This is a genomic window from Acinetobacter tandoii DSM 14970 = CIP 107469 (assembly GCF_000400735.1).
Lineage (GTDB): Bacteria > Pseudomonadota > Gammaproteobacteria > Pseudomonadales > Moraxellaceae > Acinetobacter > Acinetobacter tandoii.
Map to the genome: position 1 here is coordinate 583,882 of NZ_KE007367.1, position 115,343 is coordinate 699,224.

Below are 115,343 nucleotides of genomic sequence, written 5' to 3' on the forward strand. Positions count from 1 at the left end.
CGAAAGCTTCTTTCATACATTGAAAGGTCATGTGGTCCATGGCAGTGTGTTTGCCACTCGAAAAGAAGCGAATACAGTCTTGTTTGACTATATTGAGATTTATTACAATCGGGTCAGAAGGCATTCCGCAAACGGCTGGTTAAGCCCAGAAGCCTTTGAACAGAAATATTTTAAGAATTTAGAGGGATTTGTTGTCCACGATACTGTCTAGGATCAACGCTCAGCTTAATGAGAAGATTGGTATTAAAAAATTCATCTTTAAATTTACAACAAGTAGCTTTTAAATGGCTCAAAGGATTACTAGTTCAAGAAAACTTTACTCACTTTTGAAGGATGTGCTGTACTGTAGCTTTAGCTGAATTTTTAACATTATTTTATGACCCTATAATCTTCTTTTTCATCTCTTCAAATTCACCTTCAGAGATTAATCCCTGATCTTTTAATTCTTTCCATTTCAATAGTTCATCTGCAACAGAAAAACTTTTCATGTTTTCACTACCTAAGATATTTAATTGCGTTTTTTTCTCTGAAGAGAAAACAAAATAACTATTATTTATCAATGGTTTGTAAAAAAGTAAATTTAAAAATAATAGATATAAAAATAATCCAAAAAGACAAAGAAACATAGGTAAGATGATATAAGAAAGAGGATCTTGTCTATAATATTCATCATTGATAAAGATATATATTGTAACTCCAATAACAATTATCGCTGTCAACGAAGCATAGAATTTACATATTTTTATAGCTTTTTTTAATGTTTCTATATTAGCATCCCTTTTAGAAATGAAAAAACCGATCAGTAATATAATTGATGGAATGATGCCCCATAAAATAGGAAAGATAAAAGGTATCTGTAAAATTACAAAAAAAGTAATTTTAACTAAATCACTACTCGAAATTTTATTATTGCTCATATTAAAGCCCCTTTAAACTTTCCTAAAATTAACATAGTGATATACGCTGAATTATCAGGAGACTTTCCCTTGGGAGATTCTAGGCAGCCAACTTATAAAAGTCTTCGGCCATTTGATTTGGTGTCTTAAAACCCAAACCCTTTTGAATTCTTCGATGATTATAAAATAATTCAATGTATTTTATAATATCTGCTTTGGCTTCTTCTCTGGTTTGATAGTTGTAATGATGCACTAACTCATTTTTCAGTATTCCCCAAAAGCTTTCAATCGGTGCATTATCGTAACAGTCTCCGCGCTTGCTCATTGAACCTTGAAAACCATATTGCTCAAGTATATTTCGATATTCATGGCTGCAATATTGACTTCCTCTGTCTGAATGCACAATCAGTTCTTTGGTTGGTTTTTGATTGTGAATAGCCATATTTAGCGCATTACAAACAAGCTGTGCTGTCATGCGCTCATTTAAGCTATAGCCAACCACTTGTTTCGTGTAAAGGTCTTTTACCGCTGCTAAGTACAGCCATCCTTCAACAGTCCATATGTACGTAATATCACTTGACCATGCTTGATTTGGTCTAGTCATTGAGAATTGTTGCTCCAGCAGGTTTTCATAGATCGCTCGATTATGGTCACTATTCGTAGTCCTTTTAAAACGCTTGTGTCGCTTACAATACAGGTGGTTCAGCGCTTTTATCTGACGTACAGCGTACATACTCATTTTTATGCCCTGAGCTTGTAAGTATTTGGTTAATCGAATATAACCATAGCTCTGCCTTGTCTCCTCATGGGCTATTTTCACCAATATCGTCTGTTGATTTCGTTGAATCGTTCTTTTGCTCACGCCTCTCTTGAGCCAATCATAAAAACATGAAACTGAAACATGAAGTAATCGAGCCATTAAGGTAATTGGAAAAGAATATCTTTTTTGTTTCATATAGGCGTACCTTACTGACTTTCTTTGGCAAAGTACGCTGCTGCCTTTTTTAAAAATTCACGTTCCATTTCAGCTATTTTGAGCTGTTGTTTGAGTTTTTTATTTTCTTCGAGTAGAGCGTTTAGATCAGGTGAATACTGTTTTGTACCTGCTAAAGTTCCAGCCTTTGCTTTGGTATTCCAATTTGAAAGAGTTTGCATTGAAATGCTAAGTTGTCTAGCTGTTTCCGAGACATTGCCTTGATTGGCTTCAATTAATTTGATGGCTTCAGCTTTAAATTCTGTGGTGTAAGTCTTGTGTTTCTTGCTCATGGTAAACTCCTGATGAGTGTGTTTAGTTTACCAAGTTAAAACCTCCTGTTTTTTCAGCACACATCATAGCACAGATTACACGAATTTATTTTTTCGAAAATTATTCAAAAGAAAGTCTTAACTTCTCATTTCGCTTAGCACTACAAAACGATGTTTCAATCCAAGAGACCAGCCAGATTCTTTGTAAAATGGTTCACCATATTTGATCATGTATTCAATGTAGAAGTAAGCCAATTTTCCATTCTTAATACTTATAACTATGGGTGACTTGCATCTAAAGTGATAAAATATGGCATATTTTTTAAAGTATACAAATTTTGAAATAATTTTCTTAAAAAAGATTTGTATACTATTTTGTATACCTTTTATCTCCTAATCAAGCACTGCAGGTACAAAGGGATACAACTTTAAAAAATTTTAAGCTATTGTAAATACAAGAGAAAACGACCTGATGCAAACCCTTCCAATGACGACTAAACTAGGTGGTTTCTATCTTTTTTACTATTGTATTGTTGGAACATTTATGCCTTATTGGAGTCTTTATTTAGAAGACCAAGGCTTTAATTTTCAGGAAATTGGTGTTTTATCTTCTATTGCTATTATTACTCGTTTTTTTGCACCATTTATATGGGGATGGGTGGCTGATAAATCTGGCAAACGGATGTTATTAGTCAGAATAGCAACTTGGATGGAAGCGTGTATATGGTTCTTAATTTTTCTCATACCAAACAGTTTTCAGTCGATTGCTTTGCTGATGTTAATTTTTAGCTTCTTCCAAAATGCAATTTTAGCGCAATTTGAGGGTGTTACATTATTTTGGTTGGGAGATAAAAGGGCTGAGTTATATGGAAAAGTTCGAAAATGGGGATCTATCGGTTTTATCACTGGTGTATTTTGTATAGGGGCATTATTAGAAATAATACCCATCTCTATGCTACCCATTCTATTGCTGTGTATCTCATTTTTAGCTTTTCTATGGTCATTTACTATTTATGAACCTAAAAGTGCACCTAAATCACAGAAGAAACTTGAACCACTGTTACCTATTATAAAAAAACCAGTAGTCGCATCCTTTTTCATTATTGAATTTATTATGTTGCTATCACATGCGCCTTTTTATAGTTTTTATAGTAATTATCTTAAACAGGTTGGTTATTCAACAACTGAAATTGGTTTTTTATGGGCAATTGGTGTAATAGCAGAAATTATTATGTTTGCTTTTGCTAATATTTTTCTTAAGAAATTCTCGTGGCGTTTTTTGGTGAGTATGTGTTTGATACTCACAGGTATTCGATGGTTAATCGTCGGCTTTTTCCCGAATATATTTTTGATGCAGTTGTTTGCTCAAACGATTCATGCTTTTAGTTTTGGTCTTTTTCATATGATTGCGATGCGCATTATTTTTGAAAATTTTATGTCTGGACAGCAGGGGCGTGGGCAGGCACTTTATAGCACAATGTGGGGATTAGGGGTTGCTTCAGGCAGTTTATTAGCGGGTAAGTACTGGACTGAAATCTCAGGTGAACATGTCTTCATGATTGCAGGACTTTCTGTATTTACAGGCTTAATCTTTGTTGTGGGATTGCCGAATAAAGTACAGAAAGACCATTTAGCTGAGCTTAAATCTTAATTTGACTATATTTTTTTACCCAAGGTTGGGCCTGTTCCAATTGTTGTGCCAATTGTAAAAGTCGATCTTCTCGGCCGAATGGTGCAACAAATTGTGAGCCTAAGGGAAGTTGGTTGTTATTCCAATAAAGTGGAACAGACATTGCTGGTAAGCCTGTAATGTTAGCCAATTGGGTAAATGGTACCCACTTCAAATTTTCTTTAATAATTTTTTCAATAAATTTTCCTTCAGCAAGCCGATGTGCTTGTCTTATTTTAAGAAGAGTTTTTAATAATTGTTTTTGCCATATAGGTGTTTTAATTTCACCATTCTTAGGTGCGGTTGTTGCAGTTGATGGAATGAGATATAAATCATATTGTTCAAAAAAATGATTCATCTGCGCTGCATATTGCCCCCAATTATTAAGGTTGTGAATATATTGTAATGCTGTTGTTGTTTTGCCAAATGCAGCCAAAGCTAATGAATCCAGTTCAAAATCATCATTTTGAATATTAAACTGAGACCGTGTTTCCTGAATGGTATAAGCAAACTGGCTAAACCAAGTGGTGATAAAGTCTTTCGCTAACGACATGCCATTGATAGGTGGCTGATCCTCTACGACGATATGTCCCAAAGATTCAAGTAACTTTGTGGTATGTAAAATGGCTGCTTCTGCTTCACTAGAAACTTTAGTTCCTAGTGGAGATTTCACATTATAGGCAATTTTGAGCTGTTTTGGTGGGCGTTGAATAATATCTAGATAGCTTTGCTCTGGTGTTTTAATTGAAAAAAGAGAATGTAGTTCAGAGCCGTGTGTAGCATCTAGCATGGCTGCACTATCGCGTACCGATTTAGTCAACACATGTTGCATGGCTGCCCCATGCATAGCTTCACTTAAATGGGGTCCCCATGGTGTTCGACCTCGGCTTGGCTTTAGACCAAACAAGCCACAATAAGAAGCTGGGATACGTATTGAGCCGCCACCGTCACCGGCACCCGCAAGAGGCACTATGCAGGCGGCAACAGCAGAAGCAGACCCACCTGAAGAACCGCCACTATTGTGCTTTAAATTCCATGGATTGTGACAGGTTCCCCAGGCTTCTGGTTCTGTAATACCTTTTATTCCAAATTCAGGTGTATTAGTTCGGCCAAAAGTCACAATACCTGCATTTTCCCAGCGATTGACAATTTCAGAATTGGTTTGTGCAATATAATTTGCACGTTTAAATGCTTTGCTACCAAAGGTACTCGGATAGCCTTTAAACTCTTGAAATAAATCTTTTACTAAAAAGGGAACGCCAGCAAAGGGACCTTGAAGAGATTGTTGAGAACGTTTTTGTGCGTAATCATGCATTTGAATGGTAATAGCATTGAGCCTGGGATTGACTTCTGCAGCCCTTAACAATGCTGTAAGTAATAATTCATGAGGATGAACTTCTTTTTTAGCAACCAGTTCAGCTAATCCTAAACCATCATACTGTTGATATTCCGAAAACTTCATTATTGTTTTACTCCAGATTTACTGTCTTATACTCATTTAGTTGAAATAATAATCTGATTTCTTCCTTGGGCTTTTGCACTATAAAGGGCTTGGTCTGCTTGAACAATCAGTTGTTGCAATGTTCCAGATAAAGGTAAGGCTTGATGTGCAATCCCAATGCTGATGGTCATCTGAATTTGAAACTGATTTTCAATATTTAGAATAGCGGTTTCGATGGTATGGTGAATGCGTTCAGCTAACTGAATTGTATCTTCGAGTGATGTATTCAACGTTAACACAGTGAATTCTTCACCGCCAATACGTGCGAATAAGTCATCAAAACCAATTTTTTGTTTTACTAATTTTGCGAACTCTTGTAGAACTAAATCACCTACATGATGACCATATCGATCATTCATTTGCTTAAAGTGATCAATATCTATCATAAGAATGCTTACAGATTTATTCTGGAAATCTTGAATAAATAATTGACTTTGTTCCAGAAAATATCGTCGATTCAATGTATTTGTTAAACTATCATGATTGGCATAGTCGAGAACTTGACGATAAAGTTTCTGACGATTTTGGCTGATGGCGCACAGAATGAGAGGGGCAATTCCCAGCATGCATAACCCAATACGGATAGATATGGTCGTGCTTAAAAAAGCATCAGATGAAGATGATAAGTAAAAATAGGTTAAGCTATGATAGGTCACTATGCAGACGACACTATTAATAAATGCAACAGAAAATAATCTATAACTTAGTGCGGCCCAAATTAAGGCTGCTAGGGGATAAAGTAATGAACCTGGGCCAAAAAAAATGTGTGTGAAAGCGACTGAAATGATGATAGCGATAAAAGGTAGAATATCACTGGTTTTTAGTGGTTCAGTAAAGAGTTCAAAAATCCATTGTTGACTTTCTTTTCTTGTGGGGAATGTAAGAATTAAGGGGAGAAACGTCACAAAGTTAAAAACTTCTCCTGTCCACCACATCCCAAATTCAGTCCAAAAACGTTCTGGAGACATAAAGCTGTTTGGTAGGTGTGTGATCGTTTGAACTGCAAAAATAGCACTTAGCAGACAACCACCCAAAGTACACATGGCGAATAAATATAGAAAGCTTAAGCCCTTATTATAGTCACGATAATTTAGTTTTGTGAAATGAACCAGAATTAAAGGGATGGAGACACTAATTAAGTTCGATATAGTTAAATAAAGTGTAAGTTCAATTGAATTACCTGTAATCAAATCTGCAATAGCATAAGCAGTAATGGCACCCAACCAACCGCCAAAACTATTAAGTTTTGGAAATCGCAAAAATAATCCTAATAACACAGGATTAGCAGGCCATAATAAGGCTAAAAACGTGATTGGACGTGTAAATATACCGATTAAACAGCAAGCAAAAATGACGGTTGCGATTATTAAAAAAGCATAAGATTGTTGTTGAATTGAAGGAGTTATAAGTTGTCTGATTTGCATTTACAAATAATCATCCTTAATTTAAGCGTTATGATTTTCTACTAATTGAAGAAAATAAAAGTATACTCAATATTCGCTTTGATTTTAAAAGCTGTTGGAAATCATTCTATAGATTTCCAAGAAGGAAGTGCTAGTACTAGATGGTAAAAGCGCATCTTTTTATACAAATAGATTGTAGTGAAATGGTTATAAGTGATGGTTTTGCTTAAAAATATGATAACGTATTTGCAGGGATGCAATGGCTGATTAACTATATGAAAAAAGCATATCTTACAGTGGTCTTAATGTTATGTTCAGCAATGAGCATGGCAAATGAAAGTTCCACTGCAACGCAAAATGCTCAAGATGAGGCAGATCGTGGTGCCAATACAATTCGTATTATGACGCGACCTGAAATTGTAGGTTTGTGGGGGATGGAAATTCCTAATAATAAAAAATGTATTGAATACTATAATTTTAAAAGTAATAACGATGTCTTCATTAAAAGTGGTCAAGAATGGTCTACAGGAATCTATGATTATCAGGCTTCGAAAGACATTGCAGCTCAACTGCCTGTGTTAATGTTACAGGTGAAATACGATAACAACGAAGCAGACTGCTCTGGATATAAACAAGACCAGTCAGGTGAAATTTCTCAGTATTTTGTGCAATGGAAAAATCCGACGACCATTAATTTCTGTAATAATGAAAAAGCAGGGCAATGTTTTGCGACTTTGCGCCGCGTTTTGCCGTGAAGTGAACATACTTTAATGTAGAAAAATGCGATTACATAAATCAAAAAAGCCAGTCAATTGACTGGCTTTTTTAGAGCAAGAACAAGAATTAAGAAGCCACTTTCTCTGCTTGACCTTCAAGTTGCTTCAACAAATGCTTTTCTAGATAGTGAATATCCATGGCGTGTTTGCAGAAGTTTTTATCTTGTAGAATTAGATCTTTGTGCAAAGGAATATTGGTTTTAATTCCAGTCAGGATCATTTCATCTAAGGCTTGGCGCATACGAGCGATACACGTTTCACGATCTTTGCCATGTGCAATCAGCTTGGCGATCATTGAATCGTAGTAAGGCGGAATGCTATAACCCTGATAAATGTGTGAGTCTAGGCGAATACCCGCACCACCTGGCGCATAAAAATGCTCGATTTTACCTGGAGATGGCATAAATGTAGAAGGATCTTCTGCATTGATACGACATTCCATCGCGTGACCTTTACACTCTACATCTTCTTGAGCAATTTCAAGTCCAAGACCTGCGGCAATACGTAATTGTTGCTCAATAATGTCGATCCCTGTAACCATTTCAGTAACAGGATGCTCAACTTGAACACGGGTGTTCATCTCGATAAAGAAGAATTCACCATCTTCAAATAAGAACTCAAATGTACCTGCACCGCGGTATTGCATCATCTTACATGCATTTACACATGCTTCTAAAATGTCTGCACGTGCTTGTTCTGGTAAGTTTGGTGCAGGTGCTTCTTCCAATACTTTTTGGTGGCGACGTTGTAAAGAACAGTCACGATCAAATAAGTGGATTGCATGACCATTACCATCGCCCAGAACTTGGATTTCGACGTGACGTGGCTTTTGTAGGAAGCGTTCCATATAAACCGTGTCATCACCAAACCACATTTCTGCGTCACGTTGAGCTGCTTGTACAGACTCAAGTAGTGTATCTACACGTTCTACAATACGCATACCACGACCACCACCACCTGAAGCTGCTTTCACAATGAGTGGAAAGCCAATTTCTTTTGCTTCAGCAAGGGCATTTTGTGGTGTTACAGCATTCGCAGAACCAGGAACGGTAGGCACACCTGCTTTACGCATAGCGGTAATTGCAGATACTTTGTTCCCCATCAAGCGAATATGCTCAGGACGTGGACCAATAAAAATAAAACCAGAGGTTTCTACAATTTCAGCAAACTCAGCATTTTCAGATAAGAAGCCATAACCAGGGTGAATGGCATCTGCACCTGTAATTTCTGCAGCAGTAATAATTGCAGGAATATTTAAATAGCTCTCGCTACTCGCTCCTGGGCCAATGCAGACCGCTTCATCACAAAAACGTAAATGCATTAGGTCTTTGTCGGCATCAGAATAGATACCAACGGTTTTGATTCCTAAGGTTTTGCAAGCACGGGTGATACGTAAAGCGATTTCACCTCGGTTTGCAATTAGAACTTTTTGCAACATTGTAAGTCCCCGTGGTGTTATGCGCGATAGCGGAATAATGGTTGACCGAATTGGATCACTTCACCGTTTTTCACAAGAATTTCTTCAATCACGCCGCTTTGAGTCGCCTCAATTGGGTTCATGATTTTCATTGCTTCGATGATACCTAGTGTTTCACCAGCAGTTACAGTTTGACCTACTTTAATGAATGGTGCTTCGCCTGGGCTTGGAGCAGCATAGAACACACCAACCATTGGTGAAGTTTCAACAGCACCACGTGGTGAAGATTTCGGTGCAGATGGAATTTCTGCTGATGGAGCTGGCATTGCTGCAATTCCTGCAGCAACGACTGGACTACGACGAGTCAATGCAATCGATTGATCACCTTCTTTAACTTCGATCGCTTGTAAGTCAGATTCAATCATCAAATCGATGAGTTTCTTGATTTTACGAATATCCATGAGACAGTATTCCTGATTATGATTACTTAGATGGTTGAATTTTTTCGAGGGCATAATCGAGTGCAGCAGCATAGCCTTTTGCACCCAAACCGCAAATTACACCCACGGCTTTATCGGAAAGATAAGAGTGATGTCTAAATGCTTCACGGGCATGAACATTCGACAAATGCACTTCAATAAACGGTATTGCCACGCCAAGAAGGGCATCACGCACTGCAACGGAAGTATGTGTCAAAGCAGCAGGGTTGATGATAATAAACTGTACGCCTTCTTGTTGCGCTTGATGAATTCGGTCGACAATGGCACCTTCCCAATTACTTTGGAATGTATCGAGAGATGTTGATGCTTTTTGCGCTTGAGAGATGAGCTGCTGATTGATATCCTCTAGGGTGAGATGACCGTATACTTCAGGTTCTCGTTTTCCTAATAAGTTTAAATTCGGTCCATGAATGACCAAAATGGTCGAACTCATTCAGCGTGCTCCAATTTTAAGTTTGCAATAATGCTTTGCAAGATGTCTGCAAAGTTTGCTTATTATGGCATAATTTCCTACAAGTCTTTTGTTTTTTTCTTTGAATTGTTGTAGAAAGCAAGTACCAGAACTTGGGTCATATATTGCGAACTTTGCTGATAATTGGCAATGTTAAAAAATGACAAAATTTACAATAGAGCAGTTATTTTCTTTTAAAGCCCAAATTGACCAAAAAGCGTCATTTGCAAGGTTTTTGGCTGAATAGAGAATCATCAATGGTCAACATTTCATTCCAACATGTGGTGTAACGTGGCGAACGATGTAGCTGTTTCATCTTCCATGCCGTGCTGCTGGATTGATAACCAATCTGGATGCAGTCGGAACCATAACGATGTTTCATTTTGTACAAAGTTTTCATCAGTTCTTCGCGTTGTTGAATCAAGTGGATCGGTTGCCATAAGTCATCGATATGCTGGCTTTTTGGATGTAGCGCAGAAAGCATGACAGCAACTTTCACATATTTCTTATTTTCTTCAAATAAAACATCAATTTGCTGTAGAGCAGCTTTGTTTAAAATTAAGAGATCATCACTAGCATATTGTAAGCCTATGGCATGTGAATGGCTCTTTTTATGGGGTGACTTAGGTACTTTTTCATACAAAGAAACATGGATACAGGCGCAGAGTTGTTGTTGTTGCATCAGGCGTTTATGAACACGATTGACATGGAAAATCATTGCCTGTTTTATGATCTCTTTTTGTGACAGTGCTTTGGCAAAACTACGAGAGGAAAGAATGTTTTTTGCTGGTAATGTCGGATCATCTAATGCAATGCAGGACTGACCTTTTAGTTCACGAATTGTACGTGCAATCAGGACAGAAAACTCTTTACTGAGGTAATGTTCATTGGCAAAAGTTAAGTCAAAGCTATTATGAATTGCATAATGCTGTAATTTTTTACTGATTTTTCGTCCAATACCCCAAACTTCCTCTACAGGTGTTTCGAGTAGCAGTCCTTCAAGACTACATAAGTCCAATGTGGGCAAAAAACAGACCTGATTAAAGCTCTTTCGTTTCTTGGCAAAATGGTTTGCAAGTTTTGCCTGAGTTTTTGAATAACCAATTCCAATACAGCACGGTAAACCAAGCCATTGCGCAATTTTTTTCACAAGTTCTCGACAATATTGTTCGATATCGAAAAGTTGTGCGTAGCTCGTGAGCCGTATAAAGCATTCATCAATCGAGTAGGGTTCAAGATCATGATCATTAAAGTGCTCACCTAAAATCTCAAAAAAACGACGTGACATATCGGCATAAAGTGGATAGTTACTTGAAAGGACTTGTACACCAGCTTTTAGCGCATCTCGTTCAATCTCATGCCAAGGTACTGCCATAGAAATATTCAGGGCCTTGGCTTCATTGCTACGTGAAATGACACAGCCATCGTTATTGCTGAGCACGACTACAGGCTTATCATTCAATTTTGGGTTAAATACGCGTTCACAACTGACATAACAGTTGTTGATGTCAATCAACGCGAATAATTCTTGATGATAAAGCTTGTCCATAATAGTCACTTATTTGAGCTTTTTTAAAATGCAGATAACGACACCCCAAATAGCAATATTTTCCTCGCCACGCGGGTAGATGTCTGGATAGTCGGGGTTTTCTGCTTTTAGCCAAAACTTAAAACCATTGTCTGTATGCTTATCTTGCATAAAGCGTTTAATCGTAAATTCGTTGTTGATGAGAGCTAATACAATATCGCCATGTTCTGCATTTAATTTACGGTCAATGAGAATTTGGTCTCCTGCATCAATCCCTGCATTTTTCATAGACAAAGAATTCACGCGTAAAACAAAAGTGCTGGCTGGGTTTTTAACCAAATACTTATTTAGGTCGATATAATCTTCTATGTAGTCTTGGGCGGGAGAAGGAAAACCTGCTGCGACAGATTCGAGTGGAGATGGAATTGCCAATTCAGTTTGTAAATGAATTGGGTTCAGTTGAATATTATTTTGACGGTCATCTTCAGGCACAGGTTTCAGCCATTCTTTAATAGCCATGACTTTAGATTCAGGAACACGCATGACAACCGTTTTTTCAGTGTATTGTGATTTACGTCCTGCATTCGCACGTTTGCCACCATGAGAGGCTTTGTTTGATTCGCTCATAATCCACCTTGATAAAGTTACAAAATCAAGATTAACAGAAAAATACAACCTGCGACAGTATATTTTGTGTGGGGATGACTTGAGACAAATGGCGCTTGGTTCTAAACTGCGGAACATCAATCATTACATTTGGTATCCACAATGGATATGGATTTAATCACTGAACAAAAACTGGTATGTGAAGAATATGGCTCAAAGTATATTGCAGTGCATGAAAATGATGTGATTGCCGTTGCAGTCGCGTCTTTAAATCAAGAACCAATTGTGGGCATTCGTAACAAGCCAGAAGCAGGGGAGGATGTCACATGGTTTATTTATGCAGGCGAACATGACGACAGTGAAGATTTCTTCCAAACGGTGTCCGTCAAAGAGCTGGATAAACTGTTGCCAGAAGTTCTGCCATATTTGGCATTGGAGCACGGCTACCGCTTTATGATTGATCGTGAAGAATATGAAGATGTCTGGAAAGAAGGGGATGAAGTTTAAGTAAATTGCTTAAATTTGTCTGGAAATGACATGAAAATGACGGGAAATGATACGTTAAATACGATCACAATAGCTGTGTTAAATGGGGGAGTGCCCGTTAACCAGCAACTACTTCCCTAGTTGTTGTTTGTACCTCTTAATAGCCATGTGAATAACATGGCTTTTTTTATTGCTGCTATAGATTCAGACCGCAATATTGTCAAAATTGCCACAATCCGATACTTTTGAAAAAGAACAGTTGGAATAACGAAATCTATGAAATGGGATGAAATTGGCGAGCAACCATGTTCGATTGCACGAGCCTTATCGATCATTGGAGATCGATGGACATTATTGGTTCTACGTAATGCATTTATGGGTATGCGCCGTTTTGATGATTTTCAACAGCAATTGGGGGTCACCCGGCATGTCTTGGCTGACCGTTTAAAGCGTTTGGTTGACCATCAAATTTTAGAAAAAAGACCTTATACTGAGCGACAGCAGCGTTTCGAGTATTGCTTAACTGAAAAAGGTCTGGAGCTTTATCCTGTACTGATGAGTATGGTGACGTGGGCTGATAAATGGATGGATGATGGTACAGGTAAGCCTATGCAGCTTATGCATAAACAATGCGGTAAAGTCTTTACTGCGATTACCGTGTGTTCTGAGTGCGGAGAGCCCCTACATGCTCGTCAGGTTAAGCCCCTGTTTCGTCATCATCCATTTCATGCTGAAGCTCGACCTGCTGTGCCGATACAACAGGCTTAAGCTTTCGTTTTTATAAACAATTGGCTGGTTTGGGAACACCTGCGAGGCGACTTAAATGTCGGGCAACAAGACCCGTGTTAAATTTCTCTTGCAGCATGGCATTGTTAATATCTGGGCTAACGCTTTTCATTAAAAATTTAATGAGCGGACGGGTTGCAGGTGAATGCCCAAATTGCTGGTAAAATTGACGCACAGCATGCAGAATATTTAAATGCCAGTCGGTTAATTCAAGCTCAAGACTATTTGCAAGCTCTTGAGCGACTTCAGGTGTCCAGAGGGTGTAATCGACCAAATGACCATCTTGATCGAGTTCTAGATTCATCATGATATTTCCAAACCTATTATTTAATGGTCATACAGCGTGTATGTGCTAAGCAAATGTCGGCAAATTCAGAATAAGAAATTACTTTTAATTGTGCTGGTTCAGGATGGCTTAATAAAGAAGCATCTGTATCGAGGACGTACAACTGTAAAATCGGAGCTAAAGCTGCATGATGAGCATGAAGTACAGCATCACCCATTAACACAACGCTATCACTGCTATGTAACAGCGATTGTAATTGAGTGAGTTTAGCCTCTGCGGATGAATAATCTGATTGAATTAAATAAAGTGTAGCTGTTAGCATAAAAAATATTCATCCGTTACCAATATAAAACGTGATCAAAAGTTTGTAAAAACTCAGTATTTAGCTCAACAAACTCAATTTCTTGTTGGGACTGAACCACAAAAGGGTGGTCTTGATTCACACTTTCGACCAAAACTGGGGTGAGGTCGTAAAATTCAAAGCTATCAACCATATTAGATGCCAGTTTAAAGGCATGTTTGACGCTGTCAAACTGTTGTTCCGCTTGTAATAGACTGAGCGCGGCGTTCACGAGTAAAACCTTGACTTCACAGCCGAATGTCGCTAAAACCATAGTCGCAGCAAGGCTTTCATGCACGTGTAAGCTGGTTAGGTTGGCTTGGGTTAATATCACGAGTACAGTTTTCACACAATTTACCTTTTAAATGCAACAAATTCGCCAAAAATAACCACTTAAAATTGAATTAGACGTTCAGTGGATTGTACGGCATCGGCAAGTTCACCTAAACCGACCAATTCAAAGCCATGCGCTAAGTTATGTTGGTCAATATTGTGTCTTTTTGCATTTTCTTCATCTGTGATACCCCTTGCCAAAGCTGCACTTACACAAACAGGTAAGCGAATGCCAAGTTTCTGCCACTCTGTCGTGAGGTTTCGTTGGTCATCGGGCACCCATTGCAGGGCGTTGGCTACGGAAACTCCGTCTTGATAAAAGAAAACACGGAATGCTTCTTGCTGTGTATGTAACGCTTGCGCAAGCCCGAGTGCATGCCAAGCATGAATAGATGTAGGAGCAGAGGTAATTAACAGTAATGTACTCATGGAATTCACTTAAAGGCTGTACCAATCGAAACTTGGAACGTCCAGACTTCATAAGAAATAGGTAGTATACAATGATTTTAGTAACTGGTGGATTAGGCTTTATAGGCTCGCATGTCGCTCTTAGCTTAATGGCTCAGGGGCAGGAAGTCATTATTGTAGATAATTTGTCCAATGCCAATCTACAGACCTTGGAAAGACTGGAGTACATCTCTGGGATGTACGTTCCATTTGCAAAGCTGGATATTCGCAACACGCCTGCTTTGAATAAGGTCTTTGAGCAATATACAGTCAATGCTGTTGTACATACGGCTGGGTTCAAATCTTTGCAAGAGTCGGTGTTAAAGCCACTTGAGTATTACAATGACAATGTCAGTAGTATTATGAGTTTAATGCGTGCCATGCAACGAACAGGCGTGCGACATTTGGTTCATTTGTCGAGTTTGGCGGTATATGGTGAATCGAGTCTGGATCTGAAAGAAGATATGCCATTTAACTATGCATACCCCAATCCGTATATTAAGTCTCAACAAATGATTGAAGAAATCATACGTGACACTTTTAAGACCGATGAAGAATGGAATATTGCCATTCTAAGACTGGGTAATGTAGTCGGTGCGTTTGAACATGGTGTTCTAGGTGAGTTTGTACAACCGTTGCCGAAAAATATTGTGCCGTTAGCCATGCAAGTTGCTGCTCGACAGCGCGAATATATTGATTTACATAAACAGGCAAAAACCGCGGATGGTACTGTAGAGCGTGGATTTGTACACGTTTTGGATAGTTGTGATGCGGTTATTGCCGCTCTGAAATGGCTATATACTCAACAGCATACTTGTGAAGCGTTTAATATCACAGGTGAAAATTATTCGATTCAAAGTTTATTGCAACAGATTGCCCAAGTAACAGGGGCTGAAATCAAAACCATGAAAACCAACTACTTGATTGGTCAAGAGTTAGATCAGGTTGGAGCAAATACTGAGAAAGCCGAAAGATTTTTAGGCTGGAAAGCAAAACGTAGTTTGACCCAGATGTTGGAAGATGAGTGGCGTTTTTACCAGAATACGCTACGCACCTAAATGAATCAAAGCCAGAGTAAACGATAACTATTATCGTTTACTCAATCGTATCATTACATTAAAATAACAACACTATTCAACCTGAATAAGTAAAAAAGATCATAGATAGATAAAGAAGATAGAGGTAAACATGTATACACGTATTGAACATGACACCATGGGTGAAGTTGAAGTTCCCGCAGATGCAATGTGGGGGGCACAGACTCAACGGAGTTTGCAGAACTTTAAAATTGGTGGCGAGCGTTTACCTCGACCAATGATTCGAGCGATGGGGCTTGTAAAAAAAGCTGCCGCATTGACCAATTCGGATCTGAATCAAATTCCACAAGAATTAGCACACTATATCGTCGATGCAGCAGAAGAAGTGATTCAGGGGCAATGGGATAGCCAGTTCCCATTAGTGGTGTGGCAAACAGGCTCAGGTACGCAAAGCAACATGAACTGTAATGAGGTGATTGCTAACATTGCCAATCAGAAGTTGGGTAATCCTTTAGGTGCACAAAAACCTGTACATCCGAATGACCACGTCAACCGTGCACAATCGACTAATGATTCATTCCCAACCGCAATACATGTTGCAGCGAGTCTGCAAATTAATGAACTATTGATTCCCGCAGTAACACAATTGCGAAACACCTTAGATGCTAAAGCACAAGAATTTCATGATATTGTGAAAATTGGGCGTACTCATTTACAAGATGCAACGCCGTTAACTTTGGGCCAAGAGTTTAGTGGTTATGTATCTCAGCTAGATCATGGTTTAAAACGTTTACATCAGGCATTGTCAGGCTTATATGAGTTGCCTTTAGGAGGAACGGCTGTCGGAACAGGGTTAAATGCTCATCCTGATTATGCGGAAAAAGCAGCTGAGCAACTATCTCAGCTTACCGGACTTCCTTTTGTTACAGCGCCAAATAAATTTGAAGCACTCGCTGGGCGTGATGCAGCGGTGTTTGCATCAGGCGCATTAAAAACACTGGCAGCAAGTCTGAATAAAATTGCGAATGATATTCGTTGGTTGGCCAGTGGCCCACGTTGCGGTTTTGGTGAAATTCGTATTCCTGAAAATGAACCAGGTTCAAGTATCATGCCTGGTAAAGTGAATCCAACCCAAAGCGAAGCGATGACCATGGTGGTTGCACAGGTGTTGGGCAATGATACAACCATTAACGTTGCAGGTGCTTCAGGGAATTTTGAACTGAATGTATTTATGCCTGTGATTGCCTATAACTTATTGCAATCTATTCAATTGTTGGGTGATGCATGTAATAGTTTTAATGAGCATTGTGCGGTCGGAATTGAGCCAAACCGAGAGAAAATTGATTATTTCCTACATAATTCATTAATGTTAGTAACGGCATTGAACCCTGTGATTGGCTATGAGAATGCGGCAAAAGTAGCTAAAACTGCTTATAAGGAAGGTAAAACCCTTAAGCAGGTGGCTGTTGAACTTCAATTGGTGACCGAAGAGCAATTTGATGCAGTGGTTCGACCAGAAAATATGGTTTCGCCGAACGTAAAATAAGCTTCTGTAAATCGAAATGAGATCAGCGGTTTTTATCTGTTGCATAAGTGCGTACAATACGCATTAGATTTTTACCGCTGATGATGACCTATGCTCGATATATATTTGTTATATCGTCTAATTTGATTTAAATTATTGTTTTTAAAATGATTTATATTGGTTGTTTTGTCAAAAATTATAGCTAAAATGGCAATCAAGAACAGGGTGGCTGATTTGCCTAGTAATTTGCAGGTGAGATTAGTTTGTATTTTTTAGACGAAATACTGGATAAAAATGAAAGAAAAATTAAAAAATACGTATTAGTTATATGACAAATTAATAGGTAATCCTAAGTTTGCAGATGAGCTAGATAATTAAGCTTTAGATCCAGATAAGCGTAGTTATTGTGTAATAAACATTAGAAGTGTTCATAATGAATATGAGCTTACTTTTATTACAGATGATTAAATTATAAATAAAGTTTGCTTTATAGCGCATTAGGGCGTATAAAGTCAACTCGTTGATGCGGGATGGAGCAGTCTGGTAGCTCGTCGGGCTCATAACCCGAAGGTCGTTGGTTCAAATCCAGCTCCCGCTACCAACGAGAAAAGATTCAAAGTTTATAGCCCAGTCTTCCTAGATTGGGTTTTTTTATGTCTATTTGATTTGGACTTTGGATGAAATATCCAAAAATACATGTATGATCAATAGTGGGTTGAAAAAGAAAACCATAAGAAAAGCATATAACCACGCTTTGAATATTTGAAGAATAATGATAAACCCGAAACAGGAAATTATTATTTCGTTACTTATTAATGACTAAGTTGTTTAGCATAGAGCTGTTTCATCATAGGTTAGGTTTTTTATAACTGGTTATTTGATGTAAATTCAGGTACAAGTAAGCAAGGCATATAGTAGAACAATAGAGGATAAATACGTGGATGATTTAAGTTTAGAAATTTTAGACCAAACTTTAGATAAGTACGAAGCGAAAGGCAAAAAAATTAAGAAAATTCGGATTGGATATAAGCTCTATGCAAAATTTATGGCAGATCAAAAGTTTGCTGACGAAGTCATTAATTCAGCGCTAGACCCTGATAAGCGCTCCTATCGCGGTGTTAGAGTTAAAATTACACATGATGATGAAGAGTTAACATTTTTAATGAAAAACTAAATTTAGAGTTAGTCTTTAAGTATTTAACCTACCTTATTTTGGGGGTAGGTTTTTTATTTTCAGTGTTTTAAAAATCCCAAGATGTATACTTTGATTACATAAGATTACCTAGATCTAAACAAATAAAACAAAAAATAAGGAATTGTTGGTTATTGTGAGTAAATTTTAATCAAAATTATTTCATATCGTGTCATTTTTACTCAGCTATTGTGTTTTTGATTAGGCTAAAAGCTGTACATAACAATAATTTGAGGAGCATAAATGCTGAAATTTCATGATGATGTGATACTGGGTGCAATTTTTGATATGGATGGAACAATGTTTGATACTGAACGTCTTCGGTTTCAAACATTGAAACAGGCATCTCAAGAACTGATTGGGCAATCATTTTCCAATGAATATTTAATGGCATGTTTAGGCTTAAGTGCCAAAACGGCACAAGCTTTGGCACAGGAAACTTATGGAGCAGATATTCCTTATGCTGAAATCCGTAAACGTGCCGATGAATTGGAGTTGGAATCTGTACGAAGCTGTGGCGTTCCTATTAAAAAAGGATTGGTTCAAGTTTTGGAACGCTTAAGAAAGTCAGGTTTGCGTATGGCAGTTGCAACGTCTAGTCGCCGTGCGATTGCTGAAGAATATCTGATTAATGCCAATGTGTATAAGTTCTTTGATGTCGTGGTGTGTGGTGATGAGGTGGAGAAAGGTAAGCCTCATCCTGAAATTTTTCTGACGGCAGCGGAAAAGCTGAATCTTAACCCTGAACATTGTTTAATGTTTGAAGATTCGGAAAATGGCGTGACTTCAGCATTTGAAGCCAAAGGTATTACGGTTTTATTGAAAGATATTAAACCCGCAAATGCCAATATGCGAGCCAAAGCGAATTATTATTATCAGTGTATGTATGACTGTTTGGCAGATTTAGATGGTTTTACCGCAAAACAGGATTTGCCACAGTTGCAAGAGCCCTTTCCGCAAACGTTGAATCAATTGACTGTGGGTATTCATGGCTTTGGGGCAATTGGTGGTGGTTATTTGGCACAAATCTTGTCGCATTGGGATGGCTACACGCGACCTAAGCGTATCTTAGCTTCGACGCGCAATGCTTTGTTTTGTGAGGCGGTAAACGCTTTTGGTGGTTACTGCATTCGCTATGGACAAATCTCCTATGATGAGTCAATTCAAAATATGACTGTGATTGATGCAGATGATGAAGCACAAATGTCGGACATGTATGTTGAATCTAGTTTGATTGCTGTGTGTTTACCTGAAAATGCCTTAGTACATGAAGTAAAGATGATTGCTAAAGGATTGTATGAGCGCCATACACATCAAGCAGGTCAAGCTAAAGAACCGCTGACCTTTTTGATTATCTTGAACAAGGTCAACGCCAAACAACTTTTCCTTGATTATTTACGACAAGCCTTAAATGAATTAACCAGTGTGGCTATTACCGAGCAGATTCTACAACAACATTATTTTTGCGATACCGTAGTCAACCGTATGGTGTCGAAGCTAAGTCAGAAAAATCTATATCGTCAACTGAAAATTAAATACAACATTTTTAAACAGTTTCAGGAAGAAGTCGAAACTGAAAATACAGATCTAGATGAAAGTCTTCAGTTGGATTCGACCCAAGAGCATCAAGCTGCTGTGTATATTGAAGATTTGCGCCGTAATTTCCAACCGAGTCATATTTTACAGAGTATGGATTTAATTCTGTTTCATGCAGAGTTGGATATGCCAATTTATGTGGAAAACCAAAGCCCTTTACTGAGTAAAATGCGACAAATGGTTTTGGTCGATGATATTTCCGAGATTCAGTTGATTAAGAACCGTATGTGGAATGGAACCCATGCCATGATGGCGTGGTATGCCAGCCTATTGGGGCATGAGACGATCGGTATCGCTATGGGGGATGTACAGCTACAGCAGTTTAGTCAGCAACTCTTAGCACAAGTTAAGCAGGGTTTATTGCTGCAACTACCGCATTGGGAAGCAGACTTAAACCGCTTAGCGCAAAGTTTTATCGACTCTTGTAAATTTGCCTTTAAAGACCCTTGTTCAAGGGTAGCGCGAGATCCTTTACGCAAACTGGAGTCAGGCGAACGGGTTTTATCTTCTATTCGGCAGCAAATCTTGAGTGGACAAGCATATGACCAATTGATTGCGGGTGCAGTATTGGGTTATGGCTATGCCATTTTGCATGATCAGATAGCTATAGATGATGTGATGAGTACGATGCAAAATGAAGTAGAAAAGATGTTACTTAGCATTCCACAGCAACAAGCGTTACTGATGCAATTAAAGCGTGGTTTAGCAGATCTACTTCAGCATCCCGATCAGTTTGATCCTAAACGAATTTCAATTCATTTAAGTGATACATCTGCTGTTTGTGCATAATTTGAATCATTTTCAGTACAAGTTGAATATTTATAAACTTTGCCTTGCATGAGTCTGGCAAAGAACGTGTTTTAATATCACTTTGCAGTTTAAAGTGATATTAAACGTGTTTTTAGATCACATTCATCATGTTGTTCCCACGATTCACCGTGATTATCCAGAATGGCATCATGGTCGGGAGCTCTATGCACTGTGGTATATTGAAATTCAAAATCCAGACTTGATTTTGTATCTTAATCAAGTTCAAGATTATTTCTCCGAATATCTATTATTTCCCAATACACGTCAGTTTCATATCACACTGTTTATTTGTGGTTTTTTAGCACAAGATCAAGCAATTTTTGATGATGACTTCACGCAACAGCAATTCCAACAACAATATGCAGAGTTGAAGTTAAGCCGATTAGAAAAATTTAAACTGAAAATAGGTGCTCTGAATAGTTTCAGTAGTGCTTTATATCTAGAGGTTATCGATATTGACTTGGCTTTAGAAAAAATCAGAGCGCAATGTGCCCAGTTTAGTGATGAAGTTGCGGCATTAAGCTATTACCCGCATATTACCGTGGGTCTATATAACGCTGCGTATCCCAGCCAAAGTATTTTAGACAAAATGGCTGCATTTCCTGCTCAGCAGTTTGAAATTGACATTAGCCAGATCAAGTTTGGTTATTATCATGCCCAAGTCTTACAAGGTCCTTTACATACTCTACAGAACATTTCATTAGGTGACGTATGTTGCAACTCATATTAGGGGGTGCTCGTTCAGGTAAAAGTCGTTTGGCTGAACAGATTGCACAAGATTCGGGGCTTAAGGTTCACTACGTGGCAACCGCTCAGGCTTTAGATGTTGAAATGCAGCAACGGATTCAACATCATCAATCGCAACGCCCATCACATTGGCAACTCAGCGAAGAGCCGTTGTATTTAGCCAATTGTTTGCAGCGTATAGATGCGCCAGAACAACTGATCTTAGTGGATTGTCTGACTTTATGGATGACCAATCTCTTATTGGCAGATGATCAAAACTTATTGGCACATCAGATGCAAAAATTACTCGAAGTTTTACCGACTTTATCTTCCACAATTATTCTTGTGAGTAATGAAACTGGTTTAGGCGTTGTGCCTATGGGGGAACTGAGCCGTAAGTTTGTGGATGAATCTGGGCGACTTCATCAACAACTGGCTCAACTTGCCGATAAGGTACAGTTTTGTATGGCGGGATTATCAATGCAATTAAAAGGAGACAAATCATGAGCTGGTGGTTAGAGGCGTGTCAACAACCGAATGATGCAGCAAAACAACGTGCAGAAGCGCGCCAATTACAACTCACCAAGCCTACTGGTTCTTTGTCTGAGTTAGAACATATCGCAATTTTATTAGCAAGTTTGCAGAATAAAGATCAACCCAATATTCAAGCACCGTGGATTAGTATTTTTGCTGGTGATCATGGGGTGATGGAAGAAAATATTTCGGCATATCCTCAAGCAGTGACCCGTCAAATGTTACTGAATTTCACCACGGGTGGTGCCTGTATTAGTGTCATTGCCAAAGAGTATGCCGCAACTTTACAAGTGATTGATTGCGGTACGGTGGGTGATGCTTATCAATATCCGAATGTAGAGACGCATTGTATTGCCCCAGGTACAGCCAATTTTGCTCAACAGCTTGCAATGACGGAAGCACAGTGCATTTCGGCTATGGAATTGGGTCAGCAAAGTGTAGAGCGTGCCGTACAGGAACATGCTTCTATTTATGTGGCGGGTGAAATGGGCATTGGTAATACCTGTTCGGCTTCTGCTTTGGCATGTATGTTACTCAATGAAGCGGCAGAACAACTTACAGGTGTCGGTACAGGCATTCGTGCAGAACAGTTAGCACATAAAAAACAAGTGATTGATCGTGCTGTGGCATTACATCGTGAATATGTGCAGCAGGATGCCTTTAAAGCACTTTGTGCAGTAGGTGGTTTAGAAATTGCCGCGATGGTCGGTGCATATATCCGTTGTGCGCAATTAGGTCTACCAATGGTTGTTGATGGCTTTATTAGTACGGCTGCTGCACTGGTTGCAGTCAAACTGAATCCTGCGGTACGTGAATGGATGCTGTTTGGGCATCAATCTGCTGAATATGGACATCAGCGTTTATTGCAAGAGTTAAATGCAGAGCCAATTTTAAAGTTAAATTTACGCTTGGGTGAAGCCAGTGGTGCAGGTGCAGCACTTGGGATTATTAAATTGGCATGCCATTTACATAATCAAATGGCGACATTTGCAGAAGCCGCCGTGATTGGTGAGAAAATTTAGGAAATCTGCTATGCATTTAAAGATTGATCTACTACGACATGGCGAAAGTGAACTGAGTCATACGCTGCGCGGTTCACTGGATGATGCTTTGACAGCTAAGGGGTGGCAACAAATGCTGAGCAGTATAGATCAATCTCAAACTCTGCCTCAGCAATGGGATGTAGTCTTTTCCTCACCCTTGCAGCGTTGTTCTATGTTCGCGGAACACTGTGTAAAAGAGCGGGATATACCGCTTATTTTAGATAAAAACCTGCAAGAAATGCATTTTGGCGATTGGGAAGGACAGTCGATACAACAGTTATATGAACAATTTCCTGAAACTTTGGCAGATTTCTGGCAAAAACCAACGCAGACTACACTTCCCAATGCGGAAACTATGCATCAGTTTCATCTCCGAGTCAGTACAGCGATGTCGAACATACAGCAGCAGATGCAGCTCAATGGTTGGCAATCGGCATTGATGGTCACACATGGTGGCGTAATTAAACTGTTAAAATGTATGGTGTTACGGCAACCCTTGGATGATGTGTTGAAAATGTCGGCTGAATTGGGGCAACTCAATTCTTTTCATTGGGATGCGGCTACACAGATGTTGGCTTTAAGGGAGTTAATATGACTCCATTTCTGATTGCTTTACAGTTCTTGACTACGTTACGAATTCAACTTAAAGAAATGCCGACGGCTGAGCAGAATGCAAACTCGATTTTATTTTATCCTTTAGTTGGTCTGATCATCGGGTTGATCTTATATACAGTGGCTTTATTACTGTCTGGATTGCCTACAGTTCTACTCTCAAGTTTAATTCTGGTGCTTTGGATTTGGTTGACGGGTGGTTTACATCTCGATGGGTTGGCGGATACTGCTGATGCATGGGTCGGAGGTTTTGGAGACAAGGAGCGCACACTACGTATTATGAAAGACCCGAGTTGTGGACCAATTGGGGTTTTAAGTTTAATTATTGTCTGTGTCTTAAAATGGGCTGCCTTGTATGTATTGCTAGAACAGAAAGCAGCACTGGCTTTATTACTGTTTCCATTACTTGCACGAATTTCGCCTTTGGCTTTATTTGTGAGCACACCATATGTCCGTTCCAATGGATTAGGTTCGAGTATTGCAGCGCATTTGCCTAAGCGCCGTGTATATGGCGTGATTGCACTCAGTTTGAGTCTAGTCTTGTATTTTTACGGTATAGGCTTACTTACAGGACTGGCATGGGTACTAACATTCTTTTATTTGCGCGCTAAGTTCCTGCAACGTCTTGGAGGCATTACAGGAGATACCATTGGTGCGAGTATTGAGTTAAGTGAAATAATCTGCTTGTTGATATTTGTGATCGGTCTGAATTATTTGCCGATGACGACCTTATTTTAAGTTTTTAACCCACTCATTAGCCTAAGCAACGTAATACCAGATGAATTAAGCTCGGGCCGAGGATCACCATAAATACACCTGCTAAAACCATAGTTAGGGAAGCAATCACACCTTCTTCATGATGACGCATGAATGCTTTACTGGTACCAAAGCCATGTGCTGCATTGCCTAGCGAAGCACCTTGTGCAAAGGCGGAGTTCAGTTTTAACAGCAGTAGTACAGTGTCTCCCAAAAGTACGCCCGCAATCCCTGTAATCATGGTAAATAAAATCACCAGTTCGACTGAACCGCCAATATGTGCGGTGAGTTCCATCGCAAAGGGGGTAGAAATTGAGCGTGACATGAGGCTGTAGGTGGTTTGGCTATCAAAATGAAACAGTTTTGCTAAATAAAAGGCACTTATTACACCAGCACTCATTCCAATCACAATCCCCAGAGCAATAGAAAACAGATGTTTGCGAATCAGTTGATGATATTCATAGATAGGGATGGCAAAGGCGATGGTTGCAGGTCCAAGCATCCAAACAATCCAGTGGTTATCGAGCATGTAGGTGTCATAGGAGATATGGAAACCCAACAAGATTAAAATCAGCACAAAAGGAACGAGCATGGCAGGGGACAGCAGCATATAGGGATAACGACGATAGAGTTTTTTCGCCAAGATGTACCCGATAATGGTTGCAATGAAACACAATAGCGCCGTGATGTTCATGAGTGTGCTTCCACTTTAGTCTGACGATGATTTTGCTTTTGCTGTAGTTTACGTTCGAGCTTAAAACCAAAGTGCACGCTGTAGGCGGTCATTACCATAACGCAGAGAGTGCCCAATACAACTGCAAGAATGAGCTGCCAGCCTTGTGTGAGAAAGAGTTGTTTATATTTGACTAAGCCCACGACACAGGGAATAAACATCAACACCAATTCGGCAAGAATGAAATCTGCCCCTGATTTAATCCACACCAATTTCATGATGCCTGACATCAGGGCAAATAGAAGCAGAATAAGTCCAATCACGCCTGCAGAAATTGGAAGATGAAAGAATTGCTGAATAAAGGAACCGATCCACCAGAGTCCAATTAAAAATAGCAATTGAGCGGTGACTTTTAGGAGATTGTGAATTTTTGATGCATAAGGAGAGGACATGATACAAACAGGTTTAAACAACATGAAGGTATTTTAAAATTGACCTGTTGCATGAATTATGAATAATAAAATAATAATTATGCAAATATGGAATATTGGGTGTGGATATTAAAAGTCTACTAGTTTTTGTCACTCTTGTTGAAACTCAGAGTTTCACTTTAGCCGCTGAACAGCTAAATTTAACTCAACCGACCATTAGTAAAGCGATGCGCAGTCTAGAAGAGCAATTAGGCGTTATGTTGCTGCATAAAGGGGAGGCAGGACGCAAACGCGGCGTAGCTTTGACCTATGTGGGACAACAAGTGTATGAACACGCTTTAATTATTCTGAATGAACAGCAACGTATTTTTGATACGGTGACACAAGTCAGAGGTTTAAAGAAAGGTAAGCTGACGATTGGTCTACCACCTTTGGCAGCTATGATGCTGAGTACCGTGATTGCCAAATTTCATAGTCAATATCCGCATATCGAGTTGAACTTTTTGGAAGTCGGGGCGACAGGTATTGAGGAGGCTATTTTACGTAAAGAGGTTGATGCTGGGGTGGTGATGGGAGAGCTAAAACCTTTACTGAGTGGATTTGAGATTATCAACTCACCGATTTGTCTACTGGCAAAGAAAAGCTCACATTGGCGTAAAAAACAAGAAATTAAACTGATTGAACTCAAGGAGGAATCTTTTTTACTGTACGCCAATACATTTACGCTAAACAACGTGATTATTCAGGCGGCGCAGTCTGTAGGTTTTGAGCCCAAAGTGGCATGTCGGAGTAGTCAATGGGACTTTATTGCCAAGCTGGTGGAGTCGAATGTGGGAATAGCCTTACTTCCTCAAGCCTATTGTGAACGGCTGAATGCTGAAGAGTTTCATATTGCTTTACTGACAGAACCGAAGATCAATTGGAACTTAAAAATGGCATGGAACAGTACTGTTGCAATGACACCAGCAACACGAGCTTGGTTGAATATTATTGAAAATAATCTGGAAAGTATTCATTTTTAGTTGAAGAAAAAAACTATATCAATTATGTCCCAATCTAGAATCCGTATATTTATTGGTTAAAATGATTCTAGGGAATGTATGTCAAAGATTATTCATTATCACCTCAAACGAATTTGAAAGGTGGGTTTGCATAAAATTTACACAAAATTGCTCTTGAATAATTTATAAATAAACATATTATAAAAACATATATTGTTTTAAGTGGAACGCAGAAAATGCATGACTATCTAACCGCTTTTATCGGTGGAACACTACTGGGTGTATCCGCCGTGGGTTATTTGTGGGTCAATGGTCGTATTGCAGGAATTAGCGGCCTAATTTCACAAGTCCTTAGCCCTAAAACCTTATTCAGTACACCTGCACTTTGGTTCTTATTAGGCTTAATGATCGTGCCATTTGCCTACGGGGCATTTACACAACCACAGATTCAAATTAAGAGTTCACCGTTCATTATGATTTTAGCGGGTTTACTGGTTGGTTTTGGTACGCGACTCGGTTCTGGATGTACCAGTGGTCACGGTATTTGTGGGATTAGCCGTTTATCGAAACGATCACTCATTGCAACAGCAACCTTTATGCTTGCTGGCGCCGTGACAGTGTTCGTAATGCGTCATATTTTGGGAGCATAAACATGAAAAATATATTTGCCTTTATTTTTGGTGGTTTATTTGCCACAGGTTTAATGTTCTCAGGCATGGCTAATCCAGAAAAAATACTGAATTTTCTTGATATTTTTGGTAGTTGGGATGCAAGTCTGGCATTTGTGATGATGGGTGCAATTGCAGTGGCATTTATTCCATTTCAAATATTATCCAAACAGAAAGCACCTAAAACAGTGTTTAAAGAACCAATTGAGCTACCTAAGAATACACAGATTGACACTCGATTAGTTCTTGGAAGTGCTATTTTCGGTATTGGTTGGGGCTTAGCAGGTATTTGTCCTGGACCAAGTCTTACTTTAATTGGTTTAGGGCACTATCAAGCGCTTTATTTTATTTTTGCTATGATCATTGGTGTATTTATATTCAATAAAACGATGGGAGCTAAATCATGTTGATAAAACCAATCGTTAAGGCTTTTTTTGATAAAGAAACTAACACTTTTAGCTATGTGGTCACAGACCCGAACAGTCACCAATCTGCGATTATCGATAGTGTGCTGAATTATGATGCTGCATCAGCAACGACTCACACAACTTCGGCTGATGAGATGATTGATTATATTCAGCAAAATAGCCTAAGCATAAATTGGATTTTAGAAACACATGTACATGCAGATCATTTAACAGCTTCACAATATTTAAAACAGAAGGTGGGGGGAGTGGTCGCGATGAGTGAAAAAATTGCGGTTGTGCAGGAAACATTTAGCGCAATTTATAACCTTGAACCCAAATATTTTAATGCGACAAGCTCATTTGATTATTTATTTAAAGATGGTGAACATTTTAAAATTGGTGAAATAAATGCATATAACATTCCAACACCAGGACATACGCCAGCTTGCCTAAGCTACGTGATTGGTGATGCTGTATTCGTCGGTGACACGCTATTTATGCCTGATTATGGTACAGCACGCTGTGATTTTCCTAAAGGTAGCGCAGCGACATTATTTGATTCAGTGCAAAAGCTGTTTGCTTTAGATGGTGATATGCGAGTGTTCTTGTGCCACGACTATTTACCTGAAGATCGTGATCACTTTGTTTATGAAAGCAGTATTGCTGAACAAAAAAAGCATAATATTCATATCAATGAAAGCATTAAAAAAGAAGATTTTGTTCAGATGCGAAATCAACGCGACGCAACTCTAGCCATGCCTAAATTGATTTTACCTGCTATACAAATCAATATGCAGGCTGGACAATTCCCTGAACCTGAAGAAAACGGCATTCGTTATTTGAAAATTCCATTTAATTTTTTCAAACCTAGCATATAAACATGAGATAAATTTAGAAAAATCAGGATAATACATTACTATTATCTCTGATTTTTGGTATTTTTATAAATAGCCTAAGCAAATTTATTGATTCTTAAAAACTAAAAAGCCACTATATATAAAAATACCTGATAGAAGCACTATGATCCTTAATCATCAAATACAGAAATCAGAAAACCCAAGCGAACTAGAGCCTGTTGTACTTATTCATGGGTTATTTGGCAGTTTGAGTAACCTTGGTATGCTAGCGCGGGCTTTTGATCAACGTACTGTAATACAGCTAGATGTGCGTAATCATGGGTTATCTGAACATAGTGAACAGATGAACTATGATTTGATGGCGCAGGATGTATTAGAGACTTTGGATTATCTACAGATTCAAAAATTTTCCCTTATTGGACACTCCATGGGCGGAAAAATAGGCATGAAAGTAGCAGAGAAGGCCGAAAATCGTCTGGTACGCCTCATTGTGTTAGATATTGCACCATTTGCTTATCAAGAAAATCATCACGAACAAATTTTTAAAGCATTATTTGCTGTACAAGAAGCTGCACCAGCATCAAGATTACAAGCTACTGAAATCATGAAGAAATTTATTCAAGAAGATATGGTGATTCAGTTTTTATTGAAATCATTTACGCAAGGCAAATGGCGTTTTAATTTAAATGCCATTTTTGCGCATTATGCAGAGATATTATCTTGGCAAGAGATAAAGCCTTATACAAAGCCGGTGTTATTTTTACGTGGTGGGTTATCTCCATACATTCATAAGCCTGAACATTTTGATGCTATTAAGGAACAGTTTCCTGTTGCTGAAATAAAAGAGGTTTTAAATGTGGGACATTGGCTACACGCAGAAAAAACAGATGAAGTATTATTAGAGATCTCTAACTTTTTAAAATAATAAGATGATGTTCTACGGCGACTTTGTTTGTGCAAGGTCGCGTAACTCTGTGTTTGTATGGGAAGATTACATTGATTTCGTATAATGTATATTATGTTAAATAACGTATCCGAGACTGTAGCCTACACAACACAGTTGTTGCTACAGCTCAGCATCATGAATATAATTTTGCAGATTCATGATGCTGAGTACGTGAATGAACATAATATTCGTTAGGTCAAAATCCTTTGACTCATGTACCTATAACCACGAATAAAATGGCTCTCCAAAGTTCTACAATCATTTTCTACATGATTCATTTTGTCGAATTATAGTTTAACAACAACTCTACCTCGAATTTTTCCATCTAAAATTTCATTTGAAATATTTAAAGCATCTGTTAACTGAATTTCAGTCGTTACTGTTTCTAATTTTGTTTGATCTAATTCTGTAGCTAAACGTTCCCATGCTTCTTTTCTTAATTCAATTGGTGCCATCACGCTATCAATTCCATATAACGTAATCCCTCTCAAAATAAATGGAGCAACTGTCGCTGGAAAATCCATTCCACCTGCCAAACCACACGCAGCAACTGCACCACGATATTTTGTACTAGCACATGCATTGACTAAAGTATGGCTTCCAACAGTATCAATCACGCCAGCCCAAATTTCTTTGTTTAATGGCTTTCCTGGCGAAGATAATTCAATACGATCAAGAATTTCACTTGCGCCTAAATAGGTTAAATATTCTGACTCTTGAGGTCGACCAGTTGAAGCTGTAATCTCGTAACCAAGATGGTTCAAAATAATAATCGCAATACTACCAACACCACCATTTGCACCTGTTACTAAAATTTTCCCATCACTTGGTTTAATACCATGTTTTTGTAAAGCCATGACACACAGCATTGCAGTATAACCTGCTGTACCAATAATCATCGTATCCTTAAAAGAAAAAGCAGAAGGTTTTTGTATGAGCCAATCGCCTGAAACAGTAACTTGCTCAGCTAATCCCCCAGAATATTTTTCGCCAACACCCCAACCATTTAATAAAACTTCATCTCCTTGTTTCCATGCTGGATGTTTTGATTCAATCACAACACCTGAAAAATCTATACCCGGTGTTAACGGAAAACTACGAACTACTGGAGAGCGCCCAGTAATGGCTAAAGCATCTTTATAGTTCAAAGTTGAATATTTGACTTCAACTCTAACCTCGCCTTCTTCTAAAGGCTTTGATGCAATCTCAGTAATTTTTGATGTGTAACCTGCATCATCTTTAGTAATTACGATACCTTTGTACATAGAACTTCCTCTCTATTTAATTAGACTACTTGTCTAGAATTAATTAAAAAATAAATGCAGACATCTGCATTTATTTTTTAATTAATTTTTTAAGTGATTTTGTTGTTCTACAGCTAAAATAAACAAGCGATAAAATGCATCTAAAGGACTTGTTGATTTGACCAAACGTGCTCTAAGAACTGCGCCTTCCCATCCAATCCAAAACTGATAAGCAGCTTCATCACAATCAGTTACGTTATATTGTGAATTTGACTGATGTAGGCAATCAGAAACCACTTTCTCCCATACTTTAAAAATACTTTCAATTCGGGCGATGATCTCTGGTGGCAAATAAGAAACTTCTTGTCCTAAGTTACCTAAAATACAACCTCGTTTAAAATCATATTTTTGCAGTTTTTCACCCGCATCTTTTACAAAATTTTGCAGCCTTTCTAATGGTGAAAGATCAGTTTGACTTAAAATATAATTCAATCGCTTCACAAAATAAAGCTCGTAAGCATCTAGAACTTCTAAAATAAAAGCCTCTTTATTTGCAAAATAATGGTAGAAAGACCCTTTAGGAACTTGGACTGATTTCATGAGATCGTCCAAGCTCATAGCATTCATTCCACGTTCGGTCAGTAACTCGATACCTCGGCGGATTAACACTTCTTTAGTGTCTGCATAGTTACAACCGTGTTTGGTTGGTCGACCACGTGGTCTTTTGGGTAAGGAAGAATAATTCATAAAATAAAAATAGACTATGTGACTAGAAATATCAACAATAAAATTATTTGATTGAAAATTTTATCTAAACGGCATCTATTTCTTTGCTGGGAGAACTTAGCCTTTTATATAAATGTACTTAAAAATTCCATGAGTTCATGAACTCATTTTTGAGAAGCTGTAATTTTCTATGTTAATTACGTTTAAATTCCAACGCTCCCATTTTCTAAAGAGTTATTTCATTCGTGATTATAGATACATGAGTCAAAGGATTTCGGCATAACGAATATTATGTTCATTCACGTACCTTGCTCAGGTTATAATAATGGCCTCCAAAAATATGGTTGATTTATTATGAACGCCTCCAATGACCCTCTACACGGCAAAAAACTTGCTGACATTTTGGATGAATTATTGGATTACTACGGTGGCTTTGAAGGCTTAAGTCGTAAAATTGAAATTAGATGTTTTTGTATAGATCCAAGTGTTAAATCATCATTGCGATTTTTGCGTACCACACCATGGGCACGTGAAAAAGTAGAAAGCTTATATTTGTATGTCTTACGCCAAAAAGCCAAACAGAAATCGTAGCTATCAAAACCCAACCTCAGCATAATATTTTATACCAAATACTAAACTACACTTATTAAATAGCCATCGATTTTGTAGACACCTGTTAGTTAGTGGTGGTAGTCCACCACTCTCCTAGACAAATTTAGTCTATTCTTAAGACTTATTAGTAGGAAACTATGTATTCATAGCTAGGTTCATGAACCAAATATTTTATAAGTTATCATTTTAATGCTCTAAGCAATTATATTTATTGTTTATTAATTATAAATTCAATTGTGAACTAGATTCTAGGTGAACATAGGTAAACTAATTTATCCAAAACTGTAACGTTCACAATGTGGTTGTTGCTACAGCCCGAGCTCTTAAATCTTAGAAATTGTATTTAAGAGCTCGAGTACCTTATTCAATACCAAATTGGAACATCCAAATGGTTGTGAATGAAAAAGATACTATGGGATTGTTATTTATTTCAGGAATTTCTAAACAATGAAAAATTATATTTCTTTTATCTGTATGGTTTTATCTGTACTAGCCCTCCCAGCTTGTACTAAAAACACCTTATATTTTACTCCTGAACTAACTGGTTATATTTATGACAGTAGAACTCATAAACCATTGAGTGATCAAACTGGATATATGGGTTTTAATGGCCGAACTGATAGTGATAATGCCAAAATTAATTTGAAGTCGGATGGTAGCTTTACCATTCCTCCTATTACAGCAACGTATTACTTTATAAGACCTGATGTAAAGGAATACACTAATTTCCCTTCAGAAATTTTTATAAGTTTTAAGAATTATCAACTTAAAATTATTGATTATTCAGAGGCATATAGTCGACAAGTTTCAGAAGGTAAGTCTAGTTTTAGTCATTATAAAAAAATTGATTTAGGTAAAATTTATTTAGACCGTGAATAAGCATATTTTTAATGGTTTCTAAAAAATGAAAAAATATATAATATTCTTTTTTCTTATAATTTCGTTCTCACTCGCTTCTGGCTGTACTAGAAAGATATTATATTTGACCCCAGAAGTAACTGGTTATCTTTATGACAGCAAAACTAAAGAACCTCTACACAATGCAAATGGGTACATTAGTTTCTATTTACCAGATGAGAAATCAACAACAATAAAAATAAGTAATGATGGTAGTTTTACTATTAGGTCACTAACAAAAGAATATTTTTTTATTGAACCAAGTATGGATGATTACACTAACCTCCCGTCCTTAGTTTATATTAGTTTTAAAAATTATAGAAATAAAACAATAGATTACTCAGAAAAGTTTAATGAGCAAGTTCCAGAAGAAAAAGCTAATTTTGAGCATTATAAAAAAATTAATTTGGGTAAAATTTATTTAGATCGAGAATAATTTTTTATTCAGTCACATAGCTCAATCTTAAAAAGCCCTTCTTAGGGGCTTTTTTTATTTCACTTAATTTCCGCTTTAATGCATCTCAATGGAAAATTTAGAAATATGCGTTTAAGTCTGAACCAACGCAAGCCTTCTTTTAGGTAAAAGAAAATCATTCTTTTACTCATGGATTAATGAATTCTTTAGCTAAGTGCTCTTGATCTGTCCAACGGCTACTAAGATTTTTAGATTTACATGTTAAATAAGTTTTATAGCCTAGCAATCTCTCCGTTTTTTCTAAGTTTTTTTCAGTTACTGAATCACCTCTTATTGTGTTATCCAACCATCCCATGAAATATATCTTATGAGATTCTTCAACATCTCGACTGTATAAAGCTATTTCATGTGGTTTTGGAACATTTTTAAAATTAGCGATTGCAGGTATTTTTTTATTAAAATCTTCAAAAAAAGCATTCATACTAAATTTATTGTTTGGATCAAATTGTAGACCTAAAACTTGCTGCAATTTTTTATAAATGTCTTTATCCAACATAGTTTTAATTCTAAAGCCCTTGTGAACTTCAATTTCAAAACTAAAATTATGACCACGGGCACCAAATAACAGAATATATGGAGAGCTATCTGTGAAAAATATCACATCAAAACTTACGTTATTTCTTTTAAATTCAAATTTATAACGCTGAATTTTTTGACTCTTCATACTTTCAAATAAAGGAATTAAACCAGTTAATTGCATTTAATTATTCTCTCTTTTCAGTTGTTCTGAAGTTTCGTAACTTCATTTATCTCAAACCTGAGTAACATTGCCATGCATGTCACTGTTTACAATTATTATTAAGTAGAATTACAAACATTTGGATTTATAACTATCTTAGTAACTACAATATAGTTCACTAATAAATAAGACAGCTACCTGACTTTCGTATTAAATAAAACAGCATTTATCACCCCAACCCCATCAAAAAATACTCAAGCAACCTCTCCCGTTCATCTGGTTTGTTCGAGTCTAAAAGCTGAACCATTGCACCATCTATCACAAACAAAAACATGTGTGCATCTTGTTTTAAAGCATTCGAATCAGTCGTTAAAAGCAAATTATAGATTTCATTCATCAGCCAGTTTCGGTAGTCAATTACAAGCTGATACGCCTTTGGATATAATTTCGATATTTCGAAAATTGATTTAAATGGCAAGTTGTAAAGCCCTTCTACATTGGCATGTAAAAAGAAAATTTTGCGTAGCTTTTCAGCCATCGGTAACCCTTTATCAACGTAAATAACAGAAATAACCTCATGCTTAAGACCATCTGTTTGAAAAGTTAAACTCATTTCAATAAGACGTTCTTTCGAGTGAAAGTAATTATAAAACGTAGCCTTGGGGATTTTTGCCGACTTTATAATTCGGTCTACCCCTACATTGTGAAAGCCATATTTATTAAAAAGAAACCTTGAAGTATGAAGCACACTTAAAGCACGAAATGAGAGAACTAAATTTGGCATAGTTTTACCTTTATAAAATAAATTCTTGTTGTATATAAAAGAGATATAAAAGCCTTTTAGTTTTTTTAAGGTGAAAAAAAGGCATAGCAAAGCCATAAAGACTGTGCCTAGCACATCTCAAGTTTTATTGTTGATGGTAAGTTTTTTAGTAATAACAAATGAAAGCCTGAACAGCCGAACGGCGGTCAAACCCTTGTAAAAAGTTTAAGTTGTGTCGTTATAGTGTACTTTGGCTATGGTTGCCAAAAAAATATGAATGTGCAAAGCCAACTCCTTTATATATGGAGTTCTGCCAGAGCATAAGAGGTTTATGGTGGCAGAACGAAAGAGGGTTAGCAGACTGGTTTCGACTCCAGCACACCCGCAGGTGTCCCTCTCCCGTCCTACCGCAACGGGAGGGAACGAGATATACACGCAAAACTATTCCTCAGAGAAATAATCCTGATGTAGTCGAAAAAACGGTCTGCTAAAACCGACTGGCAATGTGGCCAGCACGCAAATGTTAATCTTCAATATTTAAGGTGTCAATGTGAAAATGGCTAGAAAATATTTAAATAATTATTTTTTTTCATTTAATTAGATATTTAAGGATAATCTTAAATACATATTGAGTATCTACTTTCAGATTATGATGAAAAAAATAAAGTTAAAAAGACATGAGTGACGTGATGCTTTTCTTTTGAATTAGGAGCTGTAAAAATAAGGTAAAGAATCGATTAAATTGTCTTAAAATTTATAACATCAATAAAAATATTTTATTAAGTGGATGAAGTTGACCCTCTAAATATTCATTTAATGGTGAATAGACACTAGCTTGATTGGAACCAATCTAGTGTCTAAATTTATTTAAAAATTATCTATTTTTAAATCCATGTACCTTAGCTTGTAAGACCACATAGAAGGAAATTATTGATAAAACACACATCGCTATCGTGAATGATGATGGACCGATTTTTTGAAGTAATATTCCACCTAATAATCCTCCTCCAGCAACGGCTAAATTGAAGACAGTAACTAACATAGACTGGGCTACATCAGCACCTTCACCAGCAGTATCTGCAATTGCGGTTTGAAGCAAAGTTGGAGCCCCACCAAAAGTCATACCCCACAGCGCGATACCACTCAGTACTAGCCAAGCAGAGTTCCCACTACCACCTAAGCCAATTAAGATCGCAGCAATTGCAAATCCAGCTAAACTTAGCAAGGTTAATAAACGTAATGACTGATCCACCCAAACACCAGTGACCCAAATCCCGATGATTGATGACACACCAAATAATAAAAGTACCAGATCTATATGCTTACCAAGCCCTACAGATGCCAGATAAGGTGAAATAAAGGTATACAAAACGTTATGTGCAAGAATCCATAAGAAAATTACCGCTAACACTGAGCGAATACCTGGATGTAAAAAAATCTCTTTGATCGATTGGCGTTGCTCTGCAACTTGTCCAGAAAAGTTTGGAATCGCGACTCTAATCCAAATCACTAGAAATAAGGCGAGCAGAGAAATAATCCAAAATACGCCTCTCCAACCAAACATGCTGCCTAACCAAGTACCTAAAGGCACTCCCAGACATAAGGCAATAGGCTGTCCTACGCCAACTATGGCTAGCGCTCGACCCTGTAAGTTAGCAGATACCATGCTTCGAGCATAACCTGCGAGTACTCCCCAAATAATTCCCGCCGACATCCCCGCAATAAAACGAGCAACCAACACAACAATATAGCTGGAAGATAATGCAGTTAAGGTATTGAAGATTAATAAGCCACTGATTGCCAGTAAAAATAAAGGTCTTCGTGACCAACTACGAGTAGCTGCAACAACAGGAATAGCAGCTATTACAGAACCTAAAGCATAAACAGATACTAATTGCCCTGCTAAAGCTTCTGTTACCTGTAAATCCCTACTAATCAATGGCAACAAACCTGCTGGCATGGTTTCCGTCATAATTGTAATGAAACCAGCAAGCGTAAATGCTAGAAGCTTTAAAACAGGAATATCTTCTTTAGAGCTATTCACAATATCTGATGTCACAGCGTTATTTTGTATATTCATAGTCCACCCTTTAATGGTGCTTTGCTTGACTCTTCTAAAGCTTTATTTTTCATAGCTATAGTTCCATACATTTACGTTAAAACCATTTCCTTTAAGGTTCCTAGCTATTGCAGCCCTTGTAATGCCAGTAGCAAAGACTGCAATTGTCTTTGCTTTAGATTGTGCTGCTTGAGTCATTGTTACTTCCTTTCTTTGTTGCTGATAAAAAATGGTGTGTGTTGAATTTGTATGGCTGACTTTTAAAATGGATTGTTTTGTAACGATCATTCCAAAATAGGTAAAAAAAGGACATGCCTTGATCTATTAACAGTTCATCTATTAATACATCAAGGAATATGACTATTTTATCAATTCATAAATTTAGATTACGCTTATCGCAATATCCACGATGTCAACGAGCCTTTCGGATTGATATTTTTTTTCACTGCCTTTACTTACGACACGGATTCCTTGAATCGTACTTACGATAAATCTAGCTAATGCTTCAGGGTTTTTTGTAGCATCAATTTCACCATTAGCCTGCCCACGCAGTATTAACGAGCTAATGGCTCTTTCCATTCTGCTTAAATTTTTTGCGACTAAATCAGCAATTCCCTCATCGTGTCTTGCCATCTCTAAACAGGCATTGGCGACCATACAGCCCATGTTTTGAGTATCATTAAGCTCTTCTGAGACAATTTTCATGAGTAAACGGCGTATTAGTTCTCTAACAGTTCCATCTTCAGATAATATGGCTATATTGCTAGCAGTAATCTCATAATAACGTTTTAAAGCAAATTCATATAATCCATATTTACTTTCAAAAGCGTTATAAAGGCTGCCACGTCCTAGGCCAGTGCCTTCTACTAAGTCTTGAATACTCGTTCCAGCATAGCCTCGTTGCCAAAAAACTTTCATAGCAGCTTCTGCTATATCATCTTCTTCAAACTCTTTTGGTCTCATTTGGAATTCTTTCTGGAATGATCATTCAAAAAAATATATCATTCACTCGACTTAAACGTCAATAAAAAATCTTATTAACACTATTTATCAAGGAATATATTTTATGGGTAAAATTACACGCATGGGTTCAGATCAAGCACAGTATGTAGAATCAATATTAATTCCAAAGGAAGATTAGATTTTAAAGGATTTCAAAAAGCTTACGCTGAATTCTTCACAGATTATGATGTACAGATATGGTGAAACATAAAATCTGTACACATGACAAAGTCAGATGCATAACAAACATCAATCATAAGCGCATCAATATGCGCTAGTCAGAAAGCTCATTGTTTTGCTTATCTTCACCCTCTTTATTTCTGGGTAATTCGAGTGAGCGAGGAAATATAAAATCGAAAGAATCGAGTGCATAGCGATAAAGCTGAGCTGGTCGTTTGCCTACAATTTTACTGTGGTTCGTTTCTTCAACTGCACCCGCTTCTATCATACGGCGCCTAAACGCTTTTTTATCTAAGGATTGCCCAAGAATAATTTCATAAATAGTTTGTAGCTCAGTCAGCGTAAACAACTCAGGCATGAGACTGGCTGGCAATGCGGTATAGCGAGTTTTACTAGTTAAACGCTCTAATGCCAAGTTAAGCAATTCATTATGATCAAACGCCAACGTTAAATCTTGTGCTTTTGCTACAGGCACCCATTCGCTGTATTCAGCTAATGCTTGATGTTGATATGCATTAAAATCGATTAAGGCAAAATACAAAATGGTTACTGCCCAGCCACGCGGGTCACGTTTGGCATTGCCGACAGAAGCAACTTGTTCCAAGTAAGGTGAACTAATTCCTGTTTTTTCGACCAGCTTACGATAAGCCGTGGCCATCAAATCTTGGTCATGGGTTAAATCGGCAAAACCGCCGGGTAAAGCCCACTGGTCTTTGGCTGGAAAGTTGGGTCGCTTAATGAGTAGTACCTGCAACTGACCATTAAATACCGAGAAAATAGCCATATCGACAGTGAGTAAAGGTGCGTCATAATCTCGGCGATCATAACTGGCAAGGAATTCTTGTTCAGTTTGAATAGTCACGTTCAGCCTCTCAATAAAAATGATGAGCCGATACTCATGCAACGGCTCATCTAAACTCAGTTATGCGATGGATAAACGCTCACGAATTTGATCCAAAGTACACTCATATTGAAGTTTACCACTTTCAAAGACAGTTTTTAGCGCCCCGCCTTGTTCTTGCTCGGCTGTTTGCTGATCAAACAAGGTAAAGCCATTTTCACTTTCTTCGATGCGTAACAGACCTTTCGCAGATTTTTTCACACCTGAGTCAGTAATTGGATCTTTAAACAACTCACGGCCTACACCATTCACTTGTCCCCAAGTCGCTTTCACAGCAAACCCAAAGGTATCGCGAGTTAAGTAATTATAGGTAAAACTGCCGATCCCAAACACCAAGTTTTTTGAAGCAAAGCCTTTGACTTCAAGCCCTTCTAAAATGCGCTGTGCACGGTCTAGAGTAATTGAGTCACCATAAATTAAACCGACACGTTCATTAAGCACTTTATAGCCTTGCTCAGTTGTTGTACCACCAAACACTTCCCATAAACATTCAACTGCGCCTTTGTAGGCTGGGCTGCCGACTTCGGCATCTGGGTCACCACAAATAATTTTAACAGGGTCACCAGAGTCTGGACGAAAAACCAATTTAGCCAAGCCTAAAGCATTCGGTTGTCGCGCCAAAATTTCAGGTTTTAAAGCCACCGTAAATTCTGTAATGACTCGCCAAAAGTCCCAAGTATCAGACACAATACTGACAACACCCGACGGATAAAGCTCGCAAATTAAACGCTTAAATGTTTCTAGCTCACTGTCTTCAGTGCCCATACACATCACACTATGTTCGGTCGCTGGTACAGATACCCCAACCACACCTGTGGCATTGTAGTATTCTTCGGCATAGTCAATTGAAGCAACCGAATCTGTTCCAATAAAACTGGTTAAGTGGCCAATGCCAGATTGTGCAGCATCATAAATTCCACTCATACCACGGCTACTAAAATCATGTCCTTGCACAGGTACAAAATCGAGTGGTGCGCCAGTTTTTACAGCATATTGAGTTAATAATCGTTTGTACTCGTAGGCAATCGTTGCTGTAGTGCAGCTTTTCCAAAGTTCAGCACTTAACACGGTTTCAATATAATTAGTTAGCCAAAAGAAACACGGATCGGTATTAATTACAGTAAGCACAGGTACACGCATATTGACGCGGCTACCTTCTGGCAATGCTTTAATGCGTAATGGTAAATAGCCCAAGTCGTGTAATGCTTCAATGTGATCAACCGGTACAGCACCTTCACCTAGTGAACTATCCATACGGCGTTTATATGCAGACACCACTTTTTCTTTAGGTTGTTTGAAAAAGCCTTCATTCCATGTATCGATTAAAAAGTGTTTAACAAAACCCTGAAGACCAAAGAACACAACTTTATCGTCGAAGTCAGGCAACATTTTAGCAAGTCGAGATGAACGCGGCGTAAAGTTCGCGTACACGTACTCTGTGCCTGCTGGATACTGACGTCTGTGATCAGCTTTATAAAAATCGATAGCGTTTAATGGATTAAGTTTAATCGTCATCTTTGTTCTCTTTATTCTGCTGCAAAAGCAATTACTGAAATTTTGTCTGATGGTTGTTGTGGAAAGCTGTCTGAGGTAAACAGTTGATCTAACAGTCCACCAAAAACCTCTATTCCTTTACTGAAAATACCGTGGGTCACGTATAGAACGACCTTATGACAATTAAGACGACGGAGTTCTTTAGCAATACCAATAAAGGTTGCACCGCCATCACAAATGTCATCGGTAATGACCGCTGTTAAGCCTGATAAATCAGTCGCATGTACATGTGTACCTAAAATTTTGCCAGTTACTGGGTCACGTTTTTTATCACACTGAACAATAGTGATTGGTTGTTTGCGCTCGCTATTAAAAGCATCTGCGACCATTTGTGTACGCGCTTTTGCGCCTTTGTCTGGGCAAACCAACACTGTTTTTTCATCTTTTAACAATGTACTTAGCGCTTCACTCTTTGCGATGATGTCGACTGAACTGATGTTTACAACTTCACTAAAAGAAGTATTGGCAGCAAGTAATGCTGTTGTTACTTCACTATGGCAGTCCCAAACAGTCACCTTGCCTTGTTTGCCCGCTTTTTTGTCAGCATTGATGTTGAGTAACTTGGTCATCACATCAAGCGAGAACGCTTGGCCTACTGCACAAATACGGTCCTGACGTGCATATGGAAAATACGGAACTTCTAGGTCAATGGTTAAACCCTGAGTCAGCAATATATTTTCAAGTAGTAAATAGTCCATCACATCGTGACTTGAGGCCATGTGTGCACGAACCAATACATTGCCATATAGTGAACCTAAGGTTGTCTCATCAATTTGAACATGACGCTCGCCACCAGAAAACTGCGTAAATTTCACTGGAATTTCGTTTCTTGCCGCATCTAAAAGCTGGATAGCCATATCATCCTCTGTTTGTCTGATGACCTTCGATGAATATATAGTGGCACAAAGCCACTATATATTTCAAGTCTATTATTCAAACTTTTTTGAAAGCCATTTGAGGCATAAAATTTACAGTTTTAGAGCATGTAGAGATTTAATTTTTAAGAGAGATTACTCTTCAATTAATTGAAATAAAAAGTTAATTTAAATAAAAAGTTAATTTACACAAAGCATGACGAGTAGAACTATTATTAAAAGTAGCGGATACAACTTTGCCCGCCATAAATCAGGTAGTTTTGAAATAAATTTTTCAATAAAAAAAGGAAACCTTTTAGGTCTCCTCATACTCTACACAGATTGGTTAACCCGAATCAGAGTCTTGTTAATATGCTTCTGAATTAGGTTGCCAAATATCGATCAAGATTCTGTAAAGCAAAGCTAATTACTGTCGATAACTCTTCTTTTGAATATCCATCTCTTGCTTGAACAGATAGCCCGTGGAGAACAAGCGCGTAATATTGCCCTAAAGTTTTAGGGTCTGCATCTGCGACCAATTGATCGTCTGATTTTGCCTGAACAAATCGTTCGACCAGACTTTGGCCGCGATTTGAGATCACTAACTGGTTATATTTATGATAGTAAAACCCATAAAACATTGATTAATCAGACTGGATATATGGGTTTTAATGGCCGAACTGATAGTGATTTTGAGTAAACTTTTCTTTATCAACTTTCAACACGTAGCGGGTATTACGTCCACCACCTTCAAGTTTATGCAGTACATCTCCTTCCAGAAGTTCGGTTAGGTGACGTGTTGCTGTAGCTTTACTTACTCCAGTGACCTTTTGATACTGTGAAGCATTAATGCCTAGAGGGAAATCATTCTCTTCGCCATTGAGTAAACGATTTAAAACTTTATTCTGGGCTTCATTGAATTCGATATGAGAATAAGAGCTCCAAAATTTCGCTTTTGCAATCGTTCGATCAAGTCGTAGTAAAGACCTATCTATACTTTTCTCTAAAGTATCTAAGAACCAGACCAACCACTCATTAATCGTATAGGTATTATTCTGGCATTTCTCAAGAACTTCATAATAACTACTACGATTTTCATGGATGGCCACGGACATGGCGTATAAACGGATACTTTGGTGATCCATTTGGGCTAATGCTAAATCTGTAATGACACGAGTGATACGACCATTACCATCTTCAAATGGATGTAATGTCACAAACCAGAAATGAGCAAGTGCAGCTCGCAGTAACGGATCAAGCATTACATCTTCTCTGGAACTATTGAACCATTCTATAAAGTCATTCATTAGTCCCTGTAAATGCTCTCCACCCTCAGGTGCTTCAAAGTAAACCTTGGTTGTAGTGCCATAAGGAGAACCACCAACAACCTGCATTGGTGCCTCGTTATCACGGATCTCTCCTACTTTGATTTTTTGGGCAGCATAATCGAAGCGTTCTATAGTTTGAAAAAGCCAGTTATGCCATTGTAACAAGCGCTCCATGGTTAATGGCGCATTATGATTGCTCACTGCATCCATCATGATATTGGCTAAGCCTTCAGTTTTATCTTGAATTGGTGCAGGATTTTCTTCTGTTACCCCTAAACGCCGAGCTAATGAGGATTTGAGTGAACGAACATTCAACTTCTCATCTTCAATGAGTGAGGATGCGACTAGGTTTGTGAGCAGTGTATCTAATGGTAATGCCTCAGCATCTGGTGATGCTTTGCTCTCACCGACCAATTGACCTATCTTCTTATGAATTAAACGCAGTTTTACCGTAACGAGTGCTTCATCCCATTTAAATTTAGTCCAGTTTGCTTTTTGCCATACCCATTTTTTCATAAGCATTCCCCTACTGCATGAGCCGATTGTAACATCTATTCGGCTCATTTTGTGAGCTTATTAATTGAATTATTCAGCTCATTTTATGATTTGTGACCTAATAAAAACGATACTATGAGCCGAATAAATGGCTTAAACAGCTCATATAGTGAGCCAAATATACGGGTTATTCGGCTCATTTACTTCTTTTAGCCAAAAGGCACAGTTATGTAAGTTAAAAACGCAGTAATAGGTTGGTACTATTAATTTTTTGATTGCTATCAATGAGTAATAATTGTTCTCAAAAATACTATAAAAACACTTTTTGTGAATATATTTGCTCATTTCCATTGAATGACATAGTTTTTGCGCAAAATTTTGCTCATTTGAACAAGGCAGTGTTCTTACGGCGAACTTATCGATTCAAAATAAAAAGATGCAATAGATGTTGTATCTATTGCATCTTAGTTTTGCTAAATGGTTTAGCTATACATTAAGGATGAACAATAATTTTTACAGCAGACTCATTATTATGAATCAGCGTTTCAAAGCCTTTAGAAACAAGATCATCTAATGCAATACGTTGGGTAATAAAAGGTTCTAGATTAATCTTACCTTGCTCAACTAAACGGATGGTTTCCTGATGGTCATTGACATAAGCAATCGTGCCACGAATATCTAGCTCTTTCATCACCACACTATGCACATTAATTGTGGCAGGATGGCTCCAAATAGAAACGATAACGACTACGCCAGTTGGTTTCATTGCTGCAACGAGTGTATCCATGACTTTATTGACACTACTACATTCAAAAGCGACATCTACACCACGGCTTTCAGTAATTTTCATTACTTCATCAACCACATCAACCTGAGATGGGTCTAGTACATAATCGGCAACGCCAGCCTCTATCGCTTTTTCTTTACGTTTTGCACTCAGTTCAGTAATGATGACCGTAAGACCTTTGGCCTTTAAAATGGCTGATAAAAGTAGGCCTATTGGGCCTGCTCCACCAACCAGTGCAATATCGCCAGCTTTTGCACCACTTCTGACATAGGCATGATGGCCGACAGATAAAGGTTCTATCAACGCTGCTTGGTCTAAGGGAATATCATTTGAAATAGGATGTACCCAACGTCGTTGAACTGCAATTTTTTCAGAAAGACCACCACCACGTCCACCTAAACCAATAAAGTTCATATTTTTTGATAAATGATACTTATCATTCGGGCCAGTCGGCACATCGTCAGCAATAATATAGGGTTCAACTACGACATGTTGTCCAATTTGAATGTCATCTACACCCTCACCAACTGCATAAACCACACCTGAAAATTCATGTCCCATTGTTACAGGTGCAGATTCTCCCGAAATTGGATGTGGATGACCACAAGGTGGAATAAAAATAGGGCCTTCCATGAATTCATGTAAATCTGTACCGCAAATACCACACCATGCAACTTGAATTCCAACTGTGCCTGGAAGTACTTTCGGTTCAGGAATATCTTCAATCCGAATATCCCCTCGGTCATAAAAACGAGCTGCTTTCATTATGTATTCCTTATGTTGATATTAACGGTAAACCATTCCACCATCTGTCAAAATAGACTGACCTGTAATGTAGTTTGCATCCTCGCTGGCTAAAAATGCAACTAATGCAGCGACATCATCTGGTGTTTCAGCACGTCCTAAAGCAATACCATCTACATATTTTTTATACGTTTGACCAATTGGTGTGCCTGTAATTTCAGAGAAACGCTGATCTATTTCGACCCACATGTCTGTGCCTACAACACCCGGACAATAGCTATTTACAGTAATTTTAGCACTGGCATATTCTTTAGCTGCAGCTTGCGTCAATGCACGAACTGCAAATTTAGTTGCCGAATAAACACCGAGTAAAGCAAAACCTTCATGACCTGCGATTGAGCACGCATTAATAATTTTTCCAGCCTGTTGACGTTGTTTAAATTTATTTGCTGCGGCTTGAATCCCCCAAAGTACACCACCAACATTGATGTTCATAATTTGGTTAAATTCACTTGGCGTTACTTCTGCCAAAGCTTTAACTTGTGCAATACCTGCATTATTGATCATGATATCAAAACTATTAAGTGTCGATTCAGCATGATCAATTGCATGACTAACTTGTATTGGATCTGAAATATCCGCAATAAATGTGGTGGCTTTTACGCCAAAGGCTTCAACTTCTTTTTGAACAGCATTTAACTTTTCTTGATGAAGATCGATCAAGGCAATATGAACACCTTCTTGCGCTAAACGTAAGGCAATACCGCGTCCAATGCCTTGTGCAGCACCCGTAATTAATGCAACTTTATTGTTTAAACCTCTAGGCATGTTGCGACTCCTTAAATATGAATTGCACGTTGCATCGCCGACAGTACCGACTCATGCATCGCCTCAGACAAAGTAGGATGAGGGAAAATGACCTGTGATAAGCTTTCATCCGTCGCTTCTAGGTATTTTGCGATAGCAAAACCTTGAATGTGTTCGGTGACTTCATGTCCGACCATGTGAGCACCCAACAATTCACCCGTTTCCTGACTAAAAATGGTTTTAACAAATCCTGCGCTATCGCCCAAAGCCAATGCCTTGCCATTGGCTTGTAAAGGGAACTTACCCACATTAATATTCAAGCCCGAAGCTTTCGCTTTCTGTTCTGTCAAACCAATACTGGCCACTTGCGGATGGGTAAAAATACAGCCCGGAATTTGTGTACGATCTAAAGCATGTACATGACTTAGACCTGCAATTTTCTCCACACAAAGAATGGCTTCATGACTGGCTTTGTGTGCTAAACACGGCGCGCCTGCAACATCGCCAATTGCATAAACGCCCACAACATTGGTTTTACACCATGAGTCGACTTTAATAAAACCATTCTCAAATTCAATACCCAAAGCTTCTAGGCCAAGATTTTCAGCATTTGGTTTCACGCCAATAGCTGAAAGCACCTTTTCAACGCTAATGATTTGCACACCTGTGGCAGTTTCAATATGACAATGTACTTGAGCCTGATCAGTTTCTATTTTTTTTACGCTCGCTTCGGTTAAAACCTGCATACCCTGCTGTTCAAATTGCTTTTGTACATATTTTGCAACTTCAATGTCTTCATTAGGGAGAATCTGCTTTGCGATATCAACCAAGGTGACTTGGCAGCCTAAGTCTTGGTATAGGCTTGCAAACTCACTGCCTATAGCACCCGAACCAATGACCAGTAAAGATTTAGGTAATTGTTCTGGAACTAAAGCCTCTTTGTAACTCCAGACCTGATCACCATCTACAGGAATATGAGGCAAATTCGCCGCACGTGCACCTGTTGCTATAATGATATGCGGTGCAGAAATCTGATGTTTTTGACCATTCGCATCTGTAAGCTCTAATCGTTCTTTGGCAATAAATTGGGCTGTTGCATTAAAAACAGTGATTTGATTCTTTTTCAATAGTTGACCGATACCTTGTACCAGTTGTTCAGAAACCTGTCTGCTATGATGGACCAGTTTTTGAATGTCAAAGTCAACCGCGTTAAGCGTAAAGCCAAACTGCTCTGCGTGTTTGAACTGCTGCGCAAGCGCAGCCCCGCTCAATAATGCCTTGGTTGGAATGCATCCCCAATTAAGACACACTCCGCCTAAGTGTTGTTTTTCAACGATTGCCGTTTTTAATCCCAGTTGCGCTGCGCGAATCGCAGCGACATATCCTCCAGGACCAGCACCAATAACCACAAGATCAAATTGTGTATCTGACATGGCTATTCCTCCTACACCAAAATTAATGCAGGATTTTCGACAAACTGCTTAAATGCCGATAGGAATTGAGCACCCAACGCACCATCAATGACACGATGATCACAAGACAATGTTGCTGTCACCATTTCACGAACAACAATCTCATCATTTTCGACGACAGCACGTTTCTCTGCTGCACCTAAGGCCAGAATTGCACCTTGAGGTGGGTTAATAATGGCATCAAACTGTTGAATACCAAGCATTCCCAAATTGGAAATACTGAAACTACCGCCTTGAAACTCATTAGGTGCTAATTTTCCAGTTTTGGCACGTGTCGCCAGATCACGCATATCATTGGAAATTTGCGCCAAAGATTTACGGTTCGCGGCTTTAATAATTGGTGTGATCAGTCCATTTTCGATGGCCACAGCAACCGAAATATCAGCCTGTTTAAACTGTAAAATCTGCTGATTTTCTTCATCAAACTGAACATTGACCTGTGGAACTTTGATCAGTGCGGCAGCAGCAGCTTTAATCAGCATATCGTTAATGGACAGCTTGACTTGCGGTACGGTACTGTTAATTTGCTGACGCAAAGCCTGAACCGACTCAATATTTAAGTCTATCGTTAAGCGAAAATGTGGTGCATTACGCTTTGCTGCTTGTAGCCGTGAAGCGATTGCTTTACGCATACCATTCATAGCCACAGTAGTGAATTTTACTGACTCTGTTGGTTGCGCATGATCATGTTGAGCTTGTACAGGGTTTTCACGTTGATATACAGCTTCAACATCTTCCTTACAGACTCGTCCACGTGAACCCGATGCACGACAATCATGTAAATTAATATCCCATTGTTTTGCCAAACGGCGAGCAACAGGTGTTGCTAGAACATCACTATCATCTGCTTTCGATTTCGCGGCTTTCGTACTGGCTTGATGACGCACATCTGGCCAAGAACCACCAGCAGCTTGAACTGCGGCCTGAACATCTTGAACACTAATACGACCTTCACGTCCAGAACCAGTAATCTGAGACAAGTTTACATTATGCTTTTCAGCCAATTTCAAGGCATGTGGCGTTGCAAAAATATCATCGCTTTGTTGGTAGCCTTGTAACGCAGCAGGAATAGAATATCCGCCCTGAGTCACCGCTTTTGATCCATTACCAACACTGTTCTGTTTAGGAGCAGCTTGTACTTTGGTTTCAACTTGAGCTACAGCTACTTTTTCAGGAACCGCTGCTACCGCTTTATTTTCAGTTACAGCAGGTGTTCCACCTAAGGACTGTGCAAATGCTTCAACTTCTGCATCGGAAACTTGAGCGTCTGCACAAATTGCAATGACTCCTCCTACTACCAGCGTGTCACCATCTTTAGCAATAATTTTTCGTAGCAAGCCATCGAAAGGTGCTTCCAGAACATTGACGATTTTTGTGGTTTCAATTTCACAAATTTCCTGTCCTTTACTAAATTGCGTACCTTCCTGAATCAGCCATTGGGCAATCGTGCCCTCTTCCATGGACAAACCCCATTTTGGGATTTCTAGGGTTTTAATTTCGCTCATCCTAAGCCTCCAACGTCTTACGTACAGCCTGTTCGATGCGTTCTACACTTGGTAGCCATTCTTTTTCTAATACAGGTGAAAATGGTACGGGTGAATGTGGTGGAGTGACTAACTCGATTGGTGCTTTAAGATAATGAAAGCCTTTCTGGGCAATGAGTGCAGCTACATCATGTCCGAAACCACAACGCGCTGCAGATTCATCTACAATCACTACGCGACCTGTTGAAGCCACTGACTCTAAAATGCCATCTTCGTCTAATGGAGAAATGGTGCGAGGGTCAACCACTTCAACCGAAATACCTTCTTTTGCCAGCTTATCAGCGACTTCATTGGCACGATGCACCATCAGGCTTAATGCAATAATGGTGATATCTGTGCCTTCACGGGTGTAATTTGCGACACCAAAAGGAATAGTGTAAGCCTCATCTGGCACTTCGCCCTTAATGTCATATAACAACTTGTGTTCACAAAAGACCACTGGGTCATCATCTCGAATGGCTTGAATCAACAGACCTTTCACATCATAGGCACTCGAAGGCACCACCACTTTTAAGCCTGGCACTGAGGCAAACACGTTATATGGCGACTGGGAGTGTTGTGCTGCTGCGGAAAAACCTGCACCAATCATGCCACGTACAACGAGTGGTGCTTTGGCTTTGCCACCAAACATATAGCGGAATTTAGCCGCTTGGTTATACAACATGTCATAACACACGCCGTAAAAATCCATAAACATTAAATCTGCCACAGGTCTTAAACCCGTTGCAGCAGCACCTGCTGCCATACCAATAATCGCAGATTCTGTAATTGGAGTATCAATGACTCGTTCAGAACCAAATTCAGTCCATAAGCCTTTGGTTACACCAAGTACACCGCCAAAACCTTCCAGTTTATTGTCATCGGTATTTTTACCACCATGTCCACCACGAACATCTTCACCAACCACAATGACACTTGGGTCTCGGCGCATTTCTAATTCAATTGCTTCTTTAATCGCGTTTCGATAACTTTTATTTGGCATTTTTCTACTATTCCTTTAGTAAGAGACGTAAACATCAGTAAGTAACTGAGAGACTTCTGGGTACTTAGCTGCGCGTGCTTTTGCAACGGCATCGTCTACATTGGCTTTAGACTGGGCATCAATCGCATCCAGTTTGGCTTCGTCAATTTTGCCTTTGACTTTTTCACGGAATATTTTCAATGGGTCTTTATGTTCTTTGACATAATCCAGTTCCTCTTTAGAACGGATAAGCCCAGGGTCACCTTCAAAATGTCCATAAAAACGGTTGGTTACTGTTTCAATCACACTTGGACCTTCGCCACGGCGGGCACGTTCAATCGCCTTTTGTGCAACTTCATACACAGCAAAAAAGTCTGTTCCATCTACCTTTTCAGCAGGTAAGCCAAAACCTGCTGCTCGACCTGCAATGTCTTTACTGCCTACTGCATAATCATGTGCAGTACCTTCACCAAAACCGTTATTTTCAAAAACAAAAATGACAGGAAGCTTTAACACCACAGCCATATTCATGGCTTCAAAAGTTAAGCCCTGATTTGACCCGCCATCACCGGTAAATGATAGACCAATACCACCATTCTTGAGTGTTTTGGCACTTAAAGCAGCCCCAATTGCTAAAGGTGGGCCACCACCCACAATACCGTTTGCACCAAGCATGCCTTTATCTAAGTCCGCAATGTGCATTGAGCCGCCTTTACCACGACACAAACCATCATCTTTGCCAAAAATTTCTAGCATCATGGCGTGAATGTCACAGCCCTTAGCAATACAGTGTCCGTGACCACGATGTGTTGATGTAATGAAGTCCTTATCTGTTAAATTTTCACAAATCCCTACTGCAACAGCTTCCTCACCGCTATAGAGATGGATGAAACCAGGGATATCACCTGTATTGTTTTCATCGTGAAGTCGATCCTCAAATTCACGAATGTCGCGCATTCTTTTGTATGCTGCTAGCAATTGCTCTTCCGTTAATTGCATATATTTGTTCCTTATTCACTACGCTTAAAAGAAAACCCAAAATTGAATAATTGGATTTTTAAATCGTATATTTATATAAGAATATTTTTATTTAATTTCATATTAGACTAAAAAAATATAATGCATAAAAAGATGAGATAAATATTAAAAACAGAAGGTTATGAAATTAAAAATTTTTGTAAAATTTTAAAATAGTTCAACCACATAAAAAACAAACCTTTAACCAACCTTTGTTTTATATGATAAGTTTTTTGCCCTGTTTTAATATTATTAATGCATTTAAAACAGCTCATTTAATATCAGGGTCTATATTAATTATTTTAAGCGACGGAGTGTTTGAAATGGATTTAAATAACACAGTATTAACTGGAAAGAAGCTACGTGGCGCTGAAAAAATGGCGCGTATTCCTATTAAAGTTGTTCCAACGGAAACGACACCGAAAAAGCCAGAATGGATTCGGACTAAAATTAGTCAACCCGAGGAAGTCCAAATCATTAAGGATTTATTAAGGCAACAAAAACTACATACGGTTTGCGAAGAAGCGGCTTGCCCTAACTTGCCGCAATGTTTCGGCAGTGGAACAGCAACATTTATAATTATGGGAGATATCTGTACTCGACGCTGTCCATTCTGTGATGTCGCTCATGGTCGTCCTAATATCCTAGATATTAATGAGCCAAAGCATCTGGCTGAAACAGTCAAGAATTTAAACTTAAAGTATGTCGTGATTACTTCGGTTGATCGAGACGACTTAAAAGATGGTGGCGCACAGCATTTTGCCGATTGCATTCGAGAAATTCGTGAGATTAGCCCAAATACTTTGATTGAAATTTTGGTTCCTGATTTTCGTGGTCGTGCAGATATTGCCCTGAAGATTCTGAGCCAAAACCCACCCGATGTTTTTAATCATAATATTGAAACCGTTCCACGTCTGTATAAAGCCATGCGACCAGGCTCTAACTATCAGCATTCATTGGATTTGCTCAAGAAATTTAAACACTACTGTCCCGACATTCCAACCAAATGCGGTTTGATGGTCGGTTTAGGTGAAGTCGAGGCTGAGGTTATTGTGTTATTGAATGATTTGAAAGATTACCACGTTGACTATGTCACAATCGGTCAATACTTACAGCCATCTAAGTCTCATGCGCCAATTCATCGTTTTGTTACGTTGCAAGAGTTTAAGCACTATCAAACACATGGAGAGCGCTTAGCGTTTAAAAATATTTGGAGTGCGCCATTGGTACGATCAAGTTATTTTGCCGATCGTCAGTATCATGGTGAGGCTGTGCCTAACCCTTACATGAGCGAATGAATTTTTATCCTATTTACGTTTATTAACATTTCAGATGGAAATAGTCATTTTCAGCTCATACGAACACTTTTAAAGTAACTCAAGGACTGGTAAAGCCAAAAGATATGATTTAACCAAGCAAAGATAAAAGCATTTAAAATCGAAGCAAGAAGAAATGACGTAAATGACTATAAATTTGGAAGCTCATTTCTAAAGTTTAAAAATATTACAGTCTCATCATAAAGGAATATGATATGAACCTGTTCAATACACCATCTGTAAAAAAGCTGCAAACAACCCATTTAATTAATCAAACTACTGTGCATGCTGCCCCTGTTTTAGCATTGCCTCAAGACGATCAAACGTCTTTATTTCGCCGCTCTATTCAACATAATTATGCAGATTTACTCAAAATAGCGGATGATTCAGATATGGCGATTGGTCTTACAGATCATCACGGGACTCTCTTATGGACATGGAGTAGTTCAGCCATGCTTTCTTCTGCTGAACAAGTTCATTTTATTGAGGGCGGACATTGGTCTACACAGGCAGTTGGAACCAATGCGATTGGTATGACGTTAAACAGCCAAATATCAAGTTGCGTCTATTCTCATGAAAACCAAATGGACAGTGTTCGTGATTGGGTTTGTTATGCCGCACCAATTTGGGATCCGACATCAGGACAATTTCACGGCATTATTAACCTTTCCACAAAATATAAAAAACATACGCCTTTAGGGTTGCTCGCAGTTGAACGCTGTGCAGATTTAATACAGCGTGCCATAAAATTTGAGCAGCAAAATTTTTTATACATTAAAGCGCTAGGTTCACCTTGGGTTCAATTTAATGGACAAACTTTAAACTTGACTCACCGTCAAATTGAAATACTTTGCATTTTAGCTTTGCATCCCTATGGTATTGGTTTAGAAGAGTTACACTATGCCCTTTATGGTGAACGTAGTGTCAGTCTAAAAACCTTAAAGGCTGAGCTTTCACAATTGCGTACTCTACTACCACACTGTATTGAAGCTCGTATTTATAGACTGACCTGTGAGGTTCAATGTGATTTTTTACGTGCTGAACAATCTTTAAATGCGAATCTTATTGCCAGTACATTTTCGTTATATAAAGGGAGCTTTTTATCTAAATCAGAAAGCCCTTTATTGAGTACTTGGAGACATTGTTTTGACGCTCGTTTAAGCCAAATGATTTATCAAATAAAAGATATCGATCAATTATTGCGAATTATTGGTCAAACTCACGATCGTATTGATGCAATACAACGCTTATTAGAATTCTTACCACAAGATAGCGCCTACCGTAGCTATTTTTTAAATCTGATTTAAATCTAATCTATGGCTTTAATGCCAAAGCGTCATTGTATAAGTTTTTATTGTGTAGCGGATAGAAAAGGAAGCATGGTGTCCATACTTCCTTTTATGTACAACTAAAGGCAGCCAATCAGGCTTTTGGTCATGTACTTATTCTAAAGCCCAGTTTATTCTTGCGAGAAGCTAGACTACATACTGATGATGACTTTTTAGGTTGAGAATCATTTTTTATTTTCTGAATACACCTTTTATTTATATAAACTTTTACCCTTTGAAGAAAAGAAAGAGTTCGCTGAATTTAAATGATATTACACAGAAACACTAAATTTTAGATGATTGTATTTTAAGCTTAATGAAATCTTATCCAACAACGTAATAATATGTTCTTCAATAGTGTACATTCCAAAACTAAAGCGGACAGTATTTGCTGCGAGTTCTTCAGTAAGCCCTAAAGCATTTAATACATGTGATGGTGCTGCATGATGTGAATTACAGGCAGACCCACTTGAAACAGCGGCAACTTGTTTAATCGCTGATAAAATAGAGTCTGCTCGCTCCCCTAAAAAACTGATATTTAAATAATTGGCAACATGTTCGGTAGGATGCCCATTCAGTTTTATAGGCGTTAACACTTCTAAACGAGTTAAAAATTTATTTCTTATTTTTTGAATACGCTGTTGTTCTTCATCTAAGTTTATTTTAGCCAGTCTGCAAGCCTCACCCATTCCAACGATTTGATGTGTAGCTAAAGTTCCCGAACGTAAACCCTGTTCATGTCCACCGCCGTGAATTTGCGTCTTGATTTGCTTTTGTACTTCATGACGCACATATAAGGCACCTATACCTTTAGGTCCATATATTTTATGTGCAGATAGACTGAGTAAATCAATATGCATCGCCTGAACATCAATCTCTGTCTTTCCTGCGGCTTGGGCGGCATCGACATGGAATAAAACCTGATGCTGATGTGCAATATGACCAATCGCTTGAATATCGGTTAACGTCCCAATTTCGTTATTCACCATCATGAGCGAAATTAAAACCGTATTGGGCTGAATGGCCTGTTCTACCTGTTCTGGGCGAATCACGCCTGTACCCAACTCAGGTTGTAAATAAGTGACCTGAAAACCGAGACTTTCTAACTCGGCACAGGTATCTAGCACTGCTTTATGTTCTATTTTACTGGTAATAATGTGTTTATTTTGATTTTTATAACGATCTAAAGTGCCTTTGATCGCAAGGTTATTTGACTCTGTCGCACCAGAAGTCCAAATAATTTCTTGAGCATTTGCATGGATTAAATCAGCCACATACTGTCTAGATGTACTGATATGCTTGGCAGCATCCCAACCATAATGATGAGACTGAGAAGCAGGATTTCCGAAATCGCCGTCTACAGACAAACATCGAATAATCGCTTGCGTAATTTCAGGAAGAATAGGTGTTGTTGCTGCATAATCTAAATAAATTAATCTACTCATTTTAATCACTATTAAAAATAAATTTAAAATGATTATAAAGGATGAAATTTATTCTATTTATATGGATTTAATCATACCTTATCAACAAAATTAAACTTATAAAAAAAATCGTTAGTTTTATCATTCACCAACGATTTTAATATATAAAACTAAAATATATATCATTAAAAAATAAGACGCAAATTTATAAAACCCGAGATAAAAAGTTTTGGGTACGTTCTTCTTTTGGTTGTTCTAAAACCTGTTGAACCGTTCCTTGTTCAACAATTCGCCCTTGATCCATAAATACCACATGGTCGGCAACTTCTCGTGCAAAAGCAATTTCATGCGTCACAATCACCATGGTTTTACCTAATTTAGCCAAGTTTTTGATTACATTCAAGACTTCACCTACCAACTCAGGGTCTAAGGCGGACGTTGGCTCATCAAATAAAATTACTTTAGGGTCTAAGGCTAAAGCTCTGGCAATCGCAACCCGCTGCTGCTGACCACCAGAAAGTTGTTTAGGCCATGCTTCAACTTTATCTCGAAGCCCCACTAAACCCAATAATTGATTGGCTTTTAAAATGGCTTGATCTTTACTGAGTTTTTTATGTGCTAAGGGTGCTTCAATAATATTTTGTAAAACATTTAAATGTGGAAATAAATTAAAGTTCTGAAAAACATAACCTACAGATTTACGTTGCTTTAAAATATCTCGTTCTTTTAACTCATAAAGTTTATCGCCTTTTTTACGATAGCCAATAAACTCATCATCAATTTGAATAAACCCTTCATCAACACGCTCTAAATGATTTATCATTCGTAATAAAGTGGATTTACCCGACCCTGAAGGACCAATAATGACCGTGACAGAGCCCGCTGGAATATCCAGACTAATATCATGTAATGCTGCATGTCCTGCATAGTTTTTAAAGACATGGCTCACTTGGATATGACCATTTGCAGGAGATATTGATTGATTAATTATCATAGCTTGCTCCTATACGTGGCTGAGTTGTGTGTGGCTGTGCCTTCTTGAAAAAAGCAAAACTATTAATGGCTGATTTCCGCTCGCCTTTTGCCAATATTTTTTCGATATACCATTGCACGATTGAAAATACACTGGTCACAATCACATACCAAACGGCGGCGACCATCAATAACGGAATCACTTCTTGGTTGCGGTTATAGATCATTTGTACCGTGTAAAAGAGTTCAGGCATTGCCAAAACATACACAATCGATGTGCCCTTTGATAAACCCACACATTCGTTGATAATTGCGGGGATAATACTGCGAATGGATTGCGGTAAAATAATGCGCGTCGTACGGCGCCACCATGACAGACCTAATGCTGCCGCAGCTTCGAATTGACCATGATCGACAGACAAAATCCCACCTCGAATAACTTCGGCCGTATAAGCACTTTGTACTATCACCAAACCCACCAAAGCCGTTGAGAACTGATCCAGTGCATTAATGGTTTTAAACTGGGCAAAGACTGTGTCGGTAAAAGGCACACCAACATTGATATATTCATATAGATAAGAAAAGTTATAGAGAATAATCAACACTAACAGCAGTGGTAATGATCTGAACATCCAGATATACACCCATGCCAGTGAGCGAATTAGCCAAGATGATGACAGTCTCATCATCGCCACAATGGTGCCCAAAATTAAACTAAACACGATTGACCAAAAGGTCAGTTTCAGCGTCATCATCAAACCCTGAAGAATCGCAGGGTTAAAGAACCACTGTCTAAAAACAGGCCAGCCCCAGTTTTGATTGGAAAATATCGATTCCGTGACCACAGCAATAATTAATATCGAAAATGCGACACCAATGTAGCGCAGTGGATGACGTGCTGGAACGATTTTATAGTGTTCTAAACTCATGCGACCTCCTTTTGCAGTAAAGTCTTTCTAAAAGGAAGTCCACCGTATAAAGGCGCACCAATGTATCGATCAAAATTAAAATCTGGAGTGAGTTCAAACTGCGGTTCATAGCCTAGACTCAAATACAATTTCACTGCTGGAATTTGTTTAAACCCTGTAGTGAGAAAGATTTTGCGATACCCTGCAGCAAGTGCACTTCGTTCAAGTTCTTTGACTATTTTTGCAGCCAATCCCTGTTTACGTAAGTCTCGATGTGACCAAATCCGTTTCAGCTCTGCAGTTTCTGCGTCATAGCGTTTATACGCCCCCATTGCAATGACTTCATCATCACGTTTAAGCACCACGAATAATCCATGCGGCGGTAAAAAGTCTTCCGCACCTTCATAGCGTTCCCGATGTGTGGTTTTTTTTCGCTCATCAATCACTTGTGCATCTTGACGCGCAAAAAAATCACCATAGATTTCTTCATATTCAGCAAATAACTGATCAAGCAAAGGTTGTGCTTCGGGTACATCAACTGGCATTTGGATAAATTTTTCTTGCATAATGACCTCTTATTTATCCTGAATCAGTGGGTTAATCACTGATTGTGGAATTCCTTCATTTTGTAAATTCCAACGTGTCAAAGCTTGTGTATATTTGCCATTCGCAATAACACCGTTTATAGATGTTTGAATGGCATTCACTAGCCCAGTCCCTTTTTTGACGGCAACTGCAACAGACCACGTCCCATTTAAGGTGCCCACTGCTTTAATATTGGCACCATTGGCTTGTTGCCATACGCCCATCACATTGGGTATGAGGTAAGCATCGACACGACCAGACTGCAACGCCAAAGCTGCTGCTGCACCGTCTTCCAAATAAATCGGCTGCGCTGGATCCAGCCCTTTTTGTCGATTATTTTCAATCCATTTCAACAATAGCCGTTCTTGATTGGTGCCTGAACCGACCACAATTTTGAGTCCCGCGATATCATCTGGCGTTTTAATCGTTTGAATTTTGCTGTCTTTAGGCACATAAAAAGCCAACATGTCTTGACGATAAGTCGCAAAGTCGTATTTCTGTTTACGCTGTTCTGTGACGGCAATATTACTAAGCACGGCATCGAATTTCCCCGATGCTAAACCGAGTGGCCAGTTTTCCCACGAGGTTGGAATCACTTGAAGTTTTAGACCCAAGCTGTCAGCAATTAACTGTGCAATATCAATTTCACTACCAATACGTGTCTGGTTATCTTCTGCCAAAACATGTAGAGGTGGAAAACTGTTGGTGCCCACAGCAACAGTAAAATAACCATCATTCACAAACTTAAAACCTTGAGGCAATTGAGCAATTGCCTCCGTATTTTGAGTACTATGAATAGCCACCATGTTATTTTTTAAGGTCTGTTGCTCTTGTTCAGTAAACTCAGTTTTCAAACGATTTTCTTGCGTATGAGTTGTTTTCTCATTGTTGTAGCAACCCGTCAGGCCTAAAGCTGCCAGTGTCAGACTAAAAAATGCGACAGTCTGAGCTTTGTACATGTTAGTCTCCCAAGCCTGGAGGGTTAATTGCAGAATGTTGAATCGCTTCTGCCTGAGTCCCCCAACGTGCTAAGACTTTTTGATACTCGCCTGTTTGAATCACTCCATTTAAAGCCGTTTGTACTGCATCAACTAAGCCACTGCCTTTTTTCAGCGTGACTCCTAATTCGGCAGGTCGTGTTCCACCTCCGAGTGCTGTCCCAGCCAAACGGATTTTTGCACCATTTGCCGCTTGCCATGCGTAAGCAACATTAGGACCAAACAAAGCATCAACCCGCCCAGACTGCAGTGCCAAACTTGCAGATGCACCATCATCGTAATAAAGTGCCTGCCCAGGCGGCAGTCCTTTCTTTTTATTGTCTTCAATCCAGTCCAACAGTACTTTTTCCTGATTGGTACCAGAACCGACAATCACTTTTAAACCTGAAATATCATCGGGACCTTTGATGGCTTTGATTTTACTTTTCTCTGCGACATAAAAAGCCAATACGTCTTGACGATAAGTCGCAAAGTCAAATTTCTCCTTGCGTTCTTTGGTGACGGTAACATTGGCAATGGCTGCATCATATTTGCCACTAAGGACACCGAGCGGCCAGTCTTCCCATGAGGTGCGAACCAGTTTCAGTTTTAAGCCCAAACTGTCTGCAATCAAACGGGCAATATCAATTTCAGTTCCAATATAGGTTTGATTATCAGGCCCCAATACACTTAAAGGTGGCGCTCCTGAAATCGCAGCAACGGTAAAATAACCCGCATTTACAAACTTAAAATCTTTTGGAATTTTTTGACTGGCTTCCGCATTGTGAGCAACATGAATCGGCGTCATATTCTCTTTCAACTTTGCAAGCTCACGGCTATAGAAATCGGTTTTATCGGTCGACTTTGTAGACTCGTCTGTTGAGTTAGCCGTTTGAGTAGATGCCTGTTCTTTACTGCATCCAACCAGAGAAATGCCTAGAAGTAGTGCTAAACCAATCGTCAAAGGTGTTTTATTCAACCGCATGAAGGTGTTCCTTTTCTGATTGTTCAAATTGATTTTCTGGTCGCTTCAAACCAAAACTAGCGCGTAAAGTAGTGCCTGGATATTCGGTACGATATAGCCCGCGTTGTTGCAGCAATGGCACAACTTTTTCAACAAAAGTATCTAAAGTTTTTGGTGTTGCACCCGCAATAATGAAGCCATCTGCCGCCTCTTCTTTTACCCACAGTTCTAACTGATCTGCGACTTCTTCTACCGTTCCAGCAAAAGGTGGACGTGGAGTTGCTGCTTGTAGTGCAACCTGACGTAAAGTTAAATTTTCTGCTTTGGCCTTACGTTTAATTTCATCAGTACCACTTTTAAAGCTGTTTTCACCCAGTGTGCCCAGTTCTGGAAAAGGTGCATCGAGTTCATATTGAGAAAAATCATGATGTTCAAAGAAACGTCCTAAATAATTCAGTGCGTCATCGATCGTGACTAATGCGGCTGTTTCAAGATATTGACGCTCTACGTCTTCAGCAGAATCTCCGATCAAAACCCCAATCCCTTGGAAAATGAGCAAATCATCTGCATCACGACCATTCTTAATCACTTGCTGTTTCACATCTAAGTAAAATGCTTGTGCTTCTTCGAGCGTGGCTTGATGGGTAAAAATGGCATCGGCATGTTTCGCGGCTAATGCACGACCTGCACCTGATGCTCCTGCTTGGAATAGAATCGGACGGTCTTGTGGCGAACGCTCTACATTGAGTGGGCCTGCCACTTCAAAATGTTTACCTTTATGGTTCAAGGTATGTAATTTACTGCGTTCAAAAAATTGTCCTGTTTCTTTATTGCGAACAAAAGCGCCTTCACCCCACGAGTCCCAAAGCCCTTTTGCGACTTGCAAATATTCATCTGCAATTTCATAGCGTTGGCTGTGCTCAGGATGCTGTTTACGGGTATGATTTTTTGCAGTGCCTTCAAGTGGTGTGGTCACCACATTCCATCCTGCACGTCCACCACTTAAATGATCCAGACTGGCAAACTGACGCGCAATCGTAAACGGCTCACTATATGAGGTCGACACTGTACCAACTAAACCAATATTTTTAGTTACACTGGCTAGGGCTGAAAGTAACGTAATCGGCTCAAAACGGTTGAGAAAATGAGGAATCGATTTTTCATTGATATATAAACCATCAGCCACAAAGACAAAATCAAATTTTGCCCGTTCAGCTTGAAGCGCTACGTTTTTGGCAAACTCAAAATTAATACTGGCATCGACCACCGCTTCAGGATGGCGCCATGCAGACATATTTCCGTTTGCACCGTGTAAAATAGTTCCAAGGCGAATTTGTTTGTGATTACTCATGTTAGACCTCTGCATTTTTATGAATAGACTCAAGTGCTTGTGTTGCTAAGGCAGCAAAGTATTGAGCAGCTGGATAAATTAAAGATTCATTGGGTTGATATTGGGGATGGTGCAAACCGAAGGAACTGGCACTGCCGATACTGACAAAGGCGCCGGGGATGTGTTCTAAATAGGCGCCAAAATCTTCACCGATCAAATAAAGCGGTGCTTCTTGCACCTCATAACCTTGTGCACGAGCAACGGTTTGGCTCAGTTCAGCCCATGTTGCAGTGTTGATTAATGCCGCGGGGCCATTGTCCCAATCCACAGCAATGTCGACTGAGTGGGCAAGTGCAATACCTTGTGCAATTTGTTTAAGTTTTTCTTCAACAGCTAGACGCACCTCAGGAGAATGGGTTCTTACCGTGCCCTCTAAGTGAGCTTCTTCTGGCAGGACGTTCCAACTTGTGCCCGCATGTACTTGGGTAATACTGACTACACAAGTGTCTAAATTATTTATGCTACGACTGGCAATAGTTTGCACAGCACTAATCAACTGCGCTGCCACAACAATTGGATCTTTGGTTTCATGCGGACGCCCTGCGTGACCGCCCTTGCCTTTAATCACAATTTTGAATCGGTCGACGTTGGCATAAAATGCACCAGAGCGCGTTGCAAAAGTACCTAGAGCTAACTCAGGAACATTGTGAAAACCGAAAATGGCGGATACATCTTCTAAGGCTCCACTCTTCAGTACTTCATAAGCACCACTATAAGTTTCTTCAGCGGGCTGAAAAATAACGCGTACCGTACCTTTTAATTCAGACGCTTGAGCTTTGAGTAAAATTGCAGCGCCTAAAATGGTTGAGCTATGCAAATCATGCCCACAAGCATGCATTACTCCGTCTTGAGTCGAGCGAAAGTCTTGCTCAATTTCTTCATGAATGGGTAACGCATCGATGTCTGCTCGAATAGCCACAATTGGATAACCAGTGCCAATATCTGCAATCAGTCCTGTTTTTAAACCCCAAGTTGCAGTTTCAATGCCGTATTCAGACAGCCATTGTTTTAATTTGTCAGTGGTTTGAAACTCTTGACCTGATAATTCTGGATGACGATGTAATTCATGTCTCCAATTGAGCAACTGCTGTTCAAGTAACTGTCTATTTGACATTAATTTCTCCCACTTAAGCTGCAAGCACAGCGTGCTGTGCCAGTAGTGTTAGAGATTTCAAACGTGTTGCATGATCTAACAGTGGTGATTCAACAATAAATTCCTGAATTCCATGTTGTTGATGCAAAGCGTATAACTGCTGATGAACATCCTCGACTGTACCTTTGATAATTTTTAACTGCTCTTTTTTAAGGCTTTTAATCGCAGATTGAGCTTGTCTCGAAAACTCCTCTCCACTTTGTTCATTTGGAATTTTTACTCGTTGACCATTCTCAAGTTCCAACGTCCACACCGAAAGCCCTGCTGCCAGTTCTTCGGCTTGATCACGGCTATCAGCCACAATAATTTGTGCCGCAACAATCGCTCTTTTTCCTGATGAATAGTGTGAGTAAGTCTGTAAAGCATCTTGAAGTAGCTTGGCATCGCCATTTAAATGTGCAGCAAATACAAAGTTCCAACCCAAATCTGCTGCGAGTCGAGCACTTTCAAGGCTTGCACCTAGCAAGAACTTCTCTGCGACCTGATCTGGTGTTGGAGTTGCAGCAACTTGATCTGGCTGATTACGATCAAATTTAGAATGTAAATAATGATCTAATGCTTCTAGTTGTACTTTAAAACTTCCTTTTAATGACTGATCAAGCCCGAGCTGTAGAGCCTGAGTTGAGACAGGAAAACCACCAGGTGCTTTACCAACGCCTAAATCCACTCGATTGTTTGCTAGACCTGCCAGTACATTAAAATTTTCTGCAACTTTATAAGGGCTGTAGTGCTGCAACATTACCCCACCAGAGCCAATTCGAATGGTTTTAGTCTGAGCCAACAGCCATGCAATTAAGATTTCGGGAGATGGACTTGATAGCAATGCTGTGGAATGGTGCTCAGCCACCCAGTAACGATAAAATCCTAGAGCTTCTGCTGTTTGAGCAATTTGCAATGCATTTTTAAATGACTGTTCTGCGCTAATCCCTTCGGCTCTTGGACATTTATCCAGTATGCTTAATTTATAATTCAGCCCCATTTTCTATTTTCCAAAAGATATAAAGTTGGAACCTATTAAACGGATTTAGCTTTTAAAAATTAAATATTAAATAAACTTAAAGTTATATAAAAAAGTGAAAATATGGTTTTTATAAAGAGATTGAAGTGTTATTAAAAATAAAGAAAACCTTATTAAAATTTCAATGTAAATATATTTAATCAAAACTGATATTCAAATGATTATTTAATATTTAACAATAAAAAAACAATCGATATATTGACTACCAGAGTCGAAATACTCATCGGATTATTGTTTTAGGTAAAACTTTATAAATTACATCATCATTGGAAAATATAATGTGGCAAACCAATCTAATACTGGCTCAGCGTGAAAAGCTGGGTTTTAAAATATCCCCTCTTCATCAATCCATTTTCTTTGCTTTAACTTGTGGAATTACAGGTTCTATTTATGCGCAAGATGTGAATAAAAATGCACCTACATCTTCTGAAAAAGAAGATGTTCAGCAACTAGAAAGTGTCGTTGTGGTGGGAAATCGTGGAGGTATACGCACCGTTACTGAAAGCCCAGCACCTGTGGATGTAATTAGTGGTGAACAGTTGCTCAAACAAGGTAATACCCTTGCGCTAAGAGACATTTTGGCAAAAGTGATTCCATCTTTCAGTGTTGCTACCGTACCTAGTCAACCTGATGGTTATGGGGCTGTTGCCCGTTCTGCAGGTTTACGTGGTTTGGGTGGTGGTCATACCCTCGTGTTGGTGAATGGAAAACGTCGTCATGTCGGTGCTTTAGCCATTAACAAATACGGTTTTGGTGAAGGTTACCAAGCAGCAGATTTAGACCTCATCCCGATTGGTGCTATTGCACGTGTTGAGGTTTTACGTGATGGTGCTGCGGCGCAGTATGGTTCCGATGCGATTGCTGGAGTGATCAACATTGTACTCAAATCTGCTGATAATGGCGGCAATATTAGTACCACCTATGGTGGACGAGAACACTATGATGGAACTGGTCGAAATGGAGAAACTTTTCAACTGAATGCCAATGCTGGTGCACCTTTGGGTCAAGACGGTTTTATCAATTTTGGTTTTGACCTGAAAAATCAGGATGCTACTACCCGTGCTGGCCCAGTTTCAGGCAGAATTTATTCTAAAGTAAATGGTCAGGATGACCCACGCGAAGCCACAATAGATCGTAATTTAAATAAATTGGGGCTGCCTTCGGTTGAACAGTTTAATGTTTCTGCAAATGCTGAACTTCCTTTAAGTAAAGCTGCAACTTTGTATAGCTACACCACCGCAGGTTGGCGTGATGCTTCTACAGGAGCTTCCTATCGTCGTCCGAACTCTAGATCGGGTATTGTTGAAATCTTCCCGAATGGTACGACACCCGATGTCATTTTAAATGAAACAGATGTTCAAACTGTTTGGGGGCTAAAGGGCGATAATGTACTCGGTTGGGCATGGGATGCGAGTAGTTCTTACGGAAAAAATACACAAGATCACTCTACACGAAACAACCTCAATCCATCTCTTGGACCATCTAGTCCGACTTCATTTGGGCTACAAAGATATGAAGCATATCAGTGGGTGAGTAACCTTGACCTTAAAAAAACCTTCGATATTGGTTTTGGTGCCAACCCACTGAGTGTTGCATGGGGACTAGACTATCGTAAAGAAGGTTGGGCATCTAAAGCCACTGATCCTTTAGCCTATAAAAATGGCGGTTATATTATTCCTACAGGTGATAATGCAGGTTCACCAGCAACTGTTGGAACTTTTGGAGCACGAGTCTTATTACCTGAAGATGAAGCTGATATTAGTCGGACTAACACTGCTGCCTATTTAGATTTAGGGTTAGATGTAACCAAAAACTGGTTTGTGGGTTTAGCAGGTCGTTTCGAACATTATGATGATAGTTCTGGTGATACATTCAACGGAAAAATTAACAGCCGTTATGAATTCACACCTGAACTTGCAATCCGAGGAACCGTAAGTACAGGCTTTATTGCACCGTCGCTATACCAACAAGGATTTGCTAGTACGGGCATTGTAAGCACGGTAAACAATGGCGTCCGCTCAGATGTATACAGTAAATCTGTACGTACTGATTCAGCATTAGGAAAAGCTTTAGGTGCAGAGGCACTTGATCCTACCGAATCGACGAACTTTTCTCTGGGTTTAACTTATAGCCCATTCAAGAATTTCAACCTTGCAGTTGATGCTTATCGTATTGAATTAAAAGACCGTATTGCTTCAACAGCAGGTCTTACTGGTAGTGGTATTAACAACATTTTGGCAGCCAACGGCTTTTCTAACGTCAATTATGTGACTTATTACGCCAACTTATTTGATACAGAAACCAACGGTGTTGATGTTGTTGCAGACTATACACAACAACTGAATAAATATGGACGTATCCGCTGGAGTTTAGGCTTCAACTGGAATGAAACCGATATTACAGCAATTGCGGATAATCCAAGCCAGTTAGACGGTATCAATATTGATCGTATCACCCGTCGTACCAAAGGCATGATTACCGATGCAGATCCGAAAACAAAATTCACTCTAGCAGCAAATTGGCAGTATGCAAAAGTCGATTTGAATACCCGCTTATCTCGTTATGGTAGCTATATCGCACGCAGTGAAACAGCCGCCACAGACCAGACCTTTGATGCTAAATGGATTGTTGATTTAGATGCAACCTACCATCTTACAGACAGTCTTTCATTGACTTTAGGCGCAGACAACTTATTTAACACCTACCCTGAAAAATCCAACATTGTCGATGGTTTGGGTGAGAATTATTATGCACAGCTTTCGCCTTTTGGACTCTATGGTGGCTATTACTATGGTCGTGTCAATTATCGCTTCTAAAAATATTTAAACCAAATGCTTTGGTGAAATTTCAATATCGTTTAAGCCTTTCTGATGGTTCAGAATCGATGATTATTTAAATACTGAATTTCACCAAAGGACTGTTTCACACACATTCAAAATTTTTGAGAAAATATATGAGCATTACTATTTGGGGCAGACCCAATTCTTTAAATGTCCACAAAGTACTTTGGCTAGCAGCAGAACTTGGACTTCAATTTGAACATATTCCTGCGGGACAACAGTATGGTGTGGTTGATACTGCTGAGTTTTTGGCGCTTAATCCAAATGGTCTGATTCCTGTTATTCAAGATGGCGACACGGTTTTGTGGGAGTCCAACACCATTTTGCGTTATTTGACTGAAGTTTATGGAAAAGAATCATTATGGATTGAAGACCCTAAACTACGCTTTAGCGCAGAAAAATGGATTGACTGGTACACCACCACTGTCCTACCTGTGTTTGGGATCGTGTTTTTTAATTTGGTTCGTCAAGCAGCAGATAAAAGAGATTTGGCTGCGGTTAAAGTTGCAGCAGAAAAACTAGAAAAAATATTGGATGTTGCCAATAGCGAGCTGGCTAAACAGCCCTATCTGTCTGGTTCAAATTTTGGCGTTGCAGATATTCCTTTGGCCTTAGCCCTCAATCATTGGTTCAATTTAGACGTTCAGCGTCATCATGATCATACGCACTTAAAAGCATGGATCGAACGTATTAGAGCGCGGGAACACTTTTTAAAAGTGGCCAGTATTCTTTAGTTAAGCATTATTGCTCTATTTTTAAAAATTTTAGCTTTAAATAGCATAAGGCTGTTCTATCTATGGACGGTCTTATTGCATATAAATTGATTTATTTAGTAGAGATATTAAAAATAGATGCAGAGAGAAAATAAATACAAATAAAATAGATATCTTGAATATAAAATAAATTATCTTTAATTATTATAAGTCGCTATATTTGATTAATCTATTATCACTTTTTATAAAAATACTAATCTAAAAAAGTTTGTTTTCTATTTTTAAAAAATAACTCATTATGTTTTTAATGTTTTATTTAGCTAAATTAATTTTCTTATTTGTAAGTTAATGGGGAAATTCAAATCTGAAGAATTTTTTCATATTCAAAATTAAGCCGATTTAACTTAAGAAATAAAGAAGATTCTGCAATACAAATTAAATCTTATTGAATGGTGTATTACTGATATGAGTGAAGTCAGTCGAAGTCCTTATAAAAAGGCAATTTTGTTTGAACAACTTCAAAATGTTCAGTCCAATGTATTTCATGCTGTCGATCCATATCCATTTGCTGCCAATCTAGCAAATTCGATCTCAGCAGAAAAACCTGTTCAAACCAACAACATTTTTTGGGCAATTGCTGCTGTTCTGTCATTACATTACGGCATCTTTTATCTTGCAAAGCATCTTCCTACTCCACCTTTGATTGTAAAAAAAACAGAACCTATCGCGGTTGTAATTGAAAAACCCAAGGAAGAGCCGCCTAAGGTGATTGAACCCAAACTTAAACAAGAAATACAAAAACCAATCATTCCACCTGTTTCAGCAAAGCCTCAGCCTGTCCAAAAACCAGTGGTTGAAAAGTCCGTGCAGAAACCTGTCGAACAGAAGCCAATTGAGCAGCCTAGACCCGTTGCTAAATCCGTTACGCAACCAGTACCGCAGGCTGAACCTACAGAAAACGTCACACCGACCCAGAAAGTTGCTGAACTTGCGACTAAGCCCGCACAAGAAAACTTACCTGTGACAGCAGCCAAAGGTTATGCCGGTTATCTCAGCAATCCTGCCCCTGAGTACCCAGAAGTGGCGTTAGACCGTGGTTGGGAAGGCGTTGTGATGTTGCGTGTAAAAGTTTCACCCGCAGGCAGCCCTTTAGAAATCAACCTGAAAAATAGTAGCGGCAAAAAAGTACTAGATGATGTGGCTGTAAAAACTGTGAAGCGCTGGAAATTTTCACCGGCGCTGCGTGGCAACACGCTAGTAGAAGGTTGGGTCGATGTTCCGATTCACTTCAAATTACCCAATTAAACTGTAAAATTTTATCTTAGGAAAATTCGATATGTCTGATATTAATACGATTATTCATGATGCAACCATTTGGTTATTGATCGGTTTTTCGATCATCACTTGGGTTCTAATTGTGGTGAAAGCCGTACAAACCTCAAAAGCCTCTAAACAATCTAAGCTGTTTGTCGACAGTTTTTGGTCAGCTCAGAATTTGGCAGATGCGATTAACCAGTCTGAAGATGCGCAGGGACCGACAGCACGTATTGCCCAAACTGGTTTTAAAACACTGACAGAAGCCAATGAAAAAACCCATCAAGACTTACAACAAACATGGAGCCGTCAGGATTTGTTAGAACGACACTTACGCAAACAAATTCTGGCCGAACGTCGTCAACTGGAAAAAGGCTCAGCTATTCTCGCATCCATTGGCAATAATGCTCCATTTATTGGTTTATTTGGCACCGTGTTTGGGATTATCCATGCCTTACAAGCGATTGCCAAATCTGGTAGTGCCAGCATGGATGTGGTCGCAGGTCCAATTGGTCAGGCGTTAGTTGCAACAGGTATTGGTATTGCTGTGGCCGTACCTGCAGTGCTTGCCTATAACTATTTTGTCCGTAAAGTGAAAGGCATCGGTGCAGATTTAGATGACTTTGCAACAGACTTTGTCAGCCTTACTCAAAAAGTAGGTTTCCAACTGCCAACCAAAACTCAAAGTCCACATGTTGCAGCAAAACCAGCCGCGGCACATCCGTTGTCATCTCAAGAAAAGGAGGCTTTGGCTTAATGGCGATTTCAACTTCTCAAGATGACGATGTCGTCAGTGACATCAACATTACCCCACTCGTCGATGTGATGCTGGTGTTATTGATCGTGTTTATCGTTACTGCGCCTTTATTGACCAATAGCGTGAAGGTTAACTTACCCAAAGCTGCACCGACACAGTCTACAGATCAAAACAAAGCACTGGTGATTAGTGTAAAACCTGATGGCACTATCTTTTTAGATAAAGACCCAGTCAAACTCGAAAATTTTGAGCAAGCAATCACACAGCGTAAAAATGCCAACAGCAAGTTAGCATTAAACTTAAATGCCGATGAAACTGTCCCTTATGGCACTGTGGCTAAACTTTTAGCCAGTATAGAACGCGTCGGCGTAGAGAAATTATCCGTGATCACAACACCTCAATAATGTGATGTTTAGTTCACGACAGACCTATTTAAAATTAAATAGGTCTGGTCAAATAAACATAATTTTCGTTAAGTCAAAATCCTTTGTTTTTCTGTTCTCTGGATGTATTGGTCTAAGTTGATGAACAGCAATGTCTATCTATCTTCTATCTCGTAATGACTAGACATTTAAAGCGAAAACCTCGGCCGTATTTTGCTGTTCAAGCAAGCTATGAATCGTAAAGTTATTATTCTCTTTTTTCTGTTCACATGTAAACTCAGATTTTTGATTCAGAGATAAGGTACATCCACTTAGTAGTGGACATTCAGCAAATAATGCAGCAACCCAATCTACAAACACACGTACCTTAGGCGATAAATGACGATTCTGTAAATAAACCACAGAAATAGGTAAAGGTTCAGGTAACGATTGATGTAGAACTTCCTTGAGTGCACCAGACTCCAGATGTTTTGCAACCATGAAGTAAGGACATTGAATTAAACCAAAGCCTTGAAGTGCCAGTTCAATATACGAGTCACCATCATTGACAGAAACTGGTCCATTGACTGAAATACTTTGAATTTCACCATCTACCACAAAATTCCAGTCAATATTACGGCCTGTACGACTGTTGAAATATTGCACGACCTGATGCTGCTTTAAATCTTCAATTGTTTCTGGTTTACCGTGTTCAGCGAAATATTTTGGCGATGCAACAGTCACAAACTGAACTGTGCCAATACGGCGGGCCACTAAACTAGAGTCTTTAAGCTGACCAATCCGAATCACGCAATCCACAGCATCCTGAACTAAATCTACAGGGCGGTCATTCATCCCAATGACTAAATCGATATCAGGATATTTCGCATGAAAATCACACAACATAGGGATTAAAATCATACGCCCTATGGAGGCTTTAACATCAATTCTTAAACGGCCACGTGGTCCACGCTCAGTGTCATGGAAGTGAGACTCAATGTCCTCAACATCAGCCAGAATTTGTACACTGCGCTCATAATATACAGCACCATCAGGAGTCAAACTAAGCTTACGCGTGGTTCGATTCAATAAGCGAATTTGTAAATGTTTTTCTAATCCCTGAATCGTCGTAGTCACTGAAGCACGAGGTAGTCCTAACCTATCTGCTGCCAAACTAAAACTGTTGGTTTCGACTACTTTATTAAACACTTTCATGGCATGAAAAAGATCCACGCATTGCTCCTAAGACAGTAACATTTGAAATTCAGTATTCGATTGTTATGAATTTTCGAATAGTGTTATCAAATTTAATATATTTATTCGTAATTCACAAACATTTAAGCTCCGATTTCTTCACCTCACCTGTTTCTCCCATCCGATATGTATTTGTCGTCAAACAGGTATACGAATAAAAATAGGAGCTTTTCATGTCAATTTCCCGCAAACAGTTCACGCTGTCTGCAGTGCTTGTCGCTATTTTAGCTACGGGGGGTAGTTTTATGTTTTTACATAAAAATGCCGATGCTAAAGCTACACAAGATACAAATGCACAAGCTGCTGTGACCGTCGATGTTGCAAATGTTGTGAGCCAAACCATTACCGATTGGCAAGAATATTCTGGTCGCCTAGAAGCCATTGACCAAGTGGATGTCCGACCGCAAATTTCAGGCAAACTCATCGCTGTTCATTTCAAAGATGGCAGTCTGGTCAAAAAAGGTGATTTACTTTTTACGATTGACCCACGACCATTTCAAGCAGAGCTGAATCGTGCCAAGGCACAACTGGCTGCGGCCGAAGCCCAAGTGACTTATTACACAAGTAATTTATCTCGCAATCGACGTTTGATTGAAAGCAATGCTGTCGCTCACCAAGAGCTTGAACAAGCAGAAAATGAAGCACGCACTGCAAGTGCCAATGTTCAAGCCGCCAGAGCTGCTGTCGAATCAGCACGTTTAAATCTTGAATATACCCGCATTACTGCACCTGTCAGTGGTCGTATCTCTCGTGCCGAAATAACGGCTGGAAACGTGGTATCTGCGGGTAATGGTGCACAGGTTTTAACCAGTATAGTGTCAGTTGCCCGTTTATACGCATCTTTTGATGTCGATGAACAAACTTATCTGAAATATTTGAGTGATCAAAATAATGCCGCTCAGATTCCTGTATCTATGGGACTTGCTAATGAAGAAGGTTTTTCACATACAGGTGTAATTAGTTCATTTGACAATAATTTAAATACCACATCGGGAACGATTCGTGTCCGAGCTACTTTTGACAACCCTAAAGGGTCTCTTCTGCCAGGTTTGTATGCTCGCATTCGACTGGGAGGTGGGCAGCCTCGTGCCGCAATTTTGATTAGTCCAACCGCAATTGGGGTTGATCAAGATAAACGCTTTGTCGTGGTTGTAAATCGTAAAAACCAAACCATGTACCGCGAAGTAAAACTGGGCACAGTTCAAAATGGCTTGCAAATTGTTGAGAGCGGACTACAAGCAGGTGAACGGATTGTCGTGAATGGTTTACAGCGCATTCGACCTGGGGATCCTGTTACACCGCATCAAGTCATCATGCCAAATAGTCAAGTTTCAACTGCGCAACAACCTCAGCCAACTGAAAACACAGCTAATTCGGCAGCGGGTTAATCTCATATGAACATCTCTAAATTTTTTATTGATCGGCCGATCTTTGCAGGTGTGTTATCAATCCTGATTGTATTGGCGGGGATATTGTCAGTTTTTAAACTGCCTATTTCTGAATATCCAGAAGTTGTTCCACCTTCTGTGGTTGTGCGTGCACAGTATCCAGGTGCAAACCCTAAAGTGATTGCTGAAACCGTGGCTTCTCCGCTTGAAGAATCAATCAACGGCGTTGAAGACATGTTGTATATGCAATCTCAAGCCAATAGTGATGGTAATTTAACCGTTACTGTAAACTTTAAACTTGGGGTAGATCCAGATAAAGCACAACAACTGGTACAAAATCGCGTATCACAGGCTTTGCCACGTTTACCCGAAGATGTACAACGTTTAGGGGTGACGACCCTGAAAAGCTCTTCCAACTTAACCATGGTGGTGCATTTAACTTCGCCAGATAATCGTTACGACATGACCTACTTACGCAACTATGCGGTGCTGAATGTCAAAGACCGTTTAGCACGTTTACAAGGTGTGGGTGAAGTAGGTTTATTTGGTTCTGGGGATTATTCTATGCGGATCTGGCTCGATCCACAGAAAATCTCTGCGCGTAATTTGACTGCAAGTGAAATTGTCAGTGCCATTCGTGAGCAAAATATTCAGGTTGCCGCAGGAACCATCGGTGCATCTCCAAGTAATGCTCCGCTTCAGCTTTCGGTAAATGCACAAGGTCGTTTAAGTACAGAGCAAGAATTCTCCGATATCATTTTAAAAACAGATCCAGATGGTGCGGTAACCCGTTTGGGCGATGTTGCCCGTGTTGAGCTTGCAGCATCACAATACGGTTTGCGTTCTTTACTTGACAATAAACAAGCGGTTGCCATTCCAATTTTCCAAGCACCGGGTGCGAATGCATTGCAAGTGTCTGAGCAAGTCCGTGACACCATGCAGGAATTGTCTAAAGATTTTCCTTCATCGGTGAAGTATGAAATTGTTTATGATCCAACTCAGTTCGTTCGCGCGAGTATTAAAGCGGTTGTCAGTACTTTGCTAGAAGCAATTGCACTGGTTGTCGTGGTGGTAATTTTATTCCTGCAAACATGGCGTGCTTCGATTATTCCTTTACTTGCAGTACCCGTGTCTATTATTGGTACATTTGGATTGATGCTAGCCTTTGGCTATTCCATTAATGCACTTTCGTTGTTCGGGATGGTCCTTGCGATTGGTATTGTGGTCGATGATGCGATTGTGGTGGTGGAAAATGTCGAGCGGAATATTGAAGCTGGACTTAGTCCAAGGGATGCAACCTACCGTGCCATGCGTGAAGTAAGTGGACCGATTATTGCCATTGCATTAACGCTGTGTGCAGTATTTGTCCCGCTGGCTTTTATGACAGGTTTAACAGGTCAATTTTATAAACAGTTTGCCATGACCATTGCGATTTCAACGGTCATTTCGGCATTTAACTCACTTACGTTATCCCCTGCTTTAGCTGCAATCTTGCTGAAAGGTCATGATGCTAAGCCCGATGCTTTAACACGAGGCATGAACCGAGTCTTTGGGCGTTTTTTTAAGGCATTTAACCGCCTATTCTCACGTGCGTCAGATCAATATGGTCGTGGTGTAAGTCGGGTTATTTCGCATAAAACCTCAGCGATGGGCGTTTATGCCATTCTACTCGGTTTAACCATTGGTATTTCCTATATTGTGCCTGGCGGATTTGTTCCTGCTCAGGACAAACAGTATCTGATTAGTTTTGCGCAATTACCGAATGGTGCCTCTTTAGACCGTACTGAAGCCGTCATTCGAAAAATGAGTGATGCTGCGTTAAAACAACCTGGTGTTGAAAGTGCAATTGCCTTTCCCGGCTTATCGATTAATGGTTTTACCAACAGTTCCAGTGCAGGCATTGTTTTTGTCACACTAAAACCTTTTGAAGAGCGTAAAAGCAAAGAACTTTCAGCCAATGCGATTGCGGGTGCTTTAAACCAAAAATATGCTGCCATACAAGAAGCCTATATTGCTGTTTTCCCACCGCCACCAGTAATGGGACTCGGCACAGTGGGTGGTTTCAAAATGCAGCTTGAAGACCGCGGAGCATTGGGTTATTCCGCATTAAATGATGCTGCGCAGAACTTTATGAAAGCAGCACAAGCTGCACCCGAACTTGGTCCAATGTTTTCAAGCTATCAAATAAATGTACCGCAGTTAAACGTAGATCTCGATCGTGTTAAAGCCAAGCAACAAGGTGTTGCTATTACAGATGTATTTAACACCATGCAAATTTATCTGGGCTCACAATATGTGAATGACTTTAACCGTTTTGGACGTGTTTATCAGGTACGTGCACAAGCTGATGCACCATTTCGTGCAAATCCAGAGAATATTTTGCAATTAAAAACCCGCAACAGTGCTGGGCAAATGGTGCCTTTATCTTCTCTGGTGAATGTCACACAAACTTATGGTCCAGAAATGGCCGTACGTTATAACGGATATACTGCTGCGGATATTAATGGTGGCCCTGCTGCTGGTTATTCATCTAGTCAGGCAGAAGCTGCCGCAGAACGCATTGCCGCTCAAACCTTACCGCGTGGAATTAAATTTGAATGGACAGATTTAACCTACCAGAAAATTCTGGCAGGCAACGCTGGGCTATGGGTCTTCCCGATTAGTGTGTTGTTGGTCTTTTTGGTATTGGCTGCGCAGTATGAAAGTTTAACTCTACCACTGGCTGTGATTCTTATTGTACCGATGGGGATTTTAGCTGCGCTTACAGGGGTGTGGCTGACTAATGGTGATAACAATATTTTCACGCAAATTGGCTTAATGGTACTGGTGGGACTGGCCTGCAAAAACGCGATTTTGATTGTGGAATTTGCCCGAGAACTTGAAATGCAAGGCATGACCGCATTTAAAGCAGCAGTTGAAGCGAGCCGTTTACGTTTACGTCCAATTCTAATGACTTCAATTGCATTCATTATGGGTGTTGTTCCCCTTGTGACTTCTACAGGTGCGGGTGCAGAAATGCGTCATGCAATGGGCGTTGCCGTATTCTCAGGCATGATCGGGGTTACCTTCTTTGGCTTATTCCTGACCCCTGCCTTCTATGTACTCATTCGGACTTTAAACCGTGGACATAAGCTGCATTCAGCCAGTCCACATGAAGCTCCAATCAATCCAAATCACTCATAAGGACGATATGATCATGCCTAAAAAACAGATCTGGTTATTGTCCTCGCTCATGGGAAGCCTGCTGCTTGCAGGCTGCTCACTGGCACCACAATATGAACCAGAAAGGGTTGTCATTCCATTGCAATTTAAAGAAGCTAACCCCTTGCAAGAAAATGAAAACTGGAAAATAGCGCAACCGAGTGATGCAGCCTCCAGAGGTGAATGGTGGCTTATTTTTCAAGATGCTCAACTCAATGCACTTGAGCAACAAGCTATTCGGGAAAACCAAAACTTAAAAGCAATTGCAGCAAATGTTCAGGCATCACGTGCTTTGAAATCCGCGGCAAAGGCTGAACAACTGCCGAGTATAGGTACGGGCTTTGGTCCAACCCGACAAAAACTTTCACCTGCATCTCAGGGGCTTGATGCGAATGCTAATACCTCTGCCCAGACGTTATGGCGTGCCCAGACAAATGTGTCTTATGAGTTAGACTTATTTGGTCGTATTGCCAGTAGTGTCAATGCGGCAACAGCAGATGCGCAGCAACAAGAAGCCTTATATCACTCTGCACTTTTGGCTTTGCAAGCCGATGTCGCGCAAAATTATTTCCAAATCCGACAACTCGATACGGAACAAATCATTTATGCGCGAATGATTAAATTGCTGACTGAATCAAGAAATTTAATGCAAGCTCGTTTTAAAAATGGAGCCGTCAGTGAAATGGATGTATTTCGTGCGCAAACGGAATTGTCTACAGCACAGACTGGTTTATTGAGTCTTATGCGCCAACGAGCAAATACAGAACATGCGCTTGCCGTGTTATTAGGCAAAACGCCTGCGGAGTTTAATTTGGCGCAGCAAAGCTTAACGATCAATACCGTTCAAGTACCTGCGTGTTTACCTTCTAGTCTTCTTGAAAGGCGTCCTGATGTCGCGGCTGCTGAACGTGCTATGGCGGCAGATAATGCCAGAATTGGTATTGCACGTGCTGCTTTTTTCCCACGACTTAGTCTTACAGGAGCACTGGGTTATGAGTCTTCAACGCTTGGAGATTTAGCCCAATGGTCGAGTCGCACTTTCTTGCTGGGGCCTATCGCAGGGACAATTTTATCCTTACCTTTGTTTGATGGTGGTCAACGTAAAGCAGGCGTCGTACAGGCCAGAGCTGCCTATGAAGAAAGCGTTGCCAATTATCGACAAACTGTACTGAATGCATTTCGTGAGGTTGAAAATGGGCTGACGGATCAACGTATTCTGGATCAACAAATGAATACTCAAACGCAAGCTCTGATTGCTTCACGTCATGCCAATAAACTTTTACATCTGCGCTATCGTAAAGGTGCAGTGAGTTATCTAGAGGTTATAGATTCTGACCGCACTATTCTTCAGCAAGAGCAATTGGCGATACAACTTAAAGGTAGCAGAATGATTGCAAGTGTGGACTTAATTCGAGCATTAGGGGGTGGTTTGACAACTCAGGATCAAACCTAAGTTTTACCGCAGTAACCGATCAGGCTTATGGGTATGAATGGGTAATATGCTCATTCATACCTAAGCTATTCAAATTACCAGCACCATAAAACAGTCCCAACGGATTGTGTTTTTATCGGCCATAAAGCCTGTACATCATGTCTTCATTCGTATGGTCTTCATGGCCAGTTCAGATTATAAAAAAAAGTCCGTATCACTCTGAATTTTTGGCGAAATATGCTGCTCAACCCATGTTAACCATGCTCTTGTTTTAGCATCAATAAAATGACGTGATGGTATTAAGGTATAAACGCCAATATCAGGCGATCTCCAATCTGATAAAACACGGCGTAATCGTCCAGTACGTACCGCTTCAATTACAGTAAAGGTCGGAAGCAATGCAATACCCATGTCTTGTTGTACCATGTCCAGTAACAGTTCCGGTGTATCTGCAATCAATGGTCCCGTAATATCAATTTGATACGAGCAACTTTTTTCACTGATAAGATGCCATTGCGGTGTAATTGATGGATTTACCAATCTTAAACATGCATGTTTTTGTAAATCATCTAATGATTTCGGCTCACCATATTTTTCTAAATAGGTTGGTGATGCACAAAGTAATGAAAATATTGTCCCAATTTGACGAGCAACAAAGCGTGAATCAGCCAAAGATTCCGCGAGATATAAACTAACGTCAATTCCTTTACCTAAAAGGTCTGGTACATTCTGTGAAGTACGATATTCCACGGTCAGTTCTGGATAGGTTTGACAGAACTCCGCCATCGTCGGAGATACATAATGATGACCAAAACTGGCCATACTCAACACACGTAACCGTCCCTGTGGTTTAGTTGCCCTTCCCATTGCTTGAGTTTCGGCTTCTTCCACCATTGCGAGTACATGACGACATTGCTCTGCATAAGTTGCACCAATATCGGTCAATGCGTGTTGCCTCGTGGTTCGTTGTAGTAATTTTGTTCCTAAACGCCCTTCTAACTCACTAATGAGTCGCGACACTTGCGCTGTTGTCAGTTCCATCTGCTCTGCGGCGGCTGTAAAGCTTCCACTATCAATGACTTTCAGGAAAGCTTGCATTGCATGGAGTAATCCACCATCAAGATTTTTGCGCATAACGTAAATATCTTTTGCTTAATTACGCATTGTTGCACCAGTCTGGATCAATCACAATGACATTAATGTACATACATTGAGCAGTTTTTTGTGTTCTGAACAAACTGATCAACCTTTTTCCGAGTATGTCATTTACTCCAAATATTCAACGGGATGTTGAGAAAATAAAGTAGCTCGAACTACAAAATTCCAAGGAGAAATAAATGAATATAGCGACAAAATTTACTCCACATAAGATTCCAACAAAGGATGTATCACTTGATGATAAATATCTAAGTGATGACGGTACTGCTTACATGACAGGTATTCAGGCAATGGTGCGTTTACCACTTGCGCAAACACGGCGGGATACTTTAAACGGTTATCATACTGCTGGTTTTATTTCAGGTTATCGAGGTTCCCCTGTCGGAAACTATGATAATTTTCTCTGGCAAGTTGAAGGCATACTCAAAGACCATCATGTGGTTTTTCAACCTGGCGTAAATGAAGATCTCGCTGCTACTGCAATTTGGGGTACCCAACAAGCAAACCTCACAGGTCAAGGTAAATATGATGGCGTGACTGCTTGGTGGTATGGTAAAGGTCCGGGTGTAGATCGCTCTGGAGATGTTTTCCGTCATGCCAATCTTGCAGGAACATCAGAGTTAGGCGGTGTGGTTGCCTTCTTTGGTGATGACCATTCTTGCAAATCATCAACTGTTCCGCACCAGTCAGAACACGTGATGATTGGCTGTGGCATTCCAATTTTCTATCCGACATCCATACAACAAATTCTTGATTTAGGTGTTCATGCCATCGCAATGTCACGCTTTGCTGGGGTATGGACGTCAATGAAACTGGTCAGTGAAATTGTTGAAACCTCTGCTTCTGTTCATGTTGATTTAGATCGTATTACTCCCTTATTACCGCAAAATGTGCAAATGCCAGAAGATGGTGTCAACATACGTTGGCCAGATCATGGCATTCAACAAGAAGAGCGTCTTTATAAATATCGTTTACCCGCTGTATTGGCTTATGCCCGTGAAAACGAACTGAATCAGGTGACGTGGCATTGTCCTGATGCGCGTATTGGTATTGTTGCAAGTGGTAAAGGTTATTTAGATACCATTGAAGCCTTACGTATTTTAGGTATTGAAGGTGAAACAGCCGAGCAACTTGGTCTTCGAGTGTATCAAGTTGCTTTAATTTGGCCCTTGGAACCACAAGGTCTACATGAATTTGCTGAAGGTTTAGAAGAACTGATTGTTGTAGAGGAAAAGCGCCCAATTCTGGAAGCACAAATTAAAGATGAACTCTATGCACTTCCAGATGGAAAACGCCCTCGTATCATCGGTAAAGCCTGTGATGGTAAAGGTGAATGGAGTACATCGATTGATGAAGCCCCTTTGATTGGCCATTATGAGTTCCAACCTGAACCTATTGCAAAAATGTTGGCAGCTCGGTTCTTAAAATTAGATATTCCAGAAAGCTTAAAAACGCACATTCAGAGTAAAATTGAGCTATTGCAAAAAGCAGAGCAAGCGTCACAGCATGTTTTAGATATCGCAGAACGCAAACCTTTCTTTTGTAGTGGCTGCCCTCACAATTCATCAACTAAGTTACCCGAAGGTAGTCGCGCACTGGGCGGGATCGGTTGTCATTATATTGCCGTGTTACAGAATCATGGAACAGAAACATTCTCGCAAATGGGCGGCGAAGGCGTAAGTTGGGCTGGTGCTTCCCATTTCACCAATGAAAAGCATATTTTTGCCAATCTAGGCGATGGAACGTATTTCCATTCAGGCTATCTGGCTATCCGCCAAGCGATTGCTGCAAAACTTAATATGACCTACAAAATTCTCTATAACGATGCAGTGGCAATGACGGGTGGACAGCATGTCGATGGTCATCTTAGCGTGGCACAACTAACACGACAACTTGATGCAGAAGGCATCACAAAACAAGTGATCGTCACAGATGAACCTGAATTGATTCATGCCGAAGAAGGTATAGCGTCTCATGTCGAGATTTACCATAGAAATGAATTAGATGATGTTCAGCGCAAATTACGCGAAATTTCTGGTGTTACAGCATTAATTTATGTTCAAACCTGTGCCAGTGAAAAACGCCGTCGTCGTAAACGTAATGCTTATCCAGATGTTGCAGAGCGAGTTTTTATCAATAGTGAGATTTGTGAAGGTTGCGGGGACTGTTCTAAAAAGTCCAATTGTTTATCTATCGAACCTATTGAAACCGCGTTAGGAACAAAACGTCAAATCAATCAAAGCAGTTGTAACAAAGACTTTTCTTGTGTGGAAGGTTTCTGTCCAAGTTTTGTGACCGTGCATACCCGTGACATAAAACGCCCAGAAGTATTTAAAGGTATAGAAGCTGGCTGGCCAGAAAAGCCAATCATCCCAGAGTTAGATCAACAACCCATCCGCATTATGGTTGGTGGTATTGGTGGTACAGGCGTAGTGACCGCAGGTGCTTTACTTGGTATGGCTGCACATTTGGAGAATAAAGCAGCACGTATTATGGATATGGCTGGACTTGCTCAAAAAGGTGGTACAGTTTATTCCTACATACAGCTTGCGACAGAAGATGATCAAATCTCTGCAACCAAAATTCCTGCGGGTCAATGTGATGTTTTAATCGGTGCAGATGCCATTGTTGCAGGAAGTAATGCAGCACTTTCACGTTTAAAAGCGGATGCTGTTGTCATCGTGAATGAAGATGGTTCCCCTACTTCTACTTTCCTTGAGTCGCGTGACTGGTATGCACCAATTACTGATTTAATTCAGCGACTTCGTGGTCGGACGACACAAGGTAAACTAATATCTTTACCTGTAACACGTATTGCCACACAAGTACTAGGTGATGCAATCTTTGCAAATCAGATTTTACTTGGCATGGCTTGGCAAGCAGGTCAGATTCCGTTGAAACGTGAAAGTATTGAAAAGGCAATTCACCTAAATGGTACAGCTACTGAAAAAAACCTTGAAGCTTTCCGCATTGGTTGCCATTTGATTAGCAATCCTGACTTGATAAAAAACATTATTGCAACGATACCAACAACGCGTAAACCAACTACTTTGGCTGAACTCGTTGAAGATCGTTCTGCGCGTCTGGTCGAGTATTGGAATGATGATTATGCAACGCAGTATCGAAATCTTGCTGAACAAGCAGCCAAAGTATTGCCTGAAGAACTCGCTGAAACAATTGCGACACAGCTCTATAGAGTCATGGCCTATAAAGATGAATATGAAGTTGCACGCTTACTCACAGGAAAAAGCTTTAAACAATCAATCGAAGCACAGTTTGGTCAAGGGTTACGTTTAACCTATCACTTAGCTCCTCCTGCTTTGGGGGCTCATGGCGCTATACGCAAACGTGCTTTCGGCTATTGGATGCGTATTCCAATGATGATTCTTGGTCGACTACAGTGGCTTAGAGAAACATTCCTTGATCCATTTGCTTTACAGCAAGAACGTCAAAAAGAACATGCGTGGCGTGATCGTTATATCGCATTTGTCAAAGCGATTAGTTCTGCACCTGAAAAATATGACTTATCTGTGGCAGAGAAAATCGCTCAATTACCAGCAGATGTACGTGGTTTTGGCCATGTCAAAATGCAAGCAATGGAAACCGCAATACAACGTTGGGATCAACTTTCATTGAGTCTTCGTAAAGCGGATCAATAACAGGAATAAGTGTTTATCAACAAGTAGCTGATACAGGATCAAACTTAGCTTATATTCAAACGAAGCTTATATTGATCAGGTTCAGCTACTTTATCTTTATGATCTAACAGCGAGCATAAATACAATGTAGAGGTTCTCTAAATAATCACGACTTAGCTGCGAGGAAATTTAAGAAATCTTCTCAAATACATTCGTCAGGTTTATAAGCTATAACGGTTTTAAATAATTTATATGAATAAGATATTGGAAGTTATAGATAAATTTAAAAATTATTGATGAACTAGCCCCTCGGTGAGCATAAGTTAAATACCCTAAACGAGGCTCTAGCTTACATAACTCAAATAAATATAAATGCGCTAAAGAAAAAATTTTCCCTAGCGACCTGTTGAGCACTTTTATCATTATCTACATCTTTTCCATCGCGAACATTGATGTCATTTTGAATTGTATAAACATCGGCTATGGTTTTCGTATTCGCTGATGTACTAGTTCAGATGAAAGCTTAGAGTTTGTCCATCATCAGGAATATAGACACGATCTTTTTCCCCAATTTCGGTAACAAGATTTTGAATATCAGCTCTTTTCACTGGGCAGTGATTTAACGCCTCAAAATGATTTGCAATCACATGCTTTGGGGAAAGTTGAATGAATTTTCTAACTTCACTTTCAGTCATTAAAATGGGTTTCCCAACATCCATTTGTGCTTCGCCTGCCGCCACAACAGTAATATCTGGATTAAACTGAAAAATCGCAGTTTTTACATCCTCAGTGAGTACGGTATCACCACTGATGTAAATTGATGGTTCATTCGGTAGATCCAGAAAAAAGCCACAACCATTCGCCATAAATTTACTGATCCAACCATGCCCATGCTTCGCAGGGACAGCAACAAGGCGACCACCCAAAAACTGGATTTCTTTCCAATGCTCAATTCCTGCCTGAACATTTAGACCCAGATTTTTCAGGTAAGGTGCATCATGACTAAACGTATATACAGGAATTTGTTTATCCGCTAAAAACTTCTCTCCAGTTCGATCTAAATGATCGGTATGCTGGAATGCTCTGATATTGAAGGTTTGGCTGTGAGTAATAAAACAATGCGTGACTTTATCTAAAAGTTCCGCTGCATTGTCGGTAAGTTCAACCAACGGATTTTTCTCAGCCTTAAATTTCACATAGGAAAATGCAGGGAGAGAACCTTTTTTACCTAACATTGGGTCAATAAGAATGAAATTATTCCCAGTTTCAATGATAAAAGTAGCACTACGTAAATGATGAATGTTCATTGTAAAGTCTGTCAATTTTATTGCTATAAAGTAGAAATATGACCTTACAATGACTTTACCAAATGGTGCAATAACGCTTTTGGGTTATATTTTGCTAAATTAAACAAAAACTGACTTTGTCCATGTGAAGTGAACTTATGTCAAAGTTGATAAGATCTGTCCTCGCTCTCTTCGGATACCCAATTTGAATCTACTAAATGCAGTTTGAGTGAGGAATTTCATTGGACACAGAGGAATTGTCCATCCCGATTTAGCCACTCCATAATTAATAATCTGGAGTGGTTTTATTGTGAAAGCATATAGGTAGATTTATGATATTTAGCTAGGTCATTAATTTTTTTCTAAAGTTAAATATTGGACAGTGCCGTAATATGTTCAGAAAAGCTAGTTTCCTTGCCAGCAGCATTAACATGGTTGAAATAGTCATACCAACCACTCGCTTTAATACCAGCAAGTAACACATCACGAATTTCTTCGTTAGGGAAATGCCAAATTCCTAAAAATTGATGCTCGCTACTTTGATCAACATTAGAGTCAATTTGTGTGAGTGTTAATGCTTTAACACCAAGGTCTGATAATTTGCCCATTGCAGCTCCAACATTATTTAAATATTGGGTACGCTCATCTAATGATAATGCTTTCCAAGCTGAATTAGGGGTATAGAGTTCGATCAAATACTGATTCATAATTATTCCTTGTGATGAAGATTATTGGAAACCTTTGTTAATAATTGGGTTAACTGTTTGTGCTCTTGTGTAGATAAATTCCCAAATATTTTTGCAATCCAACGGCTATGCTGATCAAATACATTTTTAGCCATAGACTCCCCTTTCAATGTAAGTCTAACTTTGAGAGCACGGCGGTCTTCTGTATCAGCATGTCGTTCTACCAACCCTTCACGCTCTAAACCATCAAGTAGACCTGTAACTGTTGATCGGGTGATACCTGCTTGCTCAGCTAAAGTCTTCGGTGCTATTTCTTGATTTGCTGCATCAAGTAAAAATAACAAAATAAACCGTCCTTCAGATAAACCATGGATAGAGAGTTGGTCTGCACAATCTTTATCTATATGTGAAGCAAGAGAAAGTGTCAAAAAGCACAGCTCAATACTTTTAATATCAGGAAGTTGACGTTTATTTGCTTCACTTAGAAGCACTTGGTATTTTTTATCAAGAGGCATTTAGTTAGTCACAAAATAGTAAGTCAGCTAACTATATTGGTATCTATGTAATATTGTCAATATTAGATTTGAGTTAAACAAAAATTAATTTAATAGGTCTTTTCGACATAATATAAAACCTACATGCCTCTGAATCGCTAGGAAAAACATGAGATATGATTCTCCTAACCCCCATAAACAATAGGTTTTATACCATTCACTTATCTAAAGTTTGAGTTCATATTTAATTTTTGCACAGACCTTTAAAGTCGAATCCACTTCATTTTCATTCAGATTGAGTTTGCACTTAGTATCGTGGAAGATTTTCGCAACAGGATCTTTTAAATTCTGACCAGATTCAGTTAATGAAATATATTTTCGACGACGGTCGAGCGTGTCCACTGATATAACAACAAAACCCGCTTTTTCAAGTCGTTTTATGATTGGGGTAAGTGAACCAAGATCAAACAGCGTTTGTTCACTCAATTCGCTAGATGACAAGTGATTTTGATTCCAAAGAGCAGCCAACACCAAAAGTTGAGGATATGTTATTCCAAGTTCAGATAATGGTTTGGTGTAGTTTCGCATCATAGCATTCGTCGTCGAATACAGTGTAAAACAGAGCATTTTGTCAAAATTAAATGTATCTAGCATCGAACTCATCTGTTATGTCCTGAAAAAATTAAAAACGATGAACAGCCTCAATTAACACGGACACCGAATCTGGGTTTGTTTCCTTCGAAATTCCATGCCCCAAGTTAAACACAAAACCTGTATCATCTTTTTGTTTTCCATAAAAAGATGTCATGACTTTATTCACTTCGTTTTGAATTACAGAATCATGGGCAAGTAATACTGCGGGGTCGAGATTACCCTGCAAGGCAACTCTAGAACCCACTCGCTGACGTGCTAAATCCAGATCAGTCATCCAGTCGAGTCCTAAAGCATTAGCTCCACATCCTGCCATTTCTTCAAGCCATTGACCACCTCCTTTTGTAAAGACAATTGAAGGAACTGAACGCACACCTAACTGGTTTTTTAAACTATCTAAAATAAAGGTAATGTACCTGAGAGAAAATTCTTGATAAGCAGCTCGACTTAGTAACCCTCCCCACGTATCAAAAATCATGATGGCCTGTGCGCCAGCCTCCACCTGACATTTAAGATGCTGTACAACGGCTTTGGCATTTTTTTCTAGTAATTGATGTAAGATTTTAGGGTTGCTATAAAGCACACTTTTTATCGTTATAAAATCTTTTGAACCCTGTCCCTCAATCATGTAACAGGCCAATGTCCACGGACTACCAGAAAAACCAATCAGTGGAACTTGACCATTGAGCTCATGACGGCATTGGCTGACTGTTTGATAGACGTAAGATAAAGATTCATGGGAAGGAATCTCTAAATTATTGATCGCTTGTTCAGAACGTATAGGGTTTTTGAATTTAGGTCCATGATTTTCTTGAAAATATAAACCTAAACCCATTGCATCAGGAATAGTCAAAATATCAGAAAATACAATTGCTGCATCTAAATCATAACGTCGAATAGGCTGCAAAGTTACTTCAGTTGCATAGTCAGGTGTTTTCATTAAATTAATGAAATTTCCTGCCATTTTACGTACTGCTCGATATTCAGGAAGATAGCGCCCAGCTTGGCGCATCATCCAGATTGGTGTTCGATCTACGGGTTGTTTTTGTAAGGCTCTAATAAAATTAGTATTTTTAAGCGGTGCAAAGTTTGTCATTTGAGACTCTAATTATATAGATAAGGATTTAGCTAATTCGATTATGATTCGCAGCATTTTTCATTTCTGAAATAGCTTCTTGATAATTAGAAGTATTGAAAATCGCCGTTCCAGCTACGAATGTATCTGCGCCCCATTTAGCAATTTCAGCGATATTGCTCGCATTCACGCCACCATCCACTTCAAGACGAATATTTCTACCACTTGAATCGATTAACTTTCGTGCCTCAGCAATTTTAGGAAGAACAGCAGGTATAAATTTTTGTCCGCCAAATCCTGGATTTACTGACATAATGAGCATTAAATCGATTTTATCCATAAGGTACTTGCATGAATCAAGCGAAGTAGCTGGGTTGAACACCAAACCAGCTTTGCATCCTAAGTCTTTAATGAGCTGAATTGAACGATCTAAATGAATAGTGGCATCAGGGTGAATAGAGATATAGTTTGCACCCGCTTTTGCAAAATCAACGATCAAGGAATCCACGGGTGAAGCCATTAAATGCACATCGATCGGTGCTTGAATTCCTTCAGATCTAAGTGCAGAACAAACTTGGGCCCCCATGGTTAAGTTGGGAACATAGTGATTGTCCATAATATCAAGGTGAATCATATTTGCACCAGAATCTAATACCGACTTCACTTCTTCACCTAAACGGGCGAAATTTGCTGCTAGAATTGAGGGAGCAATCCAAATGTCATTCATATAAAGAGCCTAAATATAAAAATAGTTATCAATGATTTGCAAAAGAGGATTTGATATCCAAAATCATCTCGTGACTTAAGTTTTCTAAATGTAAGTGATGACCACCTTCGTACCAGCTTACTTTTGCATTTTTTGCTAAATACTGTGATTTTGAATGAAATTTATCACCAACAAATAAACCGTTTGTTCCAAGCAGAATAGTCAAAGGACAATCAATTTGGTTTAGAAAGCGACCAGCTTGTTCATCAGTTAACTGAATTGGTTCGGGTATAGTAAGTCGAGGATCATGTCGCCACCGATAGCCTGATTCGACTGCTCGAAGATCACGTTCTGCAAGACGTCTGGCACTGTCTAAAGAGATAAATCCACCAACTACTTTCTGGCGGGTTTTCACTGCAACTTCCATACTTGAAAACAGAGGTTGGTTCTTTTCTGAAAAACCGTTGAGTTTGGTCAAATGTGCCATTTCAGAGAGTCGAAGTGATGTTTTCAAATGCCGTACGACATCTTCAGCCGAGACAGTAAAAGGAGCTCCCATACCATCAATGAAAACTATGCGTTTTATTCCTTTACTAATGGTATTTAAAATTGATGCAACACCCGTACCCATTGAATGAGCCAAAATAGAATAACTGTTCCACCCCATTTTTCTGACAAAGATAGATAATTCAATTGCATAATCCCATAAGTAATATGCGTGATTTGGTTTTCTATGATCTGATTTACCGTGTCCAGCTAGGTCAGGAGCCACAACATAGTAGTGATCTAAGTAGGGAGCTATTCGTGAGAATGATGCACAATTGTCCAACCACCCATGTATTGCTAGAATTGGGGGATTTTTTTCATCCCCCCAAGTTTTCACTGCTAAGTCCAAGCCATTCACATTCATCGTGAATTCACGCTCTATAGCAGGTAAAACTTTAGAAGTTAAGCTCATCATATTCATATCGTTTTCTGTTTAAATTAAGTCTCGACGAATTAAATAACTTTTAAACAGCGACATCTGATCTTGAGGTTGTTTCGGCAGCTAATTCGCTCTCAATAATTTGTTTTAAGTGGATTAAATCAAATTTACCGTTTGGAGTGCGGGGAAACGAATTCAAGAATCTGATCGTATTGGGAACTTGATGAGGTTCCAAATCATTTCTGCATTTTCCTAATAGCTCAAGCTCGTTAATATTTTCATTATCAGCTATTTGAATAAAAGCATGTAAGGTGCCACCTAAGTTCTCATCTTCAATGCCAACGACAGCAGCCGATTCAATGTTAGGCAAACTATAGAAATAATTTTCAATTTCAACAGGGCTAACTTTCATACCACGAGATTTGATAACGTGATCTGTGCGACCACGGAAGTACAAGTAACCATCTTCATCAATAAGGCCCAAATCGCCAGTATGTAAGACATATTCATTAGGCAAAGGTCCTGGTTTGAGTTTTTCTTGGGTCGCTTTAGTATCGCGCCAGTACCCTGCCATAACAGTTGCACCACGTATCACAAGTTCGCCGATTTGGTTTGGCTTATTAATTTTGTTTCCATGAGAATCCACTAACCACATTTCTGTATTGGGAATTGCGATACCAACACTATCAGGTTTCTTGTCTATTTGGTCTGGTGGGAGATATGTGCAGCGCTTACACTCCGTTAACCCATACATAGAGAATATTTCTGCGTTCGGAAAGAGTAATTTCATCTGCTGGATGTGATGAGATTTCAGTGCTGCACCAGTGTTTGTTACTATTCGGACATCAGGAAAGGTAACGCCTGATCGATGTGAATACTCATAGAGAAGTGATAGCATCGTAGGAACAAATGGAATGACCGTTATCTTATGCTGTTTTATTTTTTTAATTAAAAATAACGGCCATGTAAGTTCCTGTTCGAGAAATAACGTTGCACCTTTACTCATAGACATAATCATTTGGTAAAGACCATAGTCAAACGATAATGGCAGTGAACAAAGAATATGATCTGATTCTTGATAACCTAGATAAGTATTCAATGAATCTAATGCTGCACACATGTTTCTATGTGTCAGCATTACACCTTTGGGTGTTCCAGTTGAGCCAGACGTATAAACAATGGCTGCTAAATCAATGTCGAGAATATTATTATTCAGATATTCTACTTCATTGTAAGAAGTTGCTAGCTCCCATGAATCTACATCAGGATTCACTACTGAATTGGTAACAACAACACTTTTAAATAGAATACTTTTAGATGCTACAGATACATCTTGAAACTTTTGATCATTGGTGATCAAAATGGAAGCCTGAGAATTATCGATAATATAATTTAATTTATCGGCGGTTGTGTCTAAGCCTACATTACATACAACATAGCCCGCTTTCAGTACGCCCCAAAAAGCAATAATAGTTTCTACTTTATTTCCTAAACAAAGTACTACTCTATCACCACGATGAAGACCCTGTGCTTGTAAATAGCCACTTAAGCGCGAAGACAATTCATCAATCTTGCCGTAAGAATGGGAGATTCCATTCTCCACAACTGCTACCTTTTCGGCATATTGTCGTGCGATATAAGGTAAGGTGTGATGCAGCAAAACATTACACATTTGCATGACACTGCTCCTTCATCTCAACTTGATTAAAGCGGTTTTTTTCAGCTTCGATATAAGATGCAAGTGTTTCAATTGTATTGAAGTGCTTAGGTTCTATCGTTTCTGGATTAACAAAGAAATGTTCGATTTGATCTTCTAAAGCGACCAATACTTCTACAGAAGAAAGTGAATCAATCCCCAAATCGTCACGAAGATGAGAGTTTGCAAGAATAGTTTTGTCTTGAGGTAATTTTAGAATTTTACTAACAATAGTGGCAACGATACGCTGTGTGTCATCTGTAATGACTTCATTATGCTTTTCTTCAGTAATGACTTTGTTTTGTCCTAGCAGTTGCTCTAATGAAATATCGGTGTGCATCGAAATAATATCTTCAACTGTATCTCTATAACGTACTAAGTTTAGATTTCCATTTGAGTACAGAACTTCTGCTGGATAGCCATGACCGTGAAATAATATTGGGGAAGCCGTAGCCCCATAAGCACCAGATGATAAGACTGCAAGAAGATCGCCAGATTTTAATTTTTCAAGTTTTATATCTTTTGCTAATAAGTCGTCAGGATTACATAATGGTCCAGAAACATGGTAGGTTTCAATTTCATCTGATTTTTGATTAGTAACTTTAATAATCTCAAAATTTCGTTTTAAAACCTGACCAGAACCTACAGCTGCTGAATGGCAGTTTGTTCCACCATCGGTTACGGCGAAATTTTTGCCATGGTTTTGCTTGATATTATCAACAGTTACTAACAGAGCCGCACTTTTACCAGCAATGAAACGTCCTGACTCCATAATGATGCGAGTTTTAGGATGTTTCTTGTGAAAGTCATTGAATAAAGGATGTAATAATCTTGTTAATTCTTTGATGTCTAGATCTTTTTCATTTTCATAATACTTAATACCTAGACCACCACCAACATCAACCATCATCATGTCTAATCCATACAGACGTGAAATAGTTTCAAATAGCTCCAAAACATATTTTGAATTGTCGTAGATAGACTGTGCATCTAAAATTTTCGTTCCATTATAAACATGGAGTCCTTTTAGATGAATGTTAGGAAGTTTTGCGTAACTCCCCATTTTTTTTACGGCCGTTTCTTCTTCAATACCAAAATGTGTTGGTCTCCCCCCCATTTTCCATGGAGAACCAGATGCTGAGAAATTCGGATTAATACGTATTGCTACTGGCGCTAAAACCCCCATTTTTGAAGCTAAATCTGATAATTTTTCGAGTTCTTCTTCAGATTCAACAACAATAGCAAAAATATTTAATTCTAAAGCGCGTCTATGTTCTTCTTCTTTTTTCATTGGCCCCAAGAAAATTATATTTTGAGGGTTCACACCCGCTTTTATTGCAATTTCTAGTTCAGTTAAAGAACATACTTCGGTGTTCCCACCGTAAGACTTGATTAATTTAACAACCGATAAGTTAGGATTAACTTTGAGAGCATAAAAAATATCAACACATTCTGGTAATGCATTTCTTAGTTCTTGAAAGCTGCTTTTCAACTGGCTTTCATCATAAATATACGTTGGTGTCCCAAAATTTTTCTTTACTTTCAATAAAGTATCTAGAGATAGATTCATTTCTAAAAATTCCAATAATTTGTACTTATATAATTCGGGCACTATTCTACAAAAGAAATACTTTGCGCGCAAAGTATTTCTTTTGGTAATTGCAACTAAAATAATTTTATGCTTGTTGTATGAAGTTTAATCAAAATTATAGGATTCGAAGTTTTCCCAATTTATCAGGTCGCTAATTAATGCACGAAAGGTTTATCGCTGAAATCCATTTGTAATCATAAGTTTTGATGTAATTTTTTTAAGTAATTTTTCACATTTTAACGGTGTTAAGCCAAAATCTTTGTCATATGGCTTAGGTCATAAAACCTGTAATAATACCTGTTTAGGTAATAGACCTACCAAAGATTACATTATATTTCACCATACTTGCTTGAATTTGGCATTTAACAGCATCAATTAAGCCATTATCTTTAGATTCGAGGCATCTTTCTGTAAGCAAGTTTGAATGTATTCAGCATAAACTGATAGTTTTTCATATATATGCTCTGCATAAAACATATCTTCAATCAATCTGGATGCTTGTTCCAAGCTATAACTACCATTCGCGCAGAGTAATTGTGCGTTTAGTTTTGAAAATTTTTCACATATTTCGATATAAGTTTCATCTTTACGTTTAAACAGTAACTTATGCATGTTAAGTTCAGTGCAATCCGCTATTCGGTCATATGGAACAGTTTGAATAATATGAATTTGAATTTTTAAAAATTGCTCAAGTTCCTTTATTTTCTGTTGATTCAGCTTTAAGTCAGTGATCAGATAGATACTGGAAACATCTGTTCTAGAAAGTGCCTTGAGTAAGGAATAATAAAAAAAATCAACTGCATTAAGCTCTAGATAACTCAAATCTAAATACAAATTGAGCGCTTCTAGCGCCGCATCAGCTTTAAAATTTTGGCTTTTTTCAGCTTGATAATATCGATTTAAGATATTTAAAACAGCAGTTGTAGCGGGACTGTGATAAATGACCTTTTGGTTCAGGTTGGCCAATACAAAAGGTGAAAATAAATAGGCTAAACTGTATTGGTGTTCGTAAATTGCAGATTGAACAATATATTGCACTTTAGATTTCGAAAGTTCGCGTAAGACTTTAGCCCGAAGTAATGTTGCCTCTAAATTGACATAGTGTTGTGCAAGCTTCTTTTGCAGGGCTTCGGAAAAAAATTCATTTTCAACAATTTCAGGAATACTGTTTAAACTCTGCGTTACAAACATTTCATGACCGACCAAAGTGACTTATTTCGACCTATTTTCATCTTATTTGATTGTCATAAGTAGCTACAAAAAACTATAAATAAAAATATAACAGAAATGCTAGAACTTTTTAGTTCTGTTATATTTTTATTATCGGCATCTTGTACCTACAGCTTAAATATATTGTCCTGCAAAATCTTGACAATTATTTAAAGTAGGTAGTTTTTATGAAACGATCTATAGTTTGTCATGACATTGCACTACGCTTTGCTTGTCTCGTTTGTATTCATTGTAGTTTGCAAAGGAGGTTTCTATGAGCCTTGGGTTAACTGCACTAGAACTGGCTAGAATTCAATTTGCTTTCACTGTTTCTTTTCACATTATATTTCCTGCCACCTCGATAGGTTTAGCCTGCTTTCTAGCCCTGCTTGAATGGAAATGGTTACGTACTCAAAATCCAGTTTATAAAGATCTATTCAAGTATTGGATCAAGATTTTTGCTGTCGCCTTTGCCATGGGCGTTGTCTCAGGTATTGTCATGGCATATCAGTTTGGTACCAACTGGAGTGAATTTTCACGAATTGCAGGTTCAGTTACAGGACCTTTACTCACCTATGAAGTTCTCAGCGCCTTTTTCCTAGAAGCGGGTTTTTTAGGCATCATGCTGTTCGGTTGGGGACGTGTGAACCCTAAAGCCCATTTCTTTGCCACTTTAATGGTCGCGATTGGAACTTGTATTTCCATGTTTTGGATTTTGTCATCGAATAGCTGGATGCAGACTCCACAAGGTTTTGCCATAGAAAATGGCATTATTGTTCCTATGGACTGGTGGGCTATTGTATTTAATCCTTCTTTCCCATACCGCCTTGCCCATATGGCAACAGCAGCTTTCCTTGTGTCTTCATTATTGGTGGTAGGCACCGCTGCATGGCATTTGCTTAAAGGGCGCCGTGATGAATTGGTGAAAAAATCCTTTTCGATGGGGCTATGGATGGTTCTGGTCACTTCATGCCTACAAGTTGTTATTGGTGATCAACACGGTTTAAATACGTTAGAACACCAACCGAGCAAATTGGCTGCCATAGAAGGTCATTGGGAAACCAATCATGATCATGGTATGCCTTTACTGTTATTTGCCTTACCTGATATGGAAAACGAACAAAATAATCTAGAAATAGGTGTACCGAATTTAGGTAGTTTAATTCTAACCCATTCTGTAGATGGCAAAGTGACAGGTTTAAAAGATTTTGCTCCTGAAGACCGACCGAATGTTCCAATTGTATTTTGGAGTTTCCGAGTTATGGTTGGGCTAGGCATGCTTATGGTTTTGATGTCATTCACAGCATTATGGTTGCGTAAAACAGGAAAGCTTTATGAAAGCAGTGGGTTCCATCGTTTTGCTACGATTATGGGGCCAACGGGTTATATCGCCTTACTCGCAGGTTGGATCACAACTGAAGTCGGACGTCAACCTTGGGTTGTCTACGGTATTTTACGAACCAAAGATGGTTTATCCATGACAGTTACCGCAGATCAAGTTGGGATAAGTCTGATCATTTTTGTATTGGTTTATACCATTGTATTTGGTGCAGGCATTTATTACATGTTACGCCTGATCAAAGCTGGTCCAACAGCAATAGATAGTCTTGAAAATTTAACTGCGGGTGTGGGGCATTTTAAAACACCAATGCGACCATTAAGTGCGGTTGATGAAGCCATTGATGTGACGCAAGCTTCATCACAAGAGAATAACCTTGATCATAAGGAGAATCGCCATGATTGATTTTGCTTTAGTCTGGGTCGGTATTATTGGACTGGGCGTAATGATTTATGTCGTTATGGATGGTTTTGACCTAGGTATAGGTATTCTTTTTCCATTCATTCAAGGACAACAAGAGCGCGATGTTATGATGAATACGGTCGCTCCTGTATGGGATGGCAATGAAACCTGGATGGTTTTAGGCGGAGCAGGATTATTTGCCGCCTTCCCTTTGGTTTATTCAACCGTATTATCTGCACTGTATATGCCGATTATTCTGATGGTCGTGGCTTTGATTTTTAGAGGTGTAGCGTTTGAGTTTCGCTTTAAAGCACATCGCACTAAATACCTCTGGGATTTGGCTTTTATTGGCGGTTCTTTGTTCTCAAGCTTCTTTCAAGGTGTCATTTTAGGTGCTTATATTCAAGGAATTGAAACTCAGAATGGTATTTATAGTGGTGGTGCACTCGATTGGTTAACGCCATTTTCGATATTTGTCGGGTTTGGAGTTGTCATTATGTATGCAGCCTTAGGTTGTGCATGGTTGATTATGAAAACTGAGGCAGATTTGCAACATAAAATGTATAGTTTGATGCCCAAGTTGATTATTGTTTTATTAATTGTCTTTGGAGCTGTAAGTATCTATACGCCGCTGAATCATCCTGAAATTGCACAACGCTGGTTTACGATGCCGAATCTTTTCTATTTCAGTCCAGTCCCTGTTTTTGTTCTGATTTTATCGGGATTGATTTTTAAAGCATGTGCTCAACGAAAAGACGTTCAACCCTTTGTTTTTACACTAGGTTTGGTCTTCCTCGCATTTACAGGCTTTGTCATCAGTTTATGGCCGAATATTATTCCTCCTTCTGTATCTATCTGGCAAGCAGCGGCACCTGAATCCAGTATGAAATTTGCGTTGGTGGGTGCCATCATTCTAATTCCAATTATTTTGACTTACACCTTTTTGTCCTATTGGGTATTTCGTGACAAAGTACGTATAGGTGATGAAGGCTATCATTAATGGAGATAATTACGATGCAAAATCCGATGCAAAAATTGCAAAATCGATTGAGTCCGACTGCTTGGTTCATTCTATTATGGTTTTTGGGTTTCTTATCGCTTAGCTTAATTGCTGGATTCTTTAGACTTTTGTTAAGCTTTGCATATTAATAATCAACCTCCTACTTTAAACTGTGGATAGCTGTATGAAGGCAGCTATCCATTTCTTATATGAGCATAATTCTTTATGTATAAATCAGAACAACTTGCACTAAGTCTAAAACATCTGATTGAAACAGGAACTTGGAAGCTTCACGAAAAACTTCCTTCATTACGTCAACAAGCGGAAACATCAGGATTTAGTCTGATTACCGTTATGAACGCGTATCAAGAACTTGAAGCACAAGGACTCATCTACTCAAAAGAAAAATTAGGTTATTTCGTTGCTGACAATCCATTACAGACTGCTTTGGCCAAAAAGGTTGTACTGAATGAAAAAATAGAAATCAACTCTTTAGTTTTTAGATATTTAAAATCAATTCAATCTGAAAAAATTGTACCTTTAGGAAGTGCATTTCCAAATAGCCAATTGCTTTATTCTCCTAAGCTGATGCAAACCTTAGCACAACAGGCAAAACACCGTATTAGCTATGAACAAACACCGAGTTTACCACCTGGTAATTATGAATTAAGAAAACAGATAGCCCAACGCTATTGTATGCAAGGTATTCCTACAGATCCTTCAGATATTGTAATTACCTCGGGCGGGTTAGATGCTTTAAATCTATCCCTCAAAGCCATGACTCAAATGGGTGATTACATTCTTTTGCAAGAAACCATTTTTTATGGTGCATGGCAAGCTGCCGAAAATTTGGGCTTAAAGGTCATTACCATTCCAGAACACCCAGAACATGGCCTAGATTTAGAAGCTTTTAAAAAAGCCATTACAAGCTACCCTATTAAAGTTTGTTTACTCATGCTGAATAGTCATAATCCAATTGGGTTTACGGTAAGTGAAGATATCAAATTTGAATTAGCAAAGCTCCTACATGAACATGAAATTTATTTAATCGAAGATGATGTTTACGAAGAGCTTTATTATGATCAAAAAAAACCACTTTCCATGAAATATTATGATCAACAAAATTTAGTGCTGCATTGTTCTTCTTTTTCTAAAACCTTGGGTGCAGGGTTTCGTGTAGGTTGGGTCTATGCGGGAAAATTCTCTGAACATATACAGCACTTGCAACTTATGAGCACCATTTCGGTAAACTCTTTTATTCAAAATGCACTGGCAGATTATCTAACACATCGCCATTATGAAAAACATTTAAAGAATTTGAGAAATACACTTAAGCGATTAAAAAATCAATATTATCAATATTTAATAAAGAAATTACCCGAAGATTGTCAGGTCAGTTATTATCCTTCAGGTTATTTTCTTTGGATTACCCTACCACAACATATTGATAGCAGTCGCATTTATGAAAAAATGATTCTGAATGATGTTGGTGTCGCCCCAAGTATCCTTTTTTATCGGAAAAATAAAAAGCAAAACCACATCCGTATCAACTGTTCTTTTGAAATGAACGATGAAATGATCAATAAGATAGACCTTTTGATTGCTCAGATTTCAGAGCGATAGTTCAGTCTTGATCAAAATAATCAGGTTTTGCGACTTTTTACCTAGACGTACTTTAGATTTTAAACCTGTTCAGTTACCGAGTATTAAACTTGATCTTCAAATACAAGGACGTTTCAGGTTAAAAAATATTCCCAAATAATGAAACCGATAAAGAACCCGAGAAATGAATATAAGGTAATGATAAAGAATACAAACCAAGCTTTATTTTTTTTAAGTAAAAAATTCATAGTGAATGCCTTGCTGTCCTAACTTAGTTATTATTTTACTGCCCATAAAATTTAACAATAGGTACAGTTCGCGTCGAAATCAATATAACAGACAGCACGTATATCATTAAAAATAATAGTTTTAGCTGTTGTTGCCTTTCAGAAAATCATTTATAGAATGCGTTATATTTCCCGAACAGAAATATCGGTGATTTGATCAGAGTCTCGATAATGAGATTTTAAAAGTAGCACCAATTCCTTTGCCCTTTTTTCCGTATAGTGACAATTACCATCATTTAAGCTAGCCAACCACTCTGGAAGCGAACCGAGTATGGTTTGCTTACATTCGCGAGTGCCATAATACACTTCTCTGCCCGATTGCTTGGCAATAATGATAAAATTTGACATAAGGAATATCCTAAGTCACGGAATCAATTTTAAGAAGTTATTTTGAATAATATCCTGAGTTTTTTCTTCAACATGTGTAGTGATTCACTGTTAATTTTATTGATGCGGTTATCATTTTTGTTGCACTTCATGATAAAAACCACTATATCAATTTAACAACTTTACGTACATAAAAGAAGCCTATTTTGAATGTGAATCTTGTTTAAGTCCTTTACTAAAACTGCATGCTCTTGAATAGATGATGATTAAATTCGATACAGAGAAACCTCGGCCGTCTTAACAGTGAGTGCACAGATGGAATTAAGCTATTTATACTTTGTAGTTACGCAGAAAAAGCTTAAATAACATAAATTTGTTCTATACATTTCACTTAGATTGATACAAATTTGAGAAGATCATCATCCATTACACAGAAGAACTGAATATTATGGAACGAAAGATTCGGCGTTATGTGGTCAATCAAAAAAATCTCATCTTTTTCTAAATCAACAATTTATATTATATTTGATATTAAGTTTCTTAAGGATGAAATATGCCAAATAATTCATACAGTTCAGGGGTAATTTGTCCCAACGAAGCATGTAAAGGAAAAATATTCATTTCCCTACAAGATTTATTGTATAAAAAATCTATCTAATGCCCTCATTGTTTATTGGAATGGACCCTATACAGCCAGCAATCTGATGACGATATTGAGTGTGCAATGAAAATAAAGAGTGTTTTAACTTAGAACTTTAACCTCAAAGAAAAAGCAATCTTAGTCTTTAAGTCTATGTTAAAATTAGAGTAAATCTATGACAAATAGGTCCAGCTATGGAAACAATTATTATTACATTCATCATGGCGATCATTCTTGTGCTACTTATCTTTTTCTATAATAAGAAAAAGTGAAAACGTTTAGCACTCACCTTTTAACCTTATTAGAAATCTATGATAATAAAAAGAAAAACATCACCTAGGCGATGTTTTTCAACAATAAAATCATTTTGATTGATTAGGATGCTTTTTGATCATTTGGAATGAGCGGTTGCGCCAAAACGCTTTCTTGCTCCTCAACTCTATTGCCTTCAGTTTTTGCAATTACAGCAGTTGCAACACTGTTACCAATAATATTGGTTGCGGTACGCCCCATATCTAGGAAATGATCAACTGCAAGAATCAGTAAAATACCTGCTTCTGGTAGTTTAAACATCGCTAATGTCGCAGCAATAACCACTAATGATGCACGAGATACACCTGCAATCCCTTTACTGGTGATCATCAAGGTTAAAAGCATTAAAATTTGCTGGGATAGGCTTAATTCAATGTTATAAGCTTGTGCAATGAATAACACTGCAAAAGACATATAAATCATTGATCCATCTAAATTAAATGAATAACCTAATGGTAGTACAAAACTGGTAATGCGCTTAGGTACACCAAATTTTTCTAAGGCAACCATAAGCTTTGGATAAGCCGATTCACTACTTGCAGTGGCAAAACCTAAAACGGCTGGTTCACGTACTGTTTTGAGTAAACGGAAAACATCCTTTTTAAGAAAAATGTAGCCTACAGTAATGATGATTGCCCACAGAATGAGTAAACTTGCATAAAACTCGCCAATAAAAACACTATAGTCGAGAATAATTTTTGGACCTTTTAAGGTAATTGCGGATGCAATTGCTGCGAATACAGCGATTGGTGAAAACGTCATGACATAGTCTGTAATACGGAACATGACACGGCATAATTCATCAATAATTTTTGCAATCACGATACCTTCATCTTGCTGATGATGGACATATGCAAGTGCTGAACCAAAGAAAATAGAGAACACCAAAATTTGTAGAATTTCATTATTCGCCATAGCTTCAGCGAAGCTTTTCGGGAAAATATGTGTAATAAAGCCTTGTAAGCTTAGATTTGTTGCTGTTACACCGACATCAACTGGTGCAGTTGGAATTGGGAGATTCATACCCACGCCAGGTTGAAATAAATTGGCTAAGCCCATGCCTAAAAGTAGAGAGATAAGTGAAGCGCCAATGAACCAACTCATTGCTTTAAGTGTAATTGAACCTAAAGATGATGATTTACCCATTGAGATGAGGCCAGAGACAATCGTGGCAAATACCAGTGGAGCGATAATCATTTTAATTAATCTTAAGAATACATCTGTAAGAATCTTAAAATATGAAGCAATGTTTTCAGCCTGAGTAGTGCTCAAATTACTATGAAAAAGCCAACCAATTAATATTCCAGAGACCATAGCAACTAGAATAAACTTTAACAGTTTCTTCTGATTCATATAAAATTTCCTTTTAATACCCTAAAATCTATAGAAACATCTTATTGTTTTATAAGATGTTCTGATTTCCTTCCTACTACGTCAAATATCCATTTGACTTAGGGGTGTTTGGCTGAATCTAAACAATATCAATACAAATTAACAATGCAAAAAAGTATTTATCTATGCAAAAAATGCATAGTGATTGTTAAGTATTTATATAAAATGCCAATGACTGTTTGAATTAAAGAAACTTAAATATGGAATATGTTTGTTGAAATCAAACATTACAGTGGAATTGACAGAACTAGGATTTGGTTAATGATAAGTAAAACTCTCCAATCATGCGGCTTGGCACTTACTCTCCTTGCATCATCTATGTCGCTTTATGCAAAAAACAATGTTGTTGTTGTTGCTACGGGCGGTACTATTGCTGGCGCGGGTGCAAGTTCAACAAATAGTGCAACATATAGTGCTGCAAAAGTACCTGTTGATGCGCTAATTAAAGCAGTCCCTCAAGTAAATGACTTGGCTAATGTTACAGGTATTCAGGCACTTCAAGTTGCATCTGAAAGTATTACAGACAAGGAATTGTTGTCATTAGCCCGTCAAGTAAATGATCTAGTCAAGAAGCCTTCAGTGAATGGCGTAGTGATTACTCATGGTACGGACACCATGGAAGAAACAGCGTTCTTTCTTAATTTAGTTGTTCATACCGACAAGCCAATTGTGTTGGTAGGTTCTATGCGTCCATCTACTGCTCTATCGGCAGACGGTCCTTTAAATTTGTATAGTGCTGTTGCGCTTGCTTCATCTAATGAAGCAAAAAATAAAGGCGTAATGGTACTAATGAATGATTCGATTTTTGCAGCACGTGATGTTACAAAAGGAATCAACATTCATACCAATGCCTTTGTAAGTCAATGGGGAGCTTTAGGAACTTTGGTTGAAGGGAAACCTTACTGGTTCAGAAGTTCTGTAAAAAAACATACCAATAATTCTGAATTTAACATCGAAAAAATTCAGGGTGATGCATTACCAAGCGTACAAATTGTGTATGGTTCTGACAATATGATGCCTGATGCATACCAAGCTTTTGCTAAAGCTGGCGTGAAAGCGATTATTCATGCAGGTACAGGTAATGGTTCAATGGCAAATTACCTAGTTCCTGAAGTAAGAAAATTACATGATGAACAAGGTATTCAAATTGTACGTTCATCACGTGTTGCGCAAGGATTTGTTCTTCGTAATGCCGAACAACCTGATGATAAATATGGTTGGATTGCAGCGCATGATTTGAATCCACAAAAAGCACGTCTTTTAATGGCTTTAGCATTAACTAAGACCAATGATGCAAAAGAAATTCAAAACATGTTCTGGAACTACTAAGCGTTAAATTAACGTTATTGATCTAAAACATTAAAGGCAGATTCAGCAAAAAATAGTTGAATCTGCCTTTTAGTTTTCATACTTTCAATCAATATATTTTTTTCTAAAAAACTTTTTTGTGATGTTTTTTTGTTATTTCCTCGATATTTTTGGTAGCTATAAACAACATTACTTCTTAAGTTTGTAACATTTTGCCAATCGCCACTTAGCAAAAATAACTTAAATCTTACTCCCCATTCTTTATGAAGACTGAAAATATCATTCTAACTTAGAATCTAATCTTAAATATTACTGACAATCTGAAGAATTCACCCTATTCACAGCATTAATTCGTCCATTGTATGTAACTGTTGCAATACAACTATAATTACTGGCATTCCACCAATAATTGGTCTTCGAGCTATAATCTGCTGATCGACTAGTGAGTAAGTAATTGTACCGATGAAAGACAGATTTTGCCGCATTTGCTTTTGTTTCTTCTAGGTTTTTGATTTCGAGAGGCATTTGTATACTTTCATTTTTTTTATTACTGGCACGTTCATATTGAGCTAAAGCGGAAAATGATGCGATGGATAAAGCAGCATTAGAGAATGTTGATGTATCTGCTAATAGATTCAATTCATTTTCTCCAGAGCTAGCCGTAGTGCTTGCCAAGTCAGAATGTTCAGACAAGGTTTCCGCTTGAGCTATAGAAAAAAATGGGCCAATGAAACATAAAATATAAATTGTTTTCTGGATATTGTTCATTTTATGACTCCCCGTATCCGTGAGAAGATTATTGTTATAGAAATACTCTAAGCCTTTTTTTTCAAAAAAAAAAGAGCTGGAATGGTTTTAAATAAAACAAATCTTATTGAATTTTATCCTTATTTTTGGACGACTTTATTCTAATCAGTACTTTATCAAAAACCAGAATTTGTCCATTTTAAAAAACAGCTAGAAGCATAGGTTCTAGCTGTTTAAGCTTATCGTTTTAAAGAAATGTTTTAAACGTAATCGACTTTACTTTGATCTAATAGATTCAGCTTTAATATTTTTTTCTTTTTATAACGATAACCGATAAAGAGACCTACAAACCAAATTGGAGAAAGTACAAGTGCAATTAAAGTATCATGGTCAAATGCTAAAATGACAATCGTGAATACCAAGAACAGCATAGTAAACCATGCCATGAATAGACCACCTGGCATTTTATAGTTTGATTTAAGATGTAATTCAGGATCTTTTTTACGATATGCAATATAAGAAAGTACAATCAACATAAATGTAAAAATACATAAAATTGAAGTCAATGCAGAAATAATCGTAAATGCAGTCATGACATTTGGCACAATAAATAGAATTGATGTTCCAAGCGTTACGCACAGCATAGAGAAAACTAAGCCACGAATCGGAACTTTACGTTTCGACAATTTGCTAAAGCTTTTAGGTGCATCATTTTCTAAAGATAAACCGTATAACATGCGGCTGGTCGCAAAAATACCACTGTTTGCAGAAGAAAGAGCCGATGTTGCAACAACAAAGTTAATTAGGCCCGCGGCAATAGGTAAACCGACATGGGTAAACATTTCAACGTATGGGCTTTTTTCTGGTGAAACTTGTGCCCAAGATGTCACGGCAATAATACAAACCAATGAACCTACATAAAACAGTAAAATTCTTAATGGAATAGAGTTAATTGCTTTAGGTAGAGATTTGTGAGGGTCTTTGGTTTCAGCAGCAGTAGTTCCGACCAATTCAATACCAACAAAGGCAAAAATGGCAATTTGGAAGCCTGCCAAGAAACCAGTTAAGCCATACGGAAACATCGAGCCACTTTCTAGTAAATGTGAGAAAGATGCTGTGACACCATTTGGTGAAACATAGTGCGTACTAATTAAATAAAGCCCCGCGACAATAAATAAAATAATCGCAACAATTTTAATCAGAGAGAACCAGAACTCTAATTCACCAAACATTCTTACCGCAACAAAATTTAATATGGTCAAAATGGCAAGTGAAGCAAAAGCGGGTATCCATACGGGCATATCTGGATACCAAAATTGCATATATCCACCTATGACAATGACATCTGCAATTGCGGTAATAATCCAGTTACACCAATATGACCAGCCCAGAAAAAAACCTGCCCATGGGCCTAAATACGCGGTCGCAAAATCGGCAAAGGTTTTAAAATTTGTATTGGCCAGCAATAGTTCTCCCATTGCACGCATAACAAAGAAAAAGAAAAAGCCGATAATTAAATAAGTCAGAATAATTGAAGTTCCTGAAACACTCAGTGTTTTACCAGAACCCATAAATAATCCTGTGCCGATTGCACCACCAATCGCAATCATCTGGATATGACGATTTGTCAATGAGCGTTGCAATTTTTCTTCATCTTGTTCAGTCATGTGTTGACTGCCAAGAAGGTCTCCTTCTAGAAATTGCTTTCCCTTGTTCTTACTCATGTAATATTTACTCCAATTTATAACAACCGTTACAAATCCTTTAATAACGACTTAGCCCACATAATGAATAAACTTATTTATTTAAATCCACTATTCAATTAATCAAAATAATTAGGAATAAAATCCATTTATTCTGATTTCTTAAGTCTTGCTTTGCAGCTTCTAATTAAATGGATGACTTAAATAAAGCTTATTTAAAAATCAATAATCACCCCAAAAACTGAAAATAAATATTTAACCAATAATCAGGTTGAATTTGGTTCAGTACTATATTTAACCCAATAAAATTTCTGCTGGATCATACAGCACGCTTTAGACTTTTTTGTTTAATTGCTCTTTGTTTTTGTTTAATTTAAAACCATTTGTTTGCTTTAAAATGTACGTTTAGTTAAAAAATATACGAGTAAATGGTTACAATTATCCATTAGTCTAGTGTGCATTATTTTAAAAATTGATGGTTTAAAATAAAAAACCATCAATTCAATTGTGAATTTTCTGAGTATTTAAAAAACCTGATATTGATAAAAAAATATCAGGTGAAAGCTTATCAGCTAAAATAACTTAGTCACTTTCTAATGAAGCTATAGGCCACGCACAATAATCAATAGAAAGCACTATTGCAGACTGGATCTATCTTAATTCATTCTGCACTAAGCTCATTCAGCCACTGCCCTTGTATAAATTATTTGCCCTGAATCATGCTTTATGTTCCTTCGGATTTAAGGACAACACACGAACCACATCACCCTGAGTTACTTTGAGTTGCTCAGCCTGCGTTTGCGTTAGCTGTATAGTTTTATGTTCAGGATCATGCTGAACCAAAATGCCACGGTAGTCTTGGTAATGATCATTTGAAATTAAGTAGGGTTCAGCTTCATCCAAAGTTGCTGTGTCAACAATTTCAACAGGAAGAACAGTACTTTCTTTAATTGAACGTAAGTTCTCTACATCGGCTTCTAAAGTCGCACCACCATCGAAAATATCTACATAACCTTGGAAACGTAAACCTTCACCCAACAGTAATTTGTATGCAGGTAAAGTATTTGGATGGACTTTACCAATCACTTCTTGGGCTGCCGCAGGTAACATATCGACATATAATGGATAACGTGGCATCAATTCTGCAATAAAAGACTTCTGCCCTGTACCGCTAAGATAATCTGCCTTTCTAAATTCCATATCGAAAAACTTATGTCCGACTGCATCCCAGAACGGAGAATTCCCGACTTCATCCGAATAGCCGCGCATTTCAGCAACAATGCGTTTTTCAAAAATATTTCTGAATGCTGCGATAAACAGAAAGCGGATTTTTGAAAGAAATTTTCCATTCATTTCTTTACGATAATCCGGATCGAGGAACAACGTACATAATTCACTACACGTAGTATGATCATTGCTTAAAAACAAGGTTTGGTGCGCCTTATACACATTGAGTGTTTTTGAAGAATGTACTTGAGTGCCCACATGAAAGTTGTACCAAGGTTCACTTAAGCCCAAAGCAACTTCAATCCCACAGAGTCCAACCACTTTGTTAATGCTGGTATCTTCTAAAACAAAGAAATAGCCCTGGTCTGCTTTGCTCAGTTTACCGCGCACGGTATCACAAGCGCGTTTCAGTTTTGCCGCCAAAATTTCCAAGTTAGGCTGTAATGAAGTAAGCCCATAACCTGCTTTTTCAGCAAGTTGATAAATGTCATTGATATCATCTTCTCGGATATAACGAATAATCATCATTTATGCACACTCCTTCAATTCGTGCGAAAATTTTTCAAGAGCTTGCTCAAAACGGCTTAACCCTTCATCGATATCTTCAAATGGAATAATCAGTGAAGGTGTAAAACGAACAACATTTGGACCTGCAACCAACGCCAGTAAGCCTTGCTCACCTGCCAAATTGACGATATTTTTGGCTTGACCAGCGTGTTCTGCTTTCAGGACACATCCGATGAGTAAACCTTGACCACGAATTTGCTCAAAAACATTGAATTTCGCATTTATCTTATTTAGACCAGTGACAAAATAATCAAATCGTTGCTGGACACCCTCTAAAACTTCTGGTGTATTGATAAATTCGAATACTGCATTTGCCACTGCGCAAGCCAAGGGGTTGCCGCCATAAGTTGTGCCATGATCACCCACTGCATACATATTGGCGTATTGATTTGTGATAATCATCGCGCCGATTGGGAAGCCACCACCTAAAGCTTTGGCAGTGGTTAGAATGTCAGGAGTAACACCTGTATTCATATAAGCATAGAGTGAGCCAGTACGCCCAACACCTGTTTGAACTTCATCAAAAATAAGCACTGCACCATGTTCATCACAGAGTTGGCGCAAGCCTTTTAAAAACTCAAGATCAGCAGGAAGTACGCCGCCTTCACCTTGAATAGGCTCAACAATAACGGCACAAGTATTTTCATTGATCACGGCTTTTGCCTGCTCTAAATCATTAAATGCAGTATGTTGAATACCTTCTGGTAGCGGTGCGAAATCTTGAGAATACTTTGGCTGACCACCAGCAGTCACAGTGAATAAAGTACGGCCGTGAAATGCATTCTTAAACGCAACAATTTGATTTTTATTTGCGTGACCACTGAGCAAACCAACTTTGCGTGCAAGTTTTAAAGCAGCTTCATTTGCTTCTGCGCCTGAATTACAGAAAAAAACTTTGTCTGCAAACGTGTTCTCAACGAGCTGCTTTGCTAAACGAAGAACAGGCTCATTGGTATAACCATTGCCAATGTGCCAAAGTTGAGTCGCCTGTTCCGTTAAGGCCTGAACTGCAACTGGATGTGCATGACCTAATGCATTTACTGCAATACCACCTGCAAAATCAATATATTGCTTGTCATTTTGATCCCAAACATGAGAGCCTTGACCACGAACTAAGATAAAATTTGCTGGGGCAAAAACTGGAACCATCCAATCATTAAAGTTTTGACGAGTTACTGCTAAGTTATTCATTTTGCTATTCTCTCCAATAGGTTTTAAATTCGCTTTATCTTAAGTGGCTTAGAAATGGGTCTGGATATTCATTCATGTGGCTGTGTGATGTGCCCTAATTCCGTGTAGCAATAGCCGTTATGGGAAAAAGAAAATGATGAAGACGGCTTGAGACCGTGTGAAATTTTGGATTGAGGAGAAGAACCTACAATCGTGTTGCCAGTATGATTTTCTGTGTTAGTCATCTTTTTTCCTTAACGACCTAAGCTTCCATCTGCGCTTAAAACCCCTTAGCGAGACTTTAGATCTCTAACTGAATTTAAGTTTGGAATAAAACCGAAACATCAGCAGGCTTAGCGCATTTTTCTATTATTAAGGATCAAAATGACTTAAAAAATTTGTACTTTTTTCTAAAATGAATTATTTTTTTCCAAATTGACAATTGCAGGAAGCAAAATGAGCGAAATCGACCAAGTAATTCTCGGTTTACTAAAAGAAAATGCTCGAATATCTGTTACCGATTTGGCAGAAAAAACAGGAGTATCTCGCCCAACCATCAAGAGCCGAATTGACTATATGGAGTCCTCTGGCATCATTACTGGATATACTGTGCGATACCGTCCAGATGTAGATAAAAATATTATTCGTGCTTGGATGAGTATTATGGTGGAAGGTACTAAAGCCAGATCGGTCATTAGTGAATTACGTTTAGATTCAGCCGTTGAGCGCTTGCATAAAACCAATGGGAAATGGGATATTTTGGTTGAAATTCAAGCAGATTCGCTAGAGAGCTTTGATAAAGTCTTAGAAAGAATTCGATGCATTTCTGGTATTTATAATAGCGAAACGAGTATCTTGCTCTCGACTTTTAAAACCTAATCTTAATAAAACTTAATTTGGATATTCTAGTGATCACAATACTGCACAAATCTAAATATAGATAAAATTTAGGTTTTATTTGTTTTTTATAAGCTAAAATTTTTCTACTTTGATCAGTTTTTTATTAAGTATTTTAAACAATGAAATAGTGCCCTTAATTTAAGCTTTCTTAGCATTAAAACAACCTGTTGGGGTGAATGAAGAAGATGGTATTTAAAATACTTTAGAAAATAAAAAGTAATGTTAGGATGTAAGTGGGATAATCTTATGAGTTACAAGGAAATATAAGTATGACAGTATCGCAATTAGAGTTTTATCAAGCCAAGTTAAATTATGAAATGGACTCATGGGATTTGTTTGAAGCATTAAGTCAGGGACAAAAGATTATTGTGGTTGATGGGCGCAGTGCTCTAGCCTATCAACATGAGCACATTCCAAATGCAATTAATATTCCGCATCGAAGTATTACGCAGGAGACATTGGCTCATTTGGATCAAACTGTGTTGTATATCACTTATTGTGATGGTATAGGCTGTAATGCTTCGACCAAAACAGCGCTCAAAATGTCGACTCTAGGCTTTCAGGTTAAAGAATTAATTGGCGGCCTAGATTGGTGGAAACGAGATGGCTACCAAACAATGGGTGATAATGCACATGCTGGAACGAGTATCGATTGTGGTTGTGCAGGTTAAATTATTCAGAAGAAACTGTGCTGCACTACAGTGCAGCTTCTTTCAATTTCTAGTATTTTTGACTTAATCTTATATATTTTAAATACTTAAATTTTGCTGTGTGAGTCTTTAGATTGGTTGATTGCATTGATATACTTTATGAAGAAAACTGAATTTCAGAATAATAAAATAGCGATAAAATGAATAAGGCATTGAAATTTTTATTTGCACAAGAACAAATAGCATTACTCTAAAAAAACTTTATTTATGCGCTCAAGCTAAGGATAGCGAGTATGGATTTTAAGTCACGCGGTAAAACCCATCACCTCTTTTCTTCACATGCAATTTTGATTATTACTTTTGCCCAGCTTTTTGGTACATCGTTATGGTTTAGTGCAAATAGTGCAGCAGCCAATTTAATTCAAGAATGGCACATTACTGTTGCGGATATTGGTTGGTTGACCAATGCTGTACAAGCAGGTTTTATCCTTGGAACCTTTTTGATTGCCTTTACGGGTTTTGCAGATCGTTTTAAAGCGAGTTTTATTTTTACTGGTGCAGCACTATTAGGTGCTTTTTTTAATTTATGTTTTGCATGGTTAGCGCAGGGTTTAATCGATGGCATGATTTATCGCTTTTGCGTGGGTCTGTGTTTGGCTGGCATCTACCCCATTGGGATGAAATTGATTGTGCAGTGGGCGCCTCATCGAGCTGGGGCAGTTTTAGCACTTTTGGTTGCCATGCTTACATTAGGTACGGCATTGCCCCATGCTCTGAATGGCTTATCAGCCAATTTAAACTGGCATTATGTCATTACTTTTTCATCTATTTTGGCTTCAGTTGCCGCATTGCTTATTTTTATATTGGGTGATGACCAATCTGCACAGGTCGTTAAAAAAAGAATATCGACTGAAAATGCATTCCAAGTCTTTAAAATCAAAAAATTTAAAGCATCCGCTCTCGGATATTTTGGTCACATGTGGGAGTTATATGCTTTTTGGACCATGTTGCCTCTTTTTATTGCTCATTCTGGCGTTTTAAAAGCCCTCGGCTTATCGAATGTACCATTGGCTACATTTTTAATTATGGCATGTGGTGCTGTTGGCTGTCTTTTAGGTGGATACTGGTCAAAGACATATGGTAGTGATCGCGTTGCAATGGGTGCTTTATTTCTCTCTGGCCTATCTTGCCTGATTTTTGCATTTGCTTGGCGTTATTTACCTGCGTGGTCCTTGCTGATCGTTCTAATTGTATGGAGTGCATCTGTAATTGCAGATTCACCACAATTTTCTGCATTGGCTTCCGTTGCATGCCCACTAGAAAAACTGGGTGCAGCACTCTCTATTCAAAATTCTATTGGCTTTGCGATAACCATCGTATCGATTGCATCTACGACCTATGCTTTTGATCAGATAGGTTTAGATTCTGCCTGGATTCTTTTATTGGGTCCTGTTTTGGGTATCTTGGGCTTTTATAGGACGATGTCAAAAACTGAATGAAGTTTTGTTCTTGGTAAATTGATTTTTGACTAAGTTTTTGATTTATATTAGTTGGTTTTATAAGTTAGATCGCTGTGTGATAGCTTATTCATATTCATATTCATATTCATATTCATATTCATATTCATATTCATATTCATATTCAATAAGCTATCTTTTAAAAAGACTAGAAGAAAAACGTATTAAAATTTAAAACTATAATCCACATTAATACGTGTTTCATTTGTGGAATGGAAGGTCATATTGGTTGGCATATCATTTCGATAATGAGAAAAACGTGTTCTAAGTCCTAAGCCTTTTAAACTCCCTTCAGGTATGCGATAACCGAGCTCAAACTCTAAGGATTCTTCTTCAAAACGTCGGTCGCCATATGTTAATAAATCAATGTCATCTCCTTTGGCATAGCGCGTCATAAAGCGTAAACCATTGAGTGAAGTTTCACCAAGGCGGACATTTTTAAAATCATAGTCATAACGCAAAGAAACCACTTTTTCATTTTTATTGGAGTAATCCGAACTCATAAAATCAAGTACAACTGGGCTTTCCGCACCCGATAAAAATGGCAGACCTGTATCACCAAAAGACTGCATATAGCCAATCGATAGTGTATGTCCCTGTGTATTTAAGCCAAACAATCCACCTAAGTGACGATTATCTACAGTGCCTATTTTCTCGCTTCCCATATCATTACTTTTAAAGAAGCGAACATCGGTTAAAAAATTATACTGATCTGAAATAGGATACTTACCTACAATACCTACAAATTGTTGCTGATAAATATCCTGTAATTCAGCATGATACATACGAATACGATAAGCATCACTGAGTTGGTAAACTCCTCCAAGCGTAAAGAACTGATCAGTGGTTGCAGCCCGATCAAAGCGATGGTTGATATTATCAATACCGACGTCAGTGTAGTGAATAGAATCTCTTTGACGGACTTTATCGACATAAAACCCTTCCAATTGCAGCTTAGGGATTTCTGTAGAAACCAATCTTACACCACGATAAGTTTGCGGGAATAATCTTGCTGGTGAAGAAAAAATTGTCGGTAGCTGCGGAACGAGACCTCCCACAAAAAGCTCATTTTGACTCAATCGAACTTTGCCAGTTACGCCAATTTTTCCATAATAATCATCTCTTGAATTGTCCGAATTGACAGCCAATAAGCCCGTTCGTGCATAATCATCTGCATGACTTCCCAATAAATTAAAACCAGCCATTGCAAGGACATCTATACCAAATCCTATGGTTCCATCGGTATAACCCGATTGTCCTTTGAATATAAAACCCTGAGCCCAATCTCGAGCGGCAGTGTAAGGATAAGGATCTTTTTTATAATCCCGATCAAAATAGAAATTTCGCAATGTGATTTCGGCCTGACTATCTGCAATGAACTGCGCATGTGCCATGTTGGCAAAAATTGGGCACAAGCAGATCCCCATCCATAAAGATGTCTTTTTCATTTTTATCTCAGCTTTTAATTTTTAAACAGATACTTAGATCGATGTATTGAGTGAATAATTTTGAGTTTTTTGATGTCGATACACCGCTTTACCCAAGATTAAAATCAGGAAAATTGCCAAGATAAATACAATGCCGTAGTACGCATAAAGATGCTGTGGCTTCATACCTTGATCTAAAAATAGACCTGCTATGGTTGGAGATAAAATGGCTCCAATGCGCCCAAACCCAATTGCATAACCTACACCACGACTTCTAATCTCTGCCTCATAAATGGTCGGTGAGATTGAATAAAGTCCCGCAACACAGCCGTTAATGAGTGTGCCCAGTAATAAACCGACCAGTAGTGCAATGCTGACTTGCGATGAAACAGCAACAAATAGGAAAATACAGAGTGCTGTTGAGCCTAAAAATAAGCTGAGCGCATAGAAAATTTTAATCCGTGAAGCTAAAAGCCCAATAATTGCTGCACCAAAAATACCACCGATACTGATTAAAATTCCTGTGCTGACACCTTGGTCTGGCGACATGCCCATTGCAATTAAAATTTTAGGCGTCCAACTCATTACAAAGTAAAAACCAAACATGACCAAGAAAAAGGCAAACCATAGACACAAGGTTTGAAACCCCTGATGACCACGAAATAATTTCGCTATATCACTGCCCTTTTGCTGTTCGACTTGAGCATACTCTGGTAGCTCCTGTAAATGCTGCAACTGCATACGTTGTAAAATCGTATTGGTATTTTCTAACGCACGTGCAGGTTTTTTTGCCAATAAATAATCCAGTGATTCAGGTAATAACCACAAAGCAAAGGCAAACATGATCAGTGTTGTCATACCACCTGCTAAAAAAACTGAACGCCAACCTAGATGTTCAATTAAGAAGAACGTTAATACGCCACCTAAAGTTGCGCCAATACCGTAACCTGTAGACATCAAACTGACTGCCAAACTTCTCCAACGCACGTTTGCATATTCACTTGCCAGAACGTTACTACTCGCCAGAATCCCACCAACGCCAACACCTGTAATAAAGCGTAAAATAGCCAACATCATGTGGTTTTGAACCAATGCACATGCTGACATACTTAATCCAGAAACAATCAAACAAATTAGAATTAAGAAGCGACGACCTATTTTGTCTGCTAGAGGTGCCAAGAAAATAGAACCTGCGGCCATGCCAAATAGGCCTGCACTGAGTAATATCCCGATTTGTGCGCCAGACAACGCCCATTCTGCGGATACTGAAGGTGCTGTGAATGCCATCACCATAACGTCAAAGCCATCAATGACATTCAGAAATATACAAATCAGAATCACGAACCATTGATAACGGCTCATTTTATTGTGGTTGATTTCGTCTAAAACGTTTCTTTGCATTGTGTATCTCCCAATTAGGAACGGAAATACACACGACCATGTAGGAACACAACATTGGGTGATTATGCATATCCATATCCATAATTGCCTTGAAGGGATAATTAAGAATTAAAGTGATCTGATGTACAGATCATTTTTATGAAGCATCCTGCTCTTTTTCTATACTGTATAATTGGATCCATAAAATCAACCAATTTATTTGGTTTTTTATGTCATTGTTAAAAAATGATATAAATCAAATTATTAAATTGGGGTTATTATTAACATAAAGGCAAAAATGATTTTAAAAGTTTCAAAATCATGATATATGGATCCATTTATCAGAAAGCCCAAGAATCTAAATTTAATGGAAAAGTGGATCCATAAAGTAAACTTCATAAAATATAGAATTCGCTAAAACCAATAAATTACAAACTAAAAATCATAAAAAATGCCAAATGGCATTTGACAAGACCATTAAATCGACATAAATTGGATCCAATAATTGACAAGGAGTCATTACAATGTTCATAAAAAATGCATGGTATGTTGCATGCCGTCCTGAAGAAATCCAAGACAAGCCCCTCGGTCGTACTATCTGCGGCGAAAAAATTGTTTTCTACCGTGGCAAAGAAAATAAAGTGGCTGCTGTCGAGGACTTTTGTCCACATCGTGGCGCACCACTTTCACTCGGCTATGTTGAAGATGGAAATTTGGTCTGCGGTTATCATGGACTGGTCATGGGCTGCGAAGGAAAAACCATTGCTATGCCCGCACAGCGAGTCAATGGTTTCCCCTGTAATAAAGCCTATGCAGTGGTGGAAAAGTTCGGTTTTATTTGGGTCTGGCCGGGTGAAAAAGATCAAGCCGATGAATCCAAACTGCCTGTACTGGAATGGGCAGATCACCCTGAATGGAGTTATGGCGGTGGCTTGTTCCACATTCATTGTGACTATCGCCTAATGATTGATAACCTCATGGATTTAACTCATGAAACCTATGTGCATTCCAGCAGTATTGGGCAAAAAGAAATTGATGAATCCTTACCGATCACCAAAGTGGATGGCGATCATGTCATTACCGAACGTTATATGGATAATGTGATTGCCCCTCCTTTTTGGCAAATGGCACTTCGTGGCAATCATCTCGCAGATGATGTACCTGTAGATCGTTGGCAGCGTTGTCATTTTTTCGCCCCAAGTAATGTGCATATTGAAGTAGGTGTTGCTCATGCAGGTCATGGTGGCTATGACGCCCCTAAAGACAAAAAAGTGTCTTCAATCGTGGTGGATTTTATTACGCCTGAAACAGAAACCTCTCATTGGTATTTCTGGGGCATGGCACGCAACTTCCAGCCTGAAAATATCGAACTCACCGATCAAATTCGTGAAGGACAAGGCAAAATCTTTACGGAAGATTTGGAAATGTTGGAGCAACAACAACAAAACATTCTCAATAATCCGCAGCGCAAACTGCTGATGCTTAATATTGATGCGGGCGGAGTTCAATCACGCAAAATTATTGAGCGCTTATTGAGTGAAGAAAGACAGGCTGCAACCCCAATTGAAGTGGTCAAATTTCCAAATATTCATGTGATTTAAGGATAAAAACATGGACGTGATTATCAATAAGATTCATCAACTCACCCCTTCCATTCGTGCATTTGAACTGGTTTCCAGCTCAGGCTCGGCTTTGCCGCGCTTTGAGGCAGGTTCGCATATTGATGTCCATCTTAAAAATGGACTTACACGACAATATTCACTTTCTAATTGTTCGAGTGAAAACAATCGCTATGTGATTGGGGTGTTACACGATGAAAATTCACGTGGAGGTTCACGCTGCATACATAATGACTATCAAGAAGGTGATGTATTAAGTATTGGGCAGCCTCGTAATTTATTTGTATTGCATCGCAATACAAAAAAAGCTGTATTGTTTGCAGGGGGAATTGGAATTACCCCTATTCTTTCAATGGCTTATCGTTTAAAAGCACAGAATATTCCATTTGAGTTGCATTATTTCGTACGTAGCCATGAAATGATCGCCTTTTATGGCAATTTAACCCAACACTTTGCAGAGCAGATTCATTTTCACATTCAAAATCGGGTTGATACTGAATGTAATATGGCAAACGTATTACAACAACCCGATGTGATTAAACATTTGTATGTCTGCGGGCCAACAGGCTTTATGCAATTTGTGATGCAGTCAGCTGAAACAGCAGGTTGGCAACCAGAACAACTGCATCAAGAGCATTTTGTTGCACAACAAAGCAAGCAGGAAAACGATGAAGCATTTACTTTGGAAATTGCTGGCACAGGAAAGCGAATTGAAATTCATGCAGAACAGACCGTAACTCAAGCCTTGTTAGAACATGGTTTTGATGTGCCTGTATCTTGCGAACAAGGTATTTGCGGTACTTGTATTACCCGTGTTGTTTCAGGGGTTCCAGATCATCGGGATGTATTTATGACTGACGAAGAACGTGCCTTGAATAATCAGTTCACACCTTGCTGCTCTCGCGCTAAATCCAAACATTTGGTAATTGAGCTATAGGAATACTCATTTTACTCCTGCCCAAATTCATTGAGCAGGAGTTTTTCATTACACTTCAGTCAATATTTTTTTTACGGTTTCACCGAGTAAAGCGACACTGCTATGTTCTCGCATTAAAGTTTCGGCACGACCTGACTGGCGCTGAAGTAAAGCTTCATAAATAGAGCAATGCTGCAAATGTGCGTAGTGTAAGCGACGATATTCAGATAAGGCTCGTGATTCATCGTAAGTAATGGCTTGAACGGAAGCCATAGGCAATTGATTGTTTTTTGCCAAGGCTTGAATAAGTGCAATATTTTGCGCACCTTGAATAATCGTGTCATGAAAAATCACATTAAATTCATGATAACGCTCTAATTCTGCATCCCCAAATTCGGTATGTTCTGCAAAAAGCTGTTCAATTTGTTCTATACAGTTTTTGAGGGTTTGTTGCTGTACGTCCGATAAACCTTGCTCGGCTAAAGTTTTGGCTGCTAAGCCTTCGAGTACGCCGCGAACTTCCAAAGCATCATTGACCAATTCATTTGAAATTTCACGAACGGTATAACCACGGGTTGGGTTCTTAATCAACAGTCCTTCTTGTTCTAAAAGTCGAAAAGCTATACGTACAGGCTGACGGGATACCCCAAGCAACTCTGCTGTTGGAATTTCTGCAATGCGACTACCGCCTTCAAGTTCACCTGCGATAATCATTTTTCTTAATTTAATTAATACTTGTTGTCCTGAAGACATCCTAGCCACACTTGTTCAAATATTTCAAAGTCATGCTAACAAGTTCAATCCTCAAGTGACAATACATTTTGAATAGAGAAAAGGTCTACATGATATGCATTGGGATATTAAAGCTTAATTTTTGATTTACTCTGAAGGTGCTTCAACTTGAGATTGTTTTAAGTTATTGACCATAATGTCTAAATTATTGCGAATTAAATAAGCCAAATTCATATCAACTCCCTGCAACATTTTACTTTCCAACGCTTCAACCACTGCATTGCACTCGGCTAATTTAGCCAAACCAGTTTCTGTTACAGTAAGCAAAATACGACGACCATGAGTTGGATCTGGCGTTTTCTCAATCCATTGTTGTTGCAATAAATCTTGCAAAATTTTATTGGCCGACTGTGGCTTAATAAACGAACGTTCTGCAAGCTTGGCATTCGATAAATTATTTTTAGAGGCTAAAACAGATAAGGCCGTGAACTGAGGCAAAGTGATGTCTAAATCTTTTAAATGTTCTGTTAAATATTTACTAATTACTCGATCTATACGTGCGATGGTATAGCTTAAGCGTGGACCATCTTCTATTTTTTTATCAACGATATTTGAACGCATCATAATTTTCATCACAAAAGCTAAAACTAAAAAAAGTATGAGAGTAGACTCCCATACTTCCTTGGACTTATCGAGCTGTCGAACTTTGTATTAACTGTACAGGCTGTTTAGGCTTTCTGACAAGCATCAAAGCAGAAATCGCCGCGATCAGAATAACAGGAATACTTGAGCCAATTACAATCGTGGCACTTTTACCAATCGACAGTAAAAATCCTGCCAAGAGTGGACCTGCAAATGAGCCGATGCGCCCAATTGCCACTGCTGCACCCACACCCGTACCACGCATTTCGGTCGGATAGTACATCGCTGCCAGACCATACAATGCTGATTGCCCACCCACAATAAACAAGCCACAACCCACTGCTGATAACGCCAGTAAAGCCACAGTAGGAGAAAAGGACAAACAGCACAGTGAAACCAAAATACCCAAATAGATAAATTTGATCACGAAACTCATGCGCATTTTATCAAGCATCATACCCATCAAGATTGAACCAAAGATGCCGCCTACGTTGTAGCCCATTTGAATATAGTTTGCCTCTAATTTTGAAAGCCCTTGAGC

Annotated in this window: 108 protein-coding genes, 1 tRNA gene and 2 pseudogenes (1 of these 111 running past the window's edge); 43 read left to right on the forward strand and 68 right to left on the reverse strand. The window is 38.7% G+C overall.

Annotated elements, in window-relative coordinates; translation table 11 throughout:
• Window positions 1–211 (forward strand): IS3 family transposase (locus I593_RS20125; protein ID WP_016166319.1); only part of this gene is annotated, 211 nt, incomplete at its 5' end.
• A 163-nt stretch (window positions 212–374) separates the two neighbouring features.
• Here I593_RS20125 and I593_RS12230 read toward each other — a convergent pair.
• Both I593_RS12230 and I593_RS12235 read right to left on the reverse strand, forming a co-directional pair.
• A complete protein-coding gene (locus I593_RS12230) occupies window positions 375–917 on the reverse strand; it encodes an SHOCT domain-containing protein (protein WP_016167889.1) in 543 nt (180 codons plus the stop codon).
• A gap of 79 nt (window positions 918–996) precedes the next feature.
• A protein-coding gene (locus I593_RS12235) for an IS3-like element ISAba22 family transposase (RefSeq protein WP_085944217.1) occupies window positions 997–2,162 on the reverse strand; the annotation gives its coding sequence in 2 pieces (ribosomal slippage) (window positions 997–1,904 and window positions 1,904–2,162; 1,167 coding nt in all).
• Between the two features lie 451 nt (window positions 2,163–2,613).
• Between I593_RS12235 and I593_RS12245 the strand changes: the two genes are divergently transcribed.
• Window positions 2,614–3,792, forward strand: coding sequence for an MFS transporter (locus I593_RS12245; RefSeq protein WP_016167890.1), 1,179 nt, complete (start codon window positions 2,614–2,616; stop codon window positions 3,790–3,792).
• Here I593_RS12245 and I593_RS12250 read toward each other — a convergent pair.
• On the reverse strand, window positions 3,782–5,272 hold the full coding sequence (locus I593_RS12250) for an amidase (protein WP_016167891.1): 1,491 nt from the start codon (window positions 5,270–5,272) through the stop codon (window positions 3,782–3,784). The two genes, I593_RS12245 and I593_RS12250, sit on opposite strands and share 11 nt — an antisense overlap.
• A gap of 32 nt (window positions 5,273–5,304) precedes the next feature.
• Window positions 5,305–6,735 (reverse strand): GGDEF domain-containing protein, encoded by a 1,431-nt coding sequence (locus I593_RS12255; protein WP_016167892.1) that lies wholly within the window; start codon window positions 6,733–6,735, stop codon window positions 5,305–5,307.
• Window positions 6,736–6,968: 233 nt separating this feature from the next.
• Here I593_RS12255 and I593_RS12260 point away from each other — a divergent pair, with 233 nt between their 5' ends.
• A complete protein-coding gene (locus I593_RS12260) occupies window positions 6,969–7,469 on the forward strand; it encodes a hypothetical protein (protein WP_016167893.1) in 501 nt (166 codons plus the stop codon).
• A gap of 88 nt (window positions 7,470–7,557) precedes the next feature.
• On the opposite strand, the gene accC is transcribed toward I593_RS12260, so the two are convergent.
• The 5 genes from accC to I593_RS12285 all read right to left on the reverse strand — a co-directional run bounded on the left by accC (window position 7,558) and on the right by I593_RS12285 (window position 12,013).
• Entirely contained in the window at window positions 7,558–8,928 is a 1,371-nt protein-coding gene (gene accC / locus I593_RS12265; protein ID WP_016167894.1) for an acetyl-CoA carboxylase biotin carboxylase subunit, read from the reverse strand.
• A 17-nt stretch (window positions 8,929–8,945) separates the two neighbouring features.
• The gene (gene accB / locus I593_RS12270) at window positions 8,946–9,368 is read right to left on the reverse strand and encodes an acetyl-CoA carboxylase biotin carboxyl carrier protein (RefSeq protein ID WP_016167895.1); all 423 of its coding nucleotides are present in this window, start codon (window positions 9,366–9,368) and stop codon (window positions 8,946–8,948) included.
• A gap of 22 nt (window positions 9,369–9,390) precedes the next feature.
• Window positions 9,391–9,840, reverse strand: coding sequence for a type II 3-dehydroquinate dehydratase (aroQ, locus tag I593_RS12275; protein ID WP_016167896.1), 450 nt, complete (start codon window positions 9,838–9,840; stop codon window positions 9,391–9,393).
• 238 nt (window positions 9,841–10,078) lie between these two features.
• On the reverse strand, window positions 10,079–11,407 hold the full coding sequence (locus I593_RS12280) for a Y-family DNA polymerase (RefSeq protein ID WP_016167897.1): 1,329 nt from the start codon (window positions 11,405–11,407) through the stop codon (window positions 10,079–10,081).
• Window positions 11,408–11,416: 9 nt separating this feature from the next.
• Window positions 11,417–12,013 carry a LexA family protein gene (locus I593_RS12285; protein ID WP_016167898.1) on the reverse strand — a complete coding sequence of 199 codons (597 nt, stop codon included), beginning with the start codon at window positions 12,011–12,013 and terminating at the stop codon, window positions 11,417–11,419.
• Between the two features lie 141 nt (window positions 12,014–12,154).
• Here I593_RS12285 and I593_RS12290 point away from each other — a divergent pair, with 141 nt between their 5' ends.
• Together I593_RS12290 and I593_RS12295 are read left to right on the forward strand one after the other, a co-directional pair.
• Window positions 12,155–12,499, forward strand: coding sequence for an immunity protein Imm33 domain-containing protein (locus tag I593_RS12290; protein WP_016167899.1), 345 nt, complete (start codon window positions 12,155–12,157; stop codon window positions 12,497–12,499).
• Between the two features lie 255 nt (window positions 12,500–12,754).
• Entirely contained in the window at window positions 12,755–13,246 is a 492-nt protein-coding gene (locus I593_RS12295) for a winged helix-turn-helix transcriptional regulator (RefSeq protein WP_016167900.1), read from the forward strand.
• A 10-nt stretch (window positions 13,247–13,256) separates the two neighbouring features.
• Here I593_RS12295 and I593_RS12300 read toward each other — a convergent pair whose 3' ends face one another.
• Genes I593_RS12300 through tusD form a run of 4 tightly spaced genes read right to left on the reverse strand, consistent with a single transcriptional unit; the run spans window position 13,257 to window position 14,652 of the window.
• Window positions 13,257–13,568 (reverse strand): TusE/DsrC/DsvC family sulfur relay protein, encoded by a 312-nt coding sequence (locus I593_RS12300; RefSeq protein ID WP_026440998.1) that lies wholly within the window; start codon window positions 13,566–13,568, stop codon window positions 13,257–13,259.
• A gap of 19 nt (window positions 13,569–13,587) precedes the next feature.
• Window positions 13,588–13,872 (reverse strand): DsrH/TusB family sulfur metabolism protein, encoded by a 285-nt coding sequence (locus tag I593_RS12305; RefSeq protein WP_016167902.1) that lies wholly within the window; start codon window positions 13,870–13,872, stop codon window positions 13,588–13,590.
• Between the two features lie 16 nt (window positions 13,873–13,888).
• The gene (locus I593_RS12310; RefSeq protein ID WP_016167903.1) at window positions 13,889–14,239 is read right to left on the reverse strand and encodes a hypothetical protein; all 351 of its coding nucleotides are present in this window, start codon (window positions 14,237–14,239) and stop codon (window positions 13,889–13,891) included.
• A gap of 44 nt (window positions 14,240–14,283) precedes the next feature.
• Window positions 14,284–14,652 carry a sulfurtransferase complex subunit TusD gene (gene tusD / locus I593_RS12315; protein WP_016167904.1) on the reverse strand — a complete coding sequence of 123 codons (369 nt, stop codon included), beginning with the start codon at window positions 14,650–14,652 and terminating at the stop codon, window positions 14,284–14,286.
• 71 nt (window positions 14,653–14,723) lie between these two features.
• Here tusD and galE point away from each other — a divergent pair, with 71 nt between their 5' ends.
• The 10 genes from galE to I593_RS12365 all read left to right on the forward strand — a co-directional run bounded on the left by galE (window position 14,724) and on the right by I593_RS12365 (window position 24,483).
• The gene (gene galE, locus I593_RS12320; protein WP_016167905.1) at window positions 14,724–15,728 is read left to right on the forward strand and encodes a UDP-glucose 4-epimerase GalE; all 1,005 of its coding nucleotides are present in this window, start codon (window positions 14,724–14,726) and stop codon (window positions 15,726–15,728) included.
• A 130-nt stretch (window positions 15,729–15,858) separates the two neighbouring features.
• Window positions 15,859–17,253 (forward strand): class II fumarate hydratase, encoded by a 1,395-nt coding sequence (fumC, locus tag I593_RS12325; protein WP_016167906.1) that lies wholly within the window; start codon window positions 15,859–15,861, stop codon window positions 17,251–17,253.
• Window positions 17,254–17,756: 503 nt separating this feature from the next.
• Window positions 17,757–17,833: transfer RNA gene (locus tag I593_RS12330), tRNA-Met, on the forward strand.
• 336 nt (window positions 17,834–18,169) lie between these two features.
• A complete protein-coding gene (locus tag I593_RS12335; protein WP_016167907.1) occupies window positions 18,170–18,406 on the forward strand; it encodes a hypothetical protein in 237 nt (78 codons plus the stop codon).
• Window positions 18,407–18,667: 261 nt separating this feature from the next.
• Window positions 18,668–20,809 carry a bifunctional mannitol-1-phosphate dehydrogenase/phosphatase gene (mtlD, locus tag I593_RS12340; RefSeq protein WP_016167908.1) on the forward strand — a complete coding sequence of 714 codons (2,142 nt, stop codon included), beginning with the start codon at window positions 18,668–18,670 and terminating at the stop codon, window positions 20,807–20,809.
• Between the two features lie 106 nt (window positions 20,810–20,915).
• Window positions 20,916–21,560 carry a 2'-5' RNA ligase family protein gene (locus I593_RS12345; RefSeq protein WP_016167909.1) on the forward strand — a complete coding sequence of 215 codons (645 nt, stop codon included), beginning with the start codon at window positions 20,916–20,918 and terminating at the stop codon, window positions 21,558–21,560.
• Window positions 21,542–22,063, forward strand: a complete 522-nt coding sequence (cobU, locus tag I593_RS12350) for a bifunctional adenosylcobinamide kinase/adenosylcobinamide-phosphate guanylyltransferase (RefSeq protein ID WP_016167910.1) — start codon at window positions 21,542–21,544, stop codon at window positions 22,061–22,063. Before I593_RS12345 ends, cobU begins: the two co-directional genes overlap by 19 nt.
• The gene (cobT, locus tag I593_RS12355; RefSeq protein ID WP_016167911.1) at window positions 22,060–23,112 is read left to right on the forward strand and encodes a nicotinate-nucleotide--dimethylbenzimidazole phosphoribosyltransferase; all 1,053 of its coding nucleotides are present in this window, start codon (window positions 22,060–22,062) and stop codon (window positions 23,110–23,112) included. The genes cobU and cobT overlap by 4 nt, the downstream gene beginning before the upstream one ends.
• A 10-nt stretch (window positions 23,113–23,122) precedes the next feature.
• Window positions 23,123–23,728: a histidine phosphatase family protein gene (locus I593_RS12360; protein ID WP_016167912.1), complete on the forward strand. Its 606-nt coding sequence runs from the start codon at window positions 23,123–23,125 to the stop codon at window positions 23,726–23,728.
• Window positions 23,725–24,483 carry an adenosylcobinamide-GDP ribazoletransferase gene (locus I593_RS12365; protein ID WP_016167913.1) on the forward strand — a complete coding sequence of 253 codons (759 nt, stop codon included), beginning with the start codon at window positions 23,725–23,727 and terminating at the stop codon, window positions 24,481–24,483. The genes I593_RS12360 and I593_RS12365 overlap by 4 nt, the downstream gene beginning before the upstream one ends.
• 16 nt (window positions 24,484–24,499) lie before the next feature.
• On the opposite strand, the gene I593_RS12370 is transcribed toward I593_RS12365, so the two are convergent.
• Together I593_RS12370 and I593_RS12375 are read right to left on the reverse strand one after the other, a co-directional pair.
• Window positions 24,500–25,195 carry an LrgB family protein gene (locus tag I593_RS12370; RefSeq protein ID WP_016167914.1) on the reverse strand — a complete coding sequence of 232 codons (696 nt, stop codon included), beginning with the start codon at window positions 25,193–25,195 and terminating at the stop codon, window positions 24,500–24,502.
• The gene (locus I593_RS12375; protein ID WP_035302025.1) at window positions 25,192–25,626 is read right to left on the reverse strand and encodes a CidA/LrgA family protein; all 435 of its coding nucleotides are present in this window, start codon (window positions 25,624–25,626) and stop codon (window positions 25,192–25,194) included. Before I593_RS12375 ends, I593_RS12370 begins: the two co-directional genes overlap by 4 nt.
• Before the next feature lie 101 nt (window positions 25,627–25,727).
• On the opposite strand from I593_RS12375, the gene I593_RS12380 reads away from it, so the two are divergent.
• From I593_RS12380 to I593_RS12400, 5 genes are all read left to right on the forward strand, one after another.
• Window positions 25,728–26,627: a LysR family transcriptional regulator gene (locus I593_RS12380; RefSeq protein WP_016167916.1), complete on the forward strand. Its 900-nt coding sequence runs from the start codon at window positions 25,728–25,730 to the stop codon at window positions 26,625–26,627.
• A gap of 215 nt (window positions 26,628–26,842) precedes the next feature.
• On the forward strand, window positions 26,843–27,256 hold the full coding sequence (locus I593_RS12385) for a YeeE/YedE family protein (protein ID WP_016167917.1): 414 nt from the start codon (window positions 26,843–26,845) through the stop codon (window positions 27,254–27,256).
• A 2-nt stretch (window positions 27,257–27,258) separates the two neighbouring features.
• Window positions 27,259–27,684, forward strand: coding sequence for a YeeE/YedE family protein (locus I593_RS12390; RefSeq protein WP_016167918.1), 426 nt, complete (start codon window positions 27,259–27,261; stop codon window positions 27,682–27,684).
• Entirely contained in the window at window positions 27,678–28,559 is an 882-nt protein-coding gene (locus I593_RS12395; protein ID WP_016167919.1) for an MBL fold metallo-hydrolase, read from the forward strand. Before I593_RS12390 ends, I593_RS12395 begins: the two co-directional genes overlap by 7 nt.
• A gap of 142 nt (window positions 28,560–28,701) precedes the next feature.
• A complete protein-coding gene (locus I593_RS12400; protein WP_016167920.1) occupies window positions 28,702–29,463 on the forward strand; it encodes an alpha/beta fold hydrolase in 762 nt (253 codons plus the stop codon).
• Window positions 29,464–29,771: 308 nt separating this feature from the next.
• Here the strand turns inward: I593_RS12400 and acuI are convergent, their stop codons facing one another.
• Together acuI and acuR are read right to left on the reverse strand one after the other, a co-directional pair.
• Window positions 29,772–30,749 carry an acrylyl-CoA reductase (NADPH) gene (gene acuI / locus I593_RS12405; protein WP_016167921.1) on the reverse strand — a complete coding sequence of 326 codons (978 nt, stop codon included), beginning with the start codon at window positions 30,747–30,749 and terminating at the stop codon, window positions 29,772–29,774.
• 81 nt (window positions 30,750–30,830) lie between these two features.
• Window positions 30,831–31,475: an acrylate utilization transcriptional regulator AcuR gene (gene acuR / locus I593_RS12410; RefSeq protein WP_016167922.1), complete on the reverse strand. Its 645-nt coding sequence runs from the start codon at window positions 31,473–31,475 to the stop codon at window positions 30,831–30,833.
• A 333-nt stretch (window positions 31,476–31,808) separates the two neighbouring features.
• Here acuR and I593_RS12415 point away from each other — a divergent pair, with 333 nt between their 5' ends.
• The 3 genes from I593_RS12415 (at window position 31,809) to I593_RS12425 (ending at window position 33,399) form a co-directional block, all read left to right on the forward strand.
• Entirely contained in the window at window positions 31,809–32,045 is a 237-nt protein-coding gene (locus I593_RS12415) for a VF530 family protein (RefSeq protein ID WP_003651786.1), read from the forward strand.
• A 468-nt stretch (window positions 32,046–32,513) separates the two neighbouring features.
• The gene (locus I593_RS12420) at window positions 32,514–32,945 is read left to right on the forward strand and encodes a hypothetical protein (RefSeq protein ID WP_016167923.1); all 432 of its coding nucleotides are present in this window, start codon (window positions 32,514–32,516) and stop codon (window positions 32,943–32,945) included.
• Window positions 32,946–32,970: 25 nt separating this feature from the next.
• On the forward strand, window positions 32,971–33,399 hold the full coding sequence (locus I593_RS12425; RefSeq protein WP_016167924.1) for a hypothetical protein: 429 nt from the start codon (window positions 32,971–32,973) through the stop codon (window positions 33,397–33,399).
• Window positions 33,400–33,565: 166 nt separating this feature from the next.
• Here the strand turns inward: I593_RS12425 and I593_RS12430 are convergent, their stop codons facing one another.
• The 17 genes and pseudogenes from I593_RS12430 to I593_RS12500 form a co-directional block, all read right to left on the reverse strand.
• Window positions 33,566–34,138 (reverse strand): DUF6037 family protein, encoded by a 573-nt coding sequence (locus I593_RS12430; RefSeq protein WP_016167925.1) that lies wholly within the window; start codon window positions 34,136–34,138, stop codon window positions 33,566–33,568.
• Between the two features lie 208 nt (window positions 34,139–34,346).
• Entirely contained in the window at window positions 34,347–34,901 is a 555-nt protein-coding gene (locus I593_RS12435) for a TetR/AcrR family transcriptional regulator (protein WP_016167926.1), read from the reverse strand.
• Window positions 34,902–35,754: 853 nt separating this feature from the next.
• Entirely contained in the window at window positions 35,755–36,960 is a 1,206-nt protein-coding gene (locus I593_RS12440) for an MFS transporter (protein WP_016167927.1), read from the reverse strand.
• Window positions 36,961–37,002: 42 nt separating this feature from the next.
• A complete protein-coding gene (locus tag I593_RS21005; RefSeq protein ID WP_016167928.1) occupies window positions 37,003–37,137 on the reverse strand; it encodes a Rossmann-fold NAD(P)-binding domain-containing protein in 135 nt (44 codons plus the stop codon).
• A 183-nt stretch (window positions 37,138–37,320) separates the two neighbouring features.
• Window positions 37,321–37,902, reverse strand: a complete 582-nt coding sequence (locus I593_RS12445; RefSeq protein ID WP_016167929.1) for a TetR/AcrR family transcriptional regulator — start codon at window positions 37,900–37,902, stop codon at window positions 37,321–37,323.
• Window positions 37,903–38,215: 313 nt separating this feature from the next.
• A complete protein-coding gene (ntrR, locus tag I593_RS12450) occupies window positions 38,216–38,983 on the reverse strand; it encodes an ADPR responsive transcriptional repressor NtrR (RefSeq protein WP_016167930.1) in 768 nt (255 codons plus the stop codon).
• Between the two features lie 60 nt (window positions 38,984–39,043).
• Window positions 39,044–40,537: a nicotinate phosphoribosyltransferase gene (locus I593_RS12455; RefSeq protein ID WP_016167931.1), complete on the reverse strand. Its 1,494-nt coding sequence runs from the start codon at window positions 40,535–40,537 to the stop codon at window positions 39,044–39,046.
• An 11-nt stretch (window positions 40,538–40,548) separates the two neighbouring features.
• Complete coding sequence (locus I593_RS12460) at window positions 40,549–41,433, reverse strand: phosphoribosyltransferase family protein (protein ID WP_016167932.1); 885 nt, start codon at window positions 41,431–41,433, stop codon at window positions 40,549–40,551.
• A 198-nt stretch (window positions 41,434–41,631) separates the two neighbouring features.
• Window positions 41,632–41,736, reverse strand: a pseudogene (locus I593_RS20435) (sulfite exporter TauE/SafE family protein); the annotation flags it as partial.
• 77 nt (window positions 41,737–41,813) lie between these two features.
• Window positions 41,814–42,020 (reverse strand): annotated as a pseudogene (locus I593_RS12465) (TetR/AcrR family transcriptional regulator); the annotation flags it as partial.
• Between the two features lie 78 nt (window positions 42,021–42,098).
• Entirely contained in the window at window positions 42,099–43,274 is a 1,176-nt protein-coding gene (locus tag I593_RS12470) for a Fic family protein (RefSeq protein ID WP_016167934.1), read from the reverse strand.
• A 472-nt stretch (window positions 43,275–43,746) separates the two neighbouring features.
• Entirely contained in the window at window positions 43,747–44,805 is a 1,059-nt protein-coding gene (locus I593_RS12475) for a 2,3-butanediol dehydrogenase (protein WP_016167935.1), read from the reverse strand.
• Between the two features lie 21 nt (window positions 44,806–44,826).
• The gene (locus I593_RS12480; RefSeq protein WP_016167936.1) at window positions 44,827–45,612 is read right to left on the reverse strand and encodes an acetoin reductase; all 786 of its coding nucleotides are present in this window, start codon (window positions 45,610–45,612) and stop codon (window positions 44,827–44,829) included.
• A gap of 11 nt (window positions 45,613–45,623) precedes the next feature.
• On the reverse strand, window positions 45,624–47,024 hold the full coding sequence (lpdA, locus tag I593_RS12485) for a dihydrolipoyl dehydrogenase (RefSeq protein ID WP_016167937.1): 1,401 nt from the start codon (window positions 47,022–47,024) through the stop codon (window positions 45,624–45,626).
• 11 nt (window positions 47,025–47,035) lie between these two features.
• Window positions 47,036–48,568: a 2-oxo acid dehydrogenase subunit E2 gene (locus I593_RS12490; RefSeq protein WP_016167938.1), complete on the reverse strand. Its 1,533-nt coding sequence runs from the start codon at window positions 48,566–48,568 to the stop codon at window positions 47,036–47,038.
• A gap of 1 nt (window position 48,569) precedes the next feature.
• A complete protein-coding gene (locus tag I593_RS12495) occupies window positions 48,570–49,589 on the reverse strand; it encodes an alpha-ketoacid dehydrogenase subunit beta (protein WP_004979604.1) in 1,020 nt (339 codons plus the stop codon).
• A 15-nt stretch (window positions 49,590–49,604) separates the two neighbouring features.
• A complete protein-coding gene (locus tag I593_RS12500) occupies window positions 49,605–50,567 on the reverse strand; it encodes a thiamine pyrophosphate-dependent dehydrogenase E1 component subunit alpha (protein WP_016167939.1) in 963 nt (320 codons plus the stop codon).
• Window positions 50,568–50,908: 341 nt separating this feature from the next.
• On the opposite strand from I593_RS12500, the gene lipA reads away from it, so the two are divergent.
• Together lipA and I593_RS12510 are read left to right on the forward strand one after the other, a co-directional pair.
• Window positions 50,909–51,883 carry a lipoyl synthase gene (gene lipA, locus I593_RS12505; protein ID WP_016167940.1) on the forward strand — a complete coding sequence of 325 codons (975 nt, stop codon included), beginning with the start codon at window positions 50,909–50,911 and terminating at the stop codon, window positions 51,881–51,883.
• A 233-nt stretch (window positions 51,884–52,116) separates the two neighbouring features.
• Window positions 52,117–53,208: a helix-turn-helix domain-containing protein gene (locus I593_RS12510; protein WP_016167941.1), complete on the forward strand. Its 1,092-nt coding sequence runs from the start codon at window positions 52,117–52,119 to the stop codon at window positions 53,206–53,208.
• A 293-nt stretch (window positions 53,209–53,501) separates the two neighbouring features.
• Here I593_RS12510 and I593_RS12515 read toward each other — a convergent pair whose 3' ends face one another.
• The 9 genes from I593_RS12515 to I593_RS12555 form a co-directional block, all read right to left on the reverse strand.
• Window positions 53,502–54,674, reverse strand: coding sequence for a cysteine desulfurase family protein (locus I593_RS12515; protein ID WP_016167942.1), 1,173 nt, complete (start codon window positions 54,672–54,674; stop codon window positions 53,502–53,504).
• A gap of 184 nt (window positions 54,675–54,858) precedes the next feature.
• On the reverse strand, window positions 54,859–55,647 hold the full coding sequence (locus I593_RS12520; protein WP_016167943.1) for an amino acid ABC transporter ATP-binding protein: 789 nt from the start codon (window positions 55,645–55,647) through the stop codon (window positions 54,859–54,861).
• Window positions 55,637–56,554 (reverse strand): amino acid ABC transporter permease, encoded by a 918-nt coding sequence (locus I593_RS12525; RefSeq protein ID WP_016167944.1) that lies wholly within the window; start codon window positions 56,552–56,554, stop codon window positions 55,637–55,639. The genes I593_RS12520 and I593_RS12525 overlap by 11 nt, the downstream gene beginning before the upstream one ends.
• Window positions 56,551–57,099 (reverse strand): GNAT family N-acetyltransferase, encoded by a 549-nt coding sequence (locus I593_RS12530; protein ID WP_016167945.1) that lies wholly within the window; start codon window positions 57,097–57,099, stop codon window positions 56,551–56,553. Before I593_RS12530 ends, I593_RS12525 begins: the two co-directional genes overlap by 4 nt.
• 9 nt (window positions 57,100–57,108) lie before the next feature.
• Window positions 57,109–58,077, reverse strand: coding sequence for an ABC transporter substrate-binding protein (locus tag I593_RS12535; RefSeq protein WP_016167946.1), 969 nt, complete (start codon window positions 58,075–58,077; stop codon window positions 57,109–57,111).
• Between the two features lies 1 nt (window position 58,078).
• Entirely contained in the window at window positions 58,079–59,080 is a 1,002-nt protein-coding gene (locus tag I593_RS12540; protein ID WP_016167947.1) for an ABC transporter substrate-binding protein, read from the reverse strand.
• On the reverse strand, window positions 59,067–60,410 hold the full coding sequence (locus I593_RS12545) for an LLM class flavin-dependent oxidoreductase (RefSeq protein WP_016167948.1): 1,344 nt from the start codon (window positions 60,408–60,410) through the stop codon (window positions 59,067–59,069). Before I593_RS12545 ends, I593_RS12540 begins: the two co-directional genes overlap by 14 nt.
• A 1-nt stretch (window position 60,411) precedes the next feature.
• Complete coding sequence (locus tag I593_RS12550; protein WP_016167949.1) at window positions 60,412–61,563, reverse strand: amidohydrolase; 1,152 nt, start codon at window positions 61,561–61,563, stop codon at window positions 60,412–60,414.
• A gap of 13 nt (window positions 61,564–61,576) precedes the next feature.
• On the reverse strand, window positions 61,577–62,581 hold the full coding sequence (locus I593_RS12555; RefSeq protein WP_016167950.1) for an MsnO8 family LLM class oxidoreductase: 1,005 nt from the start codon (window positions 62,579–62,581) through the stop codon (window positions 61,577–61,579).
• A gap of 317 nt (window positions 62,582–62,898) precedes the next feature.
• Between I593_RS12555 and I593_RS12560 the strand changes: the two genes are divergently transcribed.
• The 5 genes from I593_RS12560 to I593_RS12580 all read left to right on the forward strand — a co-directional run bounded on the left by I593_RS12560 (window position 62,899) and on the right by I593_RS12580 (window position 68,648).
• Complete coding sequence (locus I593_RS12560; RefSeq protein ID WP_016167951.1) at window positions 62,899–65,436, forward strand: TonB-dependent receptor plug domain-containing protein; 2,538 nt, start codon at window positions 62,899–62,901, stop codon at window positions 65,434–65,436.
• 137 nt (window positions 65,437–65,573) lie between these two features.
• Entirely contained in the window at window positions 65,574–66,194 is a 621-nt protein-coding gene (locus I593_RS12565) for a glutathione S-transferase family protein (RefSeq protein ID WP_016167952.1), read from the forward strand.
• Window positions 66,195–66,638: 444 nt separating this feature from the next.
• Entirely contained in the window at window positions 66,639–67,478 is an 840-nt protein-coding gene (locus I593_RS12570; RefSeq protein ID WP_016167953.1) for an energy transducer TonB, read from the forward strand.
• Window positions 67,479–67,509: 31 nt separating this feature from the next.
• Window positions 67,510–68,244, forward strand: a complete 735-nt coding sequence (locus I593_RS12575) for a MotA/TolQ/ExbB proton channel family protein (protein WP_016167954.1) — start codon at window positions 67,510–67,512, stop codon at window positions 68,242–68,244.
• The gene (locus I593_RS12580) at window positions 68,244–68,648 is read left to right on the forward strand and encodes an ExbD/TolR family protein (protein ID WP_016167955.1); all 405 of its coding nucleotides are present in this window, start codon (window positions 68,244–68,246) and stop codon (window positions 68,646–68,648) included. Before I593_RS12575 ends, I593_RS12580 begins: the two co-directional genes overlap by 1 nt.
• A gap of 159 nt (window positions 68,649–68,807) precedes the next feature.
• Here I593_RS12580 and I593_RS12585 read toward each other — a convergent pair whose 3' ends face one another.
• Window positions 68,808–69,839 carry a LysR family transcriptional regulator gene (locus I593_RS12585; protein WP_016167956.1) on the reverse strand — a complete coding sequence of 344 codons (1,032 nt, stop codon included), beginning with the start codon at window positions 69,837–69,839 and terminating at the stop codon, window positions 68,808–68,810.
• Between the two features lie 194 nt (window positions 69,840–70,033).
• On the opposite strand from I593_RS12585, the gene I593_RS12590 reads away from it, so the two are divergent.
• Genes I593_RS12590 through I593_RS12600 form a run of 3 tightly spaced genes read left to right on the forward strand, consistent with a single transcriptional unit; the run spans window position 70,034 to window position 75,902 of the window.
• Window positions 70,034–71,248, forward strand: coding sequence for an efflux RND transporter periplasmic adaptor subunit (locus I593_RS12590; protein ID WP_016167957.1), 1,215 nt, complete (start codon window positions 70,034–70,036; stop codon window positions 71,246–71,248).
• A 6-nt stretch (window positions 71,249–71,254) separates the two neighbouring features.
• A complete protein-coding gene (locus I593_RS12595) occupies window positions 71,255–74,431 on the forward strand; it encodes an efflux RND transporter permease subunit (protein WP_016167958.1) in 3,177 nt (1,058 codons plus the stop codon).
• Between the two features lie 13 nt (window positions 74,432–74,444).
• Entirely contained in the window at window positions 74,445–75,902 is a 1,458-nt protein-coding gene (locus tag I593_RS12600) for an efflux transporter outer membrane subunit (RefSeq protein ID WP_016167959.1), read from the forward strand.
• Window positions 75,903–76,076: 174 nt separating this feature from the next.
• On the opposite strand, the gene I593_RS12605 is transcribed toward I593_RS12600, so the two are convergent.
• Entirely contained in the window at window positions 76,077–77,015 is a 939-nt protein-coding gene (locus I593_RS12605; RefSeq protein ID WP_016167960.1) for a LysR family transcriptional regulator, read from the reverse strand.
• 203 nt (window positions 77,016–77,218) lie between these two features.
• Here I593_RS12605 and I593_RS12610 point away from each other — a divergent pair, with 203 nt between their 5' ends.
• Window positions 77,219–80,698, forward strand: a complete 3,480-nt coding sequence (locus I593_RS12610; RefSeq protein ID WP_016167961.1) for an indolepyruvate ferredoxin oxidoreductase family protein — start codon at window positions 77,219–77,221, stop codon at window positions 80,696–80,698.
• Window positions 80,699–81,183: 485 nt separating this feature from the next.
• Here the strand turns inward: I593_RS12610 and I593_RS12615 are convergent, their stop codons facing one another.
• From I593_RS12615 to I593_RS12660, 10 genes are all read right to left on the reverse strand, one after another.
• Complete coding sequence (locus tag I593_RS12615; protein WP_016167962.1) at window positions 81,184–81,984, reverse strand: MBL fold metallo-hydrolase; 801 nt, start codon at window positions 81,982–81,984, stop codon at window positions 81,184–81,186.
• Window positions 81,985–82,331: 347 nt separating this feature from the next.
• Window positions 82,332–82,670: a DUF6616 family protein gene (locus tag I593_RS12620; protein WP_016167963.1), complete on the reverse strand. Its 339-nt coding sequence runs from the start codon at window positions 82,668–82,670 to the stop codon at window positions 82,332–82,334.
• A gap of 2 nt (window positions 82,671–82,672) precedes the next feature.
• Complete coding sequence (locus I593_RS12625) at window positions 82,673–83,164, reverse strand: MarR family winged helix-turn-helix transcriptional regulator (protein ID WP_016167964.1); 492 nt, start codon at window positions 83,162–83,164, stop codon at window positions 82,673–82,675.
• Window positions 83,165–83,368: 204 nt separating this feature from the next.
• Complete coding sequence (locus I593_RS12630; protein WP_016167965.1) at window positions 83,369–83,806, reverse strand: MarR family winged helix-turn-helix transcriptional regulator; 438 nt, start codon at window positions 83,804–83,806, stop codon at window positions 83,369–83,371.
• Between the two features lie 19 nt (window positions 83,807–83,825).
• Complete coding sequence (gene hemE / locus I593_RS12635; protein WP_016167966.1) at window positions 83,826–84,890, reverse strand: uroporphyrinogen decarboxylase; 1,065 nt, start codon at window positions 84,888–84,890, stop codon at window positions 83,826–83,828.
• Window positions 84,891–84,918: 28 nt separating this feature from the next.
• Window positions 84,919–85,596 carry a ribulose-phosphate 3-epimerase gene (rpe, locus tag I593_RS12640; protein ID WP_016167967.1) on the reverse strand — a complete coding sequence of 226 codons (678 nt, stop codon included), beginning with the start codon at window positions 85,594–85,596 and terminating at the stop codon, window positions 84,919–84,921.
• A gap of 28 nt (window positions 85,597–85,624) precedes the next feature.
• On the reverse strand, window positions 85,625–86,542 hold the full coding sequence (locus I593_RS12645) for an alpha/beta fold hydrolase (protein ID WP_016167968.1): 918 nt from the start codon (window positions 86,540–86,542) through the stop codon (window positions 85,625–85,627).
• 43 nt (window positions 86,543–86,585) lie between these two features.
• Entirely contained in the window at window positions 86,586–88,178 is a 1,593-nt protein-coding gene (locus tag I593_RS12650; protein WP_016167969.1) for a class I adenylate-forming enzyme family protein, read from the reverse strand.
• A complete protein-coding gene (lysA, locus tag I593_RS12655; protein WP_016167970.1) occupies window positions 88,165–89,766 on the reverse strand; it encodes a diaminopimelate decarboxylase in 1,602 nt (533 codons plus the stop codon). Before lysA ends, I593_RS12650 begins: the two co-directional genes overlap by 14 nt.
• A gap of 396 nt (window positions 89,767–90,162) precedes the next feature.
• Window positions 90,163–90,978, reverse strand: a complete 816-nt coding sequence (locus I593_RS12660; RefSeq protein WP_016167971.1) for a hypothetical protein — start codon at window positions 90,976–90,978, stop codon at window positions 90,163–90,165.
• Between the two features lie 292 nt (window positions 90,979–91,270).
• On the opposite strand from I593_RS12660, the gene I593_RS12665 reads away from it, so the two are divergent.
• From I593_RS12665 to I593_RS12675, 3 genes are all read left to right on the forward strand, one after another.
• Complete coding sequence (locus tag I593_RS12665; protein WP_016167972.1) at window positions 91,271–92,740, forward strand: cytochrome ubiquinol oxidase subunit I; 1,470 nt, start codon at window positions 91,271–91,273, stop codon at window positions 92,738–92,740.
• On the forward strand, window positions 92,733–93,737 hold the full coding sequence (cydB, locus tag I593_RS12670) for a cytochrome d ubiquinol oxidase subunit II (protein WP_016167973.1): 1,005 nt from the start codon (window positions 92,733–92,735) through the stop codon (window positions 93,735–93,737). Before I593_RS12665 ends, cydB begins: the two co-directional genes overlap by 8 nt.
• 225 nt (window positions 93,738–93,962) lie before the next feature.
• Window positions 93,963–95,360 carry an aminotransferase-like domain-containing protein gene (locus I593_RS12675; protein WP_016167975.1) on the forward strand — a complete coding sequence of 466 codons (1,398 nt, stop codon included), beginning with the start codon at window positions 93,963–93,965 and terminating at the stop codon, window positions 95,358–95,360.
• A 113-nt stretch (window positions 95,361–95,473) separates the two neighbouring features.
• Here I593_RS12675 and I593_RS20445 read toward each other — a convergent pair whose 3' ends face one another.
• The 3 genes from I593_RS20445 to I593_RS12685 all read right to left on the reverse strand — a co-directional run bounded on the left by I593_RS20445 (window position 95,474) and on the right by I593_RS12685 (window position 98,258).
• A complete protein-coding gene (locus I593_RS20445; RefSeq protein ID WP_016167976.1) occupies window positions 95,474–95,587 on the reverse strand; it encodes a hypothetical protein in 114 nt (37 codons plus the stop codon).
• Between the two features lie 162 nt (window positions 95,588–95,749).
• A complete protein-coding gene (locus I593_RS12680) occupies window positions 95,750–95,974 on the reverse strand; it encodes a hypothetical protein (protein WP_016167977.1) in 225 nt (74 codons plus the stop codon).
• Window positions 95,975–96,968: 994 nt separating this feature from the next.
• The gene (locus tag I593_RS12685; protein WP_016167978.1) at window positions 96,969–98,258 is read right to left on the reverse strand and encodes a dicarboxylate/amino acid:cation symporter; all 1,290 of its coding nucleotides are present in this window, start codon (window positions 98,256–98,258) and stop codon (window positions 96,969–96,971) included.
• Between the two features lie 300 nt (window positions 98,259–98,558).
• On the opposite strand from I593_RS12685, the gene I593_RS12690 reads away from it, so the two are divergent.
• Window positions 98,559–99,626 (forward strand): asparaginase, encoded by a 1,068-nt coding sequence (locus tag I593_RS12690; protein ID WP_016167979.1) that lies wholly within the window; start codon window positions 98,559–98,561, stop codon window positions 99,624–99,626.
• A 288-nt stretch (window positions 99,627–99,914) separates the two neighbouring features.
• Here the strand turns inward: I593_RS12690 and I593_RS12695 are convergent, their stop codons facing one another.
• The 5 genes from I593_RS12695 to I593_RS20450 all read right to left on the reverse strand — a co-directional run bounded on the left by I593_RS12695 (window position 99,915) and on the right by I593_RS20450 (window position 105,264).
• Window positions 99,915–100,373: a hypothetical protein gene (locus tag I593_RS12695; protein WP_016167980.1), complete on the reverse strand. Its 459-nt coding sequence runs from the start codon at window positions 100,371–100,373 to the stop codon at window positions 99,915–99,917.
• Window positions 100,374–100,612: 239 nt separating this feature from the next.
• Window positions 100,613–102,076 (reverse strand): amino acid permease, encoded by a 1,464-nt coding sequence (locus I593_RS12700; RefSeq protein WP_016167981.1) that lies wholly within the window; start codon window positions 102,074–102,076, stop codon window positions 100,613–100,615.
• Between the two features lie 696 nt (window positions 102,077–102,772).
• Window positions 102,773–103,810 (reverse strand): arginine N-succinyltransferase, encoded by a 1,038-nt coding sequence (astA, locus tag I593_RS12705; protein WP_016167982.1) that lies wholly within the window; start codon window positions 103,808–103,810, stop codon window positions 102,773–102,775.
• The gene (locus I593_RS12710; protein ID WP_016167983.1) at window positions 103,811–105,040 is read right to left on the reverse strand and encodes an aspartate aminotransferase family protein; all 1,230 of its coding nucleotides are present in this window, start codon (window positions 105,038–105,040) and stop codon (window positions 103,811–103,813) included.
• A gap of 68 nt (window positions 105,041–105,108) precedes the next feature.
• Window positions 105,109–105,264, reverse strand: coding sequence for a hypothetical protein (locus I593_RS20450; RefSeq protein WP_154653744.1), 156 nt, complete (start codon window positions 105,262–105,264; stop codon window positions 105,109–105,111).
• A gap of 211 nt (window positions 105,265–105,475) precedes the next feature.
• Between I593_RS20450 and I593_RS12715 the strand changes: the two genes are divergently transcribed.
• The 3 genes from I593_RS12715 (at window position 105,476) to I593_RS12725 (ending at window position 108,068) form a co-directional block, all read left to right on the forward strand.
• Window positions 105,476–105,898, forward strand: a complete 423-nt coding sequence (locus tag I593_RS12715) for an Lrp/AsnC family transcriptional regulator (protein ID WP_016167984.1) — start codon at window positions 105,476–105,478, stop codon at window positions 105,896–105,898.
• A 290-nt stretch (window positions 105,899–106,188) separates the two neighbouring features.
• Complete coding sequence (locus I593_RS12720; RefSeq protein ID WP_016167985.1) at window positions 106,189–106,590, forward strand: rhodanese-like domain-containing protein; 402 nt, start codon at window positions 106,189–106,191, stop codon at window positions 106,588–106,590.
• 272 nt (window positions 106,591–106,862) lie between these two features.
• On the forward strand, window positions 106,863–108,068 hold the full coding sequence (locus I593_RS12725; protein ID WP_016167986.1) for an MFS transporter: 1,206 nt from the start codon (window positions 106,863–106,865) through the stop codon (window positions 108,066–108,068).
• A gap of 182 nt (window positions 108,069–108,250) precedes the next feature.
• Here the strand turns inward: I593_RS12725 and I593_RS12730 are convergent, their stop codons facing one another.
• Entirely contained in the window at window positions 108,251–109,534 is a 1,284-nt protein-coding gene (locus tag I593_RS12730; RefSeq protein ID WP_016167987.1) for an OprD family outer membrane porin, read from the reverse strand.
• Window positions 109,535–109,567: 33 nt separating this feature from the next.
• Window positions 109,568–110,914: an MFS transporter gene (locus tag I593_RS12735; RefSeq protein ID WP_016167988.1), complete on the reverse strand. Its 1,347-nt coding sequence runs from the start codon at window positions 110,912–110,914 to the stop codon at window positions 109,568–109,570.
• 503 nt (window positions 110,915–111,417) lie between these two features.
• On the opposite strand from I593_RS12735, the gene I593_RS12740 reads away from it, so the two are divergent.
• Both I593_RS12740 and I593_RS12745 read left to right on the forward strand, forming a co-directional pair.
• Window positions 111,418–112,494, forward strand: coding sequence for an aromatic ring-hydroxylating dioxygenase subunit alpha (locus tag I593_RS12740; RefSeq protein ID WP_016167989.1), 1,077 nt, complete (start codon window positions 111,418–111,420; stop codon window positions 112,492–112,494).
• Window positions 112,495–112,504: 10 nt separating this feature from the next.
• Window positions 112,505–113,449, forward strand: coding sequence for a PDR/VanB family oxidoreductase (locus tag I593_RS12745; RefSeq protein ID WP_016167990.1), 945 nt, complete (start codon window positions 112,505–112,507; stop codon window positions 113,447–113,449).
• 48 nt (window positions 113,450–113,497) lie between these two features.
• On the opposite strand, the gene I593_RS12750 is transcribed toward I593_RS12745, so the two are convergent.
• From I593_RS12750 to mhpT, 3 genes are all read right to left on the reverse strand, one after another.
• Window positions 113,498–114,181: a GntR family transcriptional regulator gene (locus I593_RS12750; protein WP_016167991.1), complete on the reverse strand. Its 684-nt coding sequence runs from the start codon at window positions 114,179–114,181 to the stop codon at window positions 113,498–113,500.
• 126 nt (window positions 114,182–114,307) lie between these two features.
• Window positions 114,308–114,784 (reverse strand): MarR family winged helix-turn-helix transcriptional regulator, encoded by a 477-nt coding sequence (locus I593_RS12755; RefSeq protein ID WP_026441004.1) that lies wholly within the window; start codon window positions 114,782–114,784, stop codon window positions 114,308–114,310.
• 64 nt (window positions 114,785–114,848) lie between these two features.
• Window positions 114,849–115,343: the final stretch of a 3-(3-hydroxy-phenyl)propionate transporter MhpT gene (gene mhpT / locus I593_RS12760; RefSeq protein ID WP_016167993.1), read on the reverse strand. The gene runs 738 nt beyond the window's last position; only the last 495 of its 1,233 coding nucleotides appear in the window; the start codon falls outside the window, past its right edge — the gene reads right to left on this strand; its stop codon occupies window positions 114,849–114,851.

Excerpts from the sequence above, each read along its gene's own strand:
- I593_RS12390 (WP_016167918.1), top strand. The coding sequence starts at position 27,259 with ATGAAAAATATATTTGCCTTTATTTTTGGTGGTTTATTTGCCACAGGT.
- I593_RS12470 (WP_016167934.1), bottom strand. The coding sequence starts at position 43,274 with ATGAAAAAATGGGTATGGCAAAAAGCAAACTGGACTAAATTTAAATGG.
- I593_RS12605 (WP_016167960.1), bottom strand. The coding sequence starts at position 77,015 with ATGCGCAAAAATCTTGATGGTGGATTACTCCATGCAATGCAAGCTTTC.
- I593_RS12750 (WP_016167991.1), bottom strand. The coding sequence starts at position 114,181 with ATGTCTTCAGGACAACAAGTATTAATTAAATTAAGAAAAATGATTATC.
- cydB (WP_016167973.1), top strand. The coding sequence starts at position 92,733 with ATGATTGATTTTGCTTTAGTCTGGGTCGGTATTATTGGACTGGGCGTA.
- I593_RS12460 (WP_016167932.1), bottom strand. The coding sequence starts at position 41,433 with ATGGCTATCCAGCTTTTAGATGCGGCAAGAAACGAAATTCCAGTGAAA.
- I593_RS12280 (WP_016167897.1), bottom strand. The coding sequence starts at position 11,407 with ATGGACAAGCTTTATCATCAAGAATTATTCGCGTTGATTGACATCAAC.
- I593_RS12300 (WP_026440998.1), bottom strand. The coding sequence starts at position 13,568 with ATGAATCTAGAACTCGATCAAGATGGTCATTTGGTCGATTACACCCTC.
- I593_RS12495 (WP_004979604.1), bottom strand. The coding sequence starts at position 49,589 with ATGCCAAATAAAAGTTATCGAAACGCGATTAAAGAAGCAATTGAATTA.
- I593_RS12525 (WP_016167944.1), bottom strand. The coding sequence starts at position 56,554 with ATGAGTTTAGAACACTATAAAATCGTTCCAGCACGTCATCCACTGCGC.
- I593_RS12710 (WP_016167983.1), bottom strand. The coding sequence starts at position 105,040 with ATGAATAACTTAGCAGTAACTCGTCAAAACTTTAATGATTGGATGGTT.
- acuR (WP_016167922.1), bottom strand. The coding sequence starts at position 31,475 with ATGAATTATTCTTCCTTACCCAAAAGACCACGTGGTCGACCAACCAAA.
- I593_RS12715 (WP_016167984.1), top strand. The coding sequence starts at position 105,476 with ATGAGCGAAATCGACCAAGTAATTCTCGGTTTACTAAAAGAAAATGCT.
- I593_RS12730 (WP_016167987.1), bottom strand. The coding sequence starts at position 109,534 with ATGAAAAAGACATCTTTATGGATGGGGATCTGCTTGTGCCCAATTTTT.
- I593_RS12430 (WP_016167925.1), bottom strand. The coding sequence starts at position 34,138 with ATGCAATTAACTGGTTTAATTCCTTTATTTGAAAGTATGAAGAGTCAA.
- I593_RS12420 (WP_016167923.1), top strand. The coding sequence starts at position 32,514 with ATGAAAAATTATATTTCTTTTATCTGTATGGTTTTATCTGTACTAGCC.
- I593_RS12545 (WP_016167948.1), bottom strand. The coding sequence starts at position 60,410 with ATGAGTAATCACAAACAAATTCGCCTTGGAACTATTTTACACGGTGCA.
- I593_RS12400 (WP_016167920.1), top strand. The coding sequence starts at position 28,702 with ATGATCCTTAATCATCAAATACAGAAATCAGAAAACCCAAGCGAACTA.
- I593_RS12660 (WP_016167971.1), bottom strand. The coding sequence starts at position 90,978 with ATGTTTGTAACGCAGAGTTTAAACAGTATTCCTGAAATTGTTGAAAAT.
- I593_RS12550 (WP_016167949.1), bottom strand. The coding sequence starts at position 61,563 with ATGTCAAATAGACAGTTACTTGAACAGCAGTTGCTCAATTGGAGACAT.
- I593_RS12665 (WP_016167972.1), top strand. The coding sequence starts at position 91,271 with ATGAGCCTTGGGTTAACTGCACTAGAACTGGCTAGAATTCAATTTGCT.
- I593_RS12455 (WP_016167931.1), bottom strand. The coding sequence starts at position 40,537 with ATGACGATTAAACTTAATCCATTAAACGCTATCGATTTTTATAAAGCT.
- I593_RS12295 (WP_016167900.1), top strand. The coding sequence starts at position 12,755 with ATGAAATGGGATGAAATTGGCGAGCAACCATGTTCGATTGCACGAGCC.
- I593_RS12375 (WP_035302025.1), bottom strand. The coding sequence starts at position 25,626 with ATGTCCTCTCCTTATGCATCAAAAATTCACAATCTCCTAAAAGTCACC.
- I593_RS12600 (WP_016167959.1), top strand. The coding sequence starts at position 74,445 with ATGCCTAAAAAACAGATCTGGTTATTGTCCTCGCTCATGGGAAGCCTG.
- I593_RS12555 (WP_016167950.1), bottom strand. The coding sequence starts at position 62,581 with ATGGGGCTGAATTATAAATTAAGCATACTGGATAAATGTCCAAGAGCC.
- I593_RS12535 (WP_016167946.1), bottom strand. The coding sequence starts at position 58,077 with ATGTACAAAGCTCAGACTGTCGCATTTTTTAGTCTGACACTGGCAGCT.
- I593_RS12490 (WP_016167938.1), bottom strand. The coding sequence starts at position 48,568 with ATGAGCGAAATTAAAACCCTAGAAATCCCAAAATGGGGTTTGTCCATG.
- I593_RS12745 (WP_016167990.1), top strand. The coding sequence starts at position 112,505 with ATGGACGTGATTATCAATAAGATTCATCAACTCACCCCTTCCATTCGT.
- I593_RS12290 (WP_016167899.1), top strand. The coding sequence starts at position 12,155 with ATGGATATGGATTTAATCACTGAACAAAAACTGGTATGTGAAGAATAT.
- I593_RS12435 (WP_016167926.1), bottom strand. The coding sequence starts at position 34,901 with ATGCCAAATTTAGTTCTCTCATTTCGTGCTTTAAGTGTGCTTCATACT.
- accB (WP_016167895.1), bottom strand. The coding sequence starts at position 9,368 with ATGGATATTCGTAAAATCAAGAAACTCATCGATTTGATGATTGAATCT.
- I593_RS12590 (WP_016167957.1), top strand. The coding sequence starts at position 70,034 with ATGTCAATTTCCCGCAAACAGTTCACGCTGTCTGCAGTGCTTGTCGCT.
- I593_RS12540 (WP_016167947.1), bottom strand. The coding sequence starts at position 59,080 with ATGCGGTTGAATAAAACACCTTTGACGATTGGTTTAGCACTACTTCTA.
- I593_RS12675 (WP_016167975.1), top strand. The coding sequence starts at position 93,963 with ATGTATAAATCAGAACAACTTGCACTAAGTCTAAAACATCTGATTGAA.
- I593_RS12695 (WP_016167980.1), bottom strand. The coding sequence starts at position 100,373 with ATGAACAATATCCAGAAAACAATTTATATTTTATGTTTCATTGGCCCA.
- I593_RS12575 (WP_016167954.1), top strand. The coding sequence starts at position 67,510 with ATGTCTGATATTAATACGATTATTCATGATGCAACCATTTGGTTATTG.
- I593_RS12480 (WP_016167936.1), bottom strand. The coding sequence starts at position 45,612 with ATGCCTAGAGGTTTAAACAATAAAGTTGCATTAATTACGGGTGCTGCA.
- tusD (WP_016167904.1), bottom strand. The coding sequence starts at position 14,652 with ATGAGTACATTACTGTTAATTACCTCTGCTCCTACATCTATTCATGCT.
- I593_RS12440 (WP_016167927.1), bottom strand. The coding sequence starts at position 36,960 with ATGAATATACAAAATAACGCTGTGACATCAGATATTGTGAATAGCTCT.
- I593_RS12260 (WP_016167893.1), top strand. The coding sequence starts at position 6,969 with ATGCAATGGCTGATTAACTATATGAAAAAAGCATATCTTACAGTGGTC.
- aroQ (WP_016167896.1), bottom strand. The coding sequence starts at position 9,840 with ATGAGTTCGACCATTTTGGTCATTCATGGACCGAATTTAAACTTATTA.
- I593_RS12385 (WP_016167917.1), top strand. The coding sequence starts at position 26,843 with ATGCATGACTATCTAACCGCTTTTATCGGTGGAACACTACTGGGTGTA.
- I593_RS12685 (WP_016167978.1), bottom strand. The coding sequence starts at position 98,258 with ATGAATCAGAAGAAACTGTTAAAGTTTATTCTAGTTGCTATGGTCTCT.
- hemE (WP_016167966.1), bottom strand. The coding sequence starts at position 84,890 with ATGACAAACTTTGCACCGCTTAAAAATACTAATTTTATTAGAGCCTTA.
- I593_RS20445 (WP_016167976.1), bottom strand. The coding sequence starts at position 95,587 with ATGAATTTTTTACTTAAAAAAAATAAAGCTTGGTTTGTATTCTTTATC.
- I593_RS20450 (WP_154653744.1), bottom strand. The coding sequence starts at position 105,264 with ATGACTAACACAGAAAATCATACTGGCAACACGATTGTAGGTTCTTCT.
- rpe (WP_016167967.1), bottom strand. The coding sequence starts at position 85,596 with ATGAATGACATTTGGATTGCTCCCTCAATTCTAGCAGCAAATTTCGCC.
- I593_RS12425 (WP_016167924.1), top strand. The coding sequence starts at position 32,971 with ATGAAAAAATATATAATATTCTTTTTTCTTATAATTTCGTTCTCACTC.
- I593_RS21005 (WP_016167928.1), bottom strand. The coding sequence starts at position 37,137 with ATGACTCAAGCAGCACAATCTAAAGCAAAGACAATTGCAGTCTTTGCT.
- I593_RS12245 (WP_016167890.1), top strand. The coding sequence starts at position 2,614 with ATGCAAACCCTTCCAATGACGACTAAACTAGGTGGTTTCTATCTTTTT.
- cobT (WP_016167911.1), top strand. The coding sequence starts at position 22,060 with ATGAGCTGGTGGTTAGAGGCGTGTCAACAACCGAATGATGCAGCAAAA.
- I593_RS12500 (WP_016167939.1), bottom strand. The coding sequence starts at position 50,567 with ATGCAATTAACGGAAGAGCAATTGCTAGCAGCATACAAAAGAATGCGC.
- I593_RS12365 (WP_016167913.1), top strand. The coding sequence starts at position 23,725 with ATGACTCCATTTCTGATTGCTTTACAGTTCTTGACTACGTTACGAATT.
- I593_RS12395 (WP_016167919.1), top strand. The coding sequence starts at position 27,678 with ATGTTGATAAAACCAATCGTTAAGGCTTTTTTTGATAAAGAAACTAAC.
- fumC (WP_016167906.1), top strand. The coding sequence starts at position 15,859 with ATGTATACACGTATTGAACATGACACCATGGGTGAAGTTGAAGTTCCC.
- I593_RS12595 (WP_016167958.1), top strand. The coding sequence starts at position 71,255 with ATGAACATCTCTAAATTTTTTATTGATCGGCCGATCTTTGCAGGTGTG.
- I593_RS12740 (WP_016167989.1), top strand. The coding sequence starts at position 111,418 with ATGTTCATAAAAAATGCATGGTATGTTGCATGCCGTCCTGAAGAAATC.
- lysA (WP_016167970.1), bottom strand. The coding sequence starts at position 89,766 with ATGAATCTATCTCTAGATACTTTATTGAAAGTAAAGAAAAATTTTGGG.
- I593_RS12570 (WP_016167953.1), top strand. The coding sequence starts at position 66,639 with ATGAGTGAAGTCAGTCGAAGTCCTTATAAAAAGGCAATTTTGTTTGAA.
- I593_RS12370 (WP_016167914.1), bottom strand. The coding sequence starts at position 25,195 with ATGAACATCACGGCGCTATTGTGTTTCATTGCAACCATTATCGGGTAC.
- I593_RS12720 (WP_016167985.1), top strand. The coding sequence starts at position 106,189 with ATGACAGTATCGCAATTAGAGTTTTATCAAGCCAAGTTAAATTATGAA.
- I593_RS12625 (WP_016167964.1), bottom strand. The coding sequence starts at position 83,164 with ATGCCTCTTGATAAAAAATACCAAGTGCTTCTAAGTGAAGCAAATAAA.
- galE (WP_016167905.1), top strand. The coding sequence starts at position 14,724 with ATGATTTTAGTAACTGGTGGATTAGGCTTTATAGGCTCGCATGTCGCT.
- cobU (WP_016167910.1), top strand. The coding sequence starts at position 21,542 with ATGTTGCAACTCATATTAGGGGGTGCTCGTTCAGGTAAAAGTCGTTTG.
- I593_RS12755 (WP_026441004.1), bottom strand. The coding sequence starts at position 114,784 with ATGATGCGTTCAAATATCGTTGATAAAAAAATAGAAGATGGTCCACGC.
- acuI (WP_016167921.1), bottom strand. The coding sequence starts at position 30,749 with ATGTACAAAGGTATCGTAATTACTAAAGATGATGCAGGTTACACATCA.
- I593_RS12360 (WP_016167912.1), top strand. The coding sequence starts at position 23,123 with ATGCATTTAAAGATTGATCTACTACGACATGGCGAAAGTGAACTGAGT.
- I593_RS12580 (WP_016167955.1), top strand. The coding sequence starts at position 68,244 with ATGGCGATTTCAACTTCTCAAGATGACGATGTCGTCAGTGACATCAAC.
- I593_RS12305 (WP_016167902.1), bottom strand. The coding sequence starts at position 13,872 with ATGCTAACAGCTACACTTTATTTAATTCAATCAGATTATTCATCCGCA.
- lipA (WP_016167940.1), top strand. The coding sequence starts at position 50,909 with ATGGATTTAAATAACACAGTATTAACTGGAAAGAAGCTACGTGGCGCT.
- I593_RS12650 (WP_016167969.1), bottom strand. The coding sequence starts at position 88,178 with ATGCAAATGTGTAATGTTTTGCTGCATCACACCTTACCTTATATCGCA.
- I593_RS12475 (WP_016167935.1), bottom strand. The coding sequence starts at position 44,805 with ATGAAAGCAGCTCGTTTTTATGACCGAGGGGATATTCGGATTGAAGAT.
- I593_RS12285 (WP_016167898.1), bottom strand. The coding sequence starts at position 12,013 with ATGAGCGAATCAAACAAAGCCTCTCATGGTGGCAAACGTGCGAATGCA.
- I593_RS12230 (WP_016167889.1), bottom strand. The coding sequence starts at position 917 with ATGAGCAATAATAAAATTTCGAGTAGTGATTTAGTTAAAATTACTTTT.
- I593_RS12615 (WP_016167962.1), bottom strand. The coding sequence starts at position 81,984 with ATGAACATTCATCATTTACGTAGTGCTACTTTTATCATTGAAACTGGG.
- I593_RS12510 (WP_016167941.1), top strand. The coding sequence starts at position 52,117 with ATGAACCTGTTCAATACACCATCTGTAAAAAAGCTGCAAACAACCCAT.
- I593_RS12690 (WP_016167979.1), top strand. The coding sequence starts at position 98,559 with ATGATAAGTAAAACTCTCCAATCATGCGGCTTGGCACTTACTCTCCTT.
- lpdA (WP_016167937.1), bottom strand. The coding sequence starts at position 47,024 with ATGTCAGATACACAATTTGATCTTGTGGTTATTGGTGCTGGTCCTGGA.
- I593_RS12530 (WP_016167945.1), bottom strand. The coding sequence starts at position 57,099 with ATGCAAGAAAAATTTATCCAAATGCCAGTTGATGTACCCGAAGCACAA.
- I593_RS12610 (WP_016167961.1), top strand. The coding sequence starts at position 77,219 with ATGAATATAGCGACAAAATTTACTCCACATAAGATTCCAACAAAGGAT.
- I593_RS12515 (WP_016167942.1), bottom strand. The coding sequence starts at position 54,674 with ATGAGTAGATTAATTTATTTAGATTATGCAGCAACAACACCTATTCTT.
- I593_RS12560 (WP_016167951.1), top strand. The coding sequence starts at position 62,899 with ATGTGGCAAACCAATCTAATACTGGCTCAGCGTGAAAAGCTGGGTTTT.
- I593_RS12620 (WP_016167963.1), bottom strand. The coding sequence starts at position 82,670 with ATGAATCAGTATTTGATCGAACTCTATACCCCTAATTCAGCTTGGAAA.
- I593_RS12645 (WP_016167968.1), bottom strand. The coding sequence starts at position 86,542 with ATGAATATGATGAGCTTAACTTCTAAAGTTTTACCTGCTATAGAGCGT.
- I593_RS12415 (WP_003651786.1), top strand. The coding sequence starts at position 31,809 with ATGAACGCCTCCAATGACCCTCTACACGGCAAAAAACTTGCTGACATT.
- I593_RS12520 (WP_016167943.1), bottom strand. The coding sequence starts at position 55,647 with ATGATAATTAATCAATCAATATCTCCTGCAAATGGTCATATCCAAGTG.
- I593_RS12565 (WP_016167952.1), top strand. The coding sequence starts at position 65,574 with ATGAGCATTACTATTTGGGGCAGACCCAATTCTTTAAATGTCCACAAA.
- astA (WP_016167982.1), bottom strand. The coding sequence starts at position 103,810 with ATGATGATTATTCGTTATATCCGAGAAGATGATATCAATGACATTTAT.
- I593_RS12255 (WP_016167892.1), bottom strand. The coding sequence starts at position 6,735 with ATGCAAATCAGACAACTTATAACTCCTTCAATTCAACAACAATCTTAT.
- I593_RS12250 (WP_016167891.1), bottom strand. The coding sequence starts at position 5,272 with ATGAAGTTTTCGGAATATCAACAGTATGATGGTTTAGGATTAGCTGAA.
- I593_RS12630 (WP_016167965.1), bottom strand. The coding sequence starts at position 83,806 with ATGAGTTCGATGCTAGATACATTTAATTTTGACAAAATGCTCTGTTTT.
- I593_RS12735 (WP_016167988.1), bottom strand. The coding sequence starts at position 110,914 with ATGCAAAGAAACGTTTTAGACGAAATCAACCACAATAAAATGAGCCGT.
- I593_RS12700 (WP_016167981.1), bottom strand. The coding sequence starts at position 102,076 with ATGAGTAAGAACAAGGGAAAGCAATTTCTAGAAGGAGACCTTCTTGGC.
- I593_RS12725 (WP_016167986.1), top strand. The coding sequence starts at position 106,863 with ATGGATTTTAAGTCACGCGGTAAAACCCATCACCTCTTTTCTTCACAT.
- accC (WP_016167894.1), bottom strand. The coding sequence starts at position 8,928 with ATGTTGCAAAAAGTTCTAATTGCAAACCGAGGTGAAATCGCTTTACGT.
- I593_RS12680 (WP_016167977.1), bottom strand. The coding sequence starts at position 95,974 with ATGTCAAATTTTATCATTATTGCCAAGCAATCGGGCAGAGAAGTGTAT.
- mtlD (WP_016167908.1), top strand. The coding sequence starts at position 18,668 with ATGCTGAAATTTCATGATGATGTGATACTGGGTGCAATTTTTGATATG.
- I593_RS12445 (WP_016167929.1), bottom strand. The coding sequence starts at position 37,902 with ATGAGACCAAAAGAGTTTGAAGAAGATGATATAGCAGAAGCTGCTATG.